Origin of the sequence: Moraxella catarrhalis, assembly GCF_001632285.1 — a bacterium.
Lineage (GTDB): Bacteria > Pseudomonadota > Gammaproteobacteria > Pseudomonadales > Moraxellaceae > Moraxella > Moraxella catarrhalis.
Genome location: NZ_LWAH01000013.1, coordinates 115343 through 230685, shown reverse-complemented (window position 1 = coordinate 230685; position 115343 = coordinate 115343). Strand labels below are relative to the sequence as shown.

Genomic DNA, 115343 nt, shown 5'->3' with positions numbered 1-115343 from the left:
TTTGATATGTTAGACCCTAAATTTTTGCGTGGTAACCTAGAAGAGCTAAAAGCCAAGCTTGCGGTGCGTGGTTATGATTTGGATGTGGCATTTTGGCAGGAAGTTGAAAATCAGCGTAAATCTATCCAAGTAAAGACCGAAGCATTACAAGCCAAAAAAAATGCAGGTGCTAAAAAGGTCGGTGAGCTCAAACGACATGGTGAAGACACAAGTGAGCTGATGAACCAAATGCAATTGGTCAGTGAAGCCATGAAGGCTGCCGAAAATGAGCTAAAAGAACTACAAAACACCATCACAACCGCCGCACTACAAATCCCAAATCTGCCCGATGATAGTGTGCCTGTGGGCAGTGATGAAACTGATAATGTTGAAGTGCGTCGCTGGGGCGTGCCTCGTGAGTTTGATTTTGCAATCAAAGACCACACCGATATTGGTGAAAGCTTAGGTCAGCTTGATTTTGAGTTGGCAGCTAAATTGACAGGTGCTCGTTTTAGTGTTTTAAAAGGTCATCTTGCTAAGCTCAATCGTGCGTTGGTGCAATTTATGCTTGACACGCATACCCAAAAATATGGCTATACCGAGATGTATGTACCTTATATGGTTAATTCTGATAGTTTACAAGGTACAGGACAGTTGCCTAAATTTGAAGAAGATTTGTTTAAGCTTCGTGGCGAAAAAGAATATTATTTAATTCCAACATCAGAAGTGCCACTGACCAACAGTGTTCGTGATACCATTCTTAGCCCTAAGGATTTGCCCATCAAACTGACCGCACATACGCCATGTTTTCGTAGTGAGGCAGGCAGTGCAGGGCGTGATACACGAGGGCTGATTCGTCAGCATCAGTTTGAAAAAGTTGAAATGGTGCAAGTAACACGGGCTGATAGCTCAATGCAGGCATTAGAGGATATGACTGCACAGGCAGAATATGTCTTGCAAGCGCTTGAGCTGCCATATCGTGTTATGACACTTTGTACAGGCGATATGGGCTTTAGTGCCGTTAAAACTTACGATATTGAGGTTTGGTTGCCATCTCAAAATATGTATCGTGAAATCTCAAGTTGCTCAAATTGTGGCGATTTTCAGGCACGGCGTATGAGTGCTCGCCTAAAAGATGGCAAACACAGTGAATTGGTGCATACGCTAAATGGTTCGGGTTTGGCAGTTGGGCGCACTTTGTTGGCAATTTTAGAAAATCACCAAAATGCTGATGGTACGATCACGATTCCCAAAGCTTTACAGCCTTATATGGGTGGACTTGAAGTGATTGCCTAAGATAAAAGCCGCTTTGATAGCGGCTTTTGAAAGGGTGATTTTAGTATTGCCTTTTTTAGGCATTTAAACAAGGTAAATTAGGCATGATTGCCAAAAATGTACTTGGGTGATTGTCAGTATCTGATGACCAAATTTCAAAGCCCAAAAATACTGAAAATATGATATAATGAAGCAAATTTTGTTAGGAACTTTGCTGATGCCAATCGAACTTAACCAACGCCATAACGCCAATGCTATCCGTATTCTTGCGATGGATGCCGTCCAACAAGCCAACTCAGGTCACCCAGGGGCACCGATGGGTATGGCGGATATCGCAGAAGTGCTATGGCGAGAGTTTTTACGCCATAATCCAAAAAATGCCAAATGGGTAAACCGTGATCGCTTTGTGCTATCTAATGGCCATGGCTCAATGTTATTGTATGCTTTACTGCATTTGACTGGTTATGATTTAAGTATTGATGATCTTAAAAATTTCCGTCAGCTGCATTCAAAAACCGCAGGTCATCCTGAATACGGTTATGCCGATGGTATCGAGACAACCACAGGACCTTTAGGTCAAGGTATTGCTAATGCCGTTGGTTTTGCGTTGGCTGAGAAGACTTTGGCAGCACAGTTTAACAAACCTGACAATGCAATCATTGATCATTTTACCTATGCGTTTTTGGGTGATGGTTGTTTGATGGAAGGTGTTAGCCATGAAGCATGCTCACTGGCGGGTACTTTGGGGCTTGGTAAACTGATTGCTTATTATGATGATAATGGCATTTCAATTGATGGCGAGGTTGAAGGTTGGTTTTCTGATGATACTGCCAAACGATTTGAAGCGTATGGCTGGCAGGTATTAAAAATTGATGGTCATGATGCTGATGCCATTCGTGATGCCACCAATCAAGCCAAAGCAGAATCAGCCAAACCGACATTGATTATTTGCAAAACCATTATTGGTTTGGGCTCGCCTAATAAACAAGGTAAAGAAATTAGCCATGGTGCACCTTTGGGCTTAGACGAAATTGCTTTGACACGCACGCAAATGGGCTGGGCGGACACCACGCCTTTTATAATTACCGATGAGATGTATCGTGCTTGGGATGCCACCGCCAAAGGCAGTACCGATGAAGCAGCTTGGAATAAACAGTTTGCTGAGTATCAAGATAAATATCCTAAGGAAGCTGCTGAGCTTTTACGCCGTTTCAGTGGTGATTTGCCAGAGAACTTTGATCAGCTGGCAGATGAATTTATCCAAACTTGCGTCCAAAAAGCAGAAAGTATCGCCACACGCAAAGCCAGCCAAAACGCCATCGCAGCACTTGCACCACACTTACCTGAAATCTTGGGCGGTTCAGCTGACCTTGCAGGTTCAAACCTAACTTTGTGGTCAGGTGCTAAAGGTGTTCAAGAGTACGCCGATGGTAATTATGTTCATTATGGTGTGCGTGAATTTGGCATGACAGCAATTGCCAACGGCGTGGCACTGCATGGCGGATTTATCCCCTACACAGCGACATTTTTAATGTTTATGGAATATGCTCGTAATGCTGTGCGTATGTCATCGCTGATGAAGCAGCGTGTGATCAATGTTTATACTCACGACTCAATTGGTCTGGGTGAAGATGGCCCAACGCACCAGCCTGTCGAGCAGATTGCTAATTTACGCATGACCCCAAATCATTATGTATGGCGTCCTTGCGATACTGTTGAGACAGCAGTGGCATGGAAGATGGCGCTTAAAACAAAAACCGCTCCTTCATCATTGATTTTATCTCGTCAGAATTTGGCATTTCAATCTCGCAGTGATGAGCAAATTCAGAATATCGAAAAAGGCGGATATATTTTAGCACCCGAAAAAGGTACTCTTAAAGCCATCATCATCGCAACAGGTTCTGAAGTTGAGCTTGCGATGCAGGCGTATGAGCAACTAGAAGGCGTGCGTGTGGTTTCTATGCCATGTGCTGAGATTTTTGTTAAGCAGGACAGTGGTTATATCGAAAGTGTGTTACCATCTGATGTTCGTGTGCGTGTTGCTGTTGAGGCGGCAATCACGGATTATTGGTATAAATTTGTTGGCTTAGATGGCAAGGTTGTTGGTATGACGACATTTGGAGAGTCTGCACCTGCCAAGGTATTGTTTGAGCATTTTGGTATCACAACCCAAGCTGTGGTGGATGCGGTAAATTCTTTACTTTAATCGTATCAGATAATAAAAAATCGGGTGATTGTATGACACCCGATTTTTTTATTTTAAGTAATGGTTAAAAATGATGATGGTTAGATTGCTCACATTTATCAGTATCAAAAATTGATGAAATATGCTAAAATTGGGAAAATATGTCCTAATTTTGCAAGGGCGAAATAAGCCACTTTAATCAGCTTGGGGGCTGTATGTCTGATAAAAATCCACAATTTTCACGCATTTTATTAAAACTATCGGGTGAAGCGTTGGCTGGCGGTCGTGATATGGGCATTGATGCTAATATCTTGGATCAAATGAGCCTATCCATTGCACATCTTCGAGGGCTGGGTGTTCAAGTTGGTATTGTTGTTGGTGGTGGCAATTTGTACCGTGGTAGTACGCTACAAAAACAAGGGTTGGTTGGTCGTGTGACAGGTGACCAAATGGGCATGCTCGCAACCGTGATGAATGGTTTGGCGATGCGTGATGCTTTGGTACGCCGAAATATTAAAACTCGCCTAATGTCAGCGATTGCCATTGATACAGTAGTTGAGTCATATTCTAGCCGTGATGCGATACGCCACTTAAATAATGGCGAGGTGTGTATCTTTGTGGCAGGTACGGGTAATCCATTTTTTACCACAGATACCGCAGCGTGCTTGCGTGGCATCGAGATTGAAGCAGGGCTGATTTTAAAAGCCACCAAAGTTGATGGCGTTTATGATAAAGACCCAACAACCGATGATGATGCGGTTAAATTTGACAGTTTGAGTTTTGATGAAGTGCTTGAAAAAAAGCTTGGTGTGATGGATTTAACAGCGATTGCGTTATGCCGAGAGCATAATGTACCGCTACAAGTATTTGATATGAATAAACCAAATGCGCTATTGAATGTGGTTATGGGTGAGGCTGAAGGTACACGAGTTTATCACTAAGCTTAGCATTTATACCTTAATATTCATATAAAATTTATTTATATGAAATATGTGAGATAAAATTGAGTTAAAAATTTAGACAATTGTGATGATTAAGGAAATTTTATGATTAATGAAATTAAAACAGATGGCGAAAGCCGCATGCAAAAATCTATCGAAGCTTTGGAAGCTGCTTTTAGTAAGCTGCGTACGGGTCGAGCCCATCCAGGGATTTTATCAGGCGTGATGGTCAGCTATTATGGTTCTGATACACCGTTAAATCAGGTAGCCAGTATCAATGTAGAAGACAGTCGCACTTTATTGGTGCAGCCATTTGAGCGGTCTATGGTACAAGCTGTTGATAAGGCAATCCGTGAAGCGGATTTGGGTCTAAATCCAATGACCGCTGATGTGATTCGTGTCCCAATGCCTGCTTTGACCGAAGAGACACGCCGTGATATGCAAAAAATTGCTCGCAATGATGCTGAACAAACACGCATTTCTGTGCGTAATATTCGCCGTGATATGCTAAGTGATATTAAAGATTTGCTAAAAGATAAAGAAATATCAGAAGATGATGAACGCCGTGCTGCAGATGACATTCAAAAATTAACGGACAAATTCATCGCAACCATTGATAGTCGCCTAGAGAAAAAAGAAAGCGAACTGATGGAAGTGTGATTGATTATAAAATAGCATGGGTAAGGAGTTTTCTTTATCCATGTTATTCATTTATTTAGATTAGATTTAAAGTTAAATGACGGTAATTGTAAAACCATGACAACCCAAATTTGTGAATCTTTACCCATCATTCCCAAGCACATTGCCATCATTATGGATGGCAATAATCGCTTTGGTAAATCCAAACAGCTGGCAACAGGTGCAGGCCATGTGGCGGGTAAAGATGCACTTGATCCGATTGTTGAGCATTGTTTGGCTTTAGGGGTTGAGGTGCTGACGGTATTTGCCTTTTCAAGTGAAAATTGGGCACGCCCAAAAGATGAGGTGGATCTTTTGATGCGTCTTTTGTCCCAAACGATTTACGAGCAGCTACCACGCATGAATCAGCACCGTATCCGTCTGCGTTTTATCGGTGATAGAAGTCAAATTGATGGCGACTTGGTAAAGCTTATGGCACAGGCAGAAGCCAAGACGGCAGATTTTGATGCGATGACTTTGGTGATTGCTATCAGCTATGGCGGACAATGGGACATTACCAATGCCGCCAAAAAACTTGCCAAACAAGTTGAATTGGGTCACTTATCTGCTGATGATATCGATATACAAATGATAAAAACGCAGCTTGAATTGGCGGATTTACCTTCTGTGGACATGCTGATTCGTACAGGTGGAGAGTACCGCATTTCAAATTTTTTACTTTGGCAGACGGCATATGCTGAATTATTTTTTACGCCCACATTATGGCCTGAATTTGGCTGTGATGAGCTTGATGAGATGATTCGTATTTTTGCTGGTCGTGAGCGTCGATTTGGCATGACAAGCGAACAAATCCAAAAAACCTAAGTGCTGAATTCAACTGATAGTTAAAGCGCTTTAAAATTGATAACTCTTTGCAAGGATGTTTTAGTCATGTGGCAACGAATAAAAACGGCAATAATTTTGGTTTTGATTGTTGGATTTGCGTTATTTGCAAGCTCAATGCCGATTTTTGTGTTGCCACTATTAGCCATTGGGGTTTTGATCGCTGCACATGAATGGACAAAACTCATGCCAAAATGCAGACAGCCTGTACAGTTTATTTTGGCAGTTTTAATCATCACCATGTTATCAGTTGCACTGCCTTGGACTTGGGTATTTTGGTGGGCAGTATCGCTGGGTATTTGGGTAATGGCAACGGCATGGGTAGCACAATACCCCAATAAAGAACGCTGGTATGGTAGGCGGCTGGTGTATATGGGTGCGGTCATTCTCACCGCTGCTATCACCGCCATGTATGGGCTTTGGCAGATGTCGCCTTGGTGGCTGATGTATGTGTTTTTATTGGTATGGTGTGCTGATAGTGGGGCTTATTTTATTGGCAGAAAATTTGGCAAACGAAAAATGGCACCCAATGTATCACCCAATAAAAGTATCGAAGGCTTATGCGGTGGATTGATGGTCTCTGGGGTGGTCACTGTGGCAGTTGGTTATTATTTGCAGCTGTCTGGTATGTCATTGGTATTGTTTTTGATTTTGTCTTGGCTAACTGTACTTGCCAGTATACTGGGCGACTTATTTGAATCTATGCTAAAACGCCGTGCAGGTATTAAAGATTCTGGGACAATTCTACCAGGTCATGGCGGTATTTTGGATCGAATTGATTCGCTACTTTCAGCGATACCGATATTTGCATTGGGTTTTTGGCTATTATTAAAACTTGGTATTTTTACAGAAGTTTGGATAAAAATGTACTTTGCAACCATGCAAGTGCCTTTTTGATGAGCTTGATTGATTAATAAGGTTTATTAATTATATTTATTAATCAAATAAAAAATGTAATTAAAATAAATTTAAGGATAATAATGGCAGATACGCTTCAATCTTTGGCAATACTTGGTGCAACAGGTTCTATCGGTGATAGTACACTGGCAATTATTCGTCAGCATCCCAATCGTTATCGCATTCATGCACTGACAGGATTTTCTCGTGTCGATAAATTATTGGCATTGGCGATGGAATTTCACCCTGTCAAGATTTGCACCTCGCCTGATAATTATGCACAATTAAGCCAAAAAGTTACTGATGCAGGATTGGATACTATCATACTTTCAGGGGATGAAGGTTTGATTGAGATTGCCAGTGATGAAGCGGTAGATACGGTCGTGGCAGCCATTGTTGGTGCGGCAGGTCTGTCGTCTACATTGGCGGCAGCGGGTGCAGGCAAAAGAATTTTATTGGCCAATAAAGAGTCACTTGTGATGGCAGGTGATTTGGTCATCAAAACTGCCAAAAAACACGGTGCAACCATTTTACCAATTGATTCAGAACACAATGCCATTTACCAGTGCTTGCCTGCCGCCATTCAAGCAGATAATACCGCCATTCACCATACATCCTATGGTATCAAAAAACTGTGGCTAACAGCTTCTGGTGGCAGCTTTTTGGATAAGTCAATCAAACAAATGCAAAATGCCAGTGTCAAAGAAGCGGTAAATCACCCCAATTGGTCAATGGGTCAAAAAATCTCCATTGATTCTGCTACGATGATGAATAAAGGGCTTGAGCTGATTGAAGCTTGTCATTTATTTGACCTAAAAGAGCATCAAATTCAAGTGGTGATTCACCCAAATAGCGTTGTACATTCTTTGGTGGAATATGTTGATGGCAGTTTTTTGGCACAGTTAGGTACGCCTGATATGAAAACGCCCATTGCACATGCATTGGCATATCCTGAGCGTATCAAATCAGGCGTCATGCCTTTAGACTTGTATCAGCTTGGCAGTCTTAAATTTTTGGCACCAGATTTGGATAAATTTGCCTGCCTAAAATTAGCACGATATGCCGCAAGATTGGGCACGGGGGCATGTATTGCACTAAATACCGCCAACGAAATTGCGGTAGAGGCTTTTTTGGCAGAAAAAATTTGCCTCACAGATATTGCTGTGATTGTTAAGGCTTGTCTAGATGATAAGACAATTGCCCAAGATTATTCACAGGATTTTGGTGATGAAGTGTTAGGGCTTGAGCGGATATTGACGATGGATAAAAAGGTTCGTAAGATTGCCACGGCTAAGATAAAGTTACTTAAACAAGGTGATGTGTTATGACGGCATTATATATGTTTCTTGCCGCTGTTTGTATACTCGGGCCTTTGGTTGCTTTACATGAGTTTGGGCATTATATCGTTGCTCGTTTATGTGGGGTTAAGGTACAAACATATTCAATTGGTTTTGGGCCAAAACTGCTTGCTTGGACTTCTAAACGCTCAGGTATACGCTACCAAATTGCCGCCATTCCTTTGGGTGGCTATGTTAAAATGCTGGACAGTCGTCAAGAATCTGTCGCAGATGAATTAAAGTCAGTTGCGTTTAATCATCAGCACCCTTTAAAAAAAATTGCCATCGTTGCAGCTGGTCCTGTCATGAATTTTTTGATTGCCATTGGGCTATTTTGGGTGCTATTTTTATTGCCCAGTGAGCAGCTTAACACCCGAATTGGTGAAATTATTGACAATTCACCTGCTGCTACCAGCGGCTTGGTGGTTGGTGATAAAATTATCAGTATCGATTCAAAATCAGTCAATACTTGGCAGCAGACCGCCTACGCATTGGCATCTAAAATGGGTGAAAGTACCACCATTCACATTGGTGTCAATCGTGATGGGCAAGTACTTCAAAAAACTGCCAAGGTTTTACATTTTATGCAGACCAAAGACAGTCGTCAGCCTAATGATCCTTTAAGTAGTTTGGGTATTTTGCCTTATCAACCCATCATCTCACCTGTAGTCGGCGAGGTGCTTTCTGACGGTGCTGGTGCGTTGATGGGTCTAAAAACTGGTGATGTCTTCACTGCTATTCATGGTGAACCAATCAATGATTGGCTAAGTGCCACCAAGATTATTCAGGCAAATCCAGAAACCATGCTTGATGTGACAGTCATGCGTCAAGGTAAGCAGGTTGATTTAAAATTAATGCCCCGTGGTGTAAAGACACAAAACGGCGTAGTCGGTCAACTGGGTATTCGCCCCCAGATTGATACCGATACGCTCATTCCTGATGAATATCGTATGACGATTCAATATGATGTCGGTGAGGCATTTACTCAAGCCATCCGACGAACTTATGATTTATCAATAATGACCTTAGATGCGATGGGTAAGATGATTACAGGATTGATTGGCATTGAAAATCTATCAGGTCCCATTGCCATTGCCGATGTTTCTAAGACCAGTTTTGAGTTGGGATTTCAAGAAGTGTTATCGACAGCCGCAATCATCAGTTTAAGCTTGGCAGTACTGAATCTTTTACCCATTCCAGTGTTAGATGGCGGGCATTTGGTATTTTATACTTATGAATGGATTATGGGCAAATCTATGAATGAAGCGGTGCAGATGGCAGCATTTAAAGCGGGTGCGTTATTGCTTTTTTGTTTCATGTTACTTGCAATCAGTAACGATATCATGCGATTTTTTGGCTAAGTTCTGATTTATCGTACCATTAACAAAATTTTTGGCTTTTTTAAGCTGAAATACTTGCCAAATTTAACTTTTTGGCTTACCTTTACACAATATAAATTTGGGTGTAGAAAATTTTGGATACATTTTTATACCTTATTTTTAGAAATTTTAAAAATTAAGTTTGGATAGACTTATGCGTAATTCATATTTTAAAGGTTTTCAGGTCAGTGCAATGACAATGGCTGTCATGATGGTAATGTCAACTCATGCACAAGCGGCGGATTTTATGGCAAATGACATTGCCATCACAGGACTACAGCGAGTGACCATTGAAAGCTTGCAAAGCGTGCTGCCGTTTCGCTTGGGTCAAGTGGTGAGCGAAGCACAGTTGGCTGATGGTGTCAAAGCACTTTATGCAACAGGCAATTTTTCAGATGTGCAAGTCTATCATCAAGAAGGGCGTATCATCTATCAGGTAACCGAAAGGCCGTTAATCGCTGAGATTAATTTTGAGGGCAATCGCTTAATTCCAAAAGAAGGTCTACAAGAAGGGCTAAAAAATGCTGGCTTAGCTGTGGGTCAACCACTAAAACAAGCCACAGTACAGATGATTGAAACCGAGCTTACCAATCAATATATATCACAAGGCTATTATAATACCGAAATTACTGTCAAACAGACGATGCTTGATGGTAATCGTGTTAAGCTTGATATGACCTTTGCTGAAGGTAAACCTGCACGGGTGGTTGATATTAATATCATTGGCAATCAGCATTTTAGCGATGCAGATTTGATTGATGTGCTTGCGATTAAGGATAATAAAATCAATCCACTGTCTAAAGCTGACCGTTATACTCAAGAAAAGCTGGTGACCAGTTTAGAGAATTTGCGTGCTAAATATCTCAATGCAGGGTTTGTGCGTTTTGAGATTAAAGATGCTAAGCTTAATATTAATGAAGATAAAAACCGTATCTTTGTTGAGATTTCATTGCATGAAGGTGAGCAATATCGCTTTGGACAGACACAGTTTTTGGGTAATTTAACTTATACTCAAGCAGAACTTGAGGCACTGCTTAAATTCAAAGCAGAAGAAGGGTTTTCACAAGCCATGCTTGAGCAAACAACAAATAATATCAGTACCAAATTTGGTGACGATGGCTATTATTATGCTCAAATCCGTCCTGTAACACGCATTAATGATGAAAGTCGTACGGTTGATGTGGAATATTATATTGACCCTGTACGCCCTGTCTATGTACGCCGTATTAATTTTACAGGTAACTTTAAGACCCAAGATGAAGTACTCCGTCGTGAGATGCGACAACTTGAAGGTGCGTTGGCATCTAATCAAAAAATCCAGCTGTCTCGTGCACGCTTGATGCGGACTGGGTTTTTTAAACATGTTACCGTTGATACTCGTCCAGTACCCAACTCACCTGATCAGGTTGATGTAAATTTTGTGGTTGAAGAACAACCTTCAGGATCATCAACCATCGCAGCAGGCTACTCTCAAAGTGGTGGTGTAACTTTTCAATTTGATGTTTCTCAAAATAACTTTATGGGTACAGGTAAGCACGTCAATGCTTCGTTTTCTCGCTCTGAGACCCGTGAGGTGTATAGTTTGGGTATGACCAACCCATACTTTACCGTAAATGGCGTCTCGCAAAGCTTGAGTGGCTACTATCGTAAAACCAAGTATGATAACAAGAACATTAGTAATTATGTACTTGATTCTTATGGTGGCTCATTAAGCTATGGATATCCAATTGATGAAAATCAACGCATAAGCTTTGGTCTGAATGCTGACAATACCAAGCTTCATGGCGGTCGTTTTATGGGCATTAGTAATGTCAAGCAGCTGATGGCAGATGGTGGCAAAATTCAAGTGGATAATAATGGCATTCCTGATTTTAAGCATGATTACACAACCTACAATGCCATTTTGGGGTGGAATTATTCAAGTCTAGATCGCCCTGTATTTCCAACCCAAGGCATGAGTCATTCTGTAGATTTGACGGTTGGTTTTGGTGATAAAACTCATCAAAAAGTGGTTTATCAAGGCAATATCTATCGCCCATTTATCAAAAAATCAGTCTTGCGTGGATACGCCAAGTTAGGCTATGGCAATAATTTACCATTTTATGAAAATTTCTATGCAGGCGGCTATGGTTCGGTTCGTGGCTATGATCAATCCTCTTTGGGTCCACGCTCACAAGCCTATTTGACAGCTCGTCGTGGTCAACAAACCACACTAGGAGAGGTTGTTGGTGGTAATGCTTTGGCAACTTTCGGCAGTGAGCTGATTTTACCTTTGCCATTTAAAGGTGATTGGATAGATCAGGTGCGTCCAGTGATATTCATTGAGGGCGGTCAGGTTTTTGATACAACAGGTATGGATAAACAAACCATTGATTTAACCCAATTTAAAGACCCACAAGCAACAGCTGAACAAAATGCAAAAGCAGCCAATCGCCCGCTACTAACCCAAGATAAACAGTTGCGTTATAGTGCTGGTGTTGGTGCAACTTGGTATACGCCCATTGGTCCTTTATCTATTAGCTATGCCAAGCCATTGAATAAAAAACAAAATGATCAGACCGATACGGTACAGTTCCAGATTGGTAGTGTCTTTTAATGCCAAGTCTTCATGAAATGATGACTGCCATCGAAAAATATCAGAGCGTGCTTAATAAAGATGATATTGATGGCAGTATTAAGATAACAGGCGTGGCAAATTTATCGGCAGCCACCAAGCATCAAGTTGCTTTTTTGGCAAAAGCAAAATATTTGGATGAACTCAATCAAACAAACGCAGGGGTTGTGTTATTATCTGAACAATTCATCAATGAAGCACGGACGATTAACCCTAAGTGTTTGTATGTATTGGTCAAAGATGCTTATTTGGCCTATGCATGCGTTAGTACATTATTCACCCCTTCATGCGTGACAGGCATTCACCGCACGGCAATCGTTGCAGATTCAGCTGTTATTGGTAATCAAGTTAGTATTGGTGCAAACGCCGTCATTGGTGAAAAAGTGGTTTTGGCTGATGGCGTTGTGGTGGGTGCAGGTGTGATTATCGGTGAGCGTACCCAAATCGGTGCAGGCAGTCAAATTGATGCTGCTACCGTTATTCATCATGATTGTATCATTGGCGAGCAAACACGCATTCATAGCCATGCAAACATTGGATCAGAAGGGTTTGGTTTTGCTCCTGTGGCAACGAAAGATGGACGACAGTGGCAGCGTATTGCACAACTGGGGCGAGTAATTATTGGTAATCATGTGCGTATTGGTAGCCATACCTGTATTGATCGTGGTGCGGTGGATGATACTGTCATTAGTGATGATGTGATTATTGATAATTTGGTACAAATTGCTCATAATGTTCACATTGGTTGTGGTACAGCCATTGCCGCCAACTGTGGTATTGCAGGCAGCACCAAAATCGGTAAAAATTGCCTGATTGGTGGTGCGGTGGGTATCAGCGGGCATTTGACAATCACTGATGATGTTACCATTACCAGTATGAGTATGGTCATTGCAAATATCCAAAAATCAGGAAGTTACTCTTCTGGTACTGTTGCTATGCCTTCTTTAAAGTGGCGGCGTGCAGCAGCAAGATTTCGTCAAATGGGCGAAAAATAACCCAAAGTTTGATTGGTTACTAAGCTGGGTGTGTTCATTTTGTTGATTGATTGAATTGGGTATGAGTAAATAAAAAATAATCTTTTATCCGTTTATTCATAAGGAAATTTATGTCTGTTTCAAACATTGATTTTGATTTATTAGAGGCTGCTGATATTCAAGCATTAAGTGATCGTGGTGTCACATTACCACTACACTATAACCAAATTAAGCATTATTTGCCGCATCGCTATCCATTCATGCTGATTGACCGAGTGACCGCTTGTAAACCCAATGAGTGGATCACAGGATATAAAAATATCAGTATTAATGAAGAGTTATTTAACGGTCATTTTCCAGATAATCCAATCATGCCAGGCGTACTACAAGTTGAAGCAATGGCACAGCTATCGGGTATTTTAGGTTTCATCAGTGCAGGGCAGACCGCTGATGATGGTTATCTGTACTTGTTTGCAGGTGTGGATAAAGTTCGTTTTAAAAAAGTCGTTACCTCAGGCGATCAGCTGGTTATTCGCTCAAAGGTTTTGATGAATAAACGAGATATTTATAAATTTGAGTGTACCGCCCATGTTGATGGTCAATTAACTTGCAGTGCTGAAATTATGATTGCTCGCCAAAAGGTGGATGGCGTCAAATGATTAAAATTTTACAATCATTTGAGATAAATTTTAAGAGGTAACCATGACGATTCACCCCACAGCGATTATTGATAAATCTGCGATGATAGCGGATTCGGCGATCATCGGTCCTTATTGTATCGTTGGTAAAAATAGCCAAATTGGCGCACATACGGTATTACGCAGTCATGTTATCATTGGCGAAAACACCAAAATTGGTGTGCATAATGATATTTATCAATTTGCAAGTATTGGCGAAAACCCACAAGATCTAAAATACGCAGGCGAGCCGACTTACCTTGAAATTGGCGACCATAATCGCATTCGTGAAGCTTGTACCATTCACCGAGGTACGGTTCAAGATCGTGGTATCACACGCATCGGTAATCAAAATCTGCTGATGGTTAATGTGCATATCGCTCATGATTGCGTTGTGGGTGATGACAATGTTTTGGCGAATAATGTGGGCGTTGCTGGCCATGCACATATTGGTAATCATGTGATTATTGGCGGTCAGTCTGGTGTGCATCAGTTTTGTCGTATCGATGATTATAGTATGGTAGGTGGTGCAAGCTTGATTGTCAAAGATGTTGCGGCGTATGTTATGGCATCTGGTAATCCTGCCAAAGCACATGGTCTAAATAAAGAGGGTATGCGTCGAAAAGGGTGGTCGAAAGATACCATTAAAGCACTTGATGAAGCGTATCGGTTGGTATTTCGTTCAGGGTTATTGCGTGATGAAGCGTTAGATGAACTGACAAAACTGGTTGAAAAAGAACCAAAAATTCAATTACTCATTGATTCAATCAACAACAGTAAGCGTGGTTTGGTTCGATAAATCAAAAAAAGACGAATATTTATTGATTTTTTTATTAACGATTTAGATGATGTTAATTTATTTAAATCATTGACTGTATGTGTCAAACCTGTAACGACTTGTTGCAGGTTTTTTTAATATTGATTATCAGATTTGTTTGACTTTTTTATTAAGTTCATACAAACTATGGTCGTGGTTTTTGATTCAAAGATGGTTTGATACCATCGGCTTATCTTAATTGATAGGAATAAAACACAACAATAAAAAAGGTGTGGTGATTTGGATTGATGAGCTTTATGCGTTCGGATTTTATGGAATCACTGTTATAAAATTAGAAAAATCATTTGCAATCGATGATGACAACTCATCAAAAGCGGAGATAAATTTTAAGGAGAGCTTATATGTCGGCGCAACGAGAAAGTTGGTCAGCACGCTCTGGCTTTATTTTGGCAGCCATCGGATCGGCTGTTGGTTTGGGGAATATTTGGCGTTTTCCCTATGTTTCTTATGAAAATGGTGGCGGTGCATTTTTTTTACCCTATTTGATTGCTTTGGCAACAGCAGGATTTCCTTTGTTGTTTTTAGACTATGTTATGGGTCAAAAATATAAAGGTGCGCCGCCGACAGCTTACCGCCGCTTTATCAAATCAGCGGAAGGTATTGGCTGGTGGCAAGTAGCAGTTTGTACCATTATCGGTATTTATTATGCGTCTGTTCTAAGCTGGGCTGGTAACTACACGCTATTTGCAGTGGGTCAGCAATGGGGTGAGGATACCGAAGGGTTTTTCTTTAATACCTATCTACAAAATGCCAGTGAATTAACCATGGCTTATTCATCTCAGCTATTGATTGGTTTGGTGGTTGTTTGGGTGATGGTATTATTGATTTTATATGGTGGTATCAAAAAGGGTGTTGAGCTATCAAATAAAATTTTCATTCCTTTATTAATAGTGATGTTTGGCGTATTGGTTGCTCGTGCGGTAACGCTACCAGGCGCAACGGTAGGTTTGGATACCTTTTTTGCGCCTAATTGGGAAAAAATGGCAGACCCTAAGGTTTGGTTGGCTGCTTATGGGCATGTGTTTTTCTCGATGTCAATTGGTTTTGGTATCATGGTGACTTACGCATCTTATCTAAAACGCAATGCCAATCTAACGGGGTCTGGTTTGGTGGTTGGTTTTGCCAACTCATCGTTTGAGCTTTTGGCAGGTATTGGCATTTTCTCTGTTTTGGGATTTATGGCGCAGGCATCAGGCGTACCAGTTTCTGAAGTGGTTTCAGGTGGTATTGGTTTGGCTTTCATCGCATTTCCAAAAATCATCTCAACCATGGGCGATGCTGGCAACTTGGTAGGTATTTTATTTTTTGGTTCTTTATTTATTGCTGGCGTAACTTCAATGGTGTCAATCCTACAAGTGCCCATTTCAGCCGTTCAGGATAAATTTGGCTGGTCAAAAAATCAATCAGTTACTGTGATAGGTTTAGGTTCAGCCATCATTTCGATTGCATTATTTGGCTCTCAAAATGCCATTACATTTGTGGATGTGATTGATAATTTTGTGAATAATATTGGTATTGTTTTTGGTGCGATTTTATCTATCATTTGGGTAACTTGGTTTAATCGCAATAAACTGCGTGGATTGATTAATCATATCAATGCCATCTCAAGTGTGAAAGTGGGTGCGATTTGGTCATTCATGCTGACGATTGTAACGCCGATTGCTTTGATTGTTACTTTGGGCTTGACGCTTAAATCCTTATTAACCGAAGGTTATGGCGGTTATCCAGCTAATGTACAGCTCATCTTTGGCTGGGGAGTGATTATTATCTGTGCAATTTTGGCACTGATATTACCACGAATCAACGGCCATTCATCTCATGAAAAATAATAAGGAGTTTTTATAATGGGAACTTTAGCGTTGACGGTGATGATAATTGCCATGGTGGCAATTTGGGGTGGTTTGATCATCTCTGCACTACATCTTAGCAAACACCCTGATATTGATATGGACAAAGTACCATCTCATCATTGATTCTGTATGAATCTAACAAACACACCAAGTCGCTGATTTGGTGTGTTTTTATTTGATTGTTTGTTTTTAAAAATGGCTTAGCGTTTAGTTATACATGGTATTTATTGGGAATATTGGCTATAATAATTCAAGTTTCACACTGATAACGCCCATGGATGGGCTATGTTGATTGATGTCATCAAAATATAAAGCTGTTTTTTGGGAGAATGACAGCTTTTATTATATTTAGGGGACTTTGGTATGATTACCGAGCATTTGGTTGATATATCACGCCTACAGTTTGCAACAACAGCATTATTTCATTTTTTATTTGTGCCATTAACACTTGGGATGACTTGGCTTTTGGTCATCATGGAGGCTGTTTATTTAATCACAGGTAAACAAATCTGGAAAGATATGACTCGTTTTTGGGGCAAATTATTTGGAATTAACTTTGTGCTTGGGGTTACCACAGGCATCACAATGGAATTTCAATTTGGTACCAACTGGGCATATTACTCACATTATGTGGGCGATGTATTTGGTGCGCCACTGGCTATTGAAGGGTTGATGGCATTTTTTCTTGAATCTACCATGGTTGGGCTATTTTTCTTTGGCTGGGATAAAATGTCACGGTTACAACATTTTACAACCACCTTATTGATGGCTTTGGGTACCAGCTTATCGGCATTGTGGATTTTGGTGGCAAATGGTTGGATGCAAAACCCTGTCGGTGCTGAATTTAATTATGACACCATGCGCATGGAGATGGTCAGTTTTGCTGAAATTTTCTTAAACCCTGATGCCCAAAATAAATTTGTACATACCGTATCAGCAGGCTATGTGACGGGTGCGTCATTTGTTCTTGGTATTTCAGCATGGTATTTGCTCAAAGGGCGTGATGTTGCTCTTGCAAAAAGAAGCTTTCATGTCGCCGCTGCATTTGGTTTTGCGGCAATATGCAGCGCCATTGTTTTGGGTGATGAATCTGGCTACTCAATTGGGCAAGCTCAACAAACCAAACTTGCAACCATGGAGGCAATGTGGGAAACAGAGCCAGCACCAGCAGGCTTTAATCTCATTGCAGATATCAATGAAGCAGAACAAAAAAATAACTGGTCTTTGCATATCCCTTATGTCATGGGCGTGATTGGAACTCGGTCAATAGATACTGAGATTTTGGGTATTCAAGATATTAAAAAACTCAATGCTGACCGTATCATCAATGGTGTGACTGCTGTTAGTGCGCTTGATTTGATGCGTCAAAATAAGCTAAATGGTATAAAAAATCCGCAAGCACTGATTGATATTTTTGAAGAACATAAAAAAGATCTGGGTTTTGGGCTACTGTTAAAAAAATATACAGATGATATGGCTAAGATTACGCCACAGATGCTTTCAAAAGCGGTTGATGATAGCATACCAAGGGTAACCCCAATGTTTTGGTCATTTCGCCTGATGGTGGGTATGGGCGTATTAATGCTTATCTTGTATGGGCTGTGTTTATTTTTTAGTCTAAAAGGCAGCTTTATCCATAAACCTTGGCTGCTTAAATTTGCCATGATTATGATTCCTGCACCTTGGATTGCCATAGAAGCAGGGTGGTTTGTCGCAGAATATGGTCGTCAGCCATGGACGGTATATGGCATTTTACCCACGCATTTATCTGTTTCAAACATTGATGCTGGGCATGTGATATTATCTTTGGCTGGGTTTGTACTTTTTTATACAATACTGGGGATTGTTGAAGTATTTTTGATGGTCAGGTATGTACGCCTTGGTCCTGCCAGTCTTGGTACGGGTAGATATGATGGTGAAAAGACCCAAGTACATTTGATTTGCCCATCTGATGAACAGGGGGTGTAATCATGTTATATGACTTATTTGATTATCAGCTATTAAAGCTGGTTTGGTGGCTGATTGTGGGTATACTACTCATTGGTTTTGCCATCATGGATGGGCATGATATTGGCGTTTGTACACTGCTACCGTTTGTCGGTCGTAGTGATATCGAGCGTCGCATTATTATTAATACGGTGGCACCTCATTGGGAGGGTAATCAGGTTTGGTTTGTGACTGCAGGGGGTGCAATTTTTGCAGCACTGCCTTTGGTTTATGCGACAGCATTTAGTGGCTATTACTGGGCGTTGATCGCTGCATTGTGGGCATTATTTTTTCGCCCTGTGGGTTTTAAATATCGCAGTATGATAAAAAATGATCGTTGGCGTCATACTTGGGATTGGCTATTGTTTATTGGTTCTGCAGTACCCGCCTTAATTTTTGGCGTCACTTTTGGAAACTTATTGCTTGGTTCACCATTTCATTTTGACCAAAATTTAGTATCAACTTATTCAGGGTCGTTTATTGAACTTTTAACACCTTTTGCACTTTTGTGTGGCGTGGTGAGTGTGGCAATGCTGACGATGCAAGGTGGTGTATATTTGGCACACCGAACTACCGAAAGCATCCAATCTTATGCAAAAACAGCAACCAATGTTGCAGCATTGGCTACCTCATTGTTATTTGCCATAGCAGGCTTTTGGGTGCAATCACTAGATGGCTATTTATTAGTTGGTGATATTGATGGCGGTGCGGTTATTGATCCTTTATCAAAACAAGTTCAAATCCAATCAGGTGCTTGGTTGACCAATTTTTATGATTATCCTTGGCTGTGGCTATTACCCGCTTTGGGGGTTTTGATGCCAGTGATGGTGATTATCTTATTAAAAATAGAACGCACTTTGCTGGCTTTTATTGCCTCAAGCTTAGCAGTTTTGGGCATCATTGCGACCACAGGGGCAGCATTATTTCCATTTTATATGCCATCTTCTACCGACCCACGCTCAAGCTTGACAGTTTGGGATGCAACCTCAAGCCATTTTACTTTGCTTGTCATGCTTTTTGTTGTTGTTATTTTATTGCCTTTGGTATTGACTTATACCAGTTGGGCTTATGCGGTGATGCGTGGTAAGGTTACTAAAGCCTATATTAAAGAAAATGAAAAAACGCTATATTAAGCTGTATGACCATAAAGGCAATTGATGTATTTAGCCATCATTGAACTATTAGATTTCATATGATATAAAAAAGGTAGGTTATGTGGTATTTTGCTTGGATTTTAGGACTGGGTTTTGCGGTGCTTCTCGCCGTTGTCAGTGCAGTTTGGGTTGAATTTGAAGACAGTCGCCGAGATGGTTTTAATCATCCAGACGACGACCAAAAATAACATTAACATCATCAGTCAAAGATAAACTAAATTGGCATAATTTTGGATTTGATGGCAGGTTAGCAAAAATTAAGCAAGATAAGCATGCTATAATTTGCTCAATTTGATCAAACCAACCTTAATAAATCATCTTCAACTTTCGTTATTTTAGGTGTCATATGTCAGTACTAAAAAATTGGATTTATTCTATGGCTTTGGGCGCATCCATTGTCAGTGCGGTATCAGTTGGCGTAACCTTACCAGCGTCTGCCAATGGTTTGGCATCGCTATTTGGGGATACCAGCCAGCCAAAGTTTTTGCCTGTTCATGAAGCGTTTAAGGTTTCATCATCTCAAGTGGGTGATGAACTTGTAGTGAATTTTGTTGTTACACCGAAGCATTATGTGTATCAAGAACGCTTATCATTGACACTGCCTGAAGGAGTGAGTTCAGGGTCGTGGAAATTTGATAAAACACCTACCATGATTGATGATCCCAATTTTGGTATTACGCCTGTATTTGAAGAAAATGTCACAGCAAAAATTAAGCTATCAAGCCAAACTGGTATTCAAAAACAGCCTGTTCAGATTCGTTGGCAGGGCTGTGCAAAAGCTGGGCTTTGTTATCCACCTGAAACGACGACCGTTCAAATCAGCCTAAATGCTCATGATGGGCAAGTTGCATCTGCCAGCCAAACTGCGACCAAACATGATAGCGCCACCACTCAAATAGCCCCTCACAATCAGGATGCCTCGTCTCAAACAGCAGCATCTGCCATCACTCAAGATGAGGCAGTTATTCAAGATTTTGTTAAACCTGATGAGCAATCCTTGGCCCAAACACAAACGCCACCTGTCGATGACAATAGTGAGGCTGATACCAATCAAGATGTACAGATAAATGCGGTACAAAAAAACCGATTTGCGCTTGATCATACGCTGCCCACAATCAGTGATGAACGCATATCACCAATTTTAACGATTGGGCTATTGTTTTTGGCGGGCATACTGCTTGCTTTTACGCCTTGTGTTTATCCGATGATTCCTATTGTCGCTAATATTGTTGCCAGACAACATGCCAAATCTGATGCCAAACGAGGTTTTGCGTTATCTTTGGCTTATGGCATGGGCGTTGCTAGTGCTTATGGATTGCTTGGGGCGTTGATTGCTTGGTTTGGTCAAGCACTTGGCATTGCAACTTGGTTGCAGCGTGCTGAGGTCTTGATAGGTGCCGCACTTTTATTCGCAATTTTTGCTATATTTATGTTGGGTTGGATTAATATTCGCCTACCAAGTGCCATTTCCAATCAGTTATCCTTAAAGTCTCAAGCAGCAGACAATCGACTAGGCACCATGGGTGGTAGCTACTTATCAGGTTTATTATCTGCTTTGGTGGTGTCACCTTGTGTTTCTGCTCCGATGGCGGGTGCGTTGACCGTTGTTGCTGCAAGTGGAAATGTCTTTTTTGGGTTTGCCGCTTTATTTGCATTAGGAATGGGGATATCGGCACCTTTGGTTTTATTAGGTACCGCCCAAGGTAAGTGGATGCCAAAATCAGGTGCATGGATGCAGCATATTCGTACATTAGGCGGATTTTTACTGTTTGGGGTTTCGTTATTATTGATTGAGCGTGTGATTTTAAATACTTGGATGCTTGGTCTGTGGATGCTTTGGTTTATTGCGGTTGCTGCTTGGTTGTACTTGTCAGTTGGTCGCCATCAGCCACTATTTAAGTTATTGGCTATCATACCTATGATTTGGGCGGCTATTTTAGCCTATGGCATAACCATCGGTGCTAATGATGCTTGGCGTCCGTGGCACGCCCAAAGCCAAAGTTTGTCAGCTTACCAAGATATTCATGCCAAAACACTCGCAGAACTTGATAGCGTTCTTGTCACCCACGATAAAGTGCTTGTTGATGTAACGGCAGATTGGTGTATTGAATGCCGTATTATGGAGCGTACTTTATTTACTGACCGCCCAGCTGTGATGAATGATTATCAGGTGGTGAAGCTTGATATTACAGAAACAACTGATGATAGCCGTGCGATTTTATCGCGTTATCAATTATTTGGGCCGCCTGCTTTACTGATTTATCATCAAGGTAAGCTTGAGCGTGTTTTATTGGGTGAAACAAAACCTGAAACACTCAAGCAAGCGTTAACGCCTTAAGTGATTGATTATCATCTATTTTAACCAAAAAAGCTCAATTCGTTGGGCTTTTTGGTTATTACAACCTTAAAATGACAGCGTTGATTAATCGGGCGTATTGGCTGATTAATCTTAAAATCTACTTGCTTCTTGCCTAAAATTCAGGCATGATGGAGTGACTAAGTGATGATTTGTTCACCCAATCACCTTAGTATGGGTCTTGTTTGACTATTAACACTGACTGATTGATACAGTTAAATGAAATCTTAGTCACGATAACAAAGGAGTTGTTTTTATGCGTTATGCCAATCCAAATACCAAAGACAGTAAAGTTTCATTCAAAGAAAAATACGAAAATTTTATTGGGGGCAAGTGGGTTGCACCCGTAGATGGTGAGTATTTTGAGGATATTTCACCTGTTGATGGTAAAGTCTTTGCAAAAGTCGCTAAGTCCAACAAAAAAGATGTTGAGCTGGCATTGGATGCAGCAGATGAGGCTAAACAAACATGGAATAAATCCACGCCGAGCGAACGATCCAACTTGCTTTTAAAAATTGCCAATCGCTTGGAGGAAAATTTAGAATTATTAGCAGTGGCAGAAACTTGGGAAAATGGTAAGCCAATTCGTGAGACATTGGCGGCAGATATTCCATTGGCGATTGATCATTTTAGATATTTTGCAGGATGTATCCGTGCCCAAGAGGGCAGCATTTCACAGATTGATGAAGATACCGTCGCTTATCATTATCATGAACCAATTGGCGTGGTTGGGCAAATCATTCCATGGAATTTTCCAATTTTAATGGCGGCATGGAAAATCGCACCTGCTTTAGCCGCTGGTAATTGTATTGTATTAAAACCCGCCGAACAAACGCCAGTGAGTATTTTGGTCTTGATTGAATTGATTGAAGACTTGTTGCCTGCAGGTATTTTAAATGTGGTGAATGGCTATGGGCCTGATGTGGGAGAACCGCTGGCAACCAATCCACGCATTGGTAAAGTTGCCTTTACAGGGTCTACCGAAGTGGGTCAAAAGATCATGGAGTATGCCACAGAAAATATCATTCCTGTAACACTTGAGCTTGGCGGCAAATCACCCAATGTCTTTTTTGCTGATGTCATGGATAAAGATGATGAATTCTTGGATAAAGCATTGGAAGGCTTTACCATGTTTGCTTTAAATCAAGGTGAGGTATGTACTTGCCCGTCACGCGCTTTGGTTCATGAAAGTATCGCTGAAGAATTTTTGAAAAAAGCGGTCGAGCGTGTTAAGAAAATCAAAACAGGACATCCGCTTGATACCGAGACGATGGTTGGGGCACAGGCTTCCCAAGAGCAACAAGATAAGATTTTGGGCTATATTGATAAGGGTAAGTCTGAAGGTGCTAAAATGCTGACAGGCGGTGAGGTACGACATGATGTCGATGGTGGCTATTATATTGAACCAACTGTCTTCAAGGGCGAAAACAGCATGGAAATTTTCCGAGATGAAATTTTTGGCCCTGTGTTGGCAGTGACGACCTTTAAAGATTTTGATGAAGCGATAAAAATTGCTAATGATACCATGTATGGTCTGGGTGCTGGTGTGTGGACACGAGATGGCTCAACGGCTTATCGAGCGGGTCGAGCGATTCAAGCGGGTCGAGTATGGACAAATTGCTATCATATTTATCCAGCACACGCAGCTTTCGGTGGCTATAAAAAATCAGGCATTGGGCGTGAAAACCATAAGATGATGCTTGAGCATTATCAGCTTACCAAAAATCTATTGGTAAGCTATTCACCCAAGGCGATGGGTCTGTTTTAATGAGTTTAGACGAGTTTGGTGCAATGAATTTGACCTACCAATGGGTGGGTCAAATTTTGCTTAAAACTTAAAGCTAATTCATTAAAACTTAATTAAATCCATTGCATGGTAATACAATAAAAGTCATCGGGCATTGATCAAACAATAACCAAAATCATAAAAAAGTCCCATGATATCGCTATCATGGGACTTTTGTTTGGTAGATGAAAATTAGTTTTGTTCTTTTTTATTGCGTTCTTCCCAGAAAGTGGCATTTTTGATACCCAGTTTGATGGGGTCAAAAGTAAACTTAGTTACGCCAGCTTTTTGTTGAGCTTCATAGTCTTTGAGTGCCAAAATAGCAGGCTTAGCCATAAAGAAGATCGCCAAAATACCGACAATATTAAGCCATGCGGTTAAACCGACACCAACATCACCCATATTCCAAATATAACCTGAGTTATTGATTGCCCCATAAGCAACCGCAAAGATAAGCACCAGTTTGATGAAAAATAAAGCCCCTGTTGTTTTAATTGAGCGTGTCAAATATGCCACATTAACTTCAGCAATATAATAATAAGCCATAATGGTGGTAAATGAGAAGAAAAATACCGCAACCGCCACAAAGGTATTACCAAAACTACCAAAAATGCTAGAAACAGCCATCTGTGTAAATGCAGGTCCGCTGATGATGGTGGCTGCATCAACATTTTGAACCAAGAACTGACCTTCTGGCAGTGTGCCTTGAATGTTGTACATGCCAGTCATTAAAATCATAAAGGCAGTCGCTGAACAAACAAATAGGGTATCAACATAGACCGAAAAAGCTTGTACCATGCCTTGTTGTGCAGGGTGTTCTACCTCTGCTGCACCAGCATGGTGCGGTCCCGTACCTTGACCTGCTTCGTTGGAATACACACCTCGTTTCACACCCCAGCCAATCGCAGCCCCCAAGCCTGCTTGTGCTGTAAAGGCATCACCAACGATTAGACTGATGATATTAGGCAGTTGGTTGATATTAAATAAAACAATCAGCACGGCCATCAAAATATAGCCCAATGCCATTAAAGGCACAACAAATTCAGCCACACGAGCGATACGCTTAATACCACCAAAAATGATTAAGCCTAAAATAAGAACCATGACCAAGGTTACCACCAGGGTATTTGTACCAACCGCACCAAATGCAGTATTTACCATAGTGCCTTCACCTGTGATGCCCGTGATGGCTTTAACAACACCATTTGACTGAACGCCTGGTAAGAATAATCCACAAGAGATGATGAATGAAATGGCGACTAAAATACCATAAAATTTACCAAACCCACCACCAAAGAACTTTTCAAAGTAGTAAGCAGGACCACCACGGTACTGACCACGGTCGTTTTCTTTATAAATCTGAGCTAAGGTAGATTCGGTATATGCAGTAGCAGCACCCAAAAAGGCAACCACCCACATCCAAAATACAGCCCCAGGGCCACCAAAACCAATCGCAGCGGCAACACCTGCAATATTACCCATGCCAACTCGGCCAGATAAAGAGACGGTCAGCGCTTGAAATGAGCTGATGCCTTCAGGTGATTGATTGCCAGAAAAAAGCAGGCGGATCATTTCTTTAAAATGACGCAGTTGCACAAAGCGAGTCAAGATAGAATAAAATAGCCCAGCTGCCAAGCACAGGTAAATCAGTGCAGGGCTCCAAATAATCCCATTTAGGGTATCAATCATGCTTTTCATAAGCATATTCCTTTATTTATCCCAAGCATTTTACCATTGGGAGATTAGACCACAATTATGCTATCAATCCATCACAATCTAGGATGTTGGTTAATAGATAGCCAATCCATTTACCTAAGAGATACAAAAATGCCATATTTTACCAATGACATGAAACATATTGTCTTAGATAATTGCAATTTGCCATAAAATTTTGAGAAAAGCCAGTAAAAATTATACTTTTTTATAAAAAATTTCATCAAACACATGATTTTATGGTTAATGTATAAATTTTTTTATGCATTTAAGGTGTTGTTAACAGAGTATTTTACCCATATCTACTCAAAAGATGCTAAATTTTAGACATTAAATTTACAAGCATCTTTATGATTAAAAAAAATGACTGTATAATCATAGCAATATAAAAAATGGGATTCTTAAAATGATTATGAAAAAACATCTGTTCATCAGTGTAATACTTGCCTTGACATTAAGTTTGTCGGGTTGCGGTTATAACGCACTGCAAGCCCAAGATGAGCAAACAGCTGCCGCTTGGTCTGAAGTGGTTAACCAATACCAACGCAGAGCTGATTTGGTACCCAATTTGGTACAGGTTGTTGAGCGTTATGCTAATCATGAGCAGGCCGTATTTAGCGAAGTTGCTGAAGCTCGGGCCCGTGTGGGTAGTGTGCAGCTGACGCCTGAAGCATTGAACGACCCCCAAGCCATGCAGCAATATCAAGACGCTCAAGGTCAGATGACCTCAGCACTGTCTCGCTTGATGATGGTATCAGAACGCTATCCTGAGCTTAAGGCAGATGCATTATTCCAAGACTTACAAGTACAGCTTGAGGGTACCGAAAATCGCATCACGGTTGCACGCAATCACTACATTGAAGATGTCCGTACCTATAATACAACTGTACGCCAATTTCCAACCAATTTGACGGCGATGGTATTTGGTATGAAGCCTAAGCCTAATTTTAGTGTTGAAAATGAAGCGGCGATCTCAGTGGCACCCACGGTTAATTTTGGCAATAACACCAATACTGGCACTGCACAGTAATTGACTTTGTGTGGTTAAGGTAATGCAAAAAATGCACGCTCATACTCAAGCGATACAGCGATGGGTGATGGCGATTTTACTACCAATTTTATTAATTTTTGGTGAGACCGCTTGGGCTTCTGAGTCTGTATCTGAAGATGATTTGACAGCACTGATTATCAGTGCTAATCGTGCGTCCCAAAGTAATCCAAATTCACCACTGGCAGAATCTGTGCGTGAATTTGAGCAGGCTATTAATCCCGCCAATCAAGCAGATACCAAACCCCAATCAACCCCCATCAATATACCAACATCTCACGCACAAAGTATCAGCCATGACAAGCTGATTTTAAATACACCTGTGGTTGATGTTGCCAAAATATTGACACCATCAGAATATCTACACTTAACCGAACAGCTCCATAAGATTTATCAAGATAATTTGGCTCAAGCTGCTTTGGTGATTGTTCCAAGTACTGATGGTATCGATATTTTTGATTATGCACTTGCCGTCGCTGAGCGATGGCAGTTAGGTCAAGCAGATACAGATGATGGTTTATTAATTACTGTTGCGGTGAATGACCGAAAGATATATATCCTAACAGGTTATGGACTTGAGGGTGTGCTGCCTGATGCAGCATTAAGTCGTATTATTCGTGATGATATCACACCTGCTTTTAAATCAGGCAATTATGCTCAAGGGCTGTCAGCAGGGATTGCACGCATTGATGAACGCCTAAGAGCTGATCCTGAAAGTTTGGCTCGTGCTGACGCTCAGACTGATGATTCTGTGGATATAGACATCATTGGCTTATTTATCATTGCGTTGATTGCAGGTTCTTTTTTGGGGGCGATTCTTGGTAGATTTTTGGGTGCAACCTTTGGTGCAGGTGGATTTGTTATTGTGGCACTGATGAGTGGTGCTGGATTTTTTGTGGTAATGATCGCTGCAGTCATATTATGGGTATTTTTATTGGCTCGTGGTGTCTTACCGATCACAGATGGTAGCGGTAACTTTGGTAGCGGTGGGCGAAGTGGCGGTTTTGGTGGCGGTGGCTTTGGTGGCGGTGGCGGCAGCTTCGGTGGTGGCGGTGCAGGAGGTTCTTGGTAATGCAGACAATTCAATCAACCAAAAGTTTGGCTCGGCTGTTTCGTCAGATGGTTTATATTCCCTCACTGCATAATCGCTGGCTGACTAAAACTGTCAAGACCACATTGACACAAGCGATTACACAGGCGGAGCTGGGTCATCGTGGGGAGATTTACCTGATTATTGAAAATCACTTGCCTATTACCAATGCCTATAGCCAAGATTGTCGTGAGCGTGCCTTATATTTGTTTGCAACGCACAAGGTTTGGGATACAGAGCATAATTCTGGCGTGCTTGTGTATGTCAATTTGTGTGAGCATAATCTTGAGATTATTGCTGATCGTGGTATTGATCAAAAGGCACATATGGATGATTGGCAAAATATGTGTGATGATGCGGTAGCTCAATTTCGCCAAGGCAAGATGCAAATAGGTTTGACAACGCTCATCACTCAGCTTGGTAAATTATTAAAACTGCATTATCCAAGTAGTGATGAGATGGGTAATGAGCTGTCCAATCAAGTCACTTATCTTAGGTAGGTTAGCATTGGTTTAAAATATGTCATTGGTTATTCATTTTTAACCATCAATGGAAATAATAGCAAATCTATTTGATAAGAAAATAGTTTATGGATGACAATCATTAAAAAAGCAAATGTCATCAAAAAATAACTATTGATATATACGCCAACAGACATAACAATCATCAAGACAATCATTAGATATGCAGAAAAAAATACTGGCGTTTGTATGGCTTCTTTGCAACAAGGGCATTTGCCAGAATATTCTAGGACATCAATGCATTTTTTATGACAGTTAGGGCATTTTTTCATAATGTATTTAACTATTTTTTAAGCCATGGTTTGGTTGCAATAACCTTCTTCTTGCATCAAAAAAGTATACTAATAAAATTCTATTTATTTTTCAATACATTGGCAATCAAAAAACAGATAAATATCAGCGTTGATGATAAAAAACCCAACCCTAAGGTAAATAATATTAGATTTACACTTGAATTGGCAAAAACTCTTCAATGCAAATGGCTAAAAATATCAAAAAACCAAAAATTAATGAAATGATGAATTGCTTTTTTTAGATTTTGTTTTTGCAATGTCATCACCCGCACAAGATAACAAACCAGATAATAAGTCAAACATAAAACTCACCTAAAATTGTAAATTATGATGGATAGCCGCACTGGTGAGGATGGTTACTGTTGTGAACGATAACTGGTGTTTGTCAAGTGTTTTATGCCAGAATATATCATATGGCAACCATACCCATCAAGAATGTGAGTTGGCTCTAGACTAGCAGAAACAATCTGATAGACTAGAAACATGAGATACAACAGTAAGTTAAGCAAATACAAAGTCAAAAAAATCATACAATGCTTCTGCATTGACATAGATGCGACCAAGACTGCTCAACTATTAAGCCTAAATCGTAACACAATCAACCGCTGGTATGGTATCTTTAGACAAGTTATCTATGAATACCAAATGGGGCAAAAAAATCAACTCTACGGCTCTATTGAAGTCGATGAAAGCTACTTTGGAGCGAAACGCCAAAGAGGCTATCATGGTAAACTCAAACGAGGTCGTGGCACATTAAAACAACCTGTATTTGGAATCTTTGAACGAGATGGTAGGGTTTATACCGAAATCGTTCCAGATTGCACAGCTAAATCGCTACAAGCCATTATCTTGGGTAAAGTATCACCTGATAGTGTTATCTATTCAGATGGGTGGCGTGGCTATAATGGCTTGGTTGATGTGGGTTATGCTAAACACTTTCGGGTAAATCATAGCAAAAATGAGTTTGCTCATGGTAAGTGTCATATCAACGGTATTGAATCCTTTTGGAGTTTTACCAAAAGAAGGTTTGCAAAATTTAACAGTGTAAGCAAAAATTTCGAATGGCATTTGAAAGAATGCGAATGGCGCTGGAAGCAGAATATTGATGATTTAGAAAAACATTTATGGTCGCTTCTGCAATAAATTATACCAATCACTCTGCTAGGCTCTGTTGACATACATTGAATTGATGGCATGCTATTGATATGAACAGATTAATGCTAAGTGATGCCCAATGGATCAAGATAGAGCCGCTTTGTGCCGGTAAAGTCACAGATGACGGAAGAAGCGCAAAAGACAACCGATTGTTTATCGAAGCAGTGTTGTGGATTATTCGTACAGGCAGTCCCTGGCGTGATTTACCTGAAGAATTCGGTAAGTGGAACAGCGTGTTCCAACGCTATCGCAGATGGGTCAAGGCTGAGCGTTTTGCCGTAATCTTTGAAGCGCTGCGGGGAGATCCTGATATGGAATACGCTATGATTGACGGCACCATTGTTAAAGTCCACCGCCACGGACAAGGTACAAAAGGGGGACTTTAAATCAGGCCATCGGTAAATCCAAAGGCGGCATGAGTACCAAAATCTTGGCCTTAGTCGACGCATTGGGCAATTTGGTTTCATTCCCCCTATTACCCGGGCAACGTCATGACATTGTCGGTGCCGAAGCGCTAATTAAAGACAAAGAGTTTAATGCTTTACTGGCAGACAAAGCCTTTGATGCAGATTGGCTGTTAGAGGAACTGAACGAAAGGGCTTGCCAAGCGGTGATTCCATCGACGAGCAAGCGAAAACTGCAATGTGCTTATGACCGGCATGTGTACAAATGGCGTCATTTGGTAGAAAATGTTTTCTGTGATTTAAAGGAGTTTAAGAAGATAGCCATGCGTTCGGAGAAAACAGACAGATCCTTTGCGGCAAACATTTATCTCGCTGCAACACTTATGGCTTCAAGGTGATTGTCAACAGACCCTAGCCTTGCCCCCACGCCAAGCGGTACGACAAACCGCTCTGCCTTGTCCGCCAAATGGTCATAATGGTCGTGAGTAATCAGCACAACGTCAATGGCGGGCAGGTTTTGGCGTGCGATTGGGACTTCTTGAAAGCGTGGGGCGATGAGCGGTAGATTCAAGGGGTTGGTGTTGTCAAACACAGGATCGGTCAAAAAGCGTACGCCGTCCAGCTCCAAAATCGCGGACGCATGACCGAGCCAATAGTAGGCGAAGTTTTCAGACTGGCTGAAAGTCGCCTGATTTAAATCCATCATAGGCAAACGAGCCTTTGGCGTGTAACCGTCAAACCGCACAAAACCGCCTTGCCCTGTGGCTTTGTCGGGATAATAGGGCAAATCGGTGGTATAAAGGTTCACAAATTGCCCGTTTTTGTAATAGGACAAATGAGCAAAACGGCTCTCATCGGGCAATTCGCCCAAATTGCGATAGCATCACGCCCAAAATGGCGACAATCAAGGCAAGCACGCTGAATTTAAACAGGCGTTTTAAAATGGGGTGTTTAACAGTCGGTTTCATCGGTTTGGCAAATAAAATAAACCATTAGGGACTGGGCTGTCCTAATGGTTTGGTTTGAAAAAGGATATTATACAAGGTTTTAGATATTAAGGGAAATTGAGAATGGTTATGGGTGGGTATAATTTAGTAGGCTCTAGACTAGCAGGGTGATTGGTATAATTTATTGCAGAAGCGACCATTCGCATTCTGTCAAATGCCATTCGAAATTTTTGCTTACACCGTTAAATTTTGCAAACCTTCTTTTGATAAAACTCCAAAAACTTTCTATACCGTTGATGTGTCTGCTGCCATGTGCAAATTCGTTTTGTCCGTGATTAACCCGAAAATGCTTGCTATAACCCACATCAACCAATCCGCTATATCCACGCCAGCTATCAGAATAGATGACGCTGTCCAAGCTGACTTTACCCAGTATAATGTCTTGCAAGGTCTGCTTCTTACAATCAGGAACGATTTCCGTATAAACTCTGCCCTCACGTTCGAATATACCGAATACAGGCTGTTTCAACGTTCCTCTGCCGCGTTTGAGTTTGCTATGAAAGCCTCGTTGCCACTTGGCGCCAAAATAACTTTCATCGACTTCTATGCTTCCATAGATTTGTTCCTTAAGTTCACTCTGATGGCGATAGATTTCCTGACGAAAGATGTTGTACCAATGATTGATGGTATTGCGATTAAAACCAGTCAGCAAAGCGGTTTTTAAGGCTTCAATATCGGCACAAAAGTGCCGAATAATTTTTTTTTGAGATGATATGTACTTAATTTACTGTTGTATCTCATTTTTCTAGTCTAACAGAGTGATTCTGCTAGTCTAGAGCCTTTAGTATTATACTTTAATCAAGACCGTATTCGTGCTATTGGTACTTGAAATTCCATAGGTACAACCCAATATATATTGAAACAATCTGTTATGCACTGAAAATTTTATGGAGATTAACCATGTCTGACTACAAAAGCAATTACTTAAATTCCGTATTAGAAAGCTATCGAATGAAACATATCGATGGGTTAGTTAACAAATATCGTGAAAAACGTGATGAAATTAAAGCTTTCTTGAATGAACAATATGGTAGTAAAATTTATGAGTCATTTAATTCGGGATCATATAAAAAACATACGGCCATCAATACCAAGTTTGATTTGGATTTGGTTGTACCATTTAAACATAATGCTTTTTCAACATTAGAAAAAATGTTTGAAGATGTTTTGGAAAAACTAACAGAAAAGTATAAAGATGAAACTACTGTAAAGAAACAAGGGGTTTCTATAGGTTTAACTTTTGATGAAGAAGATGAAATTAATATTGATGTTGTTCCTGCGAGAGAGACTAGCCAAGATTCTTTTCCAGAACATGAGGATTTAAATCTACATAAAACACAAAATGAGGGTTATCTTAAAACCAATATTCACGCTCAAATTGAACACATTAAAGCCAAAGAAAATGAAAGAAAAGTTATTCGTTTGCTAAAAATTTGGAAAGCTTGTCATCAATACAAATACAAGTCTTTTTTTATTGAATTATTGGTGATTAAAGCTTATGAAAAATCGTCTCCAAAGGGTAATTTATGGGAACAATTTAAAATTGTTTTAAAATATATCATTGATAATATTCAGAGTGAAAATTTCACACTCAAAGACCCGGGCAACTGCAATAATGATTTGGCATCATCATTAGATGATACAAAAAAAGCTGTTCTAGTTTCTCAACTAAAATCCATGTTGGAACAAATTGAATTAAATGAGAAACAAATAGAGTTTTATCTTCCATTAAATGAAAAATTTGCCGAAGATAATAAAGATGAGAATAAGGCTTATGGGCTTAAAAGTTCGGTATTAGTTTCAACACCTCCAATTTCACAAAGATTTGGTTAATATGAGATTTTCTAAAGTTGAATTAGAGCAAACCATTCAATCCATTCCATATATTCAAAATTTATCTGCTCTTTCATTTTCGCAAGAGCAGGTAAGTTTTGATATTACTTTTGATTTTGAAGAATTAGATAAACCTATTGATTTTAATATTATCATTGATAAAGCCTACCCATTAAAAATCAGTGACAGTGAGTCCATTCGCTTTTATCTAAAAGATGATGAGTATAAACAATTTAGCCATGTAATGTCAGACAATGCTATTTGCTTTCATAATCAGCATTGTATTATTTTTGAAAAAAAATTACAGCAAGATTTTCAAGCAATCAAATGGTGGATTAAAAAATACGTCATCAATCAAGAAAAAGACGAGCATTATGAGCATTTAATTACAGCAAATCATACTTATAATGGAGTATATTTCTCCTTTCAATTTACCGATATCGATAAGTCATTTTCTAAAAATGAGATTGGCATTGTTACCAATACTTACTTAACAAAATCAAAATATCATGATAAGGATATGTACAATTATTTAGTGCAATCCTTTACACATAATGTTACCAATAAAAATTGCCAATGGTCATCGTTTTACTCAAGCAAGGAAAACAACTTATTAGGAATTTATATCTTTATTGAAGATAAACCCTCAATTTATGACAGATTTTCATTTTCAAATTGGCAAGAATTTAAATCCCTATTTAACCAAGAAATGTTAAGTGAGATTTGGGGAATTACTCTTACCATTCAACAAGAGCATATACCTATTTTTATTGGATATAATACAAAAAATCAGAACATTCACTGGCAAGTTGCGATGATTGATTTGAAAGACCAATTTTTCCAAAATACGCAAGGAATACATGAACTTTGCGATAAGCAAATAAACTGGGTTATTTCAAAAAATTCATCCTATCATTATTTTTTCGGACGAGGTGCGTTTCATCCAAATCTAACTAATAAAAAAGTGCTTATTATTGGGTTGGGAGCAATTGGAAGTCAAGTCGCAAGGACACTCGTTAGGGGAGGTTGTAAAAATATTACAATTGCTGATTATGATGTTAAAGAGCCAGAGAATATTTGCCGTTCAGAATATAACTTTCTTCCACCTTATACCAATAAAACAGATGAATTAGCAAGTATTTTATGGCGTATATCTCCCTTTGTTGAGTTGAGTTCTATTCGTCATTTGGCAACAGAATATATTAAATTTGATCTTCCATCAGAATACCTTAATCTTTTATCAGCGCAATTTTCAGAATTTGATTATATTTTTGATTGTTCTACCGATGATGATTTAATGTATCTTACAGGCAAGTTAAATTTAACCAGCACTATATTGAATTTATCTATAACAAATCACGCAAAAGCATTGGTATGTGGTGTTTCACCCAATCATTACCGCTTTGTTAGACATCAGTTTGATAATATTTTAGAGAATGATACTTTGGATTTATATAATCCTATTGGCTGTTGGAATCCAACTTTTAAAGCATCGTATAATGATATTGCCATTATGGTTCAACTATCATTAAAAACAATTAACTTAATGATTCAAGAGAATAATTATCAAAATTTTACTATTCAATATGATGATAATCTCAATTTAAAGGTTGAGAGGTTTTAATGATTATTAAAAAATATAAAAATCTTCAATTATGTATTGAATGCCCACTTATTAAACTGATGACGAAGACCGCAATTCATCATTATCCAAACGAATATGGTGGATTTTTGTTGGGTTATTATTCTGATGATTTTACCAAATTGTATGTTAAAGATTTTTTATTGGTTGATAAATACGCCAGCTCACCAGTAGAATTTAGGCGTAAATTAAATGTAAAAATTCATGATTTTGAAAAGATATTTCAAGAAACTGGTTTATATTATATAGGTGAATGGCATAGTCATCCCAATGCATCAGCGTGGTATAGTTTAACAGATTTGCAAGCAATGAATAATATTGCTTATTGTAATACAGTTCAGCTGAATAATCCTGTTTTGCTTATTTTAAGTATTTCTAACAATAAATTGTTGGATTTTAATTTCTTTATTTTTGATAAAGGTAGGTTAATTGTTTATGAATCATGTTGATTTATCAGCCTTGTTTCGTGGTATGCAAGGGCAAATGCAAAGCCAATTAAGTACCAATCGTGAATTTATTTATCATCCAGGTTCAAAAGGTGATGCCTTAGAAAATGCTTGGATTGAATGGTTGCAAAATTATTTACCAAATCGTTATAGTGTAGATAAAGCAATTGTGATTGATTGCCACGGAAATACTAGTGACCAAATTGATATTGTTATTTATGATAATTGGTTTACACCATTTATTTTTAATCAAAATGGCTTTAAATACATTCCAGCCGAAGGAGTTTATGCTGTTTTTGAAGTCAAACCTGATATTCAGGGAAATGTAGGTGATATTAATTACATTAAGTACGCAGGTCAAAAAATTGCCAGTGTCAGAAAATTAGACCGCACATCAACATCTATGATTAATTCTGGGCAAAAACTACCTGCTCGTCCATTAACAAAGATTATTGGTGGGATTTTAACTACAACCAATTCTTTTACACATACTAACAATGATACCATTCAAAAGCATATCAACTCTTTAACTGATTTAGAGGGGATTGATTTGGGTTGTATTATGGATTATGGTAGCTTCTTTGTGCAATATCAAGGGGAAGAAGATACCAATGAGAGAATAGATTTTAGCAAACGCATTCATGATTATTATCATAATCGAACTTTTCAATCATTAGTATTTAGTCAGCCTGAAAATTCATTAATCACTTTCTTTATGCAATTAACCCGTTATTTGCAACAAGCAATTGGAACAGTGCCTGCTATTGATTTACAAGCATATATGAATACGATTGGAGAAAAAATTGACAATAAAATTTAAGCTAAACTTATTGATTATCATCAGTATTTTTGATTATATAATATTGTTCTAAATAAAAACACCGTTTCCAACTCTGAAAACGGTGTTTCCCTATTCCACAAAAAGCATCACCCCTTCAAACTCGCCATATCAATCACAAAGCGATATTTGACATCAGATTTAAGCATTCTTTCATACGCATCATTGATGTCTTGCATATTTATCATCTCCACATCTGGCACGATATTATGCTCGGCACAAAAATCCAACATTTCTTGGGTCTCACGAATTCCGCCAATCACAGACGCAGAAATGCTATGGCGACCCATAATCATCGGCACGGTGTTAATGGTTTGTTCCAGCTCGCCCATCAGACCGACCAGTACCAGCGTACCGTCCAAGGCAAGTGTCGGCACATAGGGCTTAAATCGTGGGTGTATGGCACGGTGTCAATGATGACATCAAAGGTGTTTGCCACCTTGAACATCTGATTTTCATCGGTGGACAGCACCACACGGCTCGCCCCCAAGCGGTAAGCGTCATCGGATTTTCCAAGCGAACGGGTAAAGAGCGTAACTTCCGCCCCCATAGCATGAGCAAGTTTGACCGCCATATATCCCAGTCCGCCCAGTCCGACCACGCCCACTTAGGTGTCTTTGCCGACTTTCCAATGACGCAGGGGCGAGTAGGTGGTAATGCCTGCACACAGTAGCGGGGCGACCGCTTGGGTGTCTAGGTTTTCGGATACTTTTAACACAAAATCTTCGCTCACCACGATAGACGTGCTATAACCGCCTTGGGTCAGCGTGCCGTCATGACGGTCAAGACTGCCGTAAGTGCCTATATTGCCGTGTTCGCAGTATTGCTCCAAACCGTATGAACATGGCGAGCAGGTACGGCAAGAATCCACCATACAGCCCACGCCCACCAAGTCGCCTACCTTAAATTTTTGGGCGTTGTCGCCGACTTTGGCAATGCGTCCGATGATTTCGTGTCCGACCACAATCGGATAAGTGTGTGGGTAAAGCCCCAGTCGTTGCGAGCGGTGTGCAAATCGCTATGGCACACGCCACAATACGTGATGTCAATCAGCACATCATCGGCACGCAGTTCACGGCGCTCAAAACTGTGTGGGTAAGCGGTGTGGTTGGGCTAAATGCGGCTTAGGATTGGGTAGGATAGGTCATAATATTTCCTTAATTTATGTTTTTAATAAATATTTTGTTGAGAGAATGTGTTTATTCCACAAACTTCACAACTTGCTTAAAAGTCTTGCGTGCTTTGGGCTTAATCTCTTTATCACGATAGCCAAATGTTACCATGACCGACACCGCCCACTCATTTGGGTCAAACAAACCCTCGTCTGCCAAAAGCTGGTTCACCTCCTTATAAGCAAAACCCTCAATCGGACAAGAGTCCACACCAATCATTGCCGCCCCTGTCATCATATTGGCAAGTGCGATGTAGGTTTGTTTGCTTGCCCAGTCATACAGACTGCGTTCGCTGTCTAAGATGGCGATGTCTTGTTCTTGGAATTTTTGGTACACCTCCAATGCTTTGGCACGGTCATCACCCATCAAACCTCGTCTGTCCATGATTTCACCAAAATAAGGTGTGTCATAACGGGCATTTTTCTTGGCAAGTATGGCAACGATATGACTGGATGTTTCCATAGTCGGAATGCCCCAGCAGTAAGGCTTTAACTTTTGGCGTAAATCGGCATTTTGTAACACCAAAAATTGCCAAGGTTCAGAACCCACCGAGCTTGGGCTTAGACGCCCCAACTCCAAAATATAGTTAAAATCCTCGGCAGGGATTTTTTTATCGCCATCATACGAGCGAGTAGACACACGATAATGAAAGGCGTCTAAAACGTCATCTTTGTTAAAAAATTGCATGGTTGAACTCCAAAATAATGAATGATTATGACAGTGTATCTAAACACGATTTAAGCCTGATTAAACAGCCCAAACCGCCCAAAAATACCGTTCATTGCTAAAAAATTCACACAAACCCACGCTCATATTGTCTGGGCACAAACTGCACCTCTTTGCCATCTGAGCGGTTTTGCTGATACTGGGCATTTAGCACCCAATATGGGTCTCGAAGCAGCCCACGACCTATCGCCACAAGATCGGCATCGCCCACACCAAGCACATGGTCAGCCACGGCAGGGTCATCTAGCATGCCCACAGCAATCACAGGTTTGCCTGTGGCGTGTTTGACTTTGCGAGCCAGTGCCACCTGATAGCCTGCATAAAATTGGGGGTGCTTGCCCTCACACAATACGCCATCGCCGCCGCCGCTGACATGAAACACATCTGCCCCAGCTGTTGAGAAGCGTTTGGCAATCTCCACACCATAATCACTGTCAAAGCCGTTTTCGCCATACTCTTGGGCAGAGATACGCACGATTAGGGGCATTTCATCAGGCATGACGGCACGAACGGCGTGAATGACTTGCTCGCCAAACAATAGGCGGTCTTGTCCGTATTCATCGCTTCGTTGGTTGGATTTGGGTGCACAAAACTGGTGAATCAAATAGCCGTGGGCGGCGTGAAGCTCAATTGCATCAAAGCCTGCATTCACCGCTCTTTTGACAGAGTCGGCAAATGCTTGTACCAATGCTTTTATCTCGTCAATGCTCAGCTGCCTTGGGGTGATGAGATTTTGCCCAGCATAGTCAAGCTCACCATAATGAATGGCAGACGGGGCAACGGCATTTGGCTCATCTTGGGCTTTACGACCTGCATGGGCGATTTGAATGCCAATTTTCGCCCCTTGTGCATGCACGCTGTCCACCAATTTTTTAAACGCTTGTTCTTGCTCATCATTCCAAAGCCCCAAACAGTTCGCCGTAATGCGACCATTGGCAGAGACATTGGTCATCTCAACGATAATGAGGCCCACACCGCCCACCGCTCGGCTGGTGTAATGGAGCAAATGCCAGTCATTTGGCACACCATCCGTAGCAGAATATTGGCACATTGGGGGCATGACAATGCGGTTTTTGAGTTCAAGGTTTTTTAGGCTGATGGGGTTTAGGATTTTGCGAAAAGTTGCCATGATTGTCCTATTGTTTTAGATACTCATTATTTTGATGCTAAGTTTTTGATACTAAGTGATTTGGATACTAAATTTTAGATGCTGATATTTTAAAAAAATTGTGTTATCATTTCAAATTGATTATTTTAATATGTGCTTATCAATATGGCTGATATCACCACTCACATTTTCCGACCAGATAACATTAACATAACACTGATTAACATAACACTGACAGACAACATTGATGAACAGCATTGATATTTTTAAAAAACACTAAGCGTGTGATATGACCGATATCCGAACCCTAGACCTAAACCTATTAAAAGCCTTTGTTGTCTTGCTGGACGAATGCAATGTCAGTCGTTCAGCACAACGACTGTCCATCACCCAACCTGCGATGAGCGGTATTTTAAATCGCCTGCGAGAGAGTTTTAATGACCCGTTATTTGTGCGGGTTCAGCACGGCATGCAGCCCACCGATAGGGCCATTGAGCTTGGGCATGTCGCTCGGCGTGTCTTAGAAGAGATAAGCGGCATGCTTGCCCCGCCCAAACTAGAACCTGCCAATTTGTCCATGACCCTACGCATTGGGGCGATGGATTATGTACAACAAATCATCGCTTTGCCCTTGATTTTAAGGCTAAGACGGCTTGCTCCGAATGTCAAAGTTGCCTTATTGCCTGTGCAAGGGCAAAACATCAAGACTTTGTTTGATAAAAACGCCATTGATTTGGCACTGGTTGGGCAACATCACATCAGTGATGACATGCCTCAAATGCGATTATATGAAGAGCATTATGTTTGTGTGATGAGCAAAATGCACCCCATGGCAAACACCGCTTTAACGCTTGATGAGTTTTGCAAATTGCCCTTTGCCATGCTCTCTTATAATGGCGGTGAATTTCGTGGTGCAACTGACATTGCCTTACAAAAGTTGGGGCGAAAACGCAAAGTGATGGTGTCGGTAGACCATATCTCGCTGCTGCCACAGCTGTTGAACGATTCGGATTTGGTGGCGGTGTTGCCCAAACATCTTGCCCAAACCCTGCCAAACGTCCGCCTACAAAATCCACCCATCGCCATTGACGGTTTTACCATGATGATGACATGGCACGAACGCACCGAACAGGATATGGCTCATCGTTGGCTTCGGGGGATTGTGCTTGATGTGATGAAATCTGATAAAGGGGTCAGCCGATGGTGATTTTTTAAGTTTAATATCATGTTATCAACAAAGTTTTCAAAATTATCTTGTTTTTCTTGGTATAATTTTATATAATACTGCCTTATTTTATATCCTTGTCGTGTTCGTTATCAAGAGTCATCAAAGGGATGACCACGGCACACAGGTTTTATCTGGAGAGATAAAGATGTACGCAGTCATTAAAAGTGGCGGTAAACAACACCGTGTTAGCGTTGGTGAAACGCTAAAAGTAGAGCTATTAAAAGCTGAAAAAGGCGAAACGCTAAAGATTGAAGAAGTGTTGATGGTTGTTGATGGTGCTGAGATTAAAATTGGCTCGCCTGTAGTTGCTGGTGCAAGTGTAGAAGCTGAAGTGGTTGAGCATGGTCGTGGTAAAAAAGTACGCATCGTTAAGCATCGTCGCCGTAAGCACTATCACAAAGAGCAAGGCCATCGTCAATGGTTTACCGAGCTAAAAATTAAAGCCATTAACGCTTAATTCACCACATTAGTATTTGATACTTTAGGGCATTGCCCATGGTATTTTAACAGGAGATATTTTCATGGCACATAAAAAAGCCGCAGGTTCTACTCGTAACGGTCGTGATTCTAACCCAAAAATGCTTGGCGTAAAAGTTTTTGGTGGTCAAGATGTTGTTGCTGGTAACATCATCGTTCGCCAGCGTGGTACCGAATTCCACGCAGGTGAAGGTGTTGGTATGGGTCGTGACCATACATTATTTGCATTAACTGAAGGTGTGGTTAAATTTGAGACCAAAGGTCAATTTAACCGTCGCTATGTTTCTGTTTTAGCAAAATAATCAGCATATTGCCTACAGATTAAAATATTTCAGTCTGTCGTAGCATAGCCACATATAAAGCTCATCGTGTCATATGATGGGCTTTTTATTATTTTATTATATTCTCTGTTAGATTAAACCAACCGCTGGATTGATTCAGATTGGTTCAGCCAAATTGACATGCTTAATGCCAATAAAAAAGCCTTGTCCAAAAACAAAGCTTTTTAGTGACTTTCATCAGTGGTTGTCATAGGAGTGGATGAATTATTTTTCAATCCATTGGCGAATTTTCTCACGCTCTTCATCGCTGGCGTTTAGCCAAATTTGCATAAAGCCATCTAAGTTGTCATCAGCACGCACCGCATGATTGTCAGTGGGTTTGGCGGTATTGTAAGTACTGATTGCAGCAATCGCCTCTTGGTTGGCAGTTGTTGTCGAATTTGTACGACCAAATAGGTTGTTAATCGTACTTGTAATACCGCCAAATAAACCTGAACGCTTCGTTTGAGTGGTATCTTCTTGGGTAATAATCGCACCGTGTTGTGTGATGGCTAAACTGGGTGTTTTGATATAATCTTTGGCAGCGTGATAGTCTTTAGGCTGATTTGGCATAATAAGTCGATAGGTTTGATGATCAGCTAAATTGGCAGTAATGGTAATATCGCCTGATTTTAGATAATCATGATCATCACGACCAAGTTTAAACAACCGATCATAACGCGCCATAATGACATGCCGACCTGGTTCTAAAGTGAAATTTTGTTGTAGTGGTTGTAATAATCCATGATGGATTGCCTGACCATTAATTGCGGTTACCTTAATGTTATCATCAACATTAAGCTGGACTTGGGCAACGGCAGCAGTGCTTAGTAGGGCACTGACAAGCAAGCCAAGGCTGACTTTTTTCATAAAATATCCTTTTTGTGGGCTATGTATGTGGCATAACATACCATTAATTAGGTAACATTACTAGTATTTATCTTAAGTTTATTTAAATAAGCCGATTATCAAAAATTGGAGTCAGCATTATCACCGATTTCAAGCATGAATGTTTCATGTAAAATAATTTGCTTGGCTTCTGCGATGGTTTTTTTGGGAATTTGCACGCGTGAAAGGCGTGTCAGTAAAGGTCGAATGTGATCAAGGACGGTATTAATATCCCCAGCATTTCTAGGACCCTCTTCAAGTAAATAGTCAAAAATCTCTTCAGGCAGCTTCCAGTTTTTTTTCTTTAAAATCACCTCAATCAGGATACGACGATCATTAATATCATCATTATCTGGCAAAGTCAGCATGGGGGCTAGCGATAGCCGAGTATGTAAATCCAATAATCCAATTTGTAGCTCTCGTGCTGGATCATCTGCCAAATATAAAATCTGTTTTTGGTGTTCACGAAGGCGGTTGATTAGATGAAATAACCCTTCTTGCCATTCATAGCTATGCCGAACCATTTGTAAATCATCCACGATAATCAAATCAAACATCTCAAGCCCAACAAGTGCAGTTGCATGCGGATCTTGTTCTATGAGTTCGGTTAGATTTAAGCTGATGACCATTTTTGAGGTCATTGAAGTATAATGCTCATAGATGGCACTTGCCAAATGCGTCTTGCCAAAGCCAGAATCACCGACAATGAACAGCTCACGCAAACTGCCTTGTACCAATTTATCAATAGCATCCAAAATGGGGCGGTAACTTGAAGATTGAAAATCCTCAAGTGATGCTTCGGGACGAATATCTAAATTCAATGAATCTTGTATTGCTTGGGTCATGATGACAGCCTTGATGGGTGTTCATAGTGCATGTTGGATTTTTATCGTTATGGTTCAAAAGCCGATAAATAATGAGTACAAATGACACTTCTTGTGTTTTTTGGTGGCTATATATACCATATTTTGTACATTTTATGCAAGTAATTTATACCAAGGTGATTTTTAGTCATCTTCTTTCCATAAAGGCAGCTGCCTTTGACCTTCATGCCAATCACTGCGTAAATAGGCATCATACGCATAATGAAATAAAACATTAATGACTGCAGAGACGGGCAGGGCGATGAGCATACCGACAAAACCAAATAAAGATGCACCTGCCAAGACAGAAAAAATGACCCATAAAGGCGATAGGCCAATTTTATCACCTAGTAATAGAGGTTGAAGAATATAGCCTTCAACAACTTGCCCAATCATAAATGCCCCAAAAATCAGTCCCAAATAGATCCAGTCTAATCCAAATTGAAATAATCCTGCGATCAGTGCTGCAATAATACCAATACCAAAACCCAAATAAGGGACAAAGCTTGCAATGCCAGCGGTGATACCAATAATCAATCCTAACTGCAAACCGATGAGCTGTAGCTGAATGGCATAAATCGCACCAAGTAGCAACATGACTAAAAATTGACCTTTGGCAAAATTCATCAAAGCAGTATCGCAGTCACGAGCAATTCTAACGACCTTATTGGTATAGGGCTTAGGAATAGATAGCTTCCATGTATACAGTCGTTGATCCCAGCCCAATAAAAAATAAAAGGTAAGAATAGGCACCATGACAATCAAACCAATGTTATTGGCCGCTGAAATACCTGAGCTAAATACTTGCTTAATTAAACCTTGAACATCGTTAACTTGATAGTTATTTTGAAAGTAATCCAAGGCCGTATTGGATATTAGGTCAATATCAAGTGGCAAAAGCTCACTGTTGGTATAGCGAGCAATCCAAGCTCTGCCAGTGTCATTATACCAAGTAATAATATGTGGCAATGACTCCCAAAGTATCTGCATTTGTGCCCAAACCATAGGCACCAACCAAATGATTAATGCGCCCATGACCACAAAACAGCTAATATACACAACTGAGACTGCCAAAATTCTTGGCATAATTAAGGCAAGTCGGCTGACCAAAGGATTTAAAAAATATGCCAAAATAAATGCTGCAACAAAGGGTGTAATGACCGTTTTCATCAAAAATAGGGCATATAAAAACAAACATAACGCCGCTAAAATAAACAGACGGCGAAAAAACGGATCAATTTTGGCTGGATACATGAAAACTCAAAATATAAAAGGTAGGATTGTGCGTGATATTGTAGGTGATTTGATTTAAATTTTCATGTAATTTTATGTATATTTTAATCAATCATTGCATTTGATAAAACTTGACCATGTTCAATCATCAGAACCAAACAGCTTAATTTTAAATCTTCATTTTAAATATAAAATATCTCTTAATAAATAGACATGCCACCAAATAAATTCAAGGCAAATCTGATATTTTGGGTTAAAATTTGATATAATTATTAAAATTTAAGTAACATCTCATTTTTAACAAGGGTCAAATATGACAGATCAAACCCCACTTAGCTATAAAGATGCAGGCGTAGATATTGATGCAGGCGAGGCATTGGTTTCGCGTATTAAATCGGTTGCCAAAGCCACCAGCCGACCTGAAGTAATGGGTGGCTTAGGCGGATTTGGTGCGTTATGCCGCATTCCGACGGGTTATAAATCACCATTACTTGTATCAGGCACCGACGGTGTCGGTACAAAGCTTAAGCTTGCACTACAGCTTAATCGCCATGAAACTATAGGCCAAGACTTAGTGGCAATGTGTGTGAATGATTTATTGGTCTGTGGTGCAGAACCACTATTTTTCTTGGATTATTATGCCACAGGTAAGCTTGATGTTGATACCGCTGCAACCGTTATCGCAGGTATTGGCGAGGGTTGTCAGTTGGCAAATTGTGCATTAATTGGCGGTGAGACGGCCGAAATGCCCGGTATGTATCAAGATGAAGATTATGATTTGGCGGGATTTTGTGTCGGTGTGGTCGAAGAGTCAGAAGTGATTACTGGCGAAAATGTTCAAAAAGGTGATGTATTACTTGCTTTGGCATCTAGCGGCGTGCATTCAAATGGCTATTCACTGGTGCGTAAAGTGATTGAAGTAACCAATACTGATGTTCATACACAAACCCTAGAAAGTGGCACTAAGTTGGCAGATGCACTGATGGCACCCACTCGTATTTATGTCAAGTCAGTCAATGCCTTACAAAAATCCTTGGGTAATGCCAATATTCACGCCATGGCACATATCACAGGCGGCGGCTTAACCGAAAATCTGCCCCGTGTCCTACCTAAAAATTTGGCGGCACAGATAGACACCAGCAGTTGGGCATTGCCTGAGGTTTTCCAATGGCTACAACATGGCGGCAATATTGACACTTTAGAGATGTATCGCACCTTTAACTGTGGCGTTGGCTTTATTTTGGTTGTTCCTGCCGATCAAGCCAAGCAGGCGATGAATAAACTGACTGCCGAAGGCGAACAAGTTTGGCAGATTGGTCAGATTATTGAGCGTACTGATGATGCGGTGGTGTATGCCTGATGAGCCAAAAACCCCTTAAGGTCGCTGTTTTGGTATCAGGTAGTGGCTCAAATTTACAAGTCATGATTGATGCCATGAAATCAGGTAGCCTTGCGATTGATATTGTTGGCGTCATTAGTAATCGTGAAGATGCTTATGCGATTACACGAGCAAAAGATGCAGGCATTCTTGTCTCAGTATTGTCTCATGTACCAAATGGTAAACGCATGAGTATCAATACTTTTGAGAAATACGCACTTCAGCAAATTCAAGATTGGTCACCTGATTTGGTTGTGCTGGCAGGCTTCATGCGAGTATTATCTGCCCAATTTATCAATAACATGCCTTGTGCGATGATCAATTTGCACCCATCTTTATTACCAAATTATAAAGGGCTAGATACTCATCAACGGGTGTTGTGGTCGGGCGATAAATATCATGGTTGCAGCATTCATGTGGTAACACCGAAGCTTGATGCGGGGCAAGTACTCACGCAGGCTTGGCTTACTGTTGATGTTTTGGATACACCCAAAAGCTTGGCAAAGCGTGTACAAACGCTTGAGCATCGACTCGTCCCTTATACGCTTGATATGATGATAAAAAAGGTCATTGATATTGATACCATCAGGGTAGGGCGTATGAATGGCATGATACCTTTACCCCTAAAATTTTGGATGGATGATGAATGATTGTCGCTGAACATTGGCAATCTTATGAACTTATATGCTGATGTTTTTTAGAATAAGATGCTCTAAATATCAATGAAATAAATATCACCAAACGCATTTAAATCCATTCACAAGATTGTTTTAAATGCGTATTTTATTTTAGAAGTGTTATGTTTTAGCAGGGTTGTATTTTAGAATATAATAAAAAAGTCCTTTAGTAAAATTCTAAAGGACTTTTTAAAATATGGCTCCCCAACCTGGGCTCGAACCAGGGACACACGGATTAACAGTCCGATGCTCTACCGACTGAGCTATTGGGGAATGTCGGTTATCTTATGCAGTTCGCTTAAGATGGGTGCTATTATAGCAGAATAAATTAAGCTGTCAACATTTTTTTGAAATTTTTTTAGAAAATTTTGTAAAAATATCCAAACACTGGCTTAAAGAAAAAAACCAAGGTACCGCTACAAAGGGAAACCATGAACCGTGAAGTTCAAGGCGGATAAGAGCCATGCTTATTACGGCTTCCTGATACATCAAAAAGATGCAGGCATGCACAACAAAGCATTGTCGCCCAAATCCTAAGATAAAAGTATCGGCTCAGGAATACGCTTTGCTGGCGAGTACCCCAGTGGAGCTATTATAGCAAATAGTCATCAGATTTTCAATGTGTCATGGCTATTCTGCTGGTATTTGGGTTTATTTTTAAGGATAAAATCAGTCATTGGGTGAATAAAACTTGCCAAACAACGCCAAAGTTTTTGCCAGTAATATAAAACGATTGTCCGCCGATATGAGCAATACCATTTAAAACGCTGTCAGGATCGGTAAGATTAAGCGTAGCAACCAAGGGGCTAAAATCATAGGTGTTTAGTACCTTGCCTGTATTGGGGTTGATTTTAATAATTTTATTGCTCTGCCAAATATTGGCGTATAAAAACCCATTGGCGTATTCTAATTCATTAATATATTCAACAGGTTTACCATTATTTTGAACGCTAATCTCAGAAATCTTGTTAAAATTTTTGGCATCTAATTTTTGAAGCTTGGATGAGCCATCAGAAAGCCATAAAACTTTTTGCCGTTTGTCATAAGCCAAACCCCAGCCTTCACCCAAATAATGTGCGGTCTTTTTGATGGCCAATGTTTTGGCATCTCTTAAAAGCGCCATCTGTTCACGCCAAGTAATTTGCCAAATGCCATCATCGGTAACGGTCAAGCCTTCAGCAAAAACAGACGGAGCAAGCTTTTTAACGCCATATGTTTCACCTGTTGCCAGATTAAGATAACCGATTTCTGACCGACCATATAAGCCAGCTGAATAGACCAATCGATTTGAGCCATCAAGCTGTAAACCTTGAATAAAAATAGGGTGATGCACAGGATAGCTTTGGATTAATTTAAAAGAATTTGCCCAAGCTGGTATACTAAAGCACAGCCCAAAGAATATACAAAAAACCAAACGATATTTTTTCATTAATTGATACATAAATTTATATCACACTGGTATAATAAAAATCCCAACTAAGTTTCAGCTGGGATTTTGGCACAAATCAATTATTTGATTTTTGCTTCTTTAAAAAGTACATGTTGGCGAATTTTTGGATCAAATTTTTTGATTTCCATTTTGCCAGGCATGGTACGCTTATTTTTAGTGGTGGTATAAAAATAACCAGTACCAGCGGTAGAAACGAGTTTAATTTTATCTCTCATGATTGTATCCTTTATCCATTCGGTAATTGGTAAAAATCGTTAGATTTTTTGACCTTGGGCACGCAAATCGGCAAGCACTTTTTCAATGCCATGCTTGTCAATGATACGCATACCTTTTGAAGATACACGAAGACGCACAAAACGGTTTTCAGATTCTACCCAAAAACGATGGTTGTGTAGATTTGGCAGAAAACGGCGACGGGTTTTGTTGTGTGCGTGAGATACATTATTACCCACAAGTGGGCGTTTTCCAGTCACTTGACATACTCGAGACATGGTGAACTCCTAATTTAGTGGCACGGATATTGAGCGGTATCAGGTGTGCCGGTCATGCTTGGTGCTTGGTTATTTGTGGTATGGACACAGCACAAATAAAGCAGGACTTTTCAATGGTTGAGCCACTTATTTCTTACCGTTAAAGGCGACGACAATCAAGAAGTAGCAGAAAAATTAAAGCCCAAATTATACACGAACTTATATATCTTGACAAGGTATTTTCGAAAGTTTCAGCAATAGGGCGATGGATTGGGCTTAGGCTAGTTTTTTGGCGTTAATGCATTGATTGGCATACCGATTCCTGCCCAGCCATAACGCATAAAATTACGGATATTGGCATGATCAATACCTTGAGGGGTATTTTGTACAGCACGATAGTGTTCTGCAAATAATTTTAGGGTATCGACTTTATTAAGCCCATGCTGTTTTGCTAGGCTAAATACCTTAGCACTGCCTTCGTTGGTACCTAGTGCATTAGCCACCTCGCCATTTGAAAATTCAATCGGCTGATAATTATAATGTGCATCAATAAAAGCAAGCACATCATGAAAGGTCAGCTGATTTGATTCTACACCTGCTAAAATGCGTGAAATGTCTGTTGTTTTCATGATGTCTCTATGGCTTAGCGGTTAAAATAATCGTCATCATCAAATGAGGGTGGGGCAAAATTACCACCTTGTTCTAAATGACTCATGTGCATTTGCATAGAGCGTTCGTGTTGGATACGCTGATAAATCTCCTCACGATGCACAGCGATGTCTTTTGGGGCATTGACACCTAAGCGGACTTGATTGCCTTTGACGCCAAGTACAGTTACACTGACCTCATCACCAATCATTAAGGTTTCGCCAACACGGCGGGTTAAAATTAGCATTATTATACTCCTTTGATACCACCAAATTGCTGTTATTTTCCCATTTTAATCCATCATTATCGCAAATTGGTGTGGTTGTGGGGCGGATTAACCCCAAAAAAATCTGCTTAACGCAATATTATAAGGGGCATTAAGCAGATTGTCAGTAACTTTTCAAAAGATTTCGTTATTTTTTTGTGTCATAACTGTTGAAATCAGGGTGTGGGTGTGTGATTAGCCCGCTACTTTGCTCTCACCATCTTCACGGTCAAGACCAAAGGCGGTATGTAGTGATTTAACTGCCTTTTCCAGACACTCTTCTTTGATGAGTACAGAGACTTTGATTTCAGAGGTTGAAATCATTTGTAGGTTAATGTTTTGGGATGCCAGTGTTTCAAACATTTTACTTGCCACGCCAGCATGTGAACGCATGCCCACGCCCACGATAGAGACTTTGACAACATCGCTTGTGCCAACAACATCGCTTGCTCCAATGTCATCTTTGACTTGCTCATTTAGGATTTTCATGGCTTTATTAAAATCACCGCGTGGCACGGTAAAACTAAAATCGGTTACGCCATTTTCGGACATGTTTTGGATAATCATGTCAACCTCAATGTTGGCTCTACCAATTGGGCTTAAAATGGCAGATGCAATGCCTGGATGATCAGGCACGCCAAGTACAACAATTTTGGCTTCATCACGGTTAAAGGCAATGCCTGAGATTACAGCGCGTTCCATATCATCTCCTTCATCAGCGGTAATTAGCGTACCGACAGTTTGTTTAAATTTATCATCAAATATTCCATCATCACCCTCATCAAAACTGGATAAGACACGAAGTGGCACTTGATATTTACCAGCAAATTCTACCGAGCGGATTTGTAGCACTTTTGAACCAAGAGATGCCATTTCTAACATTTCTTCAAAAGTGATTTTGGAGAGTTTTTTGGCTTTGGGTGTTACTCGTGGGTCAGTGGTGTACACACCGTCCACATCTGTATAGATTTGGCATTCATCTGCCTTAAGGGCTGCTGCTAAAGCAACGCCAGTTGTATCTGACCCACCACGCCCTAAAGTGGTCACATCACCATGTTCATCAATCCCTTGAAAGCCAGCAACTACAATGACACGACCTGCATTAAGCTCGCTTAGAATAGAATCGGTATCAATACTTTGAATGCGTGCTTTAGTATGAGTATCATCAGTATGAATAGCGACCTGATCACCTGTCATCGATTTGGCATCAACACCAAGTGATTGCAATGCCATGGCAAGCAAAGAGATGGAAACTTGTTCACCTGTACAGACCATCTGATCATATTCACGAGGGTCCGGGTCAGAGCTGATCTCACGAGCCAAACCGATTAAGCGGTTGGTTTCACCACTCATGGCAGATACCACCACCACAACCTGATGCCCATTATCATACCAACGCTTGACACGCTGGGCGACATTTTTGATGCGAGTGATGTTTCCCATCGAAGTCCCGCCATATTTTTGTACGATTAATGCCATGAATGATACCTTATAAATCAAATAACGATCATCACTGATTTTAATTTATAATCAGTTGTAGTGAATTTGGTGATTAAGACTGGCTGTAACAGCTTTTTGATAAAACCTAAATATTTTAGCGGATTGGGCGGTATATGACAAGCATTTTATCATCTGTATGCCAATACTGACGCCCAAGGCTAATATCAAAGTTGGTCGGGTGCGGATTTTAGCCTCATCAGATGATAAGTGTGATTATCCTTCGTTCTTTTAATCATTAATAATTTTTCACCCCTTTAATAATTTATCTTCAAACTCCGCCCCAGATTCTGCCAATTTATCGCTTTGGCTGTTATAAAATTTTAAACCTTTCCTTAAATAAAGAATTTCCTTCTATAACCCCACTCTCAACTTGAAATAAGCAACTCAAACTGAAATGGGGATTGCCTAACTGTGTATTAATCACAAAGCAGAAGTTATAAGCCAATATTTTACGCATAAATCTGTGAGACAAATGCCATAAATCTCTGGCTCTAAGCTTTTGCATATTAAACCGCCCAAACAACCGATCAATCACCGTTTCAATATCGCCACGAGCATTTTTAAGACGATTGATGATAAATTCGTCAATGGGCATGGCTTATCCTCTAATCTTTTTGGTCTTTGATTAAAGTTTAGGTTCATGCCTTCTTTGTTTTAATCCCCTCTTAAAGGTGTTAAGGGTGGGGTAACTTGTATTTAAAGTTATTAAAGTAACTTACATCAAGTCAAGTAAGCCATATCAAGTCAATCAAACAAAGTAGACCATAAATGAGCTGTCATTAAAATGGTCGTTATTTAATGTTTAATATTAAATATTTAAAAACAAGCCCTAGGGTCATATTTTTTTTGTCCTATTCTAACCCTAAGGCTCATTGTATCTGCGACTTATCTCATCTGTGATTTATTTTGCCTGCCATTTATTCCGCCTGCTTAAGTGTTTCTGAGTCCTTGAGCATTTTTTCGATGGGATGAGACAAAATTAACAGCATCACCGCACTCACCACCAAAAATATCGCCATGGTGGCAAATAAGTTGGGTAAGTCATTAATGGTATCAGCGGTGACATAGCCACCAAAAAACGCCGCCACCAGATTACCCACCGCAATCGACGCAAAAAACAAGCCCATGATTTGTCCCTGCATTCGCTCAGGAGCAAGCTTTGTCATTGATGATAAGCCAACAGGGCTAAGTGCCAATTCACCCAGTGTCAATAGGAGCAAACTGCCCACCAGCCACATGGGTGATACCAATGTACCGGGTTGGTTCACCACATGGTTGGCCGCCACAATCATCAAGCCAAACCCTGCTGCTGCCAATAACATGCCCAAAGCAAATTTTGTCATACTGCTTGGTTCAAGCCCTTTATTTGCCAATTTGACCCAAATCACACTGACAATGGGGGCAAGCAATAAGATAAAAAATGGATTTAAAGATTGAAACCAGAGGCTTGGAATGTTAAAGCCCATCACATTCAAATCGGTATAACGATCGGCAAATAAGTTAAAAGAAGTGGGCTGCTGCTCAAAGCTTGACCAAAATAAGGTCGAACCAATGATGAGTAAAAAACAAATCAACAAACGAACTTTTTCATTTTTGCTTAAACTTGGGCTAATAAAGCGATACAAAAAATACAAAACAATCGTTCCTGCAATCAGATAAGTCATGTATTCAGCAACCACTTGTGGATTAAATGGCATGATGCCCATCATAATTAACCCAACCACCACGGTAAGCACCGCCACCACCGCAAAAACCCACCGCCCCACATTGGCAACCTGACCACTGGGGTACTCCCACACAGGGGTGATGTTATTTTCTTGAGCGTATTTTTTTAGGCTGGCATGTGCATAAAAGCGGTACAACAATAAAGCCACCAACATGCCAAAACCACCGACCCCAAAGCCGACATGCCACATGCCTTGTTCTTTAAAAATCCCCACAATTAAAGACGCAAACAACGCCCCAATGTTAATACCCATATAAAATAGCGTAAACCCAGCATCACGACGGCCATCACCGTCAGGATATAATGCCCCCACCATCACCGAAATACAGGTTTTAAACAACCCTGAACCGATGACAATGAACATCAACCCCAAAAAAAACACCGACGCACCCACCATGGCAGATAACGCAATGCACAAATGACCCAAGGCAATGATTAAACTGCCCCACCACAATGCCCGTTCTTGCCCAAGCCAGTTATCCGCAAGCCAACCACCTGGCACTGCCATTAAATACATTGCCCCAGCAAAAATACCATAAATGGCAGAAGCAGTAACATCATCAAAGCCAAACCCGCCACTTTGAATGGTTGCCACCATAAACAGCACTAACAAAGGACGAATGCTATAATAAGAAAAACGCTCCCACATCTCAGTAAAAAATAGTGGTTGCAAGGGTTTTGGGTGTCCCATAAAACCACTGTCTTTATGGGGCTTTATTGGCGTATCGCCTTCCAAATGGTTGATATTTTGCGTCATACTGTGTATGTCCTTATTTAAATTGAATTTATCCAAAAAAAGCATTATTTCATCAAATAGGCGATTTGTAAATTATTTTTTACACCCCGCTCTCAACTGGAAACTTGAAATAAGTAACTCAAACTGAAATGGGGGATTGCCTAACTGTTTATTACTCACAAAGCAGAAGTTATAAGCCAATATTTTACGCATAACTTGTCCTATACGCTCATTTCTTAATTGTGTGCCAAGTTGAGTACGAAAACCTGCACGATTTTCTTCTAAAGTTTGTTGGGTGGCGATAATCGTATTATTGGTCAAAAGTCCAGTTTTGTGTATTTCATTAAATCCAAGGTGTATGGCTTGAACATGGTTATGTACTTCATTGCCAAACCTTTTAACTCTGCAAGTGCCTTATGAGCTTCTACAGTTAATTTTAAGATATCAATGGTTTCAATATCACTTGATAACTGGCCTAAGGTTGCTGGCATGACTTCTCCATTTTATGCACAAATAATTAAAAAATGTGTGCATATATTGCAATGCTTGGCAAACATGCACACATTTTGGTTTGCAATCTATATTGTGGCATTTGCTGATTAAAAGACACTATGGATAAAGTTTAACCCAATTTCTCCCCAATCCAATCTGTCAAGCCAGTCATCAGCTTTGGCAGGTTCGCCACGTCGGTTGCACCCCCTTGGGCAAAGTCTGGTTTGCCGCCACCTTTGCCACCTAAGTTTTCGCTTAGGTGCTTGATGATGTCGCCTGCTTTGATTTTGCCTGTTAAGTGTTTGCCCACGCTTGCGGTCATGGCGATTTTGTCTTCACCGTCTGCCGTATAGACGCTTGCCAGTATCACAATGCCATCGGCCAGTTTTGACTTCATGTCGTCTGATAAGGTGCGTAATGCTTTATTATCCATGCCATTGACGGTGGCAATCAGCACTTTTTGACCATGGATATTTTTTAGGTTGTCCATCAATGAATTGGCGTGTAGGCTGGCAAATTTTTGGTTTAGCCGTTCAATTTGTTTTTCCAGATGACGGTTTTTGTCGCTCAACTGTGCCACACGCTGGGCGATTTCATGGCGTTTGGCTTTAAACTGATTGGCAAGTTGGTTTAATTGCTTATCGCCTTGTTGCACATAATTAACCGCTCCCATGCCTGTGACGGCTTCTATACGGCGAACACCTGCTGAAATGCCTTGTTCGCTTATGATTTTAAACAGCCCAATATCTCCTGTACGAGTCACATGCAGACCGCCACACAGTTCAATAGAAAATGGTTTGCCATCTTTATCGGTTGTACCCATGGACAGCACACGCACCGTATCGCCGTATTTTTCGCCAAAGAGCATCATCGCCCCTTTGTTTTTGGCACTGTCAATGTCCAAAATCTCAACATGGGCAGGGGTGTTGGCCAATATTTGTTGGTTTACCATGGTTTCAATTTGGCTGATGTTTTGTTCGGTCAATGGTTTGTCATATGAAAAATCAAAACGAAGCAAATCGCTGCTCACCATTGAGCCTTTTTGGCTAACCCCATCGCCCAATATGGTGCGTAAAGCGGCGTGTAGCAAATGAGTGGCAGAGTGGTTTTTGGCACTGGACGCACGCACCTGACTTGCCACTTGGGCGGTCGCTGACTGATTGTTGTTAATATGCCCCATTTTCACCACCCCATGATGAATGATGGCTTGTCCTGATTTTTGGGTGTCTAACACATCAAATACGCCAGATTCGGTGCTGATTTCGCCAAGCTCACCCACCTGTCCGCCACTTTCGGCATAAAATGGGGTTTTATCAAGGATTAACACACCCTCATCACCTTCTGCCAGTGTATCAACAGCCTTGCCATCTTGATAAAGATGAATCACGGTGCTGTCATTATCAAGCCGTTCATAGCCTAAAAATTCGGTGGCACTGTCTACTTGAATGAGTGCGTGATAATCCATGGCAAATTTGCCTGCTTCACGCGCCCTTGTGCGTTGCTCTGCCATGCTCAGCTCAAAGCCCGCCTCATCAATGGTGATGCCTTTTTCACGCACGATATCAGCGGTCAAATCCGCAGGAAAGCCATAGGTGTCATATAATTTAAACACCGTTTCACCCGCTAAGACATCGCCTTGCTGTAAGCTGTCCAATTCTTGCGACAGCAGTTTTAGCCCTTGCGATAATGTTTTGGCAAATTGTTCTTCTTCTTTTAAAATCGCTTGTTCAATTTTGTGCTGTTCATGACGCAGTTGGGGGTAGGCATCGCCCATGATGTCAGCAAGTGGGTGAACCAGCTGATAAAAGAATGCATCGGTTGCCCCAAGTTTGTTGCCATGACGCACCGCACGGCGAATGATGCGACGCAACACATAGCCACGACCTTCATTGCTTGGGATAACCCCATCAGCAATCAAAAACGCCACCGAACGAATGTGGTCAGCAAGCACCTTCAAAGATGGCTCATTTTGAATGTCGGTATCGGTTGGTAAGCCAATGATGTTGACCGCCTTTGTCATCAGCTTGGTAAAAATATCGGTCTCATAATTGCCATGCACCCCTTGCATGATGGCACTGATGCGTTCAAGCCCCATGCCTGTATCAACCGACGGCTTAGGCAGCGGCTGCATTGTGCCATCTTTTTGGCGGTTAAACTGCATAAAGACACAGTTCCAAATCTCAATATAGCGGTCGCCATCTTCGTCAGGCGTACCGGGCAGACCACCCCAAATATGCTCACCATGGTCATAAAAAATCTCTGTGCAAGGGCCGCAAGGGCCTGTATCCCCCATCATCCAAAAGTTATCGGACTGGTACGCCCCGCCTTTATTATCGCCAATGGCAATGATACGCTCTTGGGGCAGACCGATGTCTTTGTGCCAAATATCAAAGGCTTCATCATCGGTGTGATAAACAGTCACATAAAGACGGTCTTTTGGCAAGGCAAGCCATTTTTCATCAGTTAAAAATTCCCACGCAAAGGCAATGGCGTCCTTTTTAAAATAATCACCAAAACTAAAATTACCCAGCATCTCAAAAAAAGTATGATGGCGAGCGGTGTAGCCCACATTATCAAGGTCGTTATGCTTACCGCCAGCACGCACGCACTTTTGTGATGACACAGCACGCACATAGTCGCGTTTTTCTAACCCCAAAAAAGTGTCTTTAAACTGATTCATGCCTGCATTGGTAAACAGCAGCGTGGGGTCATTGTGTGGAATGAGACTTGATGAGGGAACATGGGTATGCTGTTTTGAGACAAAAAAGTCAATAAAGGCTTGGCGTACTTCATTTGATTGCATGGTTTTCATATAAAATCCTTGGCTAAAGGCAGCGGATATTTTGTATTTATGGGCTAAATTGATGGGACAACTAAGCTAGCTTGGATAAAAATGCTTATAAAAATGCTTGTCGCAGTTGCCAAAAACGATTAATTTTAGCATAAATGATGATAAATGTAAGTGATTTATGCAGGCTTGGTGCAATTTTTGTACATAAAACACAGCATCACAAAAATTTTATAGAAATTTTTGAAAAATCGCTTAACATTTGTGCAAAAAAAGTGTATAAATAGGGTATTCCACAAAAACTATGGGGTTTTATATGAATATACCATTATTTAGTGCGATTTTTTCAATTGCGTTTACAGTGATTATTGGCGTGTTGATGATTGTTGCTTTTGTTACTGGGTTTGATAAAGGTATGCATATCATTGGTGCTGTAGTTATTGGTGCGGTGATTAGTTTGCCTGTAGCACTCTTTGTTACCAAAAGACTTGCTCAGCTGACAAGTGGTTCAAATAAAGCACCTAAAGCGTAATTAATTTTAAAAAATATTCGCTTGCCAATCTTATCAAAAGCCAGCCAAAAAAATCACCGCAAGTTTACTAAGCGGTGATTTTTATATAAGAGATTATTATTAATTATTTAAAATAATCTTTAATATTTTTTGCTTGAATATCAGCATTGCCAATATAGGTGGCGGGGGTCAAGTCCGCCAAGCGTTTTTTCTCACTTGCTGGCACGGCATTTAGCTCATCACCATGAATAAAATCCAGCATCATCTCACGGGTCATGGCTTGTCCACGGGTTAAGGTTTTTAATTTTTCATACGGTTTTTCTATATTATAGCGACGCATGACGGTTTGGATGGGTTCGGCAAGCACTTCTTGTGCATTGTGCAAATCTTCATTAAGACGATTGGCGTTTATCTCCAATTTGCCAATGCCTTTTAAGCAGGCATCAAAGGCAATCAAACTTTGGGCAAAACCCACGCCCATGTTGCGAAGGACGGTTGAGTCGGTTAAATCTCGTTGCCAGCGTGAAATGGGCAATTTTTCGCCCAAATGAGCCAAGACCGCATTTGCCAAACCAAGGTTGCCTTCAGAGTTTTCAAAGTCAATCGGATTGACCTTGTGGGGCATGGTTGATGAACCCACCTCGCCATCTTTAAGTTTTTGTTTAAAGTAACCAAGCGAAATATAGCCCCACACATCACGGTTAAAGTCGATTAAAATCGTGTTAAATCGACGCAGGGCATCAAATAACTCCGCCATATAATCATGTGGTTCAATTTGGGTGGTGTATGGATTGAATGTTAAACCAAGACTGGTAACGAATTTTTGGGCATGGTCTGCCCAGTCAATGTTGGGATAAGCGGATAAATGGGCGTTATAATTACCAACCGCACCGTTTATTTTTCCTAATAATTCCACATGATTAAATTGGGTTAATTGGCGGTGTAGGCGATAGGCAACATTTGCCATTTCTTTGCCCAATGTGGTGGGGCTGGCGGTTTGACCGTGTGTGCGTGAGAGCATGGGTTGATTGGCGTGCGTTTGGGCAAGCGTGGCGATGGCGTCAATGAGTTGTTGCATGCTGCTTGCCAGCACATCACGACTTGCCTTTAACATTAAGGCATGTGATAAGTTGTTGATGTCTTCGCTGGTGCAGGCAAAATGGATAAACTCGCCCGCATTTTTAAGCTCGTCAATATCAGCGATTTGCTCTTTTAAAAAGTACTCCACCGCCTTGACATCGTGGTTGGTGGTGCGTTCAATCTCTTTGATACGCAGGGCGTTTTCTTCGCTAAAATTTTGCACAATTTCATCAAGGCGTTGGTTGGTTTTGGCAGAAAATGGCTGAATTTCTATCACCTGTGGGTGATTGGCAAGGGCTTGCAACCAACGGATTTCAACAGTAACCCGAGCGTGGATAAGTCCAAATTCGGACAGATACGGACGCAAAGCATCGCATTTAGAAGCATAGCGACCATCAAGTGGGGATAGGGCGGTAAGGGCAGATAACGGCATAGTCTTAAATTTCCTAAGCTTATTTTGGGGTTGTTTAATATTGGGTTGTGAATGTTGTTCAATGTGTGCTGTTTGGCTTTATATCATGGTAAAGCATTGATGACTTATCATGATTTATCTAGGTTGTCTTTAACCAGCTGAGTCATGTCTTGCTTGATTTCTTGGTCATTAATAACCGAATTTTCAATCAATTTATTTAACTGTTTTTCATCGGTTTTATTAAAACTTTGTGAATCGTCTAATTTTTTTTGCATCAAAGCATAAATATGGCGGCGATTGATACGCTCGGTTTTAATCTTTTTATGGTTTTTTATCCATGCCAACAACAACACGACAAGAAGCAACATACCAATGTAGCCAATGATGGGGAACATGATTGAGACCAGTTTTTTAAAACCTGCAAAGCTTAAGATAAAGCCGACCAAAACCAAGCCAATCAATATCCATTTAAAGCGCTGGTTGTCATCACCTGAAAAACGCTTGGCCAGCGAGTAATATAAACTGATGGCGGTATTAAAAATCATGGCAAAAATGATAAAACTCATCAAAGTGCCAAGCCATGGATGAACATTTGCCACCAATAATTGCATGGGTAAGTCAGCATCTAAAATCAAATCAATGTTGGCAAAGATGGTAAAAGCGGTGCAAGCACTGATTAAGCCGATGAGCGCACCCCCTAAAAATCCCCCACGGGCAGCTTCACCGACATACATGGTTTTACCACCAAGCACAAACGCCATGGATGCACCTGTCATAATACACAAAGCGTAATAGTTGATTAAAGACAGCCATGCATTGGGAAAAATTTGAGGTTCTGATAACGCAATGCGGTCAAGGTAATCCCAATCGTAGCTTTTACCAACAAAGGTGTAGAGTGTCAAAGCGAAGATGATAAATACCACAATGGGTGTAAAGATACCGATTACAGCGGTGACTTTTTCAAAGTTTAGCATGCTAATGCCAATCACCAATAACGAACAAAGGGCTGCCCCAAGCCATGTGGGTGCCCCAAATTCTTGATTTAAATTAGCACCAGCACCAGCAATCATGACAAAGCCTAAGGTAAAACCACTGACAATCAATGACCAATCAAGTAATTTTGTTACCCAAGGACCTGCAATATTATCAAGGACTTGGCTGTGTTCATTGGCACGATAAAACGAACCCAATGCCAAAATAATGCCCCCAAAAATGGCATGCAAAACCCCTAAAATCACAACGCCTATCATGCCCATTTTGCCAAAGCTTGCAAAATATTGAAATATCTCTTGACCAGAAGATAGACCAGCGCCTGTGATGACGCCAACATAAGCCAAAGCAATGATGATGATTTTTTGATGGTTAAATGAATATTTTGGTGGGTTTTGATGAAGCATTGGTATGATGAATTTTGATAAATGGCTTATAATTTTAACAAAAAATAACAATAAAATCAATAAATCTTTGCATTTGTCCCATCAATCACCCCACCCCCTAAGCAAATGTCGCCATCATAAAACACGACCGATTGACCTTGTGTTACCGCACGCTGGGCATCATCAAACACCACTTTGACTGTATCACCTGTCTCATCAAGGGCAAAGACGGTACAATCTTGGTCACTCTGGCGATAGCGGGTTTTGGCGGTGCATCTAAAACCTTGCTTGCCAAAAATCTGAGCAGGCGGAGCAATTCCCCAATCCAGTTTATAAGCGGTAAGCTCGTCAGATTGTAACATGGCGTGGTCATGCCCCTGTCCGACGATGAGACGGTTATTTGTCAGGTCTTTGTGTAACACAAACCACGGCTCTTCGGGGCGATTTGCCACACCACCAATACCAATGCCGCCACGCTGTCCGATGGTGTAATACATCAAGCCATCATGTGTGCCAATTTTTATGCCATCATCGGTGTAGATATCGCCTTTTTGAGCGGGTAAATACTGTTGTAAAAAATCCTTAAACTTGCGTTCACCAATAAAGCAAATCCCTGTGGAGTCCTTTTTGTTGGCGGTGATAAGGTCATATTTTTGGGCAATGGCTCGCACTTGTGGTTTTTCAAGTTCACCGATGGGGAAAAGTGTCTTGGCGATTTTGTCGCCCCCCACAGCGTGTAAAAAATAACTTTGGTCTTTATTGGTGTCCAAACCACGCAGCAACTGGGCCTTGCCATCTTGGCTAAAACCACGGCGTGCGTAATGTCCTGTAGCGATAAAATCCGCCCCAAGTCCAAATTGTGACCCAGACGCATAATCCAAAAAGGCTTTAAATTTAATTTCTTTGTTGCATAAAATATCAGGGTTTGGCGTGCGTCCTGCTTGGTATTCTGCCAAAAAATGTTCAAAAACATTGTCCCAATATTCCATGGCAAAGTTAGCGGTGTGTAATTTGATGCCGATTTTATCCGCCACCGCTTGGGCATCAGCCAAATCAGTCATGGCGGTGCAGTATTCACTGCCATCATCTTCTTCCCAGTTTTTCATAAACAAGCCTTCAACATGAAAGCCTGCTTGTTGTAACAAAACAGCCGATACCGAGCTGTCCACACCGCCAGACATGCCAACGATGACTTTGATGTCTTTGGGGGCTTTGCCATAAGATTGGGCAATATCAGATAGACGGTAGGCGTTCATGGTTGTCTCTTTTTATCAGATTGTGGTAAACTTGTGCCATTATATGGGGCTTGCCAGTCATTTTACAAGCATTGTCCACAACAAATCAAAAAGGCTTTATGATGATAAAAATCGGTCAAGGCATAGATGTGCATTCATTCACACAGGGTGATTTTGTGATGCTTGGCGGTGTACGCATTCCCCACAGCCATGGCATAAAGGCTCATTCAGATGGCGATGTACTGCTACATGCTTTATCAGATGCCCTTTTGGGAGCGTTGGCATTGGGTGATATTGGGCAGCATTTTCCTGATACAGATGATGCTTATCAAGGTGCTGATAGCAAAGTTTTGCTAAAACATGTTTATGCGTTGGTGCAAGCACAAGGCTACATGCTTGGCAACGCTGACATGACGGTCATTTGTGAATTACCGAAGCTATCACCGCACAACCTTGCCATGCGTGAGTGCATTGCAGGCGTGTTGGGTGTCAGTGTAGACTGTGTAAGTATCAAGGCAACCACCAACGAAAAAATGGGCTGGATAGGGCGTGGTGAGGGCATTTGGGCAAGTGCAACGGTGCTGCTTATTAAAAACCATGCTTATTAAAAACAGTGGTGTGTTTGGTTTGTTTTTGTCATTGATAATAAATATGGGTCTAAATAAATATGGGGTCTAAATGATTGCTAAAAATACCGCTTTATTGCTCATTGACTTACAACAAGGCTTTTATGATGAAGCCTACTGGGGCGGTCATCGCAATAACCCACATTGTGAGCAGGTTTGTTTTGAACTACTTAGCCATTGGCGAGAGCAAGATTTGCCCATTTTTCACATTCGTCATTCATCAACCACGCCCCAATCACGCTTACACCCCACACATCAAGGTTTTAATTGGATTGAACTGACTAAGCCCCAAGCTCATGAAACGGTCATTACAAAGCATGTCAATAGCGGTTTTATTGGCACAGATTTACAGCAGCAACTGACCAAAGCGGGCATTGATACGCTTGTTCTTGTTGGGCTGACAACCAACCACTGTGTATCCACAACCGCACGCATGGCAGCTAATTTGGGCTTTACCACTTTTGTGGTATCCGATGGCACAGCGACTTTTGATAGAATGGGAGCAACTGGCGAGCGATTTGACAGTCAGCTTGTCCATGAAATCAGTCTTGCCAATTTGCATGGTGAATTTGCCACTGTACTTACAAGTGCTGAACTTTTACATAAATACACCTTGTAAAAATCGCCATTTACCCCCATAATAGCCCAAATTTCTCAAATCGGAGCGAACCATGACCGACATCAACCCAGAAACCAAAACCTTAATTGAAAACCAAATCAAAGACCATGCTGTCCTACTGTATATGAAAGGCACGCCCCAGTTTCCCCAATGTGGATTTTCAGCGCGTGCAGTAGAGGTACTGACCCAAATTGGTAGACCCTTTGCTTTTGTTAATATCCTAGAAAATCCAGAAATCCGCAGTACTCTACCACTCATCGCCAATTGGCCAACCTTTCCACAGCTTTGGGTTAATGGTGAGTTAATCGGTGGTAGCGATATTATCCTACAAATGTACCAATCAGGTGAGTTAAAACCACTCATTGAAGAGCATAGCCCAGAGGCCTGATTGCTTAATATCTTAAACAAATATCAAAAAAAGACTGCTGATGACATTAGCGGTCTTTTTTGATGGTCAAGATTGATTGTTTGGATTGAATTATTTAGCCATATTACATACAATAATCAGCATAATTTGTATGTATTATCAATCAAACTCAGACGAAGTTGCGCTTATGGCTAAAACATATTTATTGACTGCATCGATAATGTCTATGGCAATCTCTGGATGTCAAGTCATCCATGCCAATCAAGGTAAGGTTAATACTAATTCTGCTGTCATCACAGGTGCAGACGCTCACACGCCTGAACATGCAACGGGACTGACCGAACAACAGCAGGTGATTGTAAGTGATTTTATGGTAGCATCAGCCAATCCATTAGTAACTCAAGCAGGCTATGATATCTTAAAATAAGGCGGTAGTGCTGCAGATGCGATGGTGGCGGTGCAGACGACACTAAGCCTAGTAGAGTCACAGTCGTCAGGCTTGGGCGGTGGTGCATTTGTGTTGTATTGGGATAATACCGCCAAAACATTGACCACATTTGATGGGCGTGAGACGGCACCGATGCGTGCGACGCCAGAGTTATTTTTGGATAAAGATGGCCAGCTATTGAAATTTATGGAAGCGTTGGTCGGTGGTCGCTCGGTGGGTACGCCTGCTATCCCTAAACTGATGGAGACAATACATCAGCGATACGGTGTATTTCCTTGGGGAAAATTATTTGGTACGCCGATCCACTTGGTAAAACAAGGCTTTGAGGTGTCGCCAAGGCTTGCCATCTCGGTTGAGCAAAATTGGCAGCATTTGGCACGCTATCCAAAAACAGCCGCTTATTTTTTGCCGAATGGTGTGCCGCTACAAGCAGGCAGCTTGCTGAAAAATTTAGAATTTGCTGACAGTGTTCAGGCGTTAGCAGTTCAAGGTGCAAAAAGCTCTGCATACTGGTAAATATGCCCAAAATATCGTTTCGGTTGTCCAAAATGCTAAGGATAACCCCGGTCAATTATCCTTACAAGATTTATCTGATTATCAAGTGGTGGAACGCCCGCCTGTTTGTGTGACTTATCGTATTTATGAAGTATGCGGTATGAGTGCACCAAGCTCAGGGATTGCTGTGGGTCAGATTTTGGGGATTTTAAATGAATTTTCACCCAATCAGGTGGGGTATGATGCTGAAGGCTTGCGTTTGCGGATCGTGATGTATATTTGGGCGACCCTGATTTTGTACCTGTACCCATTCGCCAGTTGATTTCCAAAGACTACCTAAAACATCGCAGCCAGCTGCTTAAGCAGTCGGATAAGGCACTGCCTAGCGTATCTGTAGGGATTTTATTCATGAGTGGGTATCCTCACAAGCGATTGAGTTACCTTCTACCAGTCATATCTCAATTGTGGATAAGGCGGGTAATGTGCTATCAATGACGACTTCCATTGAAAATGCGTTTGGCTCAACTTTGATGGCAAATGGCTACTTGCTGAATAATGAGCTGACAGACTTTAGTTTTGAGCCAATAAAGCAGGGCAAACAGGTCGCCAATCGTGTCGAGCCTGGTAAGAGACCACGCTCCTCAATGGCACCAACCATCGTATTTAAAGCAGGCAAGCCTTATATGGCAATCGGCTCCCCAGGTGGTAGCCGAATCATTGGCTATGTCGCTAAGACGATTGTGGGCATCGTGACTGGAATATGGATATCCAAGATGCCATCAGTGCACCCAATTTATTAAATCGTTTTGGTAGCTATGAATTAGAGATGGATACAACCGCCGTCCAATGGCAACACGCATTAAATGATTTGGGCTATAAGACTGATGTGCGTAAGCTAAATTCAGGTGTTCAAGCCATTATTATCGAGCCAAGCAGGCTGGTTGGCAGTGCCGATCCACGCCGAGAAGGTCGAGTGATGGGTGATTAGAGGTGAAGCTTGTATTTTGTGAATTTGACCATATTAAGTTAATCATTAAAATAGGGGGAAATTGTGAGTAATCAAACAAAAATACAAGCCATCAAGCAAGCTTCTGAGCAGATTTTGGCAATTTGTGAGACACCAAACACAGCATTACAAGCCATTCATTTGATTTTAAGGCATGGTGGGGCAGGAGAGTTGTCTTGGCAAGTGGTGTATCAGCGGGTTATGGCTGATGAAGATGTGATTGGTGCTGGTTATTTGATTGATTTTGCACAAACTGCCGAAAATTTACCATTTGATGTATTGCCTTTGATTAGCCTTGTACTAAACAAAGGTGATGAGACGCTAAAAACCACCATGTTAAATAAATTACCTGATAATGCCAAGGAAAATTTACGCATTATGGGCTATATATGTTAGGTCTTAAAGTATCTTTTTATACAAAAAACACTCATGAATAGTCTTATGAGTGTTTTTTAATGAGCGATACCGTAAACCAAAATAAAATCACAGCGTCCAACTTCGGTCTATCCATGCTCTTGGTTCATCGATAAACATGGCATAAGCCTAAAGCAAGATACTCACAAATATCTAAATGTAATAAAAAGCCTGCTGTCAATTTGCAGGCTTTTTGGGTGGTGAATTAATGGTTTTCTTTGGCATGATTTAGGGTGTATTTTGGAATTTCGATCACCAAATCCTCATCAGCAACAATACACTGGCAAGATAAGCGTGAATCTGGTTCAAGACCCCAAGCACGGTCAAGCAAATCGCCTTCAATATCATCCATTTCTTCTAGACTATCAAAGCCTTGTCGTACAACAACATGGCAAGTTGTGCATGCCTTGGACATATCGCAGGCGTGTTCAACTTTTATACCACGCTCGAGCATGGCTTGGCATAGATTTTCACCCTCTGCAACCTCGATGGTTGCACCCTCTGGGCAAATTTCGTGATGAGGTAAAATGGTTACAACGGTCATGATGTTCTCTTATTAATAATATTTAAACTTTTCTTCTTAAATTAAGATAAAATTAAGATAAAATTAAGATAAAATTCATATTTAATCTATAAAATTGATTAAACATTTACTTTAATTTACCAGTCGCTGGTGCGTGTACCAGTAAGGGCGTCTTTGACATTTTTATCCATAATAACACTGGCAAAATGGTCACTGTGTACCTTTAAGGCTTTGATGGCTTCGTCAATGGCGGCCTTGTCATCTGTATTTAGTGAATCTGCCGTCACTTGCATATGATGGCGTAAATTTGTCTGTTCTTCATCGCTAAGTAAATCGGTAAATTCATCCAAAGCTGACTGTAAGGCAAGTAATTCCCTTTGGGCTTCAACTTTAGTTTCGATGAGCATGCGAGCAGCTTTATCTTCAGCAGCATGAATAAAACCCGCCTGCAAGAGCTGCTCTTGTTGCTCTTCGGATAAACCATAGCTTGGACTGACTTGAATTTGACTGATGATGTCTGTCGTCGTTTCACGAGCGGATACCGTCAACTGACCATTGGCATCGATGGCATAAGTTACCTCAATGCGTGCCAAACCTGCTTTCATCGGTGGAATGCCATGTAGCTCAAAGCGTGCCAATCCTCGGCAATTGGCAACCGTATCACGCTCACCTTGCACCACTTGGATAATCATACCAGTTTGTCCGTCTTGATGTGTGGTAAAAACTTGACGGCGAGTCACTGGAATGGGGGTATTACGTGGAATGATAACCTCCACCAATCCACCCATTGTTTCAATCCCAAGCGATAAAGGCGTCACATCTAAAAGAAGTAGCGTTTCGTTTGATTGATTAATCAGTTGATCAGCAGCAATGCCAGCACCGATAGCAACAACCTCATCAGGATTAATATTGCATAACGGCGTACGCTCAAAATATGCTGTAACGGCATTTTGAATGACTGGCATGCGTGTTGAGCCGCCCACCAAAATGATGTCATTGAGATTGGATTTGTCAATTTTGGCATCACGCATGACCTGTTCACAAGATTGAATGGTACGACGGATAACAGGTTGTATAATCTCACTTAACATGTCATTATTTAGTGTTTGCGTGACTAAAATACCACCAATCTCAACTTCAATAACAACACTGTCTTGACTACTTAATGCTTGTTTATAGGTTTTGGCAAGTTTTGCTAAGAGAGATTTTTCAGTCTCATCAATATCTGCTGGGGTCAGGTGAGATGATTGTATTAACCAATGTGCAATCAGTCGGTCAATGTCATCGCCACCAAGGGCAGAATTACCCCCTGTGGCAAGTACCTCAAAGACACCCTCAGATAAGCGAAGCAATGAGACATCAAAAGTACCGCCCCCAAGATCATAGACCAAATAATTTCCTTGAGCGGTATTTTTATCGATGCCATAGGCAATTGCTGCTGCAGTTGGCTCATTGAGTAGGCGAAGTACATTTAAGCCTGCTGCGGTCGCTGCATCTTTGGTGGCGGCCCGCTGAGCGTCATCAAAATAGGCAGGTACGGTAATCACCGCACCTTGAATACTGTCTGGTGGTAAGGCAGCGGCGGCATGATTTTTTAGATGTCTTAAAATATGTGCAGAAGTTTCTACAGGGCTTTTTTCACCTTGAGCGGTTAAAAAAGCAGGCATGGTTTGATGATTGCCAGACAAATCATAAGGATGAGAAAATTTAATGTCTGATTTGGCACGCCCCATGAATCTTTTGGCGGAGATGATGGTGTTTTTATGGTCATCGGCATAGTTTAAGGCATCATTACCGACGATAGGGCGGCTGCTTTTTTTACCATAATAAACAACCGATGGCAACAGTGGCGACTGACCAAAAGCAAGCACTTCGGAGCGTCCTGATCTGACAACGGCAACCAAGGAATGTGTTGTACCCAAATCAATACCAAGGGCATAACGATGCTGATGGGGGTTTTTGCTTTGATTGGGTTCGCTGATTTGTAATAAAGACATGATGGATTCTTATACTGGCTAATGTGGCTAAAAATAAGAGCTTAAGTGATTGGGCATTTTAAGCCTAACAGTCAATTAAAATGTGTGTATGATATGACACTTGTCAAATTTTAACATCTTGGTATGGTAAAAGTTTTGTCAAAGCAGTGTGATTATACATACAAATCATCATCATGACCTTGGGATAATAATTTGGTAACTTTGGCATCGATATCAACCAGTAATTTGCTAAGAAATTGGAGCTTACGGGTTGCATCTATTGCTTCTGCCCATGTGTGATTTTGATAATTTTGCATAAATCTTGTAGATTGCTCTTGGCTGAGTGCATGAACTTGGTTGGATATTTGATCCAAAACCATTTTGTCATCGGTCGTATCTAAGCGAATACGCAAGTCCATCATTTCATCTAAAAAGTCCCAATCATTAATAGACTGCGACAAATCTACTGCCTGACCAGACAGCTCAAGCAAATAAGCAGCTCGGCTGTCGGCATGGGATAAGACTTGATAGGCATGATTGATAAGCGAAGCTTGGTTGGTGCTGGCTTTATTGGCATCTCGATCAGGATGATGCTGTTTTTGTAGCGATAATAATGCTGATTTTAACGCATTTTTATCAATATCAAATGCGATAGGTAGCCCAAATAAACCAAAAAAGTTAGCTTTGTTCATCATAAATTCCTTATCAAGATTGGCGATTAAACGGTAAATGATTCACCACAACCACATTCGCCTGTTTGATTGGGATTGGTGAACTTAAAGCCAGAGTTTAGGCCTTCTGTGACATAATCCATTTGTAGTCCGTTTAGATACACCAAGCTTTTGGGGTCAATAAATACCGATACGCCGTGCGATTCAAAACGCTCATCACTATTATTTGGGTCGTCCACAAATTCAAGTACATAAGCAAGACCAGAACAGCCAGCTGTGCGTACACCAACTCGAATACCAACACCGCTACCACGATTTTCAAGAAAATCTTTAATATGTTGTGCTGCTTGTGTGGTTAAATTGATCATAGCGACTCCTTTGTTTACCTATGAAATTGATGAAATTGACTACATTTTGATATGCTGATTCATCAAAACCAACCGTTACAGTTTAGATTATCTGGATAGTTGGGCTTATTTATGCTTGTGCTTTGGTTTGATAATCTTCAATGGCGGCCTTGATGGCATCTTCTGCCAGTACTGAGCAATGTACTTTGACAGGCGGTAAGGCAAGCTCATTGGCAATGTCTTTATTTTTAATGGCGGCAGCTTGGTCAAGTGTTTTGCCTTTTAGCCATTCTGTGACCAATGAGCTTGAGGCAATCGCTGAGCCACAGCCATAAGTTTTAAATTTAGCATCTTCAATGATGCCATCATCACTCACTTGAATTTGCAAACGCATCACATCGCCACAGGCGGGGGCTCCGACCATGCCTGTGCCGACATTTTTGGCAGCTTTATCCAAATTGCCCACATTGCGTGGATTTTCATAGTGATCAATAACTTTATCTGAATATGCCATAATTGACTCTCTTATAGTTAAGTTTAACTTGATTGAGGCATTTAATGACTTAATGGATTAACTGCCTCATCTTGCTATTTAGGTTTTGTGTAAATGGTTGATATGGGTCTAACTTTAGAATAATTTTAAACAATTGTGCAAAATCTGCCCAAAAATATGACTGAGTTTTTGGCGGATTAATGCTCTTGCCACTCAACGGTATTTAGGTCAATGCCTTCTTTAAACATATCCCAAAGTGGGGATAATTCACGCAATTTATCAACCGCTTCATGGATTTGGCTTAATACCAAATCAATGTCTTGCTCGGTTGTGTAGCGACCAATACTAAAGCGGATAGATGAATGGGCAAGCTCATCAGGGCGACCAATCGCACGCAAGACATAAGAAGGCTCAAGCGTCGCTGAAGTACAGGCAGACCCTGATGATACCGCCAAGTCTTTTAGGCTCATCATCAAGCTTTCGCCTTCAACAAAATTAAAGCTAACATTGATGATATTAGGAACGCCATGCTCCATTGAGCCATTTAAATAAACTTCTTCGATATCTTGTAAGCCATGCCAAAGTTTATCTCGCAGTGCTTTGATGTGCGTATGGTCTTCGTCAAATCGTTGTACAGATAAAGCAAACGCCTCTCCCATGCCAACAATTTGGTGCGTTGCCAAAGTGCCTGAACGCATACCACGCTCATGACCGCCACCATGTTGTTCAGCTTTGATACGCACGCGTGGCTTACGACCAACATACAATGCACCGATGCCTTTTGGACCATAGATTTTATGACCGCTAAAGCTCATCAGATCTACTTTAAGCTCACCGAGGTTGATTTTAATTTTGCCAACTGCTTGGGCAGCATCCACATGAAATAACACACCTTTTGCGCGTGTGATTTCACCAATGGCAGCGATATCGGTAATGGTACCAAGCTCATTATTGACTGCCATCAAACTCACCAAGATAGTGTCATCACGCAATGCGTTTTCAACTTGTTCTGGGTAAATTAAGCCTGTACCTGCTTCAGGCTCAAGATAAGTAATCTCAAAGCCTTCTTGTTCTAATTGACGGCAAGTATCCAGTACCGCTTTGTGTTCAATTTTACTGGTAATGATGTGTCTGCCACGACCTTCATAAAAATGTGCCACGCCTTTGATTGCCAAATTATCTGATTCGGTTGCCCCTGAAGTAAAAACAATTTCTCTTGGGTCGGCGCCAACCGTTTCAGCGATTTGTAAGCGTGCATTTTCAACAGCTTCTTCTGCTTGCCAGCCAAAGCCATGCGAGCGTGAAGCGGGGTTACCAAAAATGCCCTCAAAGGTAAGATAATTGACCATTTTATCTGCGACCTCTTTGGCAACAGGTGTTGTGGCGGCGTAGTCTAAATAGATGAGTGAAGTCTGGCTCATGCTGGATTCCCAATTAAAGTGATGGTTGTGATTTGTGAATTATCTTTTTCAAACTGATGTAGGCGATTGACTTGGCGATCAGCGATGGTTTGTGTATTTTTGGTTTCTAAAAGCTGTGCCAAAGTCACTTTTTTAAGATAGCTTTCAATATGATGAGACAGATTGTGCCATAAATCATGTGTCAAGCACATTGCGCCATCTTGGCAGTTGCCTTTTCCGCCACACTGAGTGGCATTGATGCTTTCATCAACGGCGGTAATAATGCTCATGATGTCAATATCTTCAAGTGGTTTTGCTAAATGATAACCGCCCAAAGCACCACGAGTACTATTCACCAATCCTTTTTTACGCAGTTTTGAAAACAGCTGCTCTAAATAAGATATGGAGATGGACTGGCGTTTGGCAATGTCTGATAAAGACACTGCGCCTTGATGGCGACTCTCTTGGACAGCCAAATCCAATAAGGCAGTGACGGCATACCGTCCACGAGTTGTTAAACGCATTGAAATACTTCCATAATTGCCTAATTTTGGTCAATATAAGCATTGATAAAAATTTTGATGGTGAATGGCGTTATTATAATAATTCCGAGTAAATAGGTCAAGATTAAAGCAAGAAAAAATCCATCAGATATTTTAATCTAATGGATTGATTTTATTAATTTGTTATATTATAACAAATTAATAAAATCATCAGGTTTAAATCACAAAATGCATAATAATACTCACCACTGCCACAATGATGGCAATGACCATAACAATAAAAGTGGTTTTATTTTTACTTTTTTGCTCTGCCAGCTGAATGGCTAAGCGTTTATTTTCCATAGATAAAGTATCAATACGCTCAGCTTGTTCATTGATTTTTAATTGATAATTGGCAATTTTTTCGGCTTTTTGTTCGGGGGTGGGTTTTTGTTTATTGCCGCCTGTAACCTTTGATAATATACTTTGAATACTGCCGCCAACACCCATACGAACCATGAGTGCTTTTAGATTTTCAACCAATGCTGCATCGCCACGAATTTGTAGGGCATCGACATGATCGGGGTTATGATTGATTAGGGTATTAATCAGCTGGAAGCTATAACCATTGATGGTGATGTCGGCGGTTGGCTTATCTTCGGGCAATTCATTGTCTAATAAAATCCCTCGATAGCCAAAGGTGGCATAAATCGTGATATGTGGTAAATACGAGCGAATGCAGACAACTGTACCAGATTTGGCAAGCGGATAAGCCAATTGGCGTAGTTTTGGATCAAAGCGTAACATTAATGTTAGTGCAGATTCAATAAAAATTAATACAATACTCAGCAAGCTTTTTGAGACGATGCCTCCGTTGGCATGAGGGTTGATTGTATTTGAATGCTCGGTTGTCATAAATTTTCCTAAAAATAATAACTTTAATTTTAATCGCACATTGCCAGTCAAGTCGGCTTAAAAGTTCATAAAATATGATAATTTTGCTATCATAATGCAAGGTTAAGATACCGATGCTTTGATTGGGTGTCAATATTGCAAATGTTACAGCTGACTTAAGCTTTAGAAAGCTGGATACTGTGATCAATAAATTTTATTCATATTACTGTATATTTAGGCATAAAAATAGCATTTTTTTACAGTTTTTACATAAAAATATGTAATTTTACTTGCTTATTGTTACTGTGATTGTTATAAAGGTAGTCGTGGCTTGATATGATTTTGCCCAAGGATGATAAATTTTTATCATTTTTCTGCAAAATTTTGTATTTAGCACTTGTAAAAGCTCAAGGATACTTTTAAAATGCGTCCTTATAAAAAGATGCTTTGGTAACTTAGCATGAAAAATTTTCATTTAATGTAAAGAGGGTATATTATGAATAAGTCTGAATTGGTAGATAGTATTGCACAAAGTGCTGGCCTAACCAAAGAGCAAGCTGCCAAGGCGGTTAATGCATTTACTGAAAGTGTTCAAGGTGCATTACAGCGTGGCGATGATGTCGTATTGGTTGGTTTTGGTACTTTCAGCGTCAAAGAGCGTGCTGCTCGTATGGGCCGTAATCCAAAAACTGGCGAAGCAATCCAAATTGCAGCCAGTAAAGTACCTAGCTTTAAAGCAGGTAAAGTCCTAAAAGAATCAGTCAACTGATTGACTTGATGATGACACAAAAAAGTCGCTCCAATTGGGCGGCTTTTTTATGTCAAATTACAAAAAGTGTTTTGAGAAATCTGATAAATTAGCGTATGATATATAAATTTTATTATCACTATGTTATTTGTAACACCGACTGATTTGTAGAGTATAGCAAACCTATGGAAAATATGCGTAACTTCTTAAAAAGCTGGCCGGGTCGGCTGGTTTTGGTAGGCACTTTGATACCGATGGCTTTTTTGGGTGTGGGTACCTTTGGTGGACACACCATTCAACCAAATGAGCTAATTAAAGTCGGTAATCAGGTGGTAGATGTCGCAACCTTTCAAGCGGAGGTTAATGCTGAGCGTAATGCTTTGATTGAACAGGGTGTTGATGCCAGCTTGATTAATGAACACGCACTACAGCAGCTGATTTTAAAGCGATTAACGGATAAAGCATTGCTTGAAAATCAGGCGTCATATTTGGGTATGACGGTCTCTGATGAGATGATTACGCAGATTTTACAACATTATGAAGTTTTTCATGACAATGGGCAATTTTCAAATGATCGTTTTGCAGCTTATCTGCAACAAAACGGACTGACCAAAGATGTTTTATTTGCCATAGAACGACTGCGATTAAGCTTGCGTCAGCTGATTACTGGTATCGTTGGTACGGCAATTTATCCAAATAGCGAAGTCTCAAAATTGATTGATTTGCAATTAGAGGCGCGTGAGGTTTGGGTACATCGATATCATTGGCAGGACTATGTTGATCAAGTGCAAATCAGCGATGCACAAATTCAAGCCTATTTTGATGAACATCAAGACAAGTTAATCAAGCCTGCGACAGTGGATCTAAGCTACATTGAATTAGACCCAAATGTATTGAGTGTTGGTACGCCCACCGAACAAGAGATCAATGCACAGTACGCCAACTACCTTCGAGAAAATGGCATAACGGATGGTCGGGAGTTGGCACAGATTTTATTGACAGGTCCAGATGCTCAAAATCGTGCTGCCAAAATCCAATCAAAACTCAATGCTGGCGAGTCATTTGAAGCTTTGGCAAAAGCTCATTCTGATGATCCAAGTGGCTCAAATGGTGGTGTGATTGGTAGCTTTAACCCATCAGTATTTGGGGAATATGCTACTGGTGTTGAGCAGGCTTTGTCAGGTCTGAGCGTAGGTCAGATCAGTCAACCTGTCCAAACAGGATTTGGCTATCATATTTTTAAGGTGACTAAAGTCAGTAACGATACACCAAATATTGCAAGTATGCGTGATCAATTGATGGATAGAGCTGCCAAACTTAAGCGTGATCAAGCCTTTGCAGATTTATCTGCCAAGATTAATACGATGGCAACTGACGGCATGGGCGTGGCTGATATTGCCAAAGAAGCTGGCGTACAAGTCAAGCAAATCATTGCCTATCCACAAACCAACAATACGACCGCTTTACCACAGCCAGCAGTAATTGCTGCTGCTTTTGATGATTTTACCATTCAAGATCAAGGCGTCAGCCCAAATATTTCTTTGGGTGAGAAAAATGTTTGGGTACAGCCAACCAATTATGAAGCAGAACGCCCATTGACATTTGATGAAGCCAAAGCACAAATCAAACAGACACTTGCCAAACAAAAAGCCATTGAGCTTGCGATGGCAGATGCCAAAAAAGTGGCTGATGAGGCTAAAAATTCAGGTGTGACCGCTTTGATGACTACCTCTGCCAATATTGGTATGACCACACGCATGAACCCCTTGCTAAGCCCACTTGAGCTTGCCAGTTTATTCTTAAATCGCAGTGCAGAGGGGTATGATGTTTGGGCAGTGCAAACCGAAGAGGGTGCAAGTGTGATCGTTGGAGGTGTTGTCAATGACAGCAGCGAATCCCAGCTTTCAGCCACCGACCGTCTGCGTGCTGTGGCGGTGATTCGAGATAATGTCGGTGCCGACCAGTTGGAGGACTATGTGCATTATTTGCGTGAAAGCAGCGAGCTTGTTATCAACCAAGACGCACTCAAGGCACAGTAGTTTTAACACAGTAGTTTTGACTAAGCGTTATACAGTTTTTAACAGATAAAAGCCCAAAATTTTGGGCTTTTAATTTGTATCGTTTAAAGAGTGATGGGTGTATCAGATACACACCATCGATTTTGGTCGTCTCAATGGCGGAAATGACGCATACCTGTAAAGACCATGGCGATACCATGCTCATTAGCAGCGGCAATCACCTCTGCATCACGCATTGAGCCACCTGGCTGAATGATGCATTTGATGCCAGCAGCAGCGGCATTATCAATACCATCACGGAAGGGGAAGAATGCATCAGAGGCCATCACCGCACCCTCAACAACAAGCCCTGCATGTTCTGCTTTAATTGCAGCAATGCGTGCTGAATTAACACGGCTCATTTGACCTGCACCCACGCCAATGGTTTGATGATTTTTGGCATAAACAATGGCATTGGATTTGACATATTTGGCAACTTTCCAAGCAAAGAGCAAATCATCAAGCTCGGCATCTGATGGCACACGCTCGGTGACGACTTTTAGGTCTGATTTATCAATCATGCCCAAATCTTGATTTTGGACAAGTAGACCGCCATTGACTCGTTTTAGGTCAAATTGAGCTGCCCGCTGTGTCGGCTGTGGCAACTCACCACATACCAAGATGCGTACATTTTTTTTACTGCTTGTAATTTCTAGAACACCTTCAGCGATGCTTGGTGCGATGATGACTTCAACAAATTGACGCTCAACGATGGTACGGGCTGTATCACTGTCTAATTCTCGGTTAAAGGCAATAATGCCACCAAAGGCAGATTCAGGGTCGGTTGCATACGCTAAATGATAAGCATCTAAAATACCGTTTTCTGATGTTGCAACACCACAAGGATTGGCATGTTTGACAATCACACAAGCAGGCGTGGTAAAAGATTTGACACACTCAAGTGCCGCATCGGTATCAGCAATATTATTATAAGACAACGCTTTACCTTGTAGTTGCTGTGCAGTCGCAACAGACGCTTCTGTTGCATGATCATCTACATAAAAGGCTGCTGACTGATGTGGGTTTTCGCCATATCTAAGCTCTTGTGCTTTGGTGAATTGGTGATTAAAAGTGCGTGAAAATTGAGTGGTTGCAGTGGCATCATCACTGGGTGCCGTCTCTTTATCCACTGGTAAGCGTGCACCTAGCCAGCTGGCAATCATACCATCATAGGCGGCAGTGTGTTCAAATGCTTTGACTGCCAAATCAAAACGAGTGTTGTGGCTTAAATGACCTTGGTTTTTTAGTTCATCTAGGATGCGTGAGTAGTCATTTGGGCTGGTGATAATACCAACATGGGCATGATTTTTGGCGGCTGAGCGTACCATAGCAGGCCCACCAATATCAATATTTTCAATCGCATCAGACATAACAACACCGTCTTTGGCAACCGTGTTGGCAAATGGATATAAATTCACGACAACGATATCAATGCGATCAATGCCATGTTCATTCATAATGGCATCATCAATGCCACGACGGCCCAAAATACCACCGTGAATTTTGGGATGTAGGGTCTTAACACGACCATCCATCATTTCAGCAAAACCTGTATGGGCAGAAACCTCAATGGCGTCAATCCCATGTTCTTTTAAGAGTTTAAAAGTACCACCTGTGGATAAAATACCAAAGCCGGATTCTACCAAACCTTGGGCAAATTCAACGATTTGCGTTTTATCTGAGACGGATAATAATGCATAATTTTTTGTCATAATTACTGACCTAATTCCCATAATGAAAGATGCGTAAGTTTAATTCAAAAAAATGCATATGCCTATTTGCATTTTTATGATAAAAAGATGATACGATGAGTTGTCGCATATGCTGATGGCAATAAAATAATACCATTTCTTGGGATATTTATAAAGACAAATTGGGGAAATTTATGAAAAGTGATCATAATCAGAAATTTTCGGGATAAATCGGTCATTTTTGGTCAATGGCACAATTTTAACCATATCTAACAACTACATTGATAAAATTTACTCAATAAGTTTACCTATGATCAATGGCGATTTGGTCATGGTGAAAGATAATCACTTGAGCGGTAAAATGGTTTAAGTGATAAAAAACATCAGCATCAGTAATATGACTGATGCTGATGCTGTTTTATACAACTATGGTGAGATTGATTTTTAAGTAAAATCTTGCGATTTATGGCTTAAAAGTGAAAACCTGCACCAACTGCTGCCCCTACATGGCCTTGGGTATCGGCTGAACCATTGATTTTAAATACCCATTGACCATTATCCGACAGCTTCGACAGTCCCACTGCCACCGCACCTTGACCGTTGTGGGTGGCAATACCCCCGGTAACCATGGATCTGCCAGGAATGTAGGCTTGTGGCATGGACGCCATCGCCATCGCTGATGAAATCCCTGCATTGGCTTTATTTTCGTTTTGGTGGATACGATGGTCAAGCTCATTGGTTGCGTTGGCAATGCTTTGGGTGGCTTTGTACAACTGGCTACCATTGACCGCATCGGTGCTGGTGGCACTGACCTCACCTGCTGCCACATTTTGGATACGGCGTTCAGCACCTGAGGCACCCACGGAGACCGCACCAACCGCCGTTTGTCCAGCAAAGCCTTTAACCGTACCTGTGGCACCTGCTGTGGTGGTTGTACCTGCTGTGCCGTCAGATTTTTTGGCTTGTGTGCCTGCGTGTGTGCCTGCACTGATGGCAGAGTTTGAACCTAAGGCAACCGAGTTACTTTCGGTCACGGTGATGTTATTGCCCACACCAAAGACATCGGTTTGAGTGGCATCGGTAAACTGGTTGTTATTACCCACACTGTAACTGTTATCAGCCTTAACAGTGCTTGGGTCGCCGATGGCACCAGAGTGCTTACCTGCTACCACATTGCCTGTACCGATGGCGATGGATTGATCGCCTGTGGCTTGTGCGTTATCACCGATGGCGATGGATTGGTTGCCTGCTTGGGTTTGTCTGCCTATGGCAACGGCGGCTTCACCATCTGCCTTGGCCTGGAAACCTATCGCCACTGAGTGCTTGCCTGAGGCACTTGAATCAATGCCGTTACGCCCTTGTACCACAGGCTCTTGATTGCCATCGTTGACATGGAAGAAGCGGATACCTTGTTCATTTATTCTGTCAATGGCTTCTGCGGGGTTGTTGGTCACATAGTTGGTCTGACCTGCGGCGTTATAAGTGGCGAGCAGGGCTTTTTTGCTGCCATCTTTTTGGGTTTTGACCCAAACATTGCTTAAATCGCCGTTAGCGTTGCCGTCTTTATCCACGCCCACTTGTACACCACCAGTGGCAAGTTTTTCGGTATCGTTATTACCTTTACCGCCAAGTACCGTGCCTGCTTTGATGACAGTGCGGTTAGATGATGAACCTGAATTTGGGTCTTTTTTGATGTCGGCAATGTTTACCTGATTGCCGTCAGCGTTATCATTACCAGCATTACCAAGACCCAACAAGTTGCGTACTTCGTTTAACTGTTGTACATTGGCAGCGTCGGTGTCTTTTGTGCCTTTGCCCACATTGCTGATGACCTTACCGCCTACATTCAGCCCATCTTTGCTTAGGGTGATGTTGCTGTTATCTTTGCCTTGGATACTGATGCCATCAGAGCTTACTGTGGTAGTAGTTGTACCATCTTTGGATTTAAATACCGCTTTTGATAAGTTATTAAGAGCCACTGCATCGCCTGTACTGCCTTTATCAGCATTGGGGTTGACAAGGCTTAGACCAGTTGGAGTTTTGGCATCACTGGCTGATTTGCCTGCTTTTAGTGAGCCGTTTGGCATGAGGTCGTCTGCTTTGTAGAACTTACCATCTTTGGCTTTGATAAGCACATTGCCATCATCATCGGTCGCTGCTAAGGCGGTGTTGACGGTGATGTTACTCATCGTGCCATCAGCACTACGCACGCTTGTGATGTCGGCACCTGTACCATTGACAAAGTTGACGGTATCATAGGCTTTGACAAAGTCCACTTGATTGTTATTGGTCTGCAAGTTAAAGCCTACATTTAGCACATCTTTGACACTGGCAGCATTACTTTGCTGTGCTGCTGATAGGCTGGGCAGACTTTGGGCTTGCCCTGCATTGGCATTACCTGTGTTTGGTGTGGCAATTTGTGGCAAAGTGGACTTGATGTTGGTTAGGGTGATGGCATCTGAGTTGCCGCCTAGGCTTGCCACCACTTGATGACCTGCATCAAGGGGTTTGCCATGAACTGCCAGATTGGCAAGTTTGTCCGCATCGGTGATGGGCTTGCCATCTTTGTCCACAGGTACACCGTTGGCATTGGCGTGATAGTATTTACCATCGGCGCCCTTGATGGCTTTTTGGGGCTTGCCATCGGTGCCATTGATGGGGTTGCCATTGGCATCGGTTACCACAAAGGGTAATGACGCACCTGAGTTACTTTGGTTGTTTAGGTTGTTGACCGTTTTGGCAACTTCATTAAACTGCTTAAAGTTCACTGCATCGTTATCATCAACAGCTGCACCGATGTTACTGATGCGTTTGCCACCCAGGTCCAGCCCATTGGCACTTAGCACAGGGGTGTTTGCTTTGGCTTGACCGTTTGCGTCTACAAAAGAGATGCCTTTTTCATCAATTTTGGTGCCACCTGCATTAACGCTGTTAAGATTGGTTAGGTCTTTGGCAAGTTTGACAGTGAAGCCATCAGTACCTGCTACCACACCGATGTTATTATCGGTTAGCTTATTGGTGTCTGTTTGCCCACCTTTGATGGTCAAAGTCTCGCCCAGTTTTTTAGCCGTTGTGCCTGTATCCCCTGCAAAGGTCAGCGGTGTTTGGGCAACGGCATTTAAATCACCCACAGTTACTGCGGCGTTTTTGGTTTTGTTATCAGAAGCGGCTTTTTCAAGTCCTTTAACAAAGGCGTTGTCTTCATTGATGCCTTGCTTTTTATTGGCATCATTTACTTGTTCTTTGTTAATGACTGATTTGACATTCATTTGAGCCAATGTGCCATCTGGGGTTTGGGCTTGGGCGACCAGTTTGTCTTTGGCAACTTCTTTGGTTTTATCAACTGTGCCATCATTTTTGGCTTGATAGTACTTGTTATCGGTACTGTCATAGATGACCTTATTGCCATCAGCATCCACATAGCCTGCTGAGCTGCTTGCTTGGCTTGCCCCTTTGGCGGTTTGGATGTCGCCAGATAAGGTGTTTAGATGAGCAACGATATCACTGGCCTTGACAAGCGCATCGCCAGTAGCTTGATTGCTTAGGGCAAATTTATTAGCACCTGTGCCAGTACTGGTCAATGTGGTGGTTTTTACGCCAAGTTTTTTATCTTTAACTTCAATGGTTGTATCATCCACATTGACATCATAGACCACTTTACTGGTTTTGCTTGTGTCATCATAGGTCACCTTAGCGGTGGTGGTATTGCCATTAGCAAAGTTGACAGTGTCATAAGTGGAGACAAAGTCAACCGCTTCACCATTGCCTTGCAAGTTAAAGCCTGCGCTTAGCACATCAACAATGCTGGCGGCACGGGTTTTGTCTTCGTCTTTGATTATCTTGCCCTGTTCTGTGGTGCGTACGCTACCTTTATCATTGGTAACATTAGCTAGAGTGTTGCTTAGTCCTGTGATGGTATTTTGACCATTTTGGCTGTCAATGACAATGCCTTTGCCATTATTATTACCCACGGTCAGCTTAGGCGTGGTTAAGCCTTTGGTTTGGTCAATGCCCACACGCACCACACCTTTATTTACCTTGGTGGTAATGCCGTTTTCACCTGCAAAGGTGATGACATCAGAGGTCTTTGAGGTGTCATAACTGGAGTAAGGGTTACTAACCGTAAAGTTATTACCTTGTTCATCTGCTACTGAGAATTCGTGTAATGAGTTTTGTGCTGTTTTGGCAGTACTGCTGATTTTATTTTCAAGTTCGGTTTTTAAATCATAAATCTGACCGCCTGCCACAGCATCATTGCTATTTTTGGCAATCTCACCTGAGTGAATGTTGGTAATCTTTTTACCACCTGCGTTAATGCCAGTGTTGGTAATTTCAACATCACCCACTTTAAGCTTGTCTTTGGTTAGGTGGGGTTTGTTTATATCAACTTGACCAGCACTATTAGCAAAACCAATTTCATCTCTGGTAATGCGAGTTGTGCCATCAATGCCAGTACTTGAACCATTATTAACCTTGGCAAACTTCACGCCATCAGCACCGACTTGGATTTGTTCGTTGCCAGCGGTGTTTTTAACAGACAAGCCATCGTTGTTTAGAGTGGTGCTTTTGCCAGCGTTAAGACCGCTTTGGGTGTTAATGCCAAAGGTAACCGTACCATCTTTATTGGTTTGAATATCAAGACCGTTTTTACCTTTGAGTTTTAGGGCGTTGACGGCTTTCTTGCCGTTTGCATCTTTACCCACGGTGATGGCGTTAGCTTCATCATCGTTACCATCTGCATTGACTTTTTTAACGGTAAAGGTTTGTAGGGCGGTGTCTGCTGTGCCTTTGGCGGCGTGAATTTCCTTGGCTAGGATGTTTAGATTGTCGGCGATGCCTTTGGCGTTAACAAGGGCATTGTCATCTTTGGCACTAAAGTTGGTTGCATTACCATTAGCACTTGTTTTGGTGATTTCGGTGGTTTTTACGCCAATTTTGTTTTTCGTGCCATTATCATCGCCTGTTAGGTGAATGGTTGTATTATCCACATTGACATTATACGCCACTTTACTGGTTTTGTTATCATAAGTGACTGTGGCGGTGGTGGCATTGCCATCGATAAAGTCAACAGTGTCATAAGTGGAGACAAAGTCTTTGTCTGCGCCATTATTTTTTAGGTTAAAGCCTGCATTTAGCACATCGGCAATACTGGCGGCACGGGTTTTGTCGGTGTTATCGGCAAGCCCTTGGGTTAGTGTGTGTCCTGTACCATCGTTGGTAACATTATTTAGGGTGTTGCTTAGTCCTGTGATGGTATTTTGACCATTTTGGCTGTCAATGACAATGCCTTTGCCATTATTACCCACGGTCAGCTTAGGTGTGGTTAAGCCGTCGGTTTGGTTAATGCCAAAGGTCACAATACCCGTGGTATTATTGGTTGTAACATCAAGACCGTTTATGCCTTTAAGTTTTAGGGTGTTGAATTTACCTCCGTTCGTTTCTTTAGCCACGGTGATAGCGTTGGTGTCATTATCACCGTCTTTTTGGACTTTAAAGGTTTGTAGGGCACTGTCAGCCGTTTGATTGACTTGATTTAGATAGTCTGCCAAATGTTTGGCGGTAACTAAGTGATCGTTATGATTATTATTAACACTAAATTTACCATTACCACTGCCAGCACTGGTAAGCTCAGCGGTTTTCACGCTAATGGTATAAGTTGGAGCGGTAACAGCACCATTAGTATCAACTGATAGATTGTCAACTATCTTGGTAATATTGATGTTATTGCTTTCGTTTAAAGTAGGCTTGGCGGCTTTGAGCTGTTCGATGGTAACCGCATCGTTATTGTCTACACCATTAGCAAGTTTGGTAATCTTTTTATCACCAGCATTAATACCACGGTCTGTAATCTCAACTGTGTCAACTTTTAGCTTTGTGTTGTCAAGATAAGGTTTGCTTTTATCAACTTGTTCATCAGTATTAGCAAAACCAATTTCATTTTTGGTAATACGAGTAGTGCCGATCGCTGCTGTTGCTATATTATTAGTATTCTCAGCAAACTTCACCCCATCAGTGCCATAGACGGTTTTGCCTGCATTGGGCTGGGCAAAGGTTAAACCACTGTTTAATAATTTGGCGGTGCCATTACTAGTATTAACGGTGATTTCACCTGTGGCAGTGATGTTATTTAGCTCTGTTAGATTTTTAGCAAGTTTAACTTTCAGACCAGTATTATCTTTTACCACACCGATGTTATTTTCGGTTAAATCATTAGCTGCTCCTTTACCACCTTTAATGGTTAAAGTATCGCCCAGTTCTTTCTGAACGCCAGGACCGGTGGTATCATCACCCTTAAAAGTAATTTTACGATTAGCCAGCGCCACCGCCGCTTTTAGTTGTGCCACATTGACCGCATCGGTATCCTGAGAACCTGCACCGACATGGATGATTCTACGCCTCTGGGTTGAATTACCAATGGAAAGTGGACCCGTATTGTTGGTGGCTTGATACGGCGGTTGTATTTGGGGCCCACTACCATCTGTTGCTCTTGGTGTATAGGCATTTTTATTATTATTATCACCAGCCATGACCTTAGACTCAAAACCTAGGGCAATACCTCGCATAAAATCAACTTGAGTATTTCCACCAATGGCTAGCCCTGTATTCTGGTTAACTTGTGCATTAGAACCAATAGCGATTGCATATTCGCCTTTGGCGTGGGCGGTAAGACCCACTGCCAAGGAAAAGTCGCTTTCAGCTGTTGCCCGTGTACCAAAAGCGTTGGAAAAATGACCCTTTGCATATGCCATGGCTCCCACTGCAGTACTGGCGTGTCCCTCTGCTTTTGTGCGTCTAAATTCGTTAAGGTCTTTTAATATTGGATGTCTTTTAATAAGCTTTTGAACATATACGCGGGATGGATCCCGTAAGATCTTTGACAAATATAAGTCATCACTACCGATGGCAATCGAGGCATCACCCTGAGCCGTTACATCACCACCGATGGCGATGGACTCTTGACCTATGGCGTGGGGACCTGTACTCAAATTACGCTGTGAATTCTGAGGATCTGGTTTGTTACCACCGATAGCAATAGCTTGAGAGCCTTTTGCCTGAGCAAGACTACCAATAGCAATGGATGCTTCACCTGTCGCACGGGCAATGTCCCCGTTGCTGTTTGTCTTGTTTGTTTGACCAATTTCGATCTTGGTAGTTTGAGCATAAGCACTGCCACTGAGCGTCGCACCGATCACGAGGACAGCGAGCGCGGCAATACGGGCAAAGCTTAGAGTGCATACACTGCCAACTTGCCCTGTAGCACAGCTATCCCCCCCGTACTGTGGGATTTGGCATATTCCGCCACGGCCATAAATGTGCCTGTGGCTTTGTTAAAGATGACTTTATAGATGTGATTCATGGTGGTTTACCTTAAAAAATGATACATGCTGACATAGGCATTTGATTGAAATAATTAGGGTAAATGGTGCGTATACAAACACATCACTTGAATGAATCTGATGATTTGGATCGTCATTCAAGCATGGTAGTAACAGTAGAACAATATTGCGATGTGATTTTTACAAAAAGCCTACCATTATGCTAAATTATAACCATATGGTGATTTAAGTCAATAGATTAGTTTCAAAATATATCAAATCATAGAGTGATTAACCCAAATTAACTCGTAGGCATCACCATATAGCATCACCATTCTGATACAATAATCAGATACAATCATAATATTCTATTCATATGATACACATAAAGGGGGGTAATGATTTTTACAAATGCGTTGCTAAATGCGTTACTAAATTATGGTAATGATGGCAACAGTATTAAACAATGTTAAATCATGTCACATGTTAAATCATGTCAAATCGTGCAGATATGGGGCAAATGGGGTGTCATTGCCATCATACGGCAGGCGAGCACACCTGCCCATATCCATGGCGATAACTGGCGGTCTAAAGCAAGTGATGGGTTTTCATTTTGGTGCGTAATGTGCCACGATTGATGCCAAGGATTTGGGCGGTTTTTGACTGATTGCCGTGCGTGTGATTGAGTGCGGCGATGAGCAGCGGTTTTTCAAATTCGGCCAAAAAAGTGGCATAGACATCATGAGTATGAGCATCGCCCAATGTCTCAAAATAACGCCTGGCGGTCTGCTCAACTTGTTGATATAGCGGTGTTGGCTTAGGTTTATGGCTCATGGCGTATCGCTTATGGGTTGGTAGGTTTGATGCCGCTTAGGCGTTGCCAATGGCAGTCTTGGGCATCTGCATAACAAAATGGCGTATCAAGCGTAACATAAGGCGAGTAGGCATCGATGACCGCTTGGGTTTGGTTTTGGGTCAGGCCAGCCAGCACGATCAAGCCGCCTGTTTTGAGTAAATCATGAAACAGTGGGGCAAAGTCGATCAATGGCTTGGCAAGGATATTGGCGGTGATGACATCGGCAAGCTGTGGGTTTTGGGTGCGATGGGCGTCAAACTCTGCGGGCAAAAATGCCAAAAGCCGATCATCGACGCCATTTAGGGCGGCGTTTTGGCGTGTGGCGAGTACCGCTTGTGGGTCAATATCAACCGCCAGCACTTGACGCGCGCCGAGTAGCAGTGCCGCCACGCCCAAAATCCCTGAGCCACAACCATAGTCAATGACCAGCTTATCGCTAAGCTCTTGGGCGGCAAGCCAATCTAGGCATAGCCGAGTGGTGGCGTGATAGCCTGTGCCAAAGGCAAGCCCTGGGTCTAAGATTAGGTTAATCGCCGCTGGGTCTGGTGCTGGCAGCCACTCAGGCACAATCCACAGATTGCCTGCACACTGAATCGGCTGATAATAGCTCATCCATTCACGAGTCCAGTCTTTATCATCTAAGGATGTCAGCCAAAATCGTGTGGCATTCACCTCACTTGCGATCTTAGCGGCTAGGTTTTCAAAATGAGTGCCTGCCCAGCTGTCATCGCTGTTGGTGTCAAAGATGGCGGTAACCACCACATCACGCCACAAAGGCTCTTCACCAGGCATGGGCTCAAATAAAGGCTCATCACCCGCATCTTCAAGTAAAATAGACACCGCACCAGCCTCATCAAATAAGGCTTCGGCAAGTTCTACGGCGGATTTTGGGCATTGTAGATGAAGTTGTTGCCAAGACATAATAAACATCCTAAAAATTCAAATAGTTGTTTGCTTAATGGCTTTATTATAGCAAAGTTTTTTGAAGAATTTGTGGCTAAATTGTGGGTCTAATATCGCCTTAAGTAAATGGTTATCATGTAACATTAAGACAGTAATAATTTTCCACATTGTGTCAAATTGTCACAAAACTATCACTGTTTTGTCACAGTTACAACTTAAAATGCAGCCTAATTTTGTTAACATAAGGGTTTGTTATGCCTAAATATAAGCTGTTATCAGCCAGCATCGCTTTTTCATTATTGATGAGCCATCAAGCTTATGCTCATGATGAAGCATTTGATCAATTGTCTACAAAGATAGCTGGCCAAAGTCAGAGCTGGTATCAACATCTTGATGCCCAGGTTGTTACACCTTTTCCCAAAAAGGGCACTTTAGAAGCAGAAGTTGATCGTAAAATTTCTTGGGATATGCAAAACAATACAACAGCAGAAAGGCTCGCCCTTGCAAAAGAGGATAAAAATCAAAGCTTTGCTCATGTTAGTCATGAATTTAGAAAATCTGCCTTAAAGGAGTTTGCTCCGCATATAACTGATGAACAGTTTGTAAATATCTTTAAAAATTTAGTATATTTATCAGCCAATGCTATCTATAGCGATGATTCTAATGTAGGCAGAATGAGAGCTTATGATTTTATTTTGAAAGACAAATATCTGCGTGGCCGCCCTTATCAAGTTATGGATAGGGAAGGCAAGTATATTGAGGGTTATGAAAATCTCAAAACCTATATTGATAGCCAAGGCAGAGAAAGAAAAAATTCATCTTATCCAAGTGGGCATACCTCCAATGGTTTTGGTCAAGCGGTTGTGATGGCGATGGCATTTCCTGAGCGAGGTCAAGAGGTATTCTCTCGTGCATTGCAGTATGGAGAAAGCCGAGTCATTGTGGGTGCGCATTTTCCAACAGATACCATGACTTCTCGACTCGCACGCTATTATTATATGGCACAGTTGTTAAATGACGATGAGATTGCTCAAGGATTGGTTAGGTATATTAAACAAGCCAGACAGCCATTTGAAGAAAGCTGTCAGAATGCACCATTAAAAAGTTGTCTGGAGATGCTTCCTCAAGATTTGCACGAACAATACAAAGCTTCTGATTATCAAATTGGATATTATGGCACATTAAAAAGTGATGAAAAAGCAAGTCGTTTAAAACCAGAGGAAATGCCTGGTACAGCTGAGGCTTTATTAAGGTTGCGTTTTAATTATTTGGATGGCGATGCACGACGCCAAGTATTGGCTTCTACCGCTTATCCCAAAAATTCCCATGCTCACATGGGTGATTTGGATAATAAAAATCACACATGGGGCCTGATCAATTTGCCGAAAGCTTATGATGGTATTTCTCATATTTATCAGGATATAGAGACAACGACTCAGGATAAGCATTTGGATTTTGCAGGATTTTCTTTGGAAGATACCTGGAAAAATGACATCTCAGGTACTGGTAGACTGATTTTAAATCATCCAGGCGAATTAACCTTATCTGGCAATAATACTTTTGCTGGTGCAACCGTTAAGCAAGGCCACCTTAAATTTACGGGCAATAACGCATTGGCTGATGATAGTTATATCAATCAAGGAACAATGAGCGTTACAGGTCAATTCCAATCAAAAGTGGTGCTAAACCATGACGCTAAGATGATGATTGTTGGTCAAAGTGATCAACCAACCACTGTTCAAGAGATTGAACTGTCTGCCAAAGACAGCTGGATTTATGTTGCCCCAAAGGGTGTTTTTCAAGTCAATGCAAATTCCCAAGAAAATAACACCACCACCGATTCTCAAATCAGTATTCAAACATTGTCCGGTGTAGGTCATGTGATGGTTGAAGACCATTCTAATTTACATATTGATAAGTTATCTGGTGAGACGATATTTGCCATCAATCCAAGCGATGCACCTGTCAAGATAAATGAGCTAAAAGGCAGGCATGGTGTTGGTATCCCAAGCCATATATCAAAAGATAAAAATCATCAAAGCTTATTGAAAGTCGATAACAATCAAGGCAGTTTTTATTTGATTGACACAAATAACAATGTCGTTGATGCAGCTGAGCAAGGAGCATATGCTTATCAATTAGTAATGCGACCAAATAACACTTTGCAGCTTAGCCAATTTGCCAATGACAATAGCCCTATTGCATCATCAATGACTAAGACCGCCTTAAATACCGGCATGGGAAGCTTGTATACATTAAGTAGCCAAATGAATCATTTAGGCTCGATGAATAACAGACAAAGTGTTTGGCTAAATCATCGTTACCAAGAAAATAATATTAAAAGTCACAATACCCAGTTTGATTTAAAGCTTAATCAAACGACATTGGGAGCAGGTTCTAAAGTTGGGCAAACATATCTTGGGGCCTATATTAACAAAAGTGAAGGCGATGTTGATCATGTTTTTGGTGGTAAAAATGATCTTGATGCAACAGGCTTTGGTGTTTATCTTAATCGCTTATTACCAAATCAACAAGAGATCTTCCTCCAAGGCGCGTGGCAAAATGTCAGACAAAAAATACATGCTAAACAAGCCAATCATGATAATTTAACAGCAAGTATAAAGGATAATACCTGGGCGATTGCGTTGGGTGCTCAGCAGCAGATGAAATTCCACAATGTGGATTTCCAACCTTCTTTTGAAATTGGCCATATTCAAACCAATCCAAAATCGTTTAGATATGATCAGATGCCTAATTTGCAAATTAATCCAAAAAAGGCATCTATGACCACGGTAAATATCGGTACAAAAATTTCCAAGAATTATGGGTTGTTGCAACCTTATTTAAAAGCCAAAATGTTCTATCAAGATACCAAGCAAGATTTGAACATTATTGATATGAATAATGAAGTATCTTGGTGGTCAACGGATTTATCGGGCTTTGGCTTCGCAGGTGCTTTGGGCGTGACAAGTCAAATCAACCCTAGGTTCTTTATTTCAGGAGAGGCGTCTGCTCAATATCAAGAGGAGGTAAAAACACCAATTGAAGCAAAGCTGTCGCTTAACTACCAATTCTAAATTTTCATCAATTTAATTTATGCCATTAAAATCAAGCAGATTTTAATGGCATTCTTGACTTATGTTCACCACCAAGGATTATCGCCATTTTCGGCAGGCTCATCATAAATGGGTGCATCTTCGATATACACATCTCCTGTGTCTGCGATGCCTTGTGAGCCATATTCAAGCATCTGCCGATAGATCTGCTCTTGGTATAAAATGGCACTGGCACAAGGACTCATTTGGCTTGGGCGGTATAAATCAATCACAGGCAGCCATCTGGCATCAGGGCAGCTCTCCATGGTCGGCAATCCCAATCTGCCATCCATCCACTGCCAAGTCACGCCAGTAGGTAGGGGCAGATTGACCGCCGTTAGGTTGAGCTTTTTCATGTAATCCATCCAAATGGGCAATGCACCAGAACCCCCCGTTAAGCCGATGGGCTGATTATCATCACGGCCCACCCAAACCACACTGACATAGTTACCGCTATACCCTGCAAACCACGCATCACGATTATCGTTGGTTGTGCCTGTTTTACCTGCCAATCCCAGATGGTTATTGATACTATCGGCAGCTTTGGCAGTGCCTGATTTGATGACCTCTTGAAGTCCACGGTTCAGCAGATAAACCGCTTGCGGTGGTGCACGAAACTGATGGCGTGGTTGGGATCGTTGTAGTACACGCCCGTTATCATCGATCACGGTACGGATGGTATGAATGGGCGTATAAGCACCGCCATTGGCAAAAATCTGATACATGCCCAGCATCTGCATGGGCGATAAATCAATCGCACCCAGCATGGCAGATGGATAGGGCGGAACATCGGTGGTGATGGATAAATTGCCCAGCTGTGCCTTAAACGCATCCAAACCAAGCTGCATACCGACATTAACCGCTGCTTGGTTGTATGACTTGGCAAGTGCGGTCAGTAGTGGTACGCTGCCATGAGATTGACCGCCATAATTTTTGGGTGTCCATGAGCGACCATTGACGGTATAGCTGGTTTGGGTGTCATTGACGGGTGTGGTGAGATTGTATTGACCTGATTGAAAGGCAGTCAGATAAATCACAGGCTTTAATAAAGAACCAACCTGCCGTTTGGCATCGATGGCACGATTAAACCCAGTAAAATCGCTACCTGACCCCACCAAAGCAACCAGCTCCCCTGTGGCAGGGTGAGCACTGACCAACGCACCTTGTAGCTTTTGAGTGCGACCGCCTTTTTTTCTTAGTTTGCCAAGCTGATTTGTCATGGCGGTATCGGCGGCTTGCTGGGCGAGTGGGTCTAGTGTTGAGATGATACGCAGACCACGATTTTTCAGGTCTTCTGAGCGGTAGTGGGTTTTTAGCTCTCGTTGCACGGCATCAAAAAAATCAGGGAACTGCAAGCGAGCGATGGCAGGCATTTTTACCACACCCAGTGGGCGATTGATGGCATCTTGGTGCGTGGCCGTATCAATTTTACCTGTTGCCAGCATGCTATTTAATACGGTATTTCGGCGTTGTAATGCTCGCTCGGGGTTTTTGCGAGGATTATAGTGGCTAGGCCCTTTTGCCAAACCCACCAATAACGCATACTGCTCCAAAGACAGCTCACCAAGCGGCTTATCAAAATAAAACTGGGCAGCAATCCCAAAGCCATTCACCGACTGCTTGCCATTTTGACCCAAATTAATCTCATTCATATAAGCCAATAAAATTTCATCTTTGCTATAATGGGTTTCTAATAAAACCGCCATCAAAGCTTCATTGATTTTGCGTTTTAAGGTGCGTTCAGAATCCAGATAAAAGTTTTTAATCAATTGTTGGGTGATGGTTGAACCGCCTTGTTGCACCTGTCCGCCTGTCAGATTGGTGAATAACGCACGAGCAACCCCACGCATTGATATGCCATGATGCTGATAAAAATTGCGGTCTTCGGTGGCAATCAAGGCATCAACGAGCGGTTTTGGGATTTGTTCTTGTGTGATGAGTAGGCGGTCTTCTAGATTATCAGGATAGATGCTACCGATTTTGATGGGTTCTAGGCGTAGTATACCGCTGTTATTTGGGGCGGAGCTTTTTAGGCTTTTGATGGTATTGCGATCAAAATGAACTTCGATGAGCTGCTTTGGGTCTTTGTCGGCATCACCATAATGAAAACCTCGTGTATAAATGGTATAGACTTGGCCATTTTTTTGGTAGCGACCCGTTTGGCTGGTGTCATCATGGCTATATCTGAGCAGTTTTAGCCATGATTCAAGGTCTTTGGCGGATAAAGCGGCACCTTGATGCAGTACCAAAGGGCGTGAGTATAAGGTGGCAGGAATATCCCATTTGCGATTTTCAAATTTACCGACAACGGCGGTATTTAGATGCATGGCGTACAGCACAAATGCCGCCATCATAACAAACAAGACAATCAATAAAATCCCTGTCACAATCAGCCCTGACTGATGACGCCAAAAAGAGCGTGGTACGGATTTTGACACAATAAAACCCCAATAAAAAAATGATACTATCGCCGAAATGGCTGGATTTTTCAAGTCAAATTATGACACCAAATTGGCAAAATGGTTAAATTTTATCACGATTGCTACCCAAATGTGTACCAATCTTGTACCAATCTGTTATGTCTACCGTTATGCCCAAAAACCGCCATCAAAGCCTTTTAGCGTACGCATGAACTTATGGTATAATCTGAATATGACACGATCAAAGGGCGTGTTTGCTTGATACCGATTGACGATATCGGTCATGCCAAACACTGCCCAATCAAACAAAAGCAACGCATTGATCCAATATGTCATGAGTAAATGTATTAAATGTAAATGTAAATGTATTAAATTTAATCGTTAATCATTCAATATAACCCAAAAAATCCATCAACCAAAAAAAGTAAAAGAGCAAAACAAGCGTAAAAACCAAAACACCGCACCAATGATTAAACAACCCATTATTATACCATGTCATCAAGTGATACCCAAACCATGAACCAATCTGATCACAAGCCAAACCCAGACTTAGCCACTTTTGGCGATGATGAGCTGGGTGAGTACAGTTTAATCCTACCGCCTGCAGGCTGTTGTTTTCATTGTGGGGAAGTGCTACCCAAAGAGCCGTTTTTTACGATGATATTTGATAAGCCACGCCCCATGTGCTGTTTGGGGTGTCAGCTGGCCGCCCAAAGCATTGTTGAGGCGGGGCTGTCGCAGTATTATCTTGACCGCCGTGAGATTAGCCCAACGGCAAGCTTACCTGAAGCGATAAATTTTGATGCGTATAATCATGCCGATATCAAAGAGCAGTTTGTGTATGCTGAAAATGGTGGCAGCACCGCTGAGCTTTCGGTGACCAATCTGAAATGCTCAGCCTGTACTTGGCTGATTGAAACTCGGCTAAGGTCGCTTGATGGGGTGAGGGCGTGTCAGGTGAATCTAACACAGCAGCGTATGCGAGTGAATTGGGATGATGGTATCTTATCGATTGGTGAGATTTTAAAAACGGTTCATTCAGTTGGTTATGATGCCAAACCTTATCGCCAAGATACGCATGAAGCGATGCTCAAACGACAAAATCAACAAATGCTCATACGGCTAGGCATTGCAGCTTTGGGTGCGATGCAGGCGATGATGTTTTCGATTGGGATGTATTTTGGTGCGTACAGTGGCATTTTGGTTGAGCATCGTGATTTTTTGCGTTATGTTTCGCTGTTTGTTAGTATCCCTGTCTTTTTTTATTCAGGTGTGCCATTTTTTATGTCGGCTTATCACGCACTACGCACACGACAAATTAATATGGATGTGCCTGTATCGATTGCCTTAATCTTGACCTTTTTTGCCAGTTTATACGCCACCATCATCGGTGCAGGTGAGACTTATTTTGACTCGGTCTCCATGTTTATCTTTTTTTTATTGGCAGGACGATATATTGAACACAACGCTCGCCTAAAAGCATCAAATATGGCATCAGATTTGGTGGTGATTGAGCCGATATTGGTCACCAAGCTTGATGAGGCGTCTGATTTGGTTCAAGCACTTGCCACCGACCAAGCACAGGCAGCCATTGAAACTTGGCTGGCTACCAAAGGCGATATGGATAAACGCATCAGCCAAATGGGTCAAGATGATAACGCCAAAATTTTGGCCCAAAGTGTCAAAGTCGGTGATGTCATTTGGATCGAATCAGGGTGTCAAATTGTGGCAGATGGCGTCTTATTATCCAAAACTGCGACCGTCTCCCAAAGCCTATTGACAGGCGAGAGCGATTTAATCGTCAAAACTCGTGGCGAAAGATTGGCTGGCGGTTCTCAAAATGACAGTCAGCCGCTATTAATGCTGGTAACCGATGATGTTGATAACAGCCAAATTGCACTCATTGACCGCTTGATGAATCGTGCGATGAGCGAAAAACCCCAAATTGCCCAAGATGCCGATAAAATGGCACGCTGGTTTGTGGCACGCGTACTTTTATTGTCGCTTTTGGTGTTTGTGGTTTGGTATTTTATTGATAAGACCCAAGCGTTGTGGGCGACAGTGGCGGTTTTGGTGGCAACTTGCCCTTGTGCGTTATCGCTTGCTACCCCAATTGCACTGACCGTGGCAACCAATCGCTTGGCAAGCTTTGGGTTTTTGCCAACTCGTGGTCATACGGTACAAACTTTGGCTAAGGTTAGCCATGTGGCATTTGATAAAACAGGGACATTGACCCTTGGGCAGGCAAATCTTTTGGCGGTGGTGAGCGATTACCCAGATGGTGATATTTTGGCACTGGCAGCAGCCTTAGAGATTGGCAGCCGCCACCCTGTTGCCCAGGCGATTTTGACAGCGGCACATGGGCTACATTTGCCTGCCGTTCAAGAGATGAGCCATCATATCGCAGGCGGTGTGGAAGCGGTATCTCAGGGCGTGCGTTATCGTATTGGTCATGCCAGTTTTGTTACCGACCAAGCAAGCAGCCAGCCTGACTTTGACTATGGACGCTATCAAGAAAATCTGGAGGACTATCAAGCCAATATGTCGGTACTGTTATCAGCTTGGCAAGATGGCAGTTGGCGGCTGATTGCACGGTTTTATTTTAATGATCCGATTCGTACAGATGCCCATCAGATGATTGAGCAAATCAAATCATCAGGCATGATACCGCTGATGCTGACAGGCGACCCCAACCCCAATGCCCTAAAAGTTGCCAAAACGCTTGGCATTGATCAGGCGTATTATGGGCTAACTCCAGAGGATAAAGTGTCATACATCAAGCAATTACAACAAGATAATCACATTGTTTTGATGGTTGGCGATGGGATTAATGATGCGCCTGTTTTGGCGGCTGCCAATGTCTCAACCGCCATTGCAGGTGCCGCAGATCTCGCCCAAGTGTCAAGTGATAGCGTTCTTTTGGGTGGTCGGCTGCACTCGATACCCAAAGCCATTCACCTTTCAATCAAAACCCAAGCCATCATCCGCCAAAATCTTAAATGGGCATTGGTTTATAATGCGTTGGTGCTATTGCCTGCAGCGTTTGGCTATGTACCGCCTTGGCTTGCGGCGATTGGCATGTCGTTATCGAGTTTGGTGGTGGTCTCAAACGCTATGCGTATTAAAAAAACTAAGTAAATTTTAATCAACCTAAAAAACCACCAAAATATCAGCGTATTTTGGTGGTTTTTAATTAAAATTAAGTTGGTTTTAATGCTGATGGCTTATTCTTGCAAATAGCCAATCAGGCGTAAAAATTCGATATACATCCAAACCAATGTGGATAAAATACCGATGCCATACACCCATTCATAGTCTTGTGCCACGCCAAACGCCACGCCTTTTTCAACATTGTCAAAATCAAGCAATAAGCTAAACGACGCAATCAAAATCACAAAAACACTAAAGCCGATGGCAACCATACCCCCATCAAATAATAAAGGCAGGCTAGAACCAAATAGGTGAAAACCCAACTGCACCAAATATAAAATACCAATGGCAATCACCGCCGAGGTTACGATGGCACGAAATTTTTCGGTAACTTTGATAATGCCTGTGGCATACAGCGTCAACATGACAGCAGCGGTGATAAAAGTTGCTGATAATGCAGATAATGGTACGGATGGGTAGTATCGGTACATGATTAGGCTAAATGTACCCAATAGCACCCCTTCAATCAGTGCATAAGGAATGGCAAGCGATTTGGCAAGGTGCGGCTTCATGGCACTGGCTAAGCCTACGCCCATGCCAGCAAATACCGAAACCAATGCCATGGCATATAATAGCGATGATGAGACATTGATGGATAAGGCATAAAAAAATACACCAAATCCTGAAACGGCAGCTAAGCTAAGTAAAAAAGCGGTTTTACTGACAACACCACGCACACTCATGGCAACGGCACTGGTGGCAAGTGTTGTACGGCTGATGATAGGGTTGGCCATAATATATCCTTGTTCAATAAAAATTTGTCAATCTGAACATCAATGAAAATGAATCAACCAATCAACTAAAAACACAGGAATGATGATAGCAAATGTCCGTGTTTGGTCGCAAATCGGTATCAAAACGGTGTTAACAACTATTTTGACAGAGCATTAATCAGATGACATAAAAAATCAGATGACATAAAAAATCTTTGCCTTGATTATCCAAAAACCAAGTAGCTTTGTCAAGTTAAGTCAAGTTAACCATATGTACCTTTTTGTATGAATCATTCATCACAAGGCGTGGCGTGTTTGTTGTGTTAATGGGCGTTTTTTTGGTATGATACGCATTATTTATGATTAAGCCAAGCCATGTCAAATTTTACCAACAATCACCCAAAACGCCCACCATTTCATCGTATTGGTGTGATGGGGCGTGCAGGCAAAGCCAGTATTGTAGAAACGCTAAATGAACTCATTAGACTACTGAAAATGCGTCAATTATCGATTGTCATTGATGCACAGACAGCGGCCATTGAGGGCATCTTGATTGATGGTGAGCATACAGATGACAGCATCATAATCACACCACGCCACACGATGGGTGAGCAGTGCGATTTGGTCATCGTGGTGGGCGGTGATGGCTCAATGCTTCAGGCGGCGTCTGTGATGGCAGGTACTGGCGTGCCAGTGCTTGGTATCAATCGGGGGCGATTGGGGTTTTTGGCGGATATTAATCCAGATGAGCTGACCGAAAAAGTCGGACAGGTGCTTGATGGGCAATATTGGCTGGTTGAGCGATTTTTATTAAAACTTCAAATCATTCAAAATACGACCAATGACAATGCATTGACACAAGTTTTACATGAAGATATTGCGTTAAATGATATTGTCTTACACGCAGGCAAGTCAGTTCACACCATTGATTTTAAACTAAAAATTAATAATAAAGATGTCTATCGTCAGCATGCAGATGGTCTGATTGTCGCAACACCCACAGGCTCAACCGCCTACGCACTGTCAGCAGGTGGGCCGATTATTCACCCAACATTAGACGCCATTTGTTTGGTACCCATGCATCCACACACGCTATCTGACCGCCCGCTTGTTGTTGCTGGCAGCAGCCAAATTATGATTAATATTCATAAAGATAACCGCACACAGCCCATGGTTGGTGCAGATGGTAAGACTTCTGTGCCTTTGGAAAATGACCAAACGCTCATCATCGCCAAACATGATAAGACGCTTTTATTACTGCACCCAAACAGCTATAGCTTTTATGAAGCGTGCCGTACAAAACTACATTGGAATTTATACAGTGAAGAGTTTTCACTGGATTAATTCTCCTTTCATTAATTGGAAAAATAACCCATGAATAAACAAGAAATTCTAAACAGTCTAACCCCTGAAATTATTGATAAATTTCGTACTGCCATTGAGATTGGTCGCTGGGAGAATGGCGAAAGGCTGACCGATACGCAGCGTCAAACCTGCATGCAGGCGGTTATGGTCTGGGAACATGAGCATTTACCCATCACAGAACGCACAGGCTACATTCACAGGCCCATCAAAGAAGATGGAACGGTTATCGGTGAGGCATGTGATGTTGAGCATGACCACCATTATCCCAATGCTGAGCATGTGGTGAAGTTTAAGAGTTAGAAGTTTAAGAGTTGGGATATTGCTCTTTTTAAGACAGTAATTAACCAATCAACATTGCCTATGCTGATATGGGTGATGTTTATTGGCATGATACTGTTAATTCATAGTTTATGAATTCATAGTTTATGAATCCAAGTTTATTGATGAACAACTATTTACTTAAGACACACCAATATTTTAATCCCAAATCACCATGCAGCTCAGTCAAATCTAGCAATACCAACGACCCAAGGGCAGTTAAGCCAGCTGCCTTACAAAGCTTATCGGCAGCCACCAAAGTACCGCCTGTGGCAAGCACATCATCGACCAATAAGACATTGGCAGGGTCAAGGTCGCAGCTGATCTCAAGCGTATCACTGCCATATTCCAAACCATAGCTTTCACGATGGACAGGGGGCGGGAGTTTGCCTGTTTTTCTGATGAGAATCAAACCTTTATCAAGGCGAGCAGCCAAAAGGCTGGCAAGCACAAACCCCCGAGACTCAACCGCAACCAAGGCATCCGTTGCCGCCAGTATGTCGCTTGGCAACGCATCAATCAATGCGTCAATCAGCTGATTTAGGTGTTGATTAAGTAGTGGGCTGATATCATAAAACTCAATACCTGCCTTTGGAAAATCTGACACAGTGCGAATATGCGTCCAAAGATTTTGGCTCATAAACTTCCTTTCATAGTGATATCAGTCGGTTACAGCAGCACACGCCACAGAATCACCCCAATCGCCAGTATAAAAAATATCGGGGCTAGATATAGATGAATTGCCAATGCTGACCACCACGCCATCCCCAGCATAAGTATAAACCCAGCCAAAGCAATCCAGTCATGGCGACGCTCATTGAGTCCATCGGCTCGGAGCGATTGTATCTCATGTAATAGGGCATCTTGATGAGCACCCAAAGTGGCTAAGCTTTGTAGACTTTGGTTAAGTAGCTTGGGTAAGTCTGTGGTAGACAGCAGCACCTCGGGCAGGCGAGCTTGTAGCTCTTGTATATTTTTGATGGGATCTAGTTGAGATTTGACCCAAGCGGTTAAAATTGGTTTGGCAAGTGACCAAATATCCAGCTCAGGATACAGCTCACGACCCAGCCCCTCCACATGAACCAGCGTCTTAAGCAGCAGCATGAGCTGTGGCGGAATGCTCATGCGATGACGGCGAGCAATGGATAAAATTTCAAATAGCACGCCTGCAAAATCAATTTCATGAATCGGCTTTAGCACCATTGGCGAAACGGTACGGCTCATATCACGCATCAGTGCATATTTATCCGCTGACGGTGGTATCCAGCCTGCTTGCCAAATGATATCCACCAGTGCGGTGTAATTGGCATTCATAACTGACAACAGCATTCGGGCAACAATCAGCTGATCTTCTTTGGACAGCTCACCCATAATAGCACAATCAAGCCCGATATAGCGTGGTTCGGCAACCGCACGCCCATCAGGCATGGTTTCAACAAAAATATTGCCTGGGTGCATATCGGCATGAAAAAAGTTATCACGAAATACTTGGGTAAAAAAGATGGTCAAGCCTTTTTTGGCCAGTGCAGCACGGTCATAACCAAGGGCATCAAATAAGTCAGTTTGGGAGATGGGTACGCCAAAGATGCGTTCAGATACCATCACCTGTTTGGCACTCATATACACTTCAGGCACATAAATCAGCCGAGAGCCTGTAAAATTATGACGCATTTTGGTACTGTTGGCGGCCTCAAGCGTCAAATCCAGCTCATTGAGCATAATTTGGCGATAATCTTCAACCACATCAATCAGATGGATGGCACGAGCCGCTTCAAGGCGTGCAGATGCCCAAGCCGCCATTTGCCGTAATAGCTCAAAGTCTGCGATGATGCCTTGTTTGATATTGGGGCGGACAACCTTAACAACCACTTCACGACCATCATGTAAGGCGGCAGTGTGTACTTGTGCGACACTGGCAGCGGCCAAAGGTATCTCATCAAAGCGAGCAAAGATATCCCCAATCGGCTGACCTAAGCCGTACTTGGCATGTTCAATGGTGGCAATGGCTGTTTTGGCGTCAAATGGGGCAACCTTATCTTGTAATAAGGATAATTGTGCGATAATCTGTGGTGGCAATAAATCAGAACGAGTGGATAATAATTGACCCAACTTTAAAAACAGCGTCCCCATTTCTTCAAGTGCAAGCTTGACGCCCAAAGGCTGATGTGAGCGACCGAAGCTTGCAGGATGTACACGAAGCAGGCGAGCAATGGGTGCAAATTCTGGCACATCAGCAAAATGTGTATCCAAGCGATATTTGGCTGCGATGCGGTATAATGACAACAAGCGTTTGCGATGAGTGATAAGCATATCGGTGGGCGGCTTAGTTTTTAGTTATTTTGGTTAAGGGTATTTTGGATTTCTGCTAATTTGGCTTGACTGCGTTCAATCTCACTTTGTAGGCGAAGCAGGGTTTGTTTTTTATCCTGAAGCGTCTGATTGATAAAGTCGCTTTCATTGGAAGATGCCTGGTGTGATACAAAGCTTGCCAAAGCTTGCTTAATGTGATTGATGATGGGGGCTGATAAAGGGGAAATCTCTTGACCAATAAAATACAACTGACTAACCGCATCTTGCCCAATCAACCGCTCTAGCCAAGACCAAATATCAGGATGACATTGCTCAAGCATGTATTTGGTACGCATTAAAATCTGATGGTCGCCTTGAATTGGCAAATTGCCTGTTGGATTTTGAAGGAGGGCTAATAGATGCTTGGGATTATCAACCGTTAAGGTACACTCAGGCGGATTGGGATAAATACCGCCTTGTGGCTCAAAAATCGGCTCAAAAGCAGGTTCAAGACGCACACGCTCATCACCAAATAACACATCAACGGATAGATTTGGTGACCGCATCATCACACGCAGCGTCTTACCTGATAAGTTTTTTAATTCAGACTGTATCAATGGGTCTAGGCCGATGGCGGTATTGACCAGCTTTTCACCCACAGCAAGCGACAGCACCCCAATCATCATGAGCGTGCCTTAAATCCACGATGAACCGCAACAATACCGCCTGTTAGGTTGTGATAATCACAATTGACAAAGCCAGCATTTTGCATCATCTGCTTGAGTGTTTGTTGGTCTGGGTGCATACGGATTGATTCGGCTAAATACTGATAGCTTTCGGCATCACCTGCCACAATCTTACCCATGATGGGTAGGGCGGTAAATGAGTATAAATCATAAGCCTTTGACAAAGGCTCAAATACAGGTTTTGAAAATTCAAGCACCAGCAGACGACCACCTGGTTTTAAAACACGGTGCATGGCAGAGAGTGCTTTATCTTTATCGGTAACATTTCTTAGCCCAAAACTGATGGTCACCAAATCAAAGCTGTTATCCTCAAAAGGCTCAAGCGTCTCGGCATTGGCAAGCACAAAGTCAACATTATGACAGCCTGCATTAATCAGACGAGTGCGACCAACCTCAAGCATCGCTTCATTAATATCAGACAACACCACACGCCCAGAGCGACCGACCTCACGACTAAACACCTTCGCCAAATCACCTGTACCGCCTGCAATGTCAAGAACCCTTTGCCCGCTGCGTACACCTGTCAAGCTGATGGCGTACCGTTTCCATAGGCGATGAATACCAAAGCTCATCAAGTCATTCATTACATCATATTTGCGGGCAACAGAGGTAAATACTTCGGCAACTTTGGCTTGTTTTTCAGATTTATGCACTGTTTGATAGCCAAAATGGGTCGTCTCGTCATCGGCTGGCTTTTCGCCTTGGGGGCGTTGTTGTTCGCTTTGACCTTGGGGCGTGCCAGTGGGTAGGATATTTGGATTGGTGAATTGGTCATTTTGGTGATTGGTTGTCATGTGTCTGCTCAAGTTATTTTTAAGGTGAGTTTAACTCACTTGGGTGATTTGGTTGGTTAAAGTTATAAAGTTGGTTAATGTTTGTATGTCTTAATACACAATCAAACAGTATGCTTAATAATACACCATTTTTGGGTATTTTTGGGTATTTTTACTCATATTTAATGACAAAAATTAATAACAAAAATGCCCCATATATTCACCACCACCTGCCAATTCATCCTTAACTGACAAAAACCAGTCATGGATTATTTTTTTGGGTTTTTTGGGTTTTTTGGGTTTTTTGGGTGTGGTTGAGTGTGAAATTTGTAAATTTGCTTGAATTTATCCCATGATGGCTTTATAGTGATAGTGGACGATGATTTTATGATTTGTCCTATTATACTGACATTTATAACCCACAAAAGAAGGAAAATTGCAATGGCATTCACTCTACCAGAGTTGGGCTACAGCTACGATGCACTAGAGCCACATTTTGACAAAGAAACGATGGAAATTCACCATTCACGCCACCATCAAGCTTATGTTAATAACGCCAATGGTCTGCTTGAAGGTACTCAGTGGGCGGATAAATCTGCTGAAGAGGTTATCGCAAATCTTGACCAAATCCCAGCAGACAAAAGAACAGGCGTCAGAAATAATGCTGGTGGTCATGCCAACCATAGCCTATTTTGGACCATTTTAAAAACAGGCACGACTTTGGGCGGATCATTAAAAGATGCCATCGTGAGAGATTTTGGTTCTGTTGAAGCATTCCAAGAACAGTTTGAAAAAGCAGCCGCCAGCCGTTTTGGTTCAGGTTGGGCGTGGTTGGTACTTGATGAAGGTTCGCTAAAAGTTGTCTCGACCGCCAACCAAGATAGCCCATTGATGGGTGAAGCGGTCGCAGGCTGCAAGGGATATCCTATCATTGGTTTGGATGTGTGGGAGCATGCTTATTATCTAAAATACCAAAATAAACGCCCAGATTATATCAAAGCTTTTTGGGAAGTGGTTAACTGGGACGAAGCACAAAAGCGTTTTGACTCAGCAAACTAAAAAACCCATTCATCAAAAATCAGCTGAGTGATGGTTTGGAGCAGATAATCCCAAACCGCTCAATAAAATAAGCCGTAACTGACTGTTATGGCTTATTTTATTGCCCACAGAATCATCAGATAACTTATGCATCAAACTTATCTGATAATGACATATCAGGCGGATATTAAACCAAAAAAGCCGTTTTGATAAGCTTATAAAATGAGTATTTTGGTCAAAAAAGATCTATCATCTAATACATAAATCGCCATAACTGACTTTGGTACGATAACACTCATTGAGACCAAGATTGCCTGTGATTATTGTGATGGACAAACAAGGTTTTGGATGAATATGAATCATTTAAAAAAATGATTGTGTTAATGATTGTGTTTATGTGTCTTATCTTTTGAAATCAGTTTAATAATATTAAGGAATTGTGATGACAAAGATTTTATTTTTGGTGACAGGGATGACGCCACAAATTATCACCGAAACGATATGGGCATTGGCATGTGACCCTGAGTTACCCCATCAAGAACGCTTTATTCCTGATGAGATTCATGTATTAAGTACCGATGATGGTCTAAACCAAATTCGCTCTCGTTTGTTTAGTGAAAAACAAGGCTCTAAATTTGCTCAATTCCAAGAAGAATATCCGCAGCTTGCCAATATCAATTTTGATGACAGTGATGATTATTTGCATGTCATCAAAGACCGTGATGGCAATATCTTAAAGGATTTAAAAACCCCAAAGGATAATGAGCTGGCAGCGGACTTGATTTGTCAGGGGAGATTTATGGATACACCGTTTGATGCTCATCGCCATGAAGATGGCAAAGGCATTGTTATTATTGTTCCTTATGGTCGGCTATATTACGCCCCGCATTATTTTGATGAGCAGACAGCGGATGCATATTTGGATTATTTCTTAGAAAGTCAAATTGGTGGTAAGCCCATCAATCACCGCACACACAACTGGCATCATACTGATTTGAATATGGTGCAGTTTCGTCACATTCATTGGCAACAAGACACCATCAAAATGTATGGTAAAGTATACAAGCTACCACGCATCTCAGCATGGTATGGCGATAATGATTGCCCTTATACTTATTCTGGCATCACCCTAAACCCAAATCCATGGACAGACCGATTGCTCATGCTCAATGATGAGCTTGGAAAAATATGCAAAAGACGATTTAACAGTGTATTGATGAACTGGTATCGCTCAGGTGAAGATTATATCAACTGGCATAAGGACGACGAAAAAGAATTGGGTAACAACCCCTTGATTGCTTCGGTAAATTTTGGTGAGTCTCGGCGGTTTTTACTGCGTTTATGCGACAATCATACGCTTAAGCTTGAACTACTTTTACATCATGGGAGTATTTTGGTGATGGCAGGTCAGTTGCAGCATTTTTGGCAGCACAGCGTTCCTAAGCAAAAAAAGATACTAGGCAGCCGAGTGAATTTAACCTTTAGAAATATTATCGGTAATTAGTATCGTAATTAGTATCAAAGCCATAAAATATTAAGTTGATATATCAACCGCTAACACCTTGGGCTAGGCGAGTTTGACCAATCCAATGTTGAGCAAACTGATATGCGATGCGGCCAGAACGACCGCCACGACTGCTCGCCCATTGTAAGGCTTGAGATTGGGCAAAATCATCAAAGGCGATATTGGCCTTTGTCAGTTCATGCTCAACAATTTGTAAGTATAACGGTTGGTTCATTGGCTGAAATGATAGCCATAACCCAAAGCGGTCGGATAAAGATACTGTCTCATCAATGGTTTCATAAGGATTCACTTCATCAGTTTGGCCATTATAAATACTGATATTATCTTTCATCATCTGTGGCAATAGATGGCGGCGGTTACTGGTGGCATAGACAAGTAGCTGACTATGCTCGCTATCAAGTGAGCCATCTAAGATTGACTTTAGGGTGCGGTAATTCTCATCTTGAGCATTGAACGCCAAATCATCACAATAAACAAGATAGCGATTGGTATTGCCTTGATTGACCGACTCTTTGATGGCATGACGAATTTTACCAAGATGTTTTAAATCATCTCTGGCAACCGCAATCACACGCAGTCCTTGGGAATGATAAGCCTGAAGCAATGCCCGCACCAGTGATGATTTGCCTGCACCTCGTGTACCTGTCATCAGTACATGATTGGCAGGCAGGTGAGCCAAAAACTGCTTGGTATTGTTGATGAGTTTAGTTTTTTGGGTATCAATGCCAAGCAAATCCGCCAAACTACGGCCAAAGCTGATCTCAATCGGCTCAAGATTGCCTGATGTACCGCCAACCCACCGATAAGCCAAAACCGCAGGGTCGATGATGATGGGTTGGTGGGTGTGTTCGGTCAGATATTGAGTGAGTAGCTGGATCAGATGATCAGGCAGGTGCATATAAATTCCGTCGGATAATGTCAGATGAAAGATTAAATTTGGTCTGCAGAAAAGGTATCACATTGATGCACATCACCTGTTTCAAAGCCTTTATAAAACCAGTTTTTACGCTGGGTACTGGTTCCATGAGTGAAGCTATCTGGGACGGCATGGCCATGGGCTTTATGTTGTAGGTAATCATCACCGATTTTTTCGGCAGCATCTAAAGCCTCTTCAATATCACCTTGTTGTAAAAATTGTGTACGCTCATGATTGTGGCGTGCCCATAAACCTGCAAAGCAATCCGCTTGTAATTCTAAGCGTATAGATAAATTATTGGCTACCGTTTGATTGGCTTTTATTTGGGCTTGGCGTACTTGTTGAGAAATACCAAGCAAGGTTTGGACATGATGACCAACCTCGTGGGCGATGACATACGCTTGAGCAAAATCAGCGGCTTGGTCTTGGCGTGTCAGTTCGGTATGGTTTTTTTCGCCTGTAATGCCCATTTGTGTACGCATATCACGAAAAAACTGTGTATCTAGATATACTTTTTGGTCAGCAGGGCAATAAAATGGACCACTGGCTGAAGTGGCTGACCCGCAGGCAGATTGGACAGCACCGCTAAACAAAACCAAACTTGGTGGCTGATAGTGGTGTCCTGATTGGGCAAAAATTGGCGTCCAAACATCTTCAGTATCTGCCAAAATTGTGGCAACAAATGCTTTGGACTCTGCCATATCAGCGGTTTCATGAGTGGGGGCCGTGGTTGCTTGTCCTTGAATTTGTTGAGCAACACCCAAAGTGGTCTCTGGGCTGATACCAAATACCTGCCATAAGATGATGGCGATGATTAAGCCAAAAATACTCACGCCGCCGACTTTTTTGACGCCGCCGCTGCGTCTGTCTTCGATATTGTTGCTTTGTCTTCGTCCACGCCACTGCATAAGTTATCCCAAATCATTGATATTAATTAACCTAACACGCCTCTAAGCCATCTCATCGATGGCTCACTACGCTTGATGGGTTATGCCCATATCATATCACCATCTGGCAAAATCATCAATTTATCACCTAAGAATTTAGCATCAATATGAGCGTTTGGCATCTTTGATTTGATTGCAATTTATTGGTAATCATCGTATGATGAACCAACTTAGTTTATGCAATATGGAACTGATATATGTCAAAATTAACTTCGGTAGTGGTTGAACATAATCCATCTGCTCAGCCCATCACGCATACGGTGATATGGTTGCACGGGCTTGGTGCCAGTGGCCATGATTTTGAACCGATTGTGCCTAATCTTGGTTTGGCAAAAGATACTGCTGTTCGTTTTATTTTTCCCCATGCCCCAAAAATCCCTGTCACCATTAATAACGGCTATGTCATGCCTGCTTGGTATGATATTTTGGAGATGAGTTTAAATCGTAAAGTCGATGTGGCTCAAATCATATCTTCAAGTGCGATGATTGATGAGTTGATTGATGATGAGATTGCCAAAGGTATTGATAGCCAAAATATTATCATTGCAGGATTTTCACAAGGGGGTGCGGTGGCGTATCATAATGTTTTAACCAATTCACGCAAGCTGGGCGGTCTTTTGGCATTGTCAACTTATTTTGCCACATTTGAACACATCCAATCAATCGCAGTAAATCATCATATTGCTGTTAAGATTGACCATGGGGAATTTGATGACATTGTCCCCAAAACTTTGGGCATACAGGCGATGCACCACTTAAAATCACTTGGCTTAACTCCCATTTATACCACTTATCCCATGGCCCATCAGGTCTGTTTGCCACAAATAACAAGTATTGGCGATTGGCTAAATGCCTTAATTAAAAGCTGATACGATTTAACCGAGCAGATGATAAAAATCCATAACAATACTTATGCAATATAGGTATTGCTATGGGTGATTTTAAGTGAATGGTTACTTTTGATGCGGTTTTTGATTGGCTTCATAGATGGCGGCTTGTAGCCAAATATTCGCTTGAATATAATCATGCACCTGAATGGCGTCTGTTTGCTCAGTGCTGACAGCTGCAATACGCACCACAAACGGGTCGGCATCAGGTTCACGCAAAATGACCACATCAAATAAAGTCATCGGTTTGCCAAAAAATTCTGTGCTTGATTTGCCCAAAACCTGCCCTTGACACCAAGCTTCATCTTCTTGACCAAAGGTTTCACCGTATAAATAAGCACACATATGCCCCAAATTAATCTCAACAGGTGCAAACGGCTTACCAGATTCATGGTCTGTTGGTTGCCATTGACGGATTTTTTCATCAATATCATCAGGGATTTGACCGCCATTTTTTGCGACAATATCATTAAAAGCGCGGTGGTGGCGAATGGCTTCTTGGTCTTCAATGACAATCGTTTCTTCTTGGTTGCTTGGCTTGATATGATACGCCAATGCACTAAAATTAACAAAGTATTTTTTGGGTGTACGATACTCTGTGCGATTGACGGCATACAGTTGGTCAAATGCATAAATGACCGCACCATCAGGCGTTTTTAGGCACAAAATGGCATCTGATGTGGTATCACAGCGAATGATACGCTCAATTTGGCAAGTTAAACCATAGGGGCTATTAACCGCAGGAAAAGCATTAATAAAAGCTTGGGGAGAACCGTTTTTGATGGTTAAGATTTGTTTGATATGACAAGGTTCATTCATACCCAAAAGTAGTTTGGCATTATTGGTACTATTTTGTGGGCAAAGTCCTTTGGGTAAGGTTGCTTTATCTAACATTGCCTGTAACCAATTTGGCACATCTTGGGTAATGTCATTGGTCAAAATTGCCCAATGGTCGCCATGGCTGGCATTTTCATCATGGGGTAAATCAACTTTGGTGGGGGAGGTTTCGTGCGTATAATTATAACGAATGGTCTGATTGTTCATAATCACTACTCATAGATAACTGTTTATCTACATGGGGATTGGTTAAAAAATCTCAAGCGCTTGGCAGGTATTAAGGACAGATACACACTAAAATTTTTTCAAGATTGATGAAATAATATTCATTAGTCAATACAGTAATTTGATGGTAAAGTATGCTAATAAAAGTACAAAGTGCAGCAACATGGTATTAATAAATGAAATCATTTAATACCACAAAGATATCATTCATTATTGGCAACACTAAAATTTATCTTTAACCATGGTATCAAACCACAGTTATCGTCAGGAACACTCATGACCACTCAAATAAAAAGCCATTATCTTGGTAGGATTAGTAAGATTAATTGGAAGGCCTTTGGCCCTGGAATTTTGATGGCATCGGCTGCCATTGGTGCATCGCATTTGGTGTCATCAACACAAGCGGGGGCATTATTCGGCTGGCAACTTGCCATTGTCATTATTTTGGCCAATGTGCTGAAGTATCCTTTTTTTCGTTTTGGCATCGATTATGTGTATGACACAGGCGACAGTCTGATTGCAGGTTATGCCAAAAAATCCAAAGTCTATCTTTGGGTGTATTTTATTTTATCAGTCATCTCCTCCATCATCACTTTGGCGGCGGTTGGGCTCATGTCAGCGGTGATTTTAACCTTTATGTTTCCAAGTTTGGGTCTAACGCCTTTAACAGCGTCGGTCATTGTGCTGGCGATTTCTTGGGTGTTGTTGATTGCTGGGCGTTACAATGTGTTAGATGGCATAACCAAAATCATCATTTTGGCGTTGGCGATAACCACGGTTGCAGCGGTGTTTATCGCAGCAGGCAAACCCACCGTCATGGCGGTGGATTTTGTTGAGCCTAGCCCTTGGAATCTGGCAAGTTTGAGCTTTATTGTGGTGGTGGTCGGCTGGATGCCTGCGCCGCTTGAATTTTCTGTGATTACTTCTATGTGGACGGCTAAAAAAATCCAAACTGACCACACCACTCACGAACAAGGACGATTGGATTTTAATGTGGGTTTCGCCACATCAACCATCTTAGCGGTGCTTTTTTTGGCATTGGGTGTGTATGTTCAGTACGGTTCAGGGCAAGAGATTCAAACCGCTGGCAGTGCTTATGTTGGGCAATTGATTGACATGTACACTGCCACCATTGGTGAATGGTCACGGTTGTTGGTGGCATTTATTGCGTTTATGTGTATGTTTAGTACCACCCTCACCTCAGGTGACGGTTATGGGCGTGCCAATGCTGAATGCTGGCGATTGATAAAGGGTGAGCATGAAATCAGCCGTGGTCAGTTGATATTTTGGATATCGTGGGCGGTGTTTGGTGGGTTTATTATCATTGCTTTTTTTGAAGGTCAGCTTAGTAATATGCTCAAATTTGCCATGAGTTCTGCGTTTGTGTCTGCACCTGTTTTTGCGTGGCTAAACTACTCTTTGGTACGCTCAGAACAAAAGCTGTCATCCGGCATTCAAGCGTTGTCAATCATCGGTTTGATGTTTTTGCTTGGATTTGCTTTGTTATATGTTGCCAATACCATGGGCGTTTTTGGCTAGCAAGCAAATAAACTAAAAATTCAAAAAGGGCTGAAACCATCAGCCCTTTTTTATCCTCCGTTGCCGTAAACCTGCGACTTTGGGCGGTGGATATAAGGCAACTTAAATAGTTATGCTTACGCATCGACCGCTGTTTAGTGTGGCGTATTTTGCTGTTCGATATACTGGCGGATAATCTCAATTGGAGCACCACCACAACTACCTGCAAAATAGCTAGGCGACCACAACGCACCACCCCGTAACTGCTTAGAAATAGATGGATACTGCTTTTTGCGAATAAGCCGACTAGACACGCCTTTCAAACTATTAACTAAACTTGAAATAGCCACCCTAGGCGGATAAACCACCAATAAATGCACATGGTCGCATTCACCGTCAAACTCCACCAATTGAGCTTCAAACTTTGAGCAGACTTCCTCAAAAATGCCTTGCATATCGTCTAGAATCTCTTTGGTAAACACTTTTCTACGATATTTAGCCACAAAGACCAAATGTACATGCAGATTGTAAACAACGTGCCTACCACATCTTAAATCATTTGACATACAATTAGACAACTGTAAAATAGAAAAATCCAATCATACTCAAACCCATGAAAACACTCAAGCTACGCATCAAAGACAAACACACAAACCAACTAAACCGCCTAAGCGGTTCGGTCAATTTCGTGTGGAATTATGTCAATGACTTGGGTTACAAGTACCTACAAAAGACTGGTAAATTCTTTAGTGCTTACGACCTAAACGAATATACCAAAGGCAGCGGTGAGTTATTGGGCTTACACTCTCAAACCATTCAAGCCATCAACGAAACCCATGCCAAAAGCCGAAAGCAATTTAAAAAAGCCAAACTCAACTGGCGAACCAACCGACCCAATGCCAAACACAAGAGCCTAGGCTGGATACCCTTTAAAAAGTCTGCTATTAAGTATCTAAGCACAAGACAAACAGGCAAAAAAGCACTTAAATCAACCTACAGCTATCGCTCTCTAAGGGTCAAAAGCTCATCATAGATGTCTTTGATGGCTACAACCTAAGTCTATATCAAATCAACACGCTTGAGATAGTACAAGACAGCCGTAACCGTTGGTATGCCTGCATCACCGTCAAAGAATACCCTAAAACACAATGCGGTACGGGTAGTGTTGGCATAGACTTAGGTTTAAAAGACAGTGCGACCACTTCAAAAGGTGGCAAACTCACCATCAAACAAACCCTAAAATATGCCAAAGAGTTAGCCATTGCTCAGCGTGCAGGTAAAAAGAAGCATGTACGGGCAATCCACGCCAAAATCAAAAATACACGCCAAGACTTAATCCACAAATTCACCACCCAATTAGTCAAAGACAATGCCCTAATCGTGGTTGGTGATGTTAAATCACGCTCATTCACGAACAAGAAAAGCAAACTGGCACAATCAACCTATGATGCAGGATGGTTTGAACTCAAACGACAACTGGAATACAAATGCAAGCATGCAGGTTGTCGTTTTGAAATCGTCAATGAGAAATACACTACCCAAACTTGCTCGTGTTGCCGTCAAATTGACAGCAACAGTCCGAAAGGTAGAGCAGGTTTGCGAATAAGAGAATGGACTTGTGCAAAGTGTGGCACACGGCATGATTCAGATTTAACGCCAGTTGGAACATTCTTGCGGTCGGGCTTGACCGTCTTGTAGAAGGAATCCCCTCACTTTAGGGAGGGGAGGAAGTCAAGATGACCAATCATTGATATCAGATCAGCAATAACACCAATAAACTTGAAACAATGAACGCTTATTCTTGTGGGCTATTATTACTCAATAGATCTTTTTCGCCTGAACGATTGCGAATTTCAGCCTCAACTCTGTGCCATATTTCTGGATCGGGTGCGGTATCTAAAATATCATTCATGCAATTTTCATTGAGTATTTTTTCGGCACGCACCTTGGCAATTTGTTTTTGGCGTTCGGTGTCACCGATTGGGGCGGTGTCATCGATAGAAATATCAGGCGTCGTTTTGGGCGATGGGGCGGTTGGGACAAGATGAGTTGCAAGATTGATAACCGCATCTTCTAATGCTTGATCAAAGTTTAGCATATAAATTGGTTCAGGTAAGCTAAAGCCTTGATTTTCAAGAGCATGCTTGGTTTCACGAATGGCGATACTGCGAGCTTTTGAAAAGTCTGTTTTACTTTGGTCAACCCATACTCTAAACTCAAGAATAATATTTGAGTCGCCCACCTCATTAATAACAGCAACCGCCTTAGGTTCTTTTAGGACAAAATCCAGTGTATAAATGGCATCTAGCCCCACTTTAATCGCTGCTAATGGGTCGTTATTGGCATCCACACCCAGCTCAAAGGTAAAACGCCTTTCAGGATTTTTGGTATAATTCAAAATGGTTGCTTTAAATACCTCTGAGTTTGGTAGTCGTAAATGATTGCCATCTAAGGTCATTAAAATGGTGGCACGGCTGGTCAATCGTACCACAATGCCTTCTTCATCGTTAATGACCACATGGTCTTTTGCCCGAAACGGTTGGCGAATGCTCAGCATCAAAGAAGCGATATAGTTTTCAATGGTATCTTTAACCGCAAAACCCACTGCAATCCCAAGCACCCCAGCACCGCCCAGAAGCGTACCGATGATGGCTTCTGCACCCATCAAGCTCAAGGCTAGTATCAAACCTAGCACAATAAAAATGACTTTAACTGTTTGGGCCAAAAGTTCTGCAATAAAAGGATTTGGCGTAATGTGTTGCCAAAGTTTTTCACGGCGAGACAGCCAGCCGCCAAGCCATGCCACCAAGGCAAATGCCAATAATGCCACCAATAATAAAGGCAATGCTTTTAGTCCTGCTTTTGATTGATTGACCAAATCATTCACAACAGGCGTGACATTATCTTGGATATCCAAAGTACGACTGATGTCATCTTCTACCGTGACAACACCACTGATACGATTGGCTAATTTGACTGCTTGCGTGGCTTTTTTTTCGTTAGCGGTTTCGCCAGATAATTTGACAACACCTTGATTAACGGTAACTTTGACCGATGATAATCCATCTACTTCAGAAAAAATGCCATAAATCCGATCGTAAATTTGGGCATCATCAATCGGTGTGGCTTGACTGGCAATGGGGGTATCATCAGCATTGTTGGCAGGTTTGTTATCATCGGTGGCTGCTGATGGGTTGGTTAATTGGGCAATGACCAGCTCATCAATGGCATAGCTGGGTGATGTGTTGGCAAATGCCAAAAAACTAAGTAAAACAAGTACGGATTTTTTTATCATCATTCATTCGCTATGTTAAGTCGTCATTTTTGGTTTATCTATCTAAAAAGACCGTTTAGTCAATGACGCATTTTTAAAGACAGTAAAATATCAAAATAATAAAACAGTCATTACCTAAAAAAACCTGCCACGCATTGACAGGTTTTTTTATTCATTTGATTGCTTAATTTAAGGATTGACCAAAAGCAGGGTGTGGCTAGGTGTCGGTGTTTCGCCATTTTCTAAATCACGAAATTGAACACTGTCTTTATCCATATAAATCAAATAAGGAGGCGTGTCAGCATGATCATTAGGGTGTAGTAGGACATATTGATTATCCACGCCATTGATGTCATAAGTACCTTGAGTGGTTACTTGACCGTTCGGCTTGCCCAAATAATCCTGCTTCATCATAAATGTGCCATCAGAGTTAAGCGTTAGGTCAGTTTGAACGCCAGAGCAGTCAGCACAAGGCAAAGTACCTGTATAAGTTGATTGTGGTAATACAACACCCACACCATCAACAACAGCAACCTCAGGCTGGTGCGTACCAGTGGTAGCGGTAGCATCAACGACAGCAGCATCAGCTGTGGCGGTAACAGGTTCATTGGGCTGAACAACGGTTTCTTCTTTTTTATTACATGCACTCAATGATAAGCCTGCCAGCATCACTAGCACTAATGATGATTTCATATTCATAATGATAAATTCCTTAAAAATTTGATGATTAATTAAAATTTATATCAAGCCGATAAACTTATATCCAGCATATCAGACCGATAAACTTCATGCCAAATCATCGGTATAAAAAAGCAGATCTATTTAAAGTTAAAAATATAAGTATATACCTTTTCTATATTCTGACATAAAAAAGCTGTTTTAGCAAGAAACTTATCATACAGATACACAAGCGCAACAAAACCAACCTGATGATTCATTTGTTATGCGATGTTTGGTATTTGTCCAAAAAAGTGCTAAACTAGCACGATTGTATCGTTTGGAACACAGCTTATGTTTCGTCCCTTGGCGTTATTTATTGGGCTTAGATATACCAAAGCTAAGCGTAAAAATGGCTTTATTTCCTTTATTTCTTTTATCTCAACCATTGGGCTTACGCTTGGGGTTGCAGTGCTTATCACGGTTTTGTCGGTCATGAATGGCTTTGACCGTGAAATTAAATCACGCATTCTTGGCATGGTGCCTCAAGCTTCAGTTACCTCAACAGAAATTTTGACAAATTGGCAAGAACTTGCCGAAAAAATCAAAATGCAAAATCCAGAAGTGCAAGCAGTTGCCCCTTATATTCAACTACAAGGTATGTTAACCGCTGAAGGTCAGGTGACTGGAATCGTGGTTTCTGGCATTGAGCCTGATTATGAAAAGCAAGTTTCTATCATTGATGAGCATATGACCGCAGGCAATTTGGATGATTTACATATCGGCGAGTTTGGTATTATATTAGGTGAGTCCATTGTCTCTGACATGGGACTTAAGTTGGGGGATAAGGTTACCTTGGTTTTGCCTGAAGCCTCACCCTCAGCAGCAGGCGTTATTCCACGATTTAAGCGGTTTACTTTGGTGGGGATATATCATATCAGCAGCGAAATTGATGGCATGATGGGTTTTGTGCGGATGCGTGATGCTGGCGTGATGCTTCGGTTGCCCGAAGGTGCACAAGGTCTGCGTATGAAGCTAAACGATATTTTTAAAGCGCCTCAAGTGGCAAATAATGCAGCGGGCATTGACTCATTGCCATTATTCCCAAGCGATTGGACAACCACACACGGTAATTTATTTAGTGCCATCCAAATGGAAAAAGCAATGATTGGACTTTTGTTGTTTTTGATTGTGGTTGTTGCGGCATTTAATATCGTCTCAAGTCTTGTTATGCTGGTGACTGATAAAAAATCAGACATCGCCATTTTAAAGACATTTGGTGCATCACCCAAGCTTATTATGCAAGTATTTATGGTACAAGGCATGATTATTGGTGTGATTGGTACAGTTGTTGGTACAGTGCTTGGCGTGGCATTGGCTTTATCAATTAATGATATTTTATTATTTGTGAGCCGTATTTTTGGCGTAAGTTTATTTGATGGCAGTGTGTATGCTGTTGATTTTTTACCCTCTAAGATTGAAATTGTGGATGTGGTATTAATTACAACGGCATCATTTTTATTAAGTTTTTTGATGACAATTTATCCTGCGTTAAGGGCGTCAAAAATTCAGCCTGCACAAACTTTAAGATATGAATAAGGATTAGCATGACGACCATTTTACACGCCAAAAATATCAGCAAAGTGTATGATGAAGGTAAAATTAAAACCACCGTTCTATCAGGTTTGGATTTACAAGTTCAGGCAGGTGAACGCATCGCCATCGTCGGTAGTAGTGGTTCTGGCAAATCAACCTTGCTGCATTTGCTCGGTGGATTGGATACACCAAGCACAGGCGAGGTTTGGCTAAAAGGGCAATGTCTTACCCATCTTAATGAGACTAAGCGTGGAGAGCTGCGTAATCGCTATTTGGGATTTATTTATCAGTTCCATCATTTGCTGGCAGAATTTAATGCCACTGAAAATGTGGCTCTGCCATTGCTGATGCGTCGTGATGTGAGTATCAAGCAGGCAACCGATGAAGCAAATGCACTGCTTCATCGGGTAGGACTTGGGCATCGATTGCATCATCGACCCAGCGAGCTGTCAGGTGGTGAACGCCAGCGGGTAGCCATTGCACGTGCTTTGGTTACGAAGCCTGCCTTAGTCATGGCGGATGAACCTACAGGTAACTTAGATGATGAAAATGCACAGGCAGTTTTTGAGCTACTTAGTGAGCTTCAGGTATCTTTTGGTATGGCATTATTAATGGTAACGCATGATAGGCATTTGGCATCCCAAGCAGATAAAGTCCTTGAGATGAAAAGTGGTCAATGGGCCAATTAAACTGATGTATCATTGATAAAAAGCATAAAAAAGCAGGAGAAAATGCCTGCTTTTTTTGATGGTATCACAAAGATGGATTGGGATTGTTTTTGGCAAGCTGAGTGTATTGGTCAAAGTTTTCGATATACTGTTCTAAGTTTTCAGCGAGCATTTGTTGATATTTTTCGGTATAAAATTTGATAATGTCATCTTTTTCTTTGGCAAGATCACTGCCCTTGACAAAGCCGATGGTTGCCGCTGAGATGGCAAATCTTGCCGCTGCATAATTTAGGCTGGCTGCCACTTGCCCTGCGTGCGATGATGGCGAAAGCTGGCTGTTGGCAAGCGTAATGACGGCATCAGCACGCTCAAAAAATGCATGCATTTGATCTTGAAATTCTGATTCATTAAATTCTTGATTGTCACTCATCTTTTATCCTAAATTAGCAGGGTGAATTGGGCTATTATTGATAAATTGCATAGCAAATAGAGATAAATTGCATCGCAAATAGACAAAATTGCCTTGATATCAAATCCAACCTTAATATCAAGGCTATCCGATTTATTTTGATGATTACTTAAAGATTGGTCATCATCACAGACTTTATTGATGCTGTCTTGTGCCAAATAAAAGGGCGGTATCCAACAATTTAAAGAGCAGAACGCAGCAATTGTGCTTTATCCGTTTTTTCCCAAGTAAAAGCGGTATCTACGCCTTGGCGACCAAAATGACCGTAACTTGCGGTAATTTCATACATTGGCTGTAGTAAATTAAGCATGCCAGTAATGCCATAAGGGCGTAAATCAAAGTGAGTTCGGATAAGCTTGATGATATCAGCGTTGCTAATTTTACCTGTATTAAATGTATTGACCGAAATGGAGGTTGGTTCAGCGACACCGATGGCATAACTGATCTGTACCTCACAACGCTCCGCCAGACCTGCTGCAACAATATTCTTGGCAACATAACGACCCGCATAGGCTGCACTTCTATCAACCTTTGATGGGTCTTTACCGCTAAAAGCACCGCCACCGTGGCGTGCCATACCGCCATAAGTATCTACGATGATTTTACGACCTGTCAGACCTGCATCACCGACAGGTCCACCAATGACAAATTTACCTGTTGGATTGATGTGATATAGTGTGTCTTTGTGTAATAGCTGAGATGGAATGACTTTTTTAATGATTTCTTCCATGACGGCTTCTTGGAGCTGTTTTTGGCTAATATCAGGATTGTGTTGGGTTGATAATACCAGTGCATCTACCGCCAAAGGTTGATGATGTTCATCATAACGCAATGTCACCTGAGCTTTGGCATCGGGGCGTAGCCAAGGCAAAGTGCCATCTTTGCGTAACTGAGCTTGACGCTCCATCAGTCGATGGCTCAGCTGAATTGGAGCTGGCATTAGAACATCGGTTTCATTGGTGGCATAGCCAAACATTAAGCCTTGGTCGCCAGCACCTTGATCTTCAGGACGCTGTCTATCAACACC

Annotated in this window: 100 protein-coding genes, 1 tRNA gene, 1 other RNA gene and 6 pseudogenes (1 of these 108 cut by a window edge); 56 read left to right on the top strand and 52 right to left on the bottom strand. The window is 41.6% G+C overall.

Features of this window, described 5'->3' with window-relative positions; genetic code table 11:
* Positions 1-6 precede the first annotated feature (6 nt).
* From serS to exaC, 19 genes are all read left to right on the top strand, one after another.
* Complete coding sequence (serS, locus tag A4U55_RS04200; RefSeq protein WP_003660708.1) at positions 7-1275, top strand: serine--tRNA ligase; 1269 nt, start codon at positions 7-9, stop codon at positions 1273-1275.
* A gap of 196 nt (positions 1276-1471) precedes the next feature.
* Positions 1472-3460 carry a transketolase gene (gene tkt / locus A4U55_RS04195; RefSeq protein WP_003660706.1) on the top strand — a complete coding sequence of 663 codons (1989 nt, stop codon included), beginning with the start codon at positions 1472-1474 and terminating at the stop codon, positions 3458-3460.
* Positions 3461-3654: 194 nt separating this feature from the next.
* Positions 3655-4380, top strand: a complete 726-nt coding sequence (gene pyrH, locus A4U55_RS04190) for a UMP kinase (RefSeq protein WP_003659214.1) — start codon at positions 3655-3657, stop codon at positions 4378-4380.
* 105 nt (positions 4381-4485) lie between these two features.
* Positions 4486-5040, top strand: coding sequence for a ribosome recycling factor (frr, locus tag A4U55_RS04185; RefSeq protein WP_003659215.1), 555 nt, complete (start codon positions 4486-4488; stop codon positions 5038-5040).
* Positions 5041-5136: 96 nt separating this feature from the next.
* Complete coding sequence (gene uppS, locus A4U55_RS04180; RefSeq protein ID WP_003663268.1) at positions 5137-5883, top strand: polyprenyl diphosphate synthase; 747 nt, start codon at positions 5137-5139, stop codon at positions 5881-5883.
* A 66-nt stretch (positions 5884-5949) separates the two neighbouring features.
* A complete protein-coding gene (locus tag A4U55_RS04175; RefSeq protein WP_003659217.1) occupies positions 5950-6798 on the top strand; it encodes a phosphatidate cytidylyltransferase in 849 nt (282 codons plus the stop codon).
* 83 nt (positions 6799-6881) lie between these two features.
* On the top strand, positions 6882-8126 hold the full coding sequence (dxr, locus tag A4U55_RS04170) for a 1-deoxy-D-xylulose-5-phosphate reductoisomerase (RefSeq protein ID WP_003659218.1): 1245 nt from the start codon (positions 6882-6884) through the stop codon (positions 8124-8126).
* Positions 8123-9496: an RIP metalloprotease RseP gene (rseP, locus tag A4U55_RS04165; RefSeq protein ID WP_003660702.1), complete on the top strand. Its 1374-nt coding sequence runs from the start codon at positions 8123-8125 to the stop codon at positions 9494-9496. The genes dxr and rseP overlap by 4 nt, the downstream gene beginning before the upstream one ends.
* Before the next feature lie 172 nt (positions 9497-9668).
* Positions 9669-12110, top strand: coding sequence for an outer membrane protein assembly factor BamA (gene bamA / locus A4U55_RS04160; protein WP_003660701.1), 2442 nt, complete (start codon positions 9669-9671; stop codon positions 12108-12110).
* A complete protein-coding gene (gene lpxD, locus A4U55_RS04155; RefSeq protein ID WP_003660699.1) occupies positions 12110-13123 on the top strand; it encodes a UDP-3-O-(3-hydroxymyristoyl)glucosamine N-acyltransferase in 1014 nt (337 codons plus the stop codon). Before bamA ends, lpxD begins: the two co-directional genes overlap by 1 nt.
* 110 nt (positions 13124-13233) lie before the next feature.
* Complete coding sequence (gene fabZ, locus A4U55_RS04150; protein ID WP_003659222.1) at positions 13234-13761, top strand: 3-hydroxyacyl-ACP dehydratase FabZ; 528 nt, start codon at positions 13234-13236, stop codon at positions 13759-13761.
* 43 nt (positions 13762-13804) lie between these two features.
* Positions 13805-14578, top strand: a complete 774-nt coding sequence (gene lpxA / locus A4U55_RS04145; RefSeq protein WP_003663265.1) for an acyl-ACP--UDP-N-acetylglucosamine O-acyltransferase — start codon at positions 13805-13807, stop codon at positions 14576-14578.
* Positions 14579-14958: 380 nt separating this feature from the next.
* On the top strand, positions 14959-16446 hold the full coding sequence (locus A4U55_RS04140) for a sodium-dependent transporter (protein ID WP_003659224.1): 1488 nt from the start codon (positions 14959-14961) through the stop codon (positions 16444-16446).
* A gap of 15 nt (positions 16447-16461) precedes the next feature.
* Positions 16462-16590: a methionine/alanine import family NSS transporter small subunit gene (locus A4U55_RS08810; RefSeq protein ID WP_003659225.1), complete on the top strand. Its 129-nt coding sequence runs from the start codon at positions 16462-16464 to the stop codon at positions 16588-16590.
* Between the two features lie 240 nt (positions 16591-16830).
* Entirely contained in the window at positions 16831-18435 is a 1605-nt protein-coding gene (locus tag A4U55_RS04135) for a cytochrome ubiquinol oxidase subunit I (protein ID WP_063454049.1), read from the top strand.
* A 2-nt stretch (positions 18436-18437) separates the two neighbouring features.
* Entirely contained in the window at positions 18438-19586 is a 1149-nt protein-coding gene (gene cydB / locus A4U55_RS04130) for a cytochrome d ubiquinol oxidase subunit II (RefSeq protein WP_003659227.1), read from the top strand.
* 80 nt (positions 19587-19666) lie between these two features.
* Positions 19667-19795 (top strand): cytochrome bd-I oxidase subunit CydX, encoded by a 129-nt coding sequence (gene cydX / locus A4U55_RS04125; protein ID WP_003659228.1) that lies wholly within the window; start codon positions 19667-19669, stop codon positions 19793-19795.
* A gap of 188 nt (positions 19796-19983) precedes the next feature.
* Positions 19984-21945 (top strand): protein-disulfide reductase DsbD, encoded by a 1962-nt coding sequence (gene dsbD, locus A4U55_RS04120; RefSeq protein WP_063454048.1) that lies wholly within the window; start codon positions 19984-19986, stop codon positions 21943-21945.
* Between the two features lie 274 nt (positions 21946-22219).
* Positions 22220-23731 (top strand): acetaldehyde dehydrogenase ExaC, encoded by a 1512-nt coding sequence (gene exaC / locus A4U55_RS04115; protein ID WP_063454047.1) that lies wholly within the window; start codon positions 22220-22222, stop codon positions 23729-23731.
* Positions 23732-23941: 210 nt separating this feature from the next.
* On the opposite strand, the gene A4U55_RS04110 is transcribed toward exaC, so the two are convergent.
* Positions 23942-25447, bottom strand: a complete 1506-nt coding sequence (locus A4U55_RS04110) for an alanine/glycine:cation symporter family protein (RefSeq protein WP_003660688.1) — start codon at positions 25445-25447, stop codon at positions 23942-23944.
* Positions 25448-25868: 421 nt separating this feature from the next.
* Here A4U55_RS04110 and A4U55_RS04105 point away from each other — a divergent pair, with 421 nt between their 5' ends.
* From A4U55_RS04105 to A4U55_RS08805, 5 genes are all read left to right on the top strand, one after another.
* Positions 25869-26492: a LemA family protein gene (locus A4U55_RS04105; RefSeq protein ID WP_003659240.1), complete on the top strand. Its 624-nt coding sequence runs from the start codon at positions 25869-25871 to the stop codon at positions 26490-26492.
* A 22-nt stretch (positions 26493-26514) separates the two neighbouring features.
* Entirely contained in the window at positions 26515-27582 is a 1068-nt protein-coding gene (locus A4U55_RS04100; RefSeq protein ID WP_063454046.1) for a TPM domain-containing protein, read from the top strand.
* Positions 27582-28100 carry a TPM domain-containing protein gene (locus A4U55_RS04095; RefSeq protein WP_003659245.1) on the top strand — a complete coding sequence of 173 codons (519 nt, stop codon included), beginning with the start codon at positions 27582-27584 and terminating at the stop codon, positions 28098-28100. Before A4U55_RS04100 ends, A4U55_RS04095 begins: the two co-directional genes overlap by 1 nt.
* A gap of 797 nt (positions 28101-28897) precedes the next feature.
* On the top strand, positions 28898-29557 hold the full coding sequence (locus A4U55_RS04085) for an IS1595 family transposase (RefSeq protein ID WP_038519865.1): 660 nt from the start codon (positions 28898-28900) through the stop codon (positions 29555-29557).
* Positions 29558-29619: 62 nt separating this feature from the next.
* A protein-coding gene (locus A4U55_RS08805; RefSeq protein ID WP_105212859.1) for an IS5 family transposase occupies positions 29620-30371 on the top strand; the annotation gives its coding sequence in 2 pieces (ribosomal slippage) (positions 29620-29953 and positions 29953-30371; 753 coding nt in all).
* Here A4U55_RS08805 and A4U55_RS04070 read toward each other — a convergent pair.
* Positions 30338-30781: an MBL fold metallo-hydrolase gene (locus A4U55_RS04070; RefSeq protein ID WP_227513422.1), complete on the bottom strand. Its 444-nt coding sequence runs from the start codon at positions 30779-30781 to the stop codon at positions 30338-30340. The two genes, A4U55_RS08805 and A4U55_RS04070, sit on opposite strands and share 34 nt — an antisense overlap.
* Before the next feature lie 320 nt (positions 30782-31101).
* Positions 31102-31721, bottom strand: a pseudogene (locus A4U55_RS08800) (IS1595 family transposase).
* Between the two features lie 159 nt (positions 31722-31880).
* On the opposite strand from A4U55_RS08800, the gene A4U55_RS04060 reads away from it, so the two are divergent.
* From A4U55_RS04060 to A4U55_RS04045, 4 genes are read left to right on the top strand one after another with little or no spacing between them, the layout of a single operon-like run.
* Positions 31881-32813 carry a nucleotidyltransferase domain-containing protein gene (locus tag A4U55_RS04060; RefSeq protein ID WP_036331513.1) on the top strand — a complete coding sequence of 311 codons (933 nt, stop codon included), beginning with the start codon at positions 31881-31883 and terminating at the stop codon, positions 32811-32813.
* 1 nt (position 32814) lies between these two features.
* The gene (locus A4U55_RS04055; protein ID WP_063454044.1) at positions 32815-34437 is read left to right on the top strand and encodes a ThiF family adenylyltransferase; all 1623 of its coding nucleotides are present in this window, start codon (positions 32815-32817) and stop codon (positions 34435-34437) included.
* Complete coding sequence (locus A4U55_RS04050) at positions 34437-34904, top strand: Mov34/MPN/PAD-1 family protein (RefSeq protein ID WP_003663250.1); 468 nt, start codon at positions 34437-34439, stop codon at positions 34902-34904. The genes A4U55_RS04055 and A4U55_RS04050 overlap by 1 nt, the downstream gene beginning before the upstream one ends.
* Positions 34891-35721, top strand: a complete 831-nt coding sequence (locus A4U55_RS04045; protein WP_003663249.1) for a DUF6602 domain-containing protein — start codon at positions 34891-34893, stop codon at positions 35719-35721. Before A4U55_RS04050 ends, A4U55_RS04045 begins: the two co-directional genes overlap by 14 nt.
* A 107-nt stretch (positions 35722-35828) precedes the next feature.
* On the opposite strand, the pseudogene A4U55_RS09190 reads toward A4U55_RS04045, so the two are convergent.
* The 3 genes and pseudogenes from A4U55_RS09190 to A4U55_RS04030 all read right to left on the bottom strand — a co-directional run.
* Positions 35829-36863 (bottom strand): annotated as a pseudogene (locus A4U55_RS09190) (NAD(P)-dependent alcohol dehydrogenase); the annotation flags it as partial.
* A gap of 75 nt (positions 36864-36938) precedes the next feature.
* A complete protein-coding gene (locus A4U55_RS04035) occupies positions 36939-37598 on the bottom strand; it encodes an NAD(P)H-dependent oxidoreductase (protein ID WP_063454043.1) in 660 nt (219 codons plus the stop codon).
* Positions 37599-37704: 106 nt separating this feature from the next.
* Entirely contained in the window at positions 37705-38766 is a 1062-nt protein-coding gene (locus A4U55_RS04030) for an NADH:flavin oxidoreductase/NADH oxidase (RefSeq protein WP_063454042.1), read from the bottom strand.
* 268 nt (positions 38767-39034) lie between these two features.
* On the opposite strand from A4U55_RS04030, the gene A4U55_RS04025 reads away from it, so the two are divergent.
* The 3 genes from A4U55_RS04025 (at position 39035) to rpmA (ending at position 40752) form a co-directional block, all read left to right on the top strand.
* On the top strand, positions 39035-39952 hold the full coding sequence (locus A4U55_RS04025) for a LysR family transcriptional regulator (protein WP_063454041.1): 918 nt from the start codon (positions 39035-39037) through the stop codon (positions 39950-39952).
* Between the two features lie 166 nt (positions 39953-40118).
* The gene (gene rplU / locus A4U55_RS04020) at positions 40119-40430 is read left to right on the top strand and encodes a 50S ribosomal protein L21 (protein ID WP_003667943.1); all 312 of its coding nucleotides are present in this window, start codon (positions 40119-40121) and stop codon (positions 40428-40430) included.
* A 64-nt stretch (positions 40431-40494) separates the two neighbouring features.
* Positions 40495-40752, top strand: a complete 258-nt coding sequence (gene rpmA, locus A4U55_RS04015; RefSeq protein WP_003659274.1) for a 50S ribosomal protein L27 — start codon at positions 40495-40497, stop codon at positions 40750-40752.
* A 243-nt stretch (positions 40753-40995) separates the two neighbouring features.
* Here the strand turns inward: rpmA and A4U55_RS04010 are convergent, their stop codons facing one another.
* The 3 genes from A4U55_RS04010 to A4U55_RS04000 all read right to left on the bottom strand — a co-directional run bounded on the left by A4U55_RS04010 (position 40996) and on the right by A4U55_RS04000 (position 43775).
* A complete protein-coding gene (locus A4U55_RS04010; RefSeq protein WP_063454040.1) occupies positions 40996-41640 on the bottom strand; it encodes a DUF2057 domain-containing protein in 645 nt (214 codons plus the stop codon).
* A gap of 98 nt (positions 41641-41738) precedes the next feature.
* Complete coding sequence (locus A4U55_RS04005; protein WP_003659276.1) at positions 41739-42503, bottom strand: DnaA ATPase domain-containing protein; 765 nt, start codon at positions 42501-42503, stop codon at positions 41739-41741.
* A gap of 162 nt (positions 42504-42665) precedes the next feature.
* Positions 42666-43775: an AI-2E family transporter gene (locus tag A4U55_RS04000; protein ID WP_003667948.1), complete on the bottom strand. Its 1110-nt coding sequence runs from the start codon at positions 43773-43775 to the stop codon at positions 42666-42668.
* A 292-nt stretch (positions 43776-44067) separates the two neighbouring features.
* On the opposite strand from A4U55_RS04000, the gene purM reads away from it, so the two are divergent.
* Positions 44068-45114 carry a phosphoribosylformylglycinamidine cyclo-ligase gene (purM, locus tag A4U55_RS03995; RefSeq protein ID WP_003659278.1) on the top strand — a complete coding sequence of 349 codons (1047 nt, stop codon included), beginning with the start codon at positions 44068-44070 and terminating at the stop codon, positions 45112-45114.
* Positions 45114-45782 (top strand): phosphoribosylglycinamide formyltransferase, encoded by a 669-nt coding sequence (purN, locus tag A4U55_RS03990; RefSeq protein ID WP_063454039.1) that lies wholly within the window; start codon positions 45114-45116, stop codon positions 45780-45782. Before purM ends, purN begins: the two co-directional genes overlap by 1 nt.
* 224 nt (positions 45783-46006) lie before the next feature.
* On the opposite strand, the gene A4U55_RS03985 is transcribed toward purN, so the two are convergent.
* The 12 genes and pseudogenes from A4U55_RS03985 to alaS form a co-directional block, all read right to left on the bottom strand.
* Positions 46007-46082, bottom strand: a tRNA-Asn gene (locus A4U55_RS03985).
* A 125-nt stretch (positions 46083-46207) separates the two neighbouring features.
* Positions 46208-46399, bottom strand: a non-coding RNA gene (gene ssrS / locus A4U55_RS03980) — 6S RNA.
* Between the two features lie 83 nt (positions 46400-46482).
* Positions 46483-47238: a glutaminyl-peptide cyclotransferase gene (locus A4U55_RS03975; protein ID WP_003666177.1), complete on the bottom strand. Its 756-nt coding sequence runs from the start codon at positions 47236-47238 to the stop codon at positions 46483-46485.
* Between the two features lie 80 nt (positions 47239-47318).
* A complete protein-coding gene (rpmG, locus tag A4U55_RS03970) occupies positions 47319-47474 on the bottom strand; it encodes a 50S ribosomal protein L33 (RefSeq protein WP_003659281.1) in 156 nt (51 codons plus the stop codon).
* Between the two features lie 39 nt (positions 47475-47513).
* The gene (gene rpmB / locus A4U55_RS03965; protein WP_003659282.1) at positions 47514-47750 is read right to left on the bottom strand and encodes a 50S ribosomal protein L28; all 237 of its coding nucleotides are present in this window, start codon (positions 47748-47750) and stop codon (positions 47514-47516) included.
* A 260-nt stretch (positions 47751-48010) separates the two neighbouring features.
* Positions 48011-48358: a HopJ type III effector protein gene (locus A4U55_RS03960; protein ID WP_003659283.1), complete on the bottom strand. Its 348-nt coding sequence runs from the start codon at positions 48356-48358 to the stop codon at positions 48011-48013.
* A 98-nt stretch (positions 48359-48456) separates the two neighbouring features.
* A pseudogene (csrA, locus tag A4U55_RS03955) lies at positions 48457-48624 on the bottom strand (carbon storage regulator CsrA); the annotation flags it as partial.
* A gap of 213 nt (positions 48625-48837) precedes the next feature.
* A complete protein-coding gene (locus A4U55_RS03950) occupies positions 48838-50121 on the bottom strand; it encodes an aspartate kinase (protein WP_003659286.1) in 1284 nt (427 codons plus the stop codon).
* Between the two features lie 386 nt (positions 50122-50507).
* A pseudogene (locus A4U55_RS03945) lies at positions 50508-50707 on the bottom strand (IS982 family transposase); the annotation flags it as partial.
* 352 nt (positions 50708-51059) lie between these two features.
* Entirely contained in the window at positions 51060-52625 is a 1566-nt protein-coding gene (locus A4U55_RS03940) for a peptide MFS transporter (RefSeq protein ID WP_003660664.1), read from the bottom strand.
* 296 nt (positions 52626-52921) lie between these two features.
* Positions 52922-53095 carry a hypothetical protein gene (locus A4U55_RS09045; RefSeq protein WP_003660662.1) on the bottom strand — a complete coding sequence of 58 codons (174 nt, stop codon included), beginning with the start codon at positions 53093-53095 and terminating at the stop codon, positions 52922-52924.
* A gap of 131 nt (positions 53096-53226) precedes the next feature.
* Entirely contained in the window at positions 53227-55908 is a 2682-nt protein-coding gene (gene alaS, locus A4U55_RS03935; RefSeq protein ID WP_063454038.1) for an alanine--tRNA ligase, read from the bottom strand.
* Between the two features lie 292 nt (positions 55909-56200).
* On the opposite strand from alaS, the gene A4U55_RS03930 reads away from it, so the two are divergent.
* Complete coding sequence (locus tag A4U55_RS03930) at positions 56201-56416, top strand: hypothetical protein (protein ID WP_003660657.1); 216 nt, start codon at positions 56201-56203, stop codon at positions 56414-56416.
* 103 nt (positions 56417-56519) lie between these two features.
* On the opposite strand, the gene purB is transcribed toward A4U55_RS03930, so the two are convergent.
* The 3 genes from purB to mnmA all read right to left on the bottom strand — a co-directional run bounded on the left by purB (position 56520) and on the right by mnmA (position 60519).
* Entirely contained in the window at positions 56520-57908 is a 1389-nt protein-coding gene (purB, locus tag A4U55_RS03925; protein ID WP_003659300.1) for an adenylosuccinate lyase, read from the bottom strand.
* A gap of 107 nt (positions 57909-58015) precedes the next feature.
* A complete protein-coding gene (locus A4U55_RS03920) occupies positions 58016-59344 on the bottom strand; it encodes a YkvI family membrane protein (RefSeq protein ID WP_003659302.1) in 1329 nt (442 codons plus the stop codon).
* The gene (mnmA, locus tag A4U55_RS03915) at positions 59341-60519 is read right to left on the bottom strand and encodes a tRNA 2-thiouridine(34) synthase MnmA (protein ID WP_038519846.1); all 1179 of its coding nucleotides are present in this window, start codon (positions 60517-60519) and stop codon (positions 59341-59343) included. Before mnmA ends, A4U55_RS03920 begins: the two co-directional genes overlap by 4 nt.
* A 98-nt stretch (positions 60520-60617) precedes the next feature.
* Here mnmA and ispF point away from each other — a divergent pair, with 98 nt between their 5' ends.
* The 9 genes and pseudogenes from ispF to A4U55_RS09005 all read left to right on the top strand — a co-directional run bounded on the left by ispF (position 60618) and on the right by A4U55_RS09005 (position 64455).
* Complete coding sequence (gene ispF, locus A4U55_RS03910; protein ID WP_036335221.1) at positions 60618-61106, top strand: 2-C-methyl-D-erythritol 2,4-cyclodiphosphate synthase; 489 nt, start codon at positions 60618-60620, stop codon at positions 61104-61106.
* Positions 61107-61176: 70 nt separating this feature from the next.
* Positions 61177-61743, top strand: a complete 567-nt coding sequence (locus A4U55_RS03905; protein ID WP_063454037.1) for a cysteine hydrolase family protein — start codon at positions 61177-61179, stop codon at positions 61741-61743.
* Positions 61744-61795: 52 nt separating this feature from the next.
* On the top strand, positions 61796-62131 hold the full coding sequence (gene grxD, locus A4U55_RS03900; RefSeq protein WP_003671498.1) for a Grx4 family monothiol glutaredoxin: 336 nt from the start codon (positions 61796-61798) through the stop codon (positions 62129-62131).
* A 205-nt stretch (positions 62132-62336) separates the two neighbouring features.
* A complete protein-coding gene (locus tag A4U55_RS09315) occupies positions 62337-62537 on the top strand; it encodes a hypothetical protein (protein WP_228141155.1) in 201 nt (66 codons plus the stop codon).
* 21 nt (positions 62538-62558) lie between these two features.
* Positions 62559-63074 carry a gamma-glutamyltransferase family protein gene (locus tag A4U55_RS09310; RefSeq protein ID WP_264753414.1) on the top strand — a complete coding sequence of 172 codons (516 nt, stop codon included), beginning with the start codon at positions 62559-62561 and terminating at the stop codon, positions 63072-63074.
* Positions 63049-63375 (top strand): gamma-glutamyltransferase, encoded by a 327-nt coding sequence (locus A4U55_RS09305; RefSeq protein ID WP_250638052.1) that lies wholly within the window; start codon positions 63049-63051, stop codon positions 63373-63375. Before A4U55_RS09310 ends, A4U55_RS09305 begins: the two co-directional genes overlap by 26 nt.
* Complete coding sequence (locus tag A4U55_RS09400; protein ID WP_264753413.1) at positions 63333-63548, top strand: gamma-glutamyltransferase family protein; 216 nt, start codon at positions 63333-63335, stop codon at positions 63546-63548. Before A4U55_RS09305 ends, A4U55_RS09400 begins: the two co-directional genes overlap by 43 nt.
* Positions 63518-64041: pseudogene (locus tag A4U55_RS09395) on the top strand (gamma-glutamyltransferase). The gene A4U55_RS09400 and the pseudogene A4U55_RS09395 overlap by 31 nt, the downstream one beginning before the upstream one ends.
* A 63-nt stretch (positions 64042-64104) precedes the next feature.
* Complete coding sequence (locus A4U55_RS09005; RefSeq protein ID WP_003659312.1) at positions 64105-64455, top strand: hypothetical protein; 351 nt, start codon at positions 64105-64107, stop codon at positions 64453-64455.
* A 223-nt stretch (positions 64456-64678) separates the two neighbouring features.
* Here A4U55_RS09005 and fdx read toward each other — a convergent pair whose 3' ends face one another.
* The 8 genes from fdx to A4U55_RS03850 form a co-directional block, all read right to left on the bottom strand.
* Complete coding sequence (gene fdx / locus A4U55_RS03885) at positions 64679-65017, bottom strand: ISC system 2Fe-2S type ferredoxin (protein ID WP_003660647.1); 339 nt, start codon at positions 65015-65017, stop codon at positions 64679-64681.
* A gap of 116 nt (positions 65018-65133) precedes the next feature.
* Positions 65134-66993, bottom strand: coding sequence for a Fe-S protein assembly chaperone HscA (gene hscA, locus A4U55_RS03880; RefSeq protein WP_003673693.1), 1860 nt, complete (start codon positions 66991-66993; stop codon positions 65134-65136).
* 152 nt (positions 66994-67145) lie between these two features.
* Entirely contained in the window at positions 67146-67664 is a 519-nt protein-coding gene (gene hscB / locus A4U55_RS03875; RefSeq protein ID WP_003659319.1) for a Fe-S protein assembly co-chaperone HscB, read from the bottom strand.
* Positions 67665-67690: 26 nt separating this feature from the next.
* Positions 67691-68011, bottom strand: coding sequence for an iron-sulfur cluster assembly protein IscA (iscA, locus tag A4U55_RS03870; RefSeq protein WP_003659320.1), 321 nt, complete (start codon positions 68009-68011; stop codon positions 67691-67693).
* Between the two features lie 109 nt (positions 68012-68120).
* The gene (gene iscU / locus A4U55_RS03865) at positions 68121-68504 is read right to left on the bottom strand and encodes a Fe-S cluster assembly scaffold IscU (RefSeq protein WP_003659322.1); all 384 of its coding nucleotides are present in this window, start codon (positions 68502-68504) and stop codon (positions 68121-68123) included.
* A gap of 176 nt (positions 68505-68680) precedes the next feature.
* Entirely contained in the window at positions 68681-69904 is a 1224-nt protein-coding gene (locus A4U55_RS03860; protein ID WP_003665735.1) for an IscS subfamily cysteine desulfurase, read from the bottom strand.
* Entirely contained in the window at positions 69901-70407 is a 507-nt protein-coding gene (locus A4U55_RS03855; RefSeq protein ID WP_003659326.1) for an Rrf2 family transcriptional regulator, read from the bottom strand. Before A4U55_RS03855 ends, A4U55_RS03860 begins: the two co-directional genes overlap by 4 nt.
* Before the next feature lie 195 nt (positions 70408-70602).
* On the bottom strand, positions 70603-71280 hold the full coding sequence (locus A4U55_RS03850; protein WP_003659328.1) for a hypothetical protein: 678 nt from the start codon (positions 71278-71280) through the stop codon (positions 70603-70605).
* Between the two features lie 475 nt (positions 71281-71755).
* Between A4U55_RS03850 and A4U55_RS03845 the strand changes: the two genes are divergently transcribed.
* Together A4U55_RS03845 and A4U55_RS03840 are read left to right on the top strand one after the other, a co-directional pair.
* Complete coding sequence (locus A4U55_RS03845) at positions 71756-72028, top strand: HU family DNA-binding protein (protein ID WP_003659331.1); 273 nt, start codon at positions 71756-71758, stop codon at positions 72026-72028.
* A 164-nt stretch (positions 72029-72192) separates the two neighbouring features.
* Positions 72193-74046 carry a SurA N-terminal domain-containing protein gene (locus A4U55_RS03840; RefSeq protein WP_063454036.1) on the top strand — a complete coding sequence of 618 codons (1854 nt, stop codon included), beginning with the start codon at positions 72193-72195 and terminating at the stop codon, positions 74044-74046.
* A 131-nt stretch (positions 74047-74177) separates the two neighbouring features.
* Here the strand turns inward: A4U55_RS03840 and purH are convergent, their stop codons facing one another.
* The 5 genes from purH to prmA all read right to left on the bottom strand — a co-directional run bounded on the left by purH (position 74178) and on the right by prmA (position 84848).
* Positions 74178-75776: a bifunctional phosphoribosylaminoimidazolecarboxamide formyltransferase/IMP cyclohydrolase gene (gene purH / locus A4U55_RS03835; protein ID WP_003659336.1), complete on the bottom strand. Its 1599-nt coding sequence runs from the start codon at positions 75774-75776 to the stop codon at positions 74178-74180.
* A gap of 449 nt (positions 75777-76225) precedes the next feature.
* Positions 76226-82948 (bottom strand): YadA-like family protein, encoded by a 6723-nt coding sequence (locus A4U55_RS03830; protein WP_105212862.1) that lies wholly within the window; start codon positions 82946-82948, stop codon positions 76226-76228.
* A 32-nt stretch (positions 82949-82980) separates the two neighbouring features.
* Positions 82981-83112, bottom strand: a complete 132-nt coding sequence (locus A4U55_RS09185) for an ESPR domain-containing protein (RefSeq protein ID WP_080534128.1) — start codon at positions 83110-83112, stop codon at positions 82981-82983.
* 547 nt (positions 83113-83659) lie between these two features.
* On the bottom strand, positions 83660-83905 hold the full coding sequence (locus A4U55_RS03825) for a helix-turn-helix domain-containing protein (RefSeq protein WP_049158062.1): 246 nt from the start codon (positions 83903-83905) through the stop codon (positions 83660-83662).
* Positions 83906-83915: 10 nt separating this feature from the next.
* The gene (gene prmA / locus A4U55_RS03820; RefSeq protein WP_063454034.1) at positions 83916-84848 is read right to left on the bottom strand and encodes a 50S ribosomal protein L11 methyltransferase; all 933 of its coding nucleotides are present in this window, start codon (positions 84846-84848) and stop codon (positions 83916-83918) included.
* A 236-nt stretch (positions 84849-85084) separates the two neighbouring features.
* On the opposite strand from prmA, the gene A4U55_RS03815 reads away from it, so the two are divergent.
* Positions 85085-87907: a phosphatase PAP2 family protein gene (locus tag A4U55_RS03815; RefSeq protein WP_063454033.1), complete on the top strand. Its 2823-nt coding sequence runs from the start codon at positions 85085-85087 to the stop codon at positions 87905-87907.
* 65 nt (positions 87908-87972) lie between these two features.
* Here A4U55_RS03815 and mrcB read toward each other — a convergent pair whose 3' ends face one another.
* Both mrcB and A4U55_RS09040 read right to left on the bottom strand, forming a co-directional pair.
* Entirely contained in the window at positions 87973-90417 is a 2445-nt protein-coding gene (gene mrcB, locus A4U55_RS03810) for a penicillin-binding protein 1B (protein ID WP_063454032.1), read from the bottom strand.
* 96 nt (positions 90418-90513) lie between these two features.
* Positions 90514-90681: a hypothetical protein gene (locus tag A4U55_RS09040; protein WP_003659350.1), complete on the bottom strand. Its 168-nt coding sequence runs from the start codon at positions 90679-90681 to the stop codon at positions 90514-90516.
* 156 nt (positions 90682-90837) lie between these two features.
* Here A4U55_RS09040 and A4U55_RS03805 point away from each other — a divergent pair, with 156 nt between their 5' ends.
* Positions 90838-93483, top strand: coding sequence for a heavy metal translocating P-type ATPase (locus tag A4U55_RS03805; protein ID WP_063454031.1), 2646 nt, complete (start codon positions 90838-90840; stop codon positions 93481-93483).
* Between the two features lie 86 nt (positions 93484-93569).
* Here A4U55_RS03805 and A4U55_RS03800 read toward each other — a convergent pair whose 3' ends face one another.
* On the bottom strand, positions 93570-94289 hold the full coding sequence (locus A4U55_RS03800; RefSeq protein ID WP_063454030.1) for a Bax inhibitor-1/YccA family protein: 720 nt from the start codon (positions 94287-94289) through the stop codon (positions 93570-93572).
* A 354-nt stretch (positions 94290-94643) separates the two neighbouring features.
* On the opposite strand from A4U55_RS03800, the gene A4U55_RS03795 reads away from it, so the two are divergent.
* Together A4U55_RS03795 and A4U55_RS03790 are read left to right on the top strand one after the other, a co-directional pair.
* Positions 94644-95612 carry an NAD(+) kinase gene (locus A4U55_RS03795; RefSeq protein WP_003672998.1) on the top strand — a complete coding sequence of 323 codons (969 nt, stop codon included), beginning with the start codon at positions 94644-94646 and terminating at the stop codon, positions 95610-95612.
* 30 nt (positions 95613-95642) lie between these two features.
* On the top strand, positions 95643-95933 hold the full coding sequence (locus tag A4U55_RS03790) for a YeaC family protein (protein WP_003660615.1): 291 nt from the start codon (positions 95643-95645) through the stop codon (positions 95931-95933).
* Positions 95934-96084: 151 nt separating this feature from the next.
* Here the strand turns inward: A4U55_RS03790 and A4U55_RS03785 are convergent, their stop codons facing one another.
* Genes A4U55_RS03785 through ubiE form a run of 4 tightly spaced genes read right to left on the bottom strand, consistent with a single transcriptional unit; the run spans position 96085 to position 99780 of the window.
* Positions 96085-96591 carry an adenine phosphoribosyltransferase gene (locus A4U55_RS03785; protein WP_003659362.1) on the bottom strand — a complete coding sequence of 169 codons (507 nt, stop codon included), beginning with the start codon at positions 96589-96591 and terminating at the stop codon, positions 96085-96087.
* Positions 96592-96620: 29 nt separating this feature from the next.
* Positions 96621-98261, bottom strand: a complete 1641-nt coding sequence (locus tag A4U55_RS03780; RefSeq protein ID WP_003672999.1) for an AarF/UbiB family protein — start codon at positions 98259-98261, stop codon at positions 96621-96623.
* A 20-nt stretch (positions 98262-98281) separates the two neighbouring features.
* Complete coding sequence (locus A4U55_RS03775) at positions 98282-98926, bottom strand: ubiquinone biosynthesis accessory factor UbiJ (protein ID WP_063454029.1); 645 nt, start codon at positions 98924-98926, stop codon at positions 98282-98284.
* A complete protein-coding gene (gene ubiE, locus A4U55_RS03770; protein WP_003659368.1) occupies positions 98923-99780 on the bottom strand; it encodes a bifunctional demethylmenaquinone methyltransferase/2-methoxy-6-polyprenyl-1,4-benzoquinol methylase UbiE in 858 nt (285 codons plus the stop codon). Before ubiE ends, A4U55_RS03775 begins: the two co-directional genes overlap by 4 nt.
* 420 nt (positions 99781-100200) lie before the next feature.
* Here ubiE and sodA point away from each other — a divergent pair, with 420 nt between their 5' ends.
* The gene (gene sodA, locus A4U55_RS03765; protein ID WP_003662998.1) at positions 100201-100818 is read left to right on the top strand and encodes a superoxide dismutase [Mn]; all 618 of its coding nucleotides are present in this window, start codon (positions 100201-100203) and stop codon (positions 100816-100818) included.
* A gap of 421 nt (positions 100819-101239) precedes the next feature.
* Entirely contained in the window at positions 101240-102301 is a 1062-nt protein-coding gene (gene csm6 / locus A4U55_RS03760) for a CRISPR-associated ring nuclease Csm6 (protein WP_063454028.1), read from the top strand.
* Between the two features lie 43 nt (positions 102302-102344).
* On the opposite strand, the gene A4U55_RS03755 is transcribed toward csm6, so the two are convergent.
* Together A4U55_RS03755 and ypfJ are read right to left on the bottom strand one after the other, a co-directional pair.
* Complete coding sequence (locus A4U55_RS03755; protein ID WP_063454027.1) at positions 102345-103220, bottom strand: ATP-binding protein; 876 nt, start codon at positions 103218-103220, stop codon at positions 102345-102347.
* Positions 103221-103252: 32 nt separating this feature from the next.
* Positions 103253-104146: a KPN_02809 family neutral zinc metallopeptidase gene (gene ypfJ, locus A4U55_RS03750; RefSeq protein ID WP_063454026.1), complete on the bottom strand. Its 894-nt coding sequence runs from the start codon at positions 104144-104146 to the stop codon at positions 103253-103255.
* A 236-nt stretch (positions 104147-104382) separates the two neighbouring features.
* Here ypfJ and A4U55_RS03745 point away from each other — a divergent pair, with 236 nt between their 5' ends.
* The gene (locus A4U55_RS03745; RefSeq protein ID WP_003659375.1) at positions 104383-105054 is read left to right on the top strand and encodes an alpha/beta hydrolase; all 672 of its coding nucleotides are present in this window, start codon (positions 104383-104385) and stop codon (positions 105052-105054) included.
* Positions 105055-105138: 84 nt separating this feature from the next.
* Here the strand turns inward: A4U55_RS03745 and A4U55_RS03740 are convergent, their stop codons facing one another.
* The gene (locus tag A4U55_RS03740) at positions 105139-106116 is read right to left on the bottom strand and encodes a hypothetical protein (RefSeq protein WP_003669114.1); all 978 of its coding nucleotides are present in this window, start codon (positions 106114-106116) and stop codon (positions 105139-105141) included.
* A 294-nt stretch (positions 106117-106410) separates the two neighbouring features.
* Between A4U55_RS03740 and A4U55_RS03735 the strand changes: the two genes are divergently transcribed.
* Entirely contained in the window at positions 106411-107673 is a 1263-nt protein-coding gene (locus A4U55_RS03735) for an NRAMP family divalent metal transporter (RefSeq protein WP_003662988.1), read from the top strand.
* 134 nt (positions 107674-107807) lie between these two features.
* On the opposite strand, the gene tnpA is transcribed toward A4U55_RS03735, so the two are convergent.
* Positions 107808-108218: an IS200/IS605 family transposase gene (gene tnpA / locus A4U55_RS03730; RefSeq protein ID WP_036335205.1), complete on the bottom strand. Its 411-nt coding sequence runs from the start codon at positions 108216-108218 to the stop codon at positions 107808-107810.
* A gap of 47 nt (positions 108219-108265) precedes the next feature.
* On the opposite strand from tnpA, the pseudogene A4U55_RS03725 reads away from it, so the two are divergent.
* Positions 108266-109370, top strand: a pseudogene (locus A4U55_RS03725) (RNA-guided endonuclease InsQ/TnpB family protein).
* A gap of 77 nt (positions 109371-109447) precedes the next feature.
* Here A4U55_RS03725 and A4U55_RS03720 read toward each other — a convergent pair.
* Positions 109448-110950: a mechanosensitive ion channel family protein gene (locus tag A4U55_RS03720; RefSeq protein WP_063454025.1), complete on the bottom strand. Its 1503-nt coding sequence runs from the start codon at positions 110948-110950 to the stop codon at positions 109448-109450.
* Positions 110951-111115: 165 nt separating this feature from the next.
* Positions 111116-111625, bottom strand: coding sequence for a copper resistance protein NlpE (locus A4U55_RS03715; protein WP_003673005.1), 510 nt, complete (start codon positions 111623-111625; stop codon positions 111116-111118).
* A gap of 312 nt (positions 111626-111937) precedes the next feature.
* Between A4U55_RS03715 and A4U55_RS03710 the strand changes: the two genes are divergently transcribed.
* Both A4U55_RS03710 and lolD read left to right on the top strand, forming a co-directional pair.
* Positions 111938-113182, top strand: coding sequence for a lipoprotein-releasing ABC transporter permease subunit (locus A4U55_RS03710; RefSeq protein ID WP_063454024.1), 1245 nt, complete (start codon positions 111938-111940; stop codon positions 113180-113182).
* Positions 113183-113190: 8 nt separating this feature from the next.
* Positions 113191-113868, top strand: a complete 678-nt coding sequence (gene lolD / locus A4U55_RS03705; RefSeq protein WP_003659387.1) for a lipoprotein-releasing ABC transporter ATP-binding protein LolD — start codon at positions 113191-113193, stop codon at positions 113866-113868.
* A gap of 64 nt (positions 113869-113932) precedes the next feature.
* Here lolD and A4U55_RS03700 read toward each other — a convergent pair whose 3' ends face one another.
* Positions 113933-114277, bottom strand: a complete 345-nt coding sequence (locus tag A4U55_RS03700) for a DUF3144 domain-containing protein (RefSeq protein WP_003659388.1) — start codon at positions 114275-114277, stop codon at positions 113933-113935.
* A gap of 220 nt (positions 114278-114497) precedes the next feature.
* Positions 114498-115343, bottom strand: partial view of a methionine adenosyltransferase gene (metK, locus tag A4U55_RS03690; RefSeq protein WP_003661486.1) — the 3' portion only. It continues 315 nt past the right edge of the window; 846 of the gene's 1161 nt are visible here — the last part of the coding sequence; its start codon lies off the right edge, out of view — the gene reads right to left on this strand; the stop codon is at positions 114498-114500.

What these genes read in the sequence shown, in the direction of transcription:
- serS (WP_003660708.1), top strand. Translation starts at nt 7, where the DNA reads ATGTTAGACCCTAAATTTTTGCGTGGTAACCTAGAAGAGCTAAAAGCC.
- tkt (WP_003660706.1), top strand. Translation starts at nt 1,472, where the DNA reads ATGCCAATCGAACTTAACCAACGCCATAACGCCAATGCTATCCGTATT.
- pyrH (WP_003659214.1), top strand. Translation starts at nt 3,655, where the DNA reads ATGTCTGATAAAAATCCACAATTTTCACGCATTTTATTAAAACTATCG.
- frr (WP_003659215.1), top strand. Translation starts at nt 4,486, where the DNA reads ATGATTAATGAAATTAAAACAGATGGCGAAAGCCGCATGCAAAAATCT.
- uppS (WP_003663268.1), top strand. Translation starts at nt 5,137, where the DNA reads ATGACAACCCAAATTTGTGAATCTTTACCCATCATTCCCAAGCACATT.
- A4U55_RS04175 (WP_003659217.1), top strand. Translation starts at nt 5,950, where the DNA reads ATGTGGCAACGAATAAAAACGGCAATAATTTTGGTTTTGATTGTTGGA.
- dxr (WP_003659218.1), top strand. Translation starts at nt 6,882, where the DNA reads ATGGCAGATACGCTTCAATCTTTGGCAATACTTGGTGCAACAGGTTCT.
- rseP (WP_003660702.1), top strand. Translation starts at nt 8,123, where the DNA reads ATGACGGCATTATATATGTTTCTTGCCGCTGTTTGTATACTCGGGCCT.
- bamA (WP_003660701.1), top strand. Translation starts at nt 9,669, where the DNA reads ATGCGTAATTCATATTTTAAAGGTTTTCAGGTCAGTGCAATGACAATG.
- lpxD (WP_003660699.1), top strand. Translation starts at nt 12,110, where the DNA reads ATGCCAAGTCTTCATGAAATGATGACTGCCATCGAAAAATATCAGAGC.
- fabZ (WP_003659222.1), top strand. Translation starts at nt 13,234, where the DNA reads ATGTCTGTTTCAAACATTGATTTTGATTTATTAGAGGCTGCTGATATT.
- lpxA (WP_003663265.1), top strand. Translation starts at nt 13,805, where the DNA reads ATGACGATTCACCCCACAGCGATTATTGATAAATCTGCGATGATAGCG.
- A4U55_RS04140 (WP_003659224.1), top strand. Translation starts at nt 14,959, where the DNA reads ATGTCGGCGCAACGAGAAAGTTGGTCAGCACGCTCTGGCTTTATTTTG.
- A4U55_RS08810 (WP_003659225.1), top strand. Translation starts at nt 16,462, where the DNA reads ATGGGAACTTTAGCGTTGACGGTGATGATAATTGCCATGGTGGCAATT.
- A4U55_RS04135 (WP_063454049.1), top strand. Translation starts at nt 16,831, where the DNA reads ATGATTACCGAGCATTTGGTTGATATATCACGCCTACAGTTTGCAACA.
- cydB (WP_003659227.1), top strand. Translation starts at nt 18,438, where the DNA reads ATGTTATATGACTTATTTGATTATCAGCTATTAAAGCTGGTTTGGTGG.
- cydX (WP_003659228.1), top strand. Translation starts at nt 19,667, where the DNA reads ATGTGGTATTTTGCTTGGATTTTAGGACTGGGTTTTGCGGTGCTTCTC.
- dsbD (WP_063454048.1), top strand. Translation starts at nt 19,984, where the DNA reads ATGGCTTTGGGCGCATCCATTGTCAGTGCGGTATCAGTTGGCGTAACC.
- exaC (WP_063454047.1), top strand. Translation starts at nt 22,220, where the DNA reads ATGCGTTATGCCAATCCAAATACCAAAGACAGTAAAGTTTCATTCAAA.
- A4U55_RS04110 (WP_003660688.1), bottom strand. Translation starts at nt 25,447, where the DNA reads ATGAAAAGCATGATTGATACCCTAAATGGGATTATTTGGAGCCCTGCA.
- A4U55_RS04105 (WP_003659240.1), top strand. Translation starts at nt 25,869, where the DNA reads ATGATTATGAAAAAACATCTGTTCATCAGTGTAATACTTGCCTTGACA.
- A4U55_RS04100 (WP_063454046.1), top strand. Translation starts at nt 26,515, where the DNA reads ATGCAAAAAATGCACGCTCATACTCAAGCGATACAGCGATGGGTGATG.
- A4U55_RS04095 (WP_003659245.1), top strand. Translation starts at nt 27,582, where the DNA reads ATGCAGACAATTCAATCAACCAAAAGTTTGGCTCGGCTGTTTCGTCAG.
- A4U55_RS04085 (WP_038519865.1), top strand. Translation starts at nt 28,898, where the DNA reads ATGAGATACAACAGTAAGTTAAGCAAATACAAAGTCAAAAAAATCATA.
- A4U55_RS04060 (WP_036331513.1), top strand. Translation starts at nt 31,881, where the DNA reads ATGTCTGACTACAAAAGCAATTACTTAAATTCCGTATTAGAAAGCTAT.
- A4U55_RS04055 (WP_063454044.1), top strand. Translation starts at nt 32,815, where the DNA reads ATGAGATTTTCTAAAGTTGAATTAGAGCAAACCATTCAATCCATTCCA.
- A4U55_RS04050 (WP_003663250.1), top strand. Translation starts at nt 34,437, where the DNA reads ATGATTATTAAAAAATATAAAAATCTTCAATTATGTATTGAATGCCCA.
- A4U55_RS04045 (WP_003663249.1), top strand. Translation starts at nt 34,891, where the DNA reads ATGAATCATGTTGATTTATCAGCCTTGTTTCGTGGTATGCAAGGGCAA.
- A4U55_RS04035 (WP_063454043.1), bottom strand. Translation starts at nt 37,598, where the DNA reads ATGCAATTTTTTAACAAAGATGACGTTTTAGACGCCTTTCATTATCGT.
- A4U55_RS04030 (WP_063454042.1), bottom strand. Translation starts at nt 38,766, where the DNA reads ATGGCAACTTTTCGCAAAATCCTAAACCCCATCAGCCTAAAAAACCTT.
- A4U55_RS04025 (WP_063454041.1), top strand. Translation starts at nt 39,035, where the DNA reads ATGACCGATATCCGAACCCTAGACCTAAACCTATTAAAAGCCTTTGTT.
- rplU (WP_003667943.1), top strand. Translation starts at nt 40,119, where the DNA reads ATGTACGCAGTCATTAAAAGTGGCGGTAAACAACACCGTGTTAGCGTT.
- rpmA (WP_003659274.1), top strand. Translation starts at nt 40,495, where the DNA reads ATGGCACATAAAAAAGCCGCAGGTTCTACTCGTAACGGTCGTGATTCT.
- A4U55_RS04010 (WP_063454040.1), bottom strand. Translation starts at nt 41,640, where the DNA reads ATGAAAAAAGTCAGCCTTGGCTTGCTTGTCAGTGCCCTACTAAGCACT.
- A4U55_RS04005 (WP_003659276.1), bottom strand. Translation starts at nt 42,503, where the DNA reads ATGACCCAAGCAATACAAGATTCATTGAATTTAGATATTCGTCCCGAA.
- A4U55_RS04000 (WP_003667948.1), bottom strand. Translation starts at nt 43,775, where the DNA reads ATGTATCCAGCCAAAATTGATCCGTTTTTTCGCCGTCTGTTTATTTTA.
- purM (WP_003659278.1), top strand. Translation starts at nt 44,068, where the DNA reads ATGACAGATCAAACCCCACTTAGCTATAAAGATGCAGGCGTAGATATT.
- purN (WP_063454039.1), top strand. Translation starts at nt 45,114, where the DNA reads ATGAGCCAAAAACCCCTTAAGGTCGCTGTTTTGGTATCAGGTAGTGGC.
- A4U55_RS03975 (WP_003666177.1), bottom strand. Translation starts at nt 47,238, where the DNA reads ATGAAAAAATATCGTTTGGTTTTTTGTATATTCTTTGGGCTGTGCTTT.
- rpmG (WP_003659281.1), bottom strand. Translation starts at nt 47,474, where the DNA reads ATGAGAGATAAAATTAAACTCGTTTCTACCGCTGGTACTGGTTATTTT.
- rpmB (WP_003659282.1), bottom strand. Translation starts at nt 47,750, where the DNA reads ATGTCTCGAGTATGTCAAGTGACTGGAAAACGCCCACTTGTGGGTAAT.
- A4U55_RS03960 (WP_003659283.1), bottom strand. Translation starts at nt 48,358, where the DNA reads ATGAAAACAACAGACATTTCACGCATTTTAGCAGGTGTAGAATCAAAT.
- A4U55_RS03950 (WP_003659286.1), bottom strand. Translation starts at nt 50,121, where the DNA reads ATGGCATTAATCGTACAAAAATATGGCGGGACTTCGATGGGAAACATC.
- A4U55_RS03940 (WP_003660664.1), bottom strand. Translation starts at nt 52,625, where the DNA reads ATGACGCAAAATATCAACCATTTGGAAGGCGATACGCCAATAAAGCCC.
- A4U55_RS09045 (WP_003660662.1), bottom strand. Translation starts at nt 53,095, where the DNA reads ATGCCAGCAACCTTAGGCCAGTTATCAAGTGATATTGAAACCATTGAT.
- alaS (WP_063454038.1), bottom strand. Translation starts at nt 55,908, where the DNA reads ATGAAAACCATGCAATCAAATGAAGTACGCCAAGCCTTTATTGACTTT.
- A4U55_RS03930 (WP_003660657.1), top strand. Translation starts at nt 56,201, where the DNA reads ATGAATATACCATTATTTAGTGCGATTTTTTCAATTGCGTTTACAGTG.
- purB (WP_003659300.1), bottom strand. Translation starts at nt 57,908, where the DNA reads ATGCCGTTATCTGCCCTTACCGCCCTATCCCCACTTGATGGTCGCTAT.
- mnmA (WP_038519846.1), bottom strand. Translation starts at nt 60,519, where the DNA reads ATGAACGCCTACCGTCTATCTGATATTGCCCAATCTTATGGCAAAGCC.
- ispF (WP_036335221.1), top strand. Translation starts at nt 60,618, where the DNA reads ATGATGATAAAAATCGGTCAAGGCATAGATGTGCATTCATTCACACAG.
- A4U55_RS03905 (WP_063454037.1), top strand. Translation starts at nt 61,177, where the DNA reads ATGATTGCTAAAAATACCGCTTTATTGCTCATTGACTTACAACAAGGC.
- grxD (WP_003671498.1), top strand. Translation starts at nt 61,796, where the DNA reads ATGACCGACATCAACCCAGAAACCAAAACCTTAATTGAAAACCAAATC.
- A4U55_RS09315 (WP_228141155.1), top strand. Translation starts at nt 62,337, where the DNA reads ATGGCAATCTCTGGATGTCAAGTCATCCATGCCAATCAAGGTAAGGTT.
- A4U55_RS09310 (WP_264753414.1), top strand. Translation starts at nt 62,559, where the DNA reads ATGGTGGCGGTGCAGACGACACTAAGCCTAGTAGAGTCACAGTCGTCA.
- fdx (WP_003660647.1), bottom strand. Translation starts at nt 65,017, where the DNA reads ATGACCGTTGTAACCATTTTACCTCATCACGAAATTTGCCCAGAGGGT.
- hscA (WP_003673693.1), bottom strand. Translation starts at nt 66,993, where the DNA reads ATGTCTTTATTACAAATCAGCGAACCCAATCAAAGCAAAAACCCCCAT.
- hscB (WP_003659319.1), bottom strand. Translation starts at nt 67,664, where the DNA reads ATGAACAAAGCTAACTTTTTTGGTTTATTTGGGCTACCTATCGCATTT.
- iscA (WP_003659320.1), bottom strand. Translation starts at nt 68,011, where the DNA reads ATGATCAATTTAACCACACAAGCAGCACAACATATTAAAGATTTTCTT.
- iscU (WP_003659322.1), bottom strand. Translation starts at nt 68,504, where the DNA reads ATGGCATATTCAGATAAAGTTATTGATCACTATGAAAATCCACGCAAT.
- A4U55_RS03860 (WP_003665735.1), bottom strand. Translation starts at nt 69,904, where the DNA reads ATGAGCCAGACTTCACTCATCTATTTAGACTACGCCGCCACAACACCT.
- A4U55_RS03855 (WP_003659326.1), bottom strand. Translation starts at nt 70,407, where the DNA reads ATGCGTTTAACAACTCGTGGACGGTATGCCGTCACTGCCTTATTGGAT.
- A4U55_RS03850 (WP_003659328.1), bottom strand. Translation starts at nt 71,280, where the DNA reads ATGACAACCGAGCATTCAAATACAATCAACCCTCATGCCAACGGAGGC.
- A4U55_RS03845 (WP_003659331.1), top strand. Translation starts at nt 71,756, where the DNA reads ATGAATAAGTCTGAATTGGTAGATAGTATTGCACAAAGTGCTGGCCTA.
- A4U55_RS03840 (WP_063454036.1), top strand. Translation starts at nt 72,193, where the DNA reads ATGGAAAATATGCGTAACTTCTTAAAAAGCTGGCCGGGTCGGCTGGTT.
- purH (WP_003659336.1), bottom strand. Translation starts at nt 75,776, where the DNA reads ATGACAAAAAATTATGCATTATTATCCGTCTCAGATAAAACGCAAATC.
- A4U55_RS09185 (WP_080534128.1), bottom strand. Translation starts at nt 83,112, where the DNA reads ATGAATCACATCTATAAAGTCATCTTTAACAAAGCCACAGGCACATTT.
- A4U55_RS03825 (WP_049158062.1), bottom strand. Translation starts at nt 83,905, where the DNA reads ATGAGCCATAAACCTAAGCCAACACCGCTATATCAACAAGTTGAGCAG.
- prmA (WP_063454034.1), bottom strand. Translation starts at nt 84,848, where the DNA reads ATGTCTTGGCAACAACTTCATCTACAATGCCCAAAATCCGCCGTAGAA.
- A4U55_RS03815 (WP_063454033.1), top strand. Translation starts at nt 85,085, where the DNA reads ATGCCTAAATATAAGCTGTTATCAGCCAGCATCGCTTTTTCATTATTG.
- A4U55_RS09040 (WP_003659350.1), bottom strand. Translation starts at nt 90,681, where the DNA reads ATGACATATTGGATCAATGCGTTGCTTTTGTTTGATTGGGCAGTGTTT.
- A4U55_RS03805 (WP_063454031.1), top strand. Translation starts at nt 90,838, where the DNA reads ATGTCATCAAGTGATACCCAAACCATGAACCAATCTGATCACAAGCCA.
- A4U55_RS03800 (WP_063454030.1), bottom strand. Translation starts at nt 94,289, where the DNA reads ATGGCCAACCCTATCATCAGCCGTACAACACTTGCCACCAGTGCCGTT.
- A4U55_RS03795 (WP_003672998.1), top strand. Translation starts at nt 94,644, where the DNA reads ATGTCAAATTTTACCAACAATCACCCAAAACGCCCACCATTTCATCGT.
- A4U55_RS03790 (WP_003660615.1), top strand. Translation starts at nt 95,643, where the DNA reads ATGAATAAACAAGAAATTCTAAACAGTCTAACCCCTGAAATTATTGAT.
- A4U55_RS03785 (WP_003659362.1), bottom strand. Translation starts at nt 96,591, where the DNA reads ATGAGCCAAAATCTTTGGACGCATATTCGCACTGTGTCAGATTTTCCA.
- A4U55_RS03780 (WP_003672999.1), bottom strand. Translation starts at nt 98,261, where the DNA reads ATGCTTATCACTCATCGCAAACGCTTGTTGTCATTATACCGCATCGCA.
- A4U55_RS03775 (WP_063454029.1), bottom strand. Translation starts at nt 98,926, where the DNA reads ATGATGATTGGGGTGCTGTCGCTTGCTGTGGGTGAAAAGCTGGTCAAT.
- ubiE (WP_003659368.1), bottom strand. Translation starts at nt 99,780, where the DNA reads ATGACAACCAATCACCAAAATGACCAATTCACCAATCCAAATATCCTA.
- sodA (WP_003662998.1), top strand. Translation starts at nt 100,201, where the DNA reads ATGGCATTCACTCTACCAGAGTTGGGCTACAGCTACGATGCACTAGAG.
- csm6 (WP_063454028.1), top strand. Translation starts at nt 101,240, where the DNA reads ATGACAAAGATTTTATTTTTGGTGACAGGGATGACGCCACAAATTATC.
- A4U55_RS03755 (WP_063454027.1), bottom strand. Translation starts at nt 103,220, where the DNA reads ATGCACCTGCCTGATCATCTGATCCAGCTACTCACTCAATATCTGACC.
- ypfJ (WP_063454026.1), bottom strand. Translation starts at nt 104,146, where the DNA reads ATGCAGTGGCGTGGACGAAGACAAAGCAACAATATCGAAGACAGACGC.
- A4U55_RS03745 (WP_003659375.1), top strand. Translation starts at nt 104,383, where the DNA reads ATGTCAAAATTAACTTCGGTAGTGGTTGAACATAATCCATCTGCTCAG.
- A4U55_RS03740 (WP_003669114.1), bottom strand. Translation starts at nt 106,116, where the DNA reads ATGAACAATCAGACCATTCGTTATAATTATACGCACGAAACCTCCCCC.
- A4U55_RS03735 (WP_003662988.1), top strand. Translation starts at nt 106,411, where the DNA reads ATGACCACTCAAATAAAAAGCCATTATCTTGGTAGGATTAGTAAGATT.
- tnpA (WP_036335205.1), bottom strand. Translation starts at nt 108,218, where the DNA reads ATGTCAAATGATTTAAGATGTGGTAGGCACGTTGTTTACAATCTGCAT.
- A4U55_RS03720 (WP_063454025.1), bottom strand. Translation starts at nt 110,950, where the DNA reads ATGATGATAAAAAAATCCGTACTTGTTTTACTTAGTTTTTTGGCATTT.
- A4U55_RS03715 (WP_003673005.1), bottom strand. Translation starts at nt 111,625, where the DNA reads ATGAATATGAAATCATCATTAGTGCTAGTGATGCTGGCAGGCTTATCA.
- A4U55_RS03710 (WP_063454024.1), top strand. Translation starts at nt 111,938, where the DNA reads ATGTTTCGTCCCTTGGCGTTATTTATTGGGCTTAGATATACCAAAGCT.
- lolD (WP_003659387.1), top strand. Translation starts at nt 113,191, where the DNA reads ATGACGACCATTTTACACGCCAAAAATATCAGCAAAGTGTATGATGAA.
- A4U55_RS03700 (WP_003659388.1), bottom strand. Translation starts at nt 114,277, where the DNA reads ATGAGTGACAATCAAGAATTTAATGAATCAGAATTTCAAGATCAAATG.